Genomic DNA, 115,041 nt, shown 5'->3' with positions numbered 1-115,041 from the left:
CAACGTGTTCTCGGGCGTCAGTATCACCCCATAAGAAAATAACCGGATTGCGGAGAGTGGATAACACTCTTCGGCAAACGTGCAGCCTTTTATTGGGAAATTTCCTACAGCAAACGTTTGCAAATGCCTTACGCGTTACACACCAATAGTCGGTTCACCTAAAAGACCGGCATAAAAAAAGAGAACCAAAGGAGCTTCATCCATGAAACTGAGCAGCAAAGCGCTTCTGGCCCTGGCCATCAGCAGCATCACGGCGACCGCTTACGCGCAAACCCAGAGCCAGGACTTCGTTCCCACCACACTGGCCGGCACCAGCGCTCAAAGCGAAGCCAAGGGTTTTATCGAGGACTTCAGCCTGGGCGGTACCACGCGTAACTGGTACTCCCATGAAAGCAAATACCGTGGGGGCACCTTCGAATACCAGAAGCATGGCGAAACCCGCACCGACCGCAATCGCACCAACTGGGTCCAGGGCACCATCCTCAACGCCAGCTCAGGTTTCACCCAGGGCACAGTGGGCGTCAAGACCGAATTGGCGGTCTACAACGCGCTGGTCCTGGACCGCAGCAAACGTGACATCAAGGGCGGCTCCAACCGTACCCTGGCCGACTCCAACGGCGATGCAGTCGACCAGTGGAGCAAGCTGGGCCTGGCCAACGTGCAGTTCCGCGTCTCCAACACGACCCTGACCGCCGGTCGCCAGAACTTCAGCAGCGGCATCGTCGATACCATCGGCAACCGTGCGCTGCCTTCGAGCTTCGAAGGCGTGAGTTTCAACAGCGAAGAGTTCAGCAACCTGTCGTTCCAGGGCGGCGTGTTCGACCGCGTTTCGCCACGTACCGAGCAGAGCCTGTCGAAATTTCGCAGCGAATACGGCAACGGCGCTGAAACCGACAAAGTGTCGACCCTGGGCCTGAACTACCAGCCGCTGAAAAGCCTGAAAACCAGCATCTTCGCCGCCAACGTCAAAGACTTCTGGAACCAGTACTACTTCGGCGCGACCCATGAACTGGGCGACAGCTCGGTACTGGGCCTGACCACCGGCCTGAACTACTACAAGACCGTCGACGAAGGCAAAAAGTTGATGGGCGAAATCGACAACGATACCTACTCGCTGTCGCTCGGCCTGACCCACCAGGCGCACAGCCTGACCTTCGCGTATCAGCAAGTGAACGGTAACGAGTACTTCGACTACCTGCATGAAACCAACGGCATCTACCTGGCCAACTCCCTGACCTCGGACTTCAACGGCCCGAACGAGAAGTCCTTCCAGATCGCCTACGCCATCAACATGGCCGAATACGGCGTGCCAGGCCTGAAGTTCAACGCTTACTCGGCGCGCGGCTGGGACATCGACGGCACCCACTACACCGGCAACGGTGGTCGGGCCAAGTTCGCCTACGACGGCATCCAGAAGCAAGACGGCGAAAAACACCAGGAATACGGTGTAGGCGCCTCTTACGCGATCCAGAGCGGCCCACTCAAAGCCACCGCCATTCGTGCGACCTACGTTGAGCACCGCGGCAGCGAGTTCCAGTCCGACGGCAGCATCAAAGAGTTCCGTTTGGTCACCACCATCCCATTCAACATTCTTTAATCAGCGCCAGGTACTCGGCGGGCTCAGGACGAGCCCGCCGTCTACGCTTGTCTGGTCCCATCGATTGCAGAGGGCTCCGAATGAACATGCTCCCGTTACAAGCTGCCATTGCCGCTGCGCTGTTGAGCGTGGCGGTCGGCATTTCGGCCAAACCGCTGGTGGTCTGCACCGAAGCCAGTCCGGAAGGTTTCGATCCGGCCCTGTACACCACGGCCGTCACCGCCGACGCCGCCGCCGAAACCGTGTTCAACCGCCTGGTGGACTTCAAGCCCCGCACCACCGAAGTGGTCCCGGCGCTGGCCAAAGACCTCCCGGACATCAGCGCCGACGGCCTGACCTACACCTTCCACCTGCGTGACGACATCAAGTTCCACACCACCGACTACTTCAAACCCACGCGCAACCTGAACGCCGACGACGTGCTTTGGAGCTTCCAGCGCCAGTTGGACCCGAAACACCCGTGGCACACCAAGTCCAACGTGGGCTACCCGTACTTCGAAAGCATGGGCTTCAAGGAACTGCTCAAAAGCGTCGAGAAGACCGACGATCACACCGTGGTCTTTACCCTGACGCGCCGTGAAGCACCGTTCCTGGCCGACCTGGCCATGGCGTTTTCCTCGATTCACTCCGCCGAATACGCCGACCAGTTGCTCAAGTCCGGCAAGACCGATGACCTCAACGCCAAGCCGATCGGCACTGGCCCGTTCATCTTCACCCGCTACGCTAAGGACGCCCAGGTGCGCTTCAAGGCCAACCCGGACTACTTTCGCGGCAAGCCACCGGCCGACCCGCTGATCCTGGCGATCACCACCGACAACAACGTGCGCCTGCAGAAGCTCAAGGCCAATGAGTGTCAGATCGCGCTGTATCCAAAGCCGGATGACATCCCGAGCATCAAGAAAGACCCGAACCTGAAGATCGATGAACTGGCGGCGATGACCACCAGCTACACCGCCCTGAACACCACCCACAAGTACATGAGCGACCCGCGGGTACGTCACGCGATCAATATCGCATTCGACAAGGCCGGCTATACCAGAGCACTGTTTGGCGAAGGCAACGCCGTCGTCGGCACCGGCCCGTATCCGCCAACGCTGCTGGGCTTCAGCGACAAACTGAAAAACCCGCCACGTGACCTGGACGAGGCCCGCGCCCTGCTCAAGGAAGCCGGCGTACCGGAAGGCACCGAATTCACCCTGTTCACTCGCGCCAACGGCGGCCCGACCAACCCCAACCCAATGATGGGCGCCCAGCGTATGCAGGCGGATCTGGCCCAGGTTGGCCTGAAGGTCAACATCAAGGTCATGGAATGGGGCGAGATGCTCAAGCGCGCCAAAGCGGGTGAGCACGACATGGTTTCCGCAGGCTGGGTAGGTGATAACGGCGACCCGGATAATTTCCTCACGCCCAACCTGAGTTGCGATGCGGCCAAGAACGGCGAAAACTACGCCCGTTGGTGTAACGAGGAGTTTCAAGCCTTGATCGACAAGGCCCGCGCAATCGAGGAACCGGCAGCACGGGCTGCGCTCTATGAACAGGCACAGGACGTTTTCGACAAGGACCTACCATGGCTTCCCATGGCTTACCCGAAACTGTTCACCGCCATGCGCAAGAACGTAGAAGGCTTTACCCAAAGCCCTCTAGGGACCAATAACTTCGCCACCACCCAGGTGAAGTAAATAAGAAAAACGCTCGGCACCGTTGACGTTGACGGTGCCGAACCTGCCTAACCGGCTGATTGAGGTACACCACAAGATGTTTAGTTTTATTGCCCGCCGATTGGGGCTATTGATCCCCACATTCTTCGGCATCACGTTGCTGACTTTTGCGTTGATTCGCATGATTCCCGGCGACCCCGTCGAAGTCATGATGGGTGAGCGCCGCGTCGACCCCGAGATGCACGCACAGGCAATGGAACGCCTTGGCCTTAACAAGCCGCTGTATGCGCAATACCTGGACTATGTCGGCAAGCTCGCCCAGGGCGACCTTGGCGAATCCCTGCGCACGCGCACCAGCGTGTGGACCGAGTTCACCGCACTCTTCCCGGCGACCCTGGAACTGTCCATGGCCGCCCTGTTGTTCGCCGGTATCCTGGGCCTGTTGGCCGGGGTGATCGCGGCCTTGAAGCGAGGATCGCTGTTCGACCACGGGGTGATGGGCATCTCCCTCGCGGGCTATTCGATGCCGATCTTCTGGTGGGGCCTGATCCTGATCATGTTCTTCTCGGTGAGCCTGGGCTGGACCCCGGTTTCCGGGCGTATCGACCTGCTCTACGACATCGAGCCACGCACCGGTTTCATGCTGATCGACACCCTGCTGGCCAACGAGCCAGATGCGTTCTGGGACGCCCTGCACCACCTGATCCTGCCGGCTATCGTGCTCGGCACCATCCCGCTGGCGGTGATTGCGCGGATGACCCGCTCGTCGATGCTCGAAGTACTGCGCGAAGACTACATCCGCACCGCCAAGGCCAAAGGCCTGTCGCCGGCGCGCGTCGTCTTCGTCCACGGCCTGCGTAACGCGCTGATCCCGGTCCTCACCGTGGTCGGCCTGCAGGTCGGCACCTTGCTGGCCGGTGCGGTATTGACCGAAACCATCTTCTCGTGGCCCGGCATCGGCAAATGGCTGATCGAAGCCATTGGCGCGCGGGACTACCCGGTGGTGCAAAACGGCATTCTGCTGATCGCCTGCCTGGTGATCGTGGTGAACTTCGTGGTGGATATCCTCTACGGCTTCGCCAACCCACGCATCCGTCACCAGCGCTGAGATCATGACCATGACCACACCCACTCCAGTGTCAGCAGTCGATCAAAGCCTGCTGTACCCGTCCCCGTACAAAGAATTCTGGCAAGCCTTCTCCCAAAACAAAGGCGCAGTAGCCGGCCTGCTGTTTATGCTGCTGATCGTGTTCTGCGCGCTCTTCGCCCCCTGGGTCGCGCCGCACAACCCCAGCGAGCAATACCGTGACTTCCTGCTGACCCCGCCGTCGTGGCTGGAAGGCGGGCAGATCCAGTTCCTGCTCGGCACCGACGAACTCGGCCGTGACTTGCTCTCGCGCCTGATCCAGGGCTCGCGCCTGTCGCTGCTGATCGGCTTGTCGTCGGTGGTGATGTCGCTGATTCCGGGCATCCTGCTCGGGCTGTTCGCCGGGTTCTTCCCGCGCCTGCTCGGCCCGACCATCATGCGCCTGATGGACATCATGCTGGCCCTGCCGTCGCTGCTGCTGGCCGTTGCCATTGTCGCGATCCTCGGCCCTGGCCTGATCAACACCGTGATCGCCATCGCCATCGTGTCGCTGCCGTCCTACGTGCGTTTGACCCGCGCTGCGGTGATGGGCGAACTGAACCGCGACTACGTGACCGCCGCCCGCCTGGCCGGTGCCGGCCTGCCCCGCCTGATGTTCATCACCGTGCTGCCCAACTGCATGGCGCCGCTGATCGTGCAGGCGACCTTGAGTTTCTCTTCGGCGATCCTCGATGCCGCCGCCCTGGGCTTCCTTGGCTTGGGCGTGCAACCGCCAACGCCGGAGTGGGGCACCATGCTGGCGTCGGCCCGTGACTACATCGAACGCGCCTGGTGGGTCGTGAGCCTGCCGGGTCTGACCATTTTGCTCAGCGTGCTGGCAATCAACTTGATGGGCGACGGCCTGCGCGATGCGCTGGACCCGAAACTCAAGAACGCCGCCTGAGGAGATTCCCATGTCACTGTTAGAAATCAAGAATCTCAACGTGCGCTTCGGCGACAAGACCGCCGTACCGGTGGTCGACGGCCTCGACATTAGCGTCGACAAAGGCGAAGTCCTGGCGATCGTGGGCGAGTCGGGCTCGGGTAAATCCGTGACCATGATGGCGCTGATGGGCCTGATCGAGCACCCCGGCATCGTCACCGCCGACGCCCTGAACTTCGACGGCAAGGACATGCTCAAGCTGAGCAACCGCCAGCGTCGGCAAATCGTCGGCAAAGACCTGGCGATGGTCTTCCAGGACCCGATGACCGCGCTGAACCCCAGCTACACCGTGGGTTTCCAGATCGAAGAAGTGCTGCGCCTGCACCTGAAGATGTCCAGCAAGCAAGCGCGCAAGCGCGCCATCGAACTGCTGGAAAAAGTCGAGATCCCAGGCGCTGCCAGCCGGATGGACGCCTACCCGCACCAACTGTCCGGCGGTATGAGCCAGCGTGTGGCCATCGCCATGGCGATTGCTGGCGAGCCGAAGTTGCTGATCGCCGACGAACCGACCACCGCGCTCGACGTGACCATCCAGGCGCAGATCATGGACCTGCTGCTGGCCCTGCAAAAAGAGCAGAACATGGGCCTGGTGCTGATCACCCACGACCTCGCGGTCGTGGCGGAAACCGCCCAGCGCGTGTGCGTGATGTACGCCGGCCAAGCGGTGGAAGTCGGCCAGGTGCCGCAACTGTTCGATATTCCGGCGCATCCCTACAGCGAAGCGCTGCTCAAGGCGATTCCGGAGCACAGCCTCGGTGCCGCGCGCCTGGCTACGCTGCCCGGCATCGTGCCCGGTCGTTATGACCGCCCGCAAGGCTGCCTGTTGTCGCCGCGTTGCCCCTACGTGCAAGACAGCTGCCGCCAGACCCGCCCGGGCCTGGACCCTAAATCGAACAGCCTTGCACGCTGCCTCTACCCCTTGAACCAGGAGGTGGCGTAATGGCCGTCGTTCTTACCGCCCGCGACCTGACCCGTCACTACGAAGTGTCCCGTGGCCTGTTCAAGGGCCACGCCACCGTGCGCGCCCTCAACGGCGTGTCCTTTGAGCTGGAAGCCGGCAAGACCCTCGCGGTTGTAGGCGAGTCGGGTTGCGGCAAATCCACCCTGGCCCGTGCGCTGACGCTGATTGAAGAACCGTCTTCAGGCTCGTTGAAAATCGCCGGCCAGGAAGTCACCGGCGCCGACAAGGCGCAGCGCAAGCAACTGCGCAAAGACGTGCAGATGGTGTTCCAGAGCCCGTATGCCTCGCTGAACCCACGGCAGAAAGTCGGCGATCAACTCGGCGAACCGCTGCTGATCAACACCAACCTGTCCGCCGCCGAACGCCGCGAAAAGGTCCAGGCGATGATGAAGCAAGTGGGCCTGCGCCCTGAGCATTATCAGCGCTACCCGCACATGTTCTCCGGCGGCCAGCGCCAGCGCATCGCATTGGCCCGCGCCATGATGCTGCAACCCAAAGTGCTGGTGGCAGATGAACCGACCTCGGCGCTGGACGTGTCGATCCAGGCCCAGGTGCTCAACCTGTTCATGGACCTGCAGCAGGAATTCAACACCGCCTACGTGTTCATTTCCCACAACCTCGCGGTGGTGCAACACGTTGCCGACGACGTGATGGTGATGTACCTCGGCCGCCCGGTGGAAGTCGGCCCCAAGGACGACATCTACGCCCGCCCCTTGCACCCGTACACCCAGGCACTGCTGTCGGCGACCCCGACCATTCACCCGGACCCGAACAAGCCGAAGATCAAGATCGTCGGCGAGTTGCCCAACCCACTGAACCCACCATCCGGCTGCGCCTTCCACAAACGCTGCCCGTATGCGACCGAGCGTTGCAGCAGCGAGGAGCCGCAGTTGCGGCCGTTGGATAACCGCCAGGTGGCTTGCCACTATGCGGAGCAGTTCGTCGCCTGAAACGACCACCGCGCTCCCGTGTGGGGAGCGCGGTGACACAACGTTCTACAGCCCTTCCCGTCAGGTTGCGCATCAGCCTGGTGGGAGGGGCTTTTTTTCGCCGGATCTATGTCTGGCTATCGCCTTCATCATCCGGGTTGTCATCGCCCGGCTCGTCGGTGGTGGAGTCGTCATCGCCCTTGCTGCCGCCCTGGTCTTCATCGCCGGGCTCCGCTTCAGACTTGGCCAGTTGCAGGACCTTGCCCTGCCCACTCTGAACCGCAGACACCGCCGCCCCGCTCTGCACCGGGTTATGCGCCCAGGCCGTCGACATTCCCAACGACAACAGCACCAGCACCTTTAGCAACAGCACGACGCGTTGAACAATACTCATGGTCGATCCCCTCCAGTCAGTAGGTGAATCCCGCACGACGGCTGTTTAGTGCCGCCAGCGTTGACGCTAGTCCCGATGCCGGGTTCTCGCCAATCCCATACCGGGTGAATATCAACAAATGTGGGAGGGAGCTTGCTCCCGATAGCGGTGGATCAGCCAGCACAGAGAGTGGCTGATCCACCGCTATCAGGAGCAAGTCGAATCGTCGCACCGCCTCTCCCACATATTGTTTTGTCGCGCCCATGAAAAAGGGCGAAGCCATGACAGCTTCGCCCTTTTCTTTACCGCTCAGACCTTAATGGTGCTCGCGAGTAGCCCGGAATTTCACATCCGGCCAACGCTCTTCCATCAGTGCCAAATTGACCCGGGTCGGCGCCAGGTAGGTCAGGTGACCGCCGCCGTCCACCGCGAGGTTTTCCACGGCTTTGTTGGAGAACTCTTCCAACTTTTTCTTATCGCTGCACTCGATCCAACGCGCCGAATATACGGTGATTGGCTCGTAGGAGCATTCGACCTTGTATTCCTCTTTCAAGCGGCTGGCGACCACATCGAACTGCAGCACACCGACGGCGCCGAGGATGATGTCGTTGCTGCGCTCGGGGAAGAACACCTGGGTCGCGCCCTCTTCCGCCAGTTGCTGCAAGCCTTGGCGCAGTTGCTTGGATTTGAGCGGGTCGCGCAGGCGCACGCGGCGGAACAGTTCCGGGGCGAAGTGCGGGATGCCGGTGAAGCCCAGCGTTTCGCCTTCGGTGAAGGTGTCGCCGATCTGGATGGTGCCGTGGTTGTGCAGGCCGATGATGTCGCCGGCGTAGGCTTCTTCGAGCTGTTCACGCTCGGAGGAGAAGAACGTCAGGGCGTCGCCGATGCGCACGTCCTTGCCGGTACGCACGTGGCGCATCTTCATGCCTTTTTCGTATCTGCCGGAGCAGATGCGCATAAAGGCGATACGGTCGCGGTGTTTGGGGTCCATGTTCGCCTGGATCTTGAACACGAAGCCGGCGAATTTGTCTTCCACCGGCTCCACGGTACGCTCGTTGGCGACCCGGGCCAGCGGGCGCGGAGCCCAGTCCACCACAGCGTCGAGCACGTGGTCGACACCGAAGTTGCCCAACGCGGTGCCGAAGAACACCGGGGTCAGTTGGCCGTCGAGGAATTCCTGCTGGTTGAATTCGTGGCAGGCGCCCTGCACCAGTTCCAGTTGGTCGACAAAACGCTCGTACTCATCGCCCAGGTGGGCGCGGGCTTCGTCGGAGTCAAGCTTCTCGATGATTTTCACATCGGTGCGTTCGTGACCGTGGCCGGCGGTGTAGACAATGATGTAGTCGTCGGCCAGGTGGTACACACCCTTGAAGTCGCGGTAGCAACCGATCGGCCAGGTGATCGGCGCGGCCTTGATCTTCAGGACGGCTTCGATTTCATCCAACAACTCGATCGGGTCGCGGATGTCGCGGTCGAGTTTGTTGATAAAGCTGACGATCGGCGTGTCGCGCAGACGACAGACGTCCATCAACGCAATCGTGCGTGGCTCGACGCCCTTACCGCCGTCGAGGACCATCAAGGCCGAGTCCACCGCGGTCAGGGTGCGGTAGGTGTCTTCGGAGAAGTCTTCGTGGCCCGGGGTGTCGAGCAGGTTGATCATGTGATCGCGATACGGGAACTGCATGACCGACGTGGTAATGGAAATACCCCGTTGTTTTTCCATTTCCATCCAGTCGGAGGTGGCATGGCGGTCGGATTTGCGGGATTTCACCGTGCCGGCCACTGCGATTGCCTTGCCCATCAGCAAGAGCTTCTCGGTGATGGTGGTTTTACCGGCATCGGGGTGGGAAATAATGGCGAAAGTGCGGCGTTTCGCGACTTCGGCGGCCTGGTGGGTCATGGGAAATCGCCTGGCAGGTGAGTCAAAAAAGGGCGGCGAGTATAGCGCAAACCCAGGGTGCCGGACCACCGTTCACCCGGTTGGGGGTGGCTAAATACTGCCAAGTATGGAACCTTTTAAAAGGTAGAGACGTCCACTCCCCTGCTATCGCACTCGAAACAGGGGCTGAAAAATCAGCAAGTTAGCCTGACGAGGCTGCGCTCATGGCTTGACCTTATGCCGCTTTTGCCGGCATGGGCGAGCTGCTTTTCGCGACCACATTTGAAGGCAGCCAGGCATGGCATGCCACGAAGGAATGTGTTCGCCGACAGAAGAAAAAAGGAGTCCGCCTGTGGCTATTCGCTATGGCAAAGGGCTGATAGGAGGAGCGGTTGTCGTCGCTCTCCTGGCCCTGCTGGTCCACTGGATTGGCATCAACACGATCGAACTGTACCGCGACGATTTGTTGTTTTACCTGCAAGCTCACCTGATTCTCGTCCTAGTCTCCATGCTGGCGGCCCTGATTGTGGGCATCCCCGCCGGTATTCTGCTCAGCCGCCCGAACATGGTCGGGCGCGCCGAACGCTTCATGCAGATCTTCAACATCGGCAACACCGTCCCTCCCCTGGCCGTACTGGCCATCGCCCTCGGCGTCCTCGGCATCGGCAGCGGCCCGGCGATCTTCGCGCTGTTCCTCGCCTCCTTGCTGCCCATCGTGCGCAACACCTACGAAGGCCTGAAAAACGTCCAGGGTTCGCTGAAAGAAGCCGCCACCGGCATCGGCATGACCCCGCGCCAGGTGCTGTTTCGCGTCGAGTTGCCGAACGCCGTGCCGATCATCATCGGCGGCGTGCGCGTGGCCCTGGCGATCAACGTCGGCACCGCGCCGCTGGCCTTCCTGATCGGCGCCAACAGCCTGGGTAGCCTGATTTTCCCCGGCATCGCCCTGAACAATCAGCCGCAATTGCTGCTCGGCGCCGCGTGTACCGCGCTGTTGGCCTTGCTGCTCGACGGCCTGGTGACCATGGCCAGCCGCCTCTGGCTGGAACGCGGAGTGCGCGCGTCTTAAGGCTTGGCAAAGGAACCGATATGAAAAAACTGACATTGATATTGAGCTGCGTCCTGCTGTTTGCAGGGTTCGCGCAAGCCGCTGAAAAACCGGTGATCCGCATCGGCGCACGGGTGTTCACCGAACAGACCCTGCTCGCCGAAATCACTTCCCAGTACCTGCGCACCAAGGGTTACGACACCCGCGTGACCGGCGGCCTGGGCAGCAACCTGGCGCGCAGTGCCCAGGAAAGCGGGCAACTGGACCTGATCTGGGAATACACCGGCGTGTCGCTGGTGGCCTACAACCATGTGGACGAGAAGCTCGACAGCGCACAGTCCTACGCTCGGGTAAAAGAACTCGACGCGAAAAAAGGCCTGGTCTGGCTGTCTCCGTCGAAATTCAGCAACACCTACGCGCTGGCTTTGCCTGAGAACGTGGCCCAGGAATTCCCGCAGATCAACACGATCAGCGATCTGACCCAGGCCTTGGCGGAAAAAACCAAGGGCACACGCCTGGTGGCCCTGGACACCGAATTCGCCAACCGTTCCGACGGCATGGGCGGCATGGTCAAGCTGTACGACATGAACCTGACCCGCAAAAACACCCGGCAGATGGACGCCGGCCTGGTCTACACCGCGCTGCGTAACGGCCAGGTGTTTGCCGGCTTGGTGTACACCACCGACGGTCGCCTGAATGCCTTCAAATTGAAGCTGCTCGAAGACGACAAGCATTACTTCCCGGACTACACCGCCGCGCCGGTGGTGCGTCAGGTGTATCTGGACGCTCATCCGCAACTGGCCGCCGATCTGAAGCCACTGTCCGCATTGTTCGACGATACAACCATGCGCCAGTTGAACGCGCGGGTCGACGTCGACCATGAAAGCCCGTCCGCTGTTGCCGCCGACTTCCTGCGCCAACACCCCATCAACTAAAAGGAGAAGACATGGAATTTTTAAACGCCTTTTCCCATCTTGATTGGGCCCAAGTCCTGCACCTGACCTGGCAGCACATCACCCTGGTCGGTATCGCCGTGATCCTCGCGATTGTCGTCGGCGTGCCCCTCGGCGTGCTGATGACCCGTTTCCCGAGCCTGGCCGGCCCGCTGCAAGCCAGCGCCACCGTGCTGCTCACCGTGCCGTCCATCGCCCTGTTCGGCCTGCTGCTGCCGTTCTACTCCAAATTCGGCCAGGGCCTGGGGCCGATGCCGGCGATCACCGCCGTGTTCCTCTACTCCCTGCTGCCGATCATGCGTAACACCTACCTGGCCCTGACCGGCGTGGAACCGGGCATCCGCGAAGCCGCCAAAGGCATCGGCATGACCTTCGGCCAGCGCCTGCGCATGGTCGAACTGCCCATCGCCGTGCCGGTGATCCTCGCCGGGGTGCGCACCGCCGTGGTGATGAACATCGGCGTGATGACCATCGCCGCCACCATCGGCGCCGGCGGCCTGGGTGTACTTATTCTGGCTTCCATCAGCCGCAGCGACATGTCGATGCTGATCGTCGGCGCCGTACTGGTCAGTCTCCTGGCCATCTTCGCCGACCTGCTTCTGCAATGGCTGCAACGCTCGCTGACTCCAAAAGGACTGCTCAAATGATCGAACTTCAACACCTGACCAAGACTTTTCAAAGCAACGGCAAAACTGTCTCCGCCGTGAACGACGTAAGCCTGACCGTCAATGAAGGCGAGATTTGCGTATTCCTGGGGCCTTCGGGCTGCGGCAAGAGCACCACGCTGAAAATGATCAACCGCCTGATCAAGCCCACCTCGGGCAAGATCCTGATCAACGGCGAAGACACCACCGACCTGGACGAAGTGACCCTGCGGCGCAACATCGGCTACGTGATCCAGCAGATCGGCCTGTTCCCGAACATGACCATCGAGGAAAACATCGTGGTCGTGCCCAAGCTGCTGGGCTGGGACAAGCAGAAATGCCACGACCGCGCCCGCGAGTTGATGAGCATGATCAAGCTGGAACCCAAGCAGTACCTGCACCGCTATCCGCGCGAACTGTCCGGTGGCCAACAACAGCGCATCGGCGTGATCCGTGCGCTGGCGGCGGATGCGCCGTTGCTGCTGATGGATGAGCCGTTCGGCGCGGTCGACCCGATCAACCGCGAAATGATCCAGAACGAATTTTTCGAGATGCAGCGCGCGCTGAACAAGACCGTGATCATGGTCAGCCACGACATCGACGAAGCCATCAAGCTGGGTGACAAGATCGCCATTTTCCGCGCCGGCAAGCTGCTGCAGATCGACCACCCGGACACCCTGCTGGCGCACCCGGTGGACGAGTTCGTCAGCAACTTCGTCGGCCAGGACAGCACCCTCAAGCGTCTGCTGCTGGTAAAAGCCGAAGATGCAGCGGACAACGCCCCGTCGGTCAGCCCGGAAACCCCGGTGGCCGACGCCCTGGAGCTGATGGACGAACTCGACCGCCGCTATGTGGTGGTTACCTGCGCCGAGAACAAGGCGCTGGGTTATGTGCGACGTCGCGACCTGCACCGTCAGACCGGCACCTGCGGTCAATACCTGCTCGAGTTCAACGCCACGGCGGCGTATGACGAGCACTTGCGCATCCTGTTGTCGCGCATGTACGAGTTCAACCGCTCGTGGTTGCCGGTGATGGATGCCGAGCGAGTGTTTTTGGGCGAAGTGACCCAGGAATCGATTGCCGAGTACCTGAGCTCCGGCAAGTCGCGTGGCGGCAAGACCAGTATCGTTTCGCCTGCCGAGACCGCCCTGGCCTGACCTGACACAACACGCTTAAAACTGTGGGAGGGGGCTTGCCCCCGATCGCGGGGTATCAGTCACTATATTCATGACTGACACACTGCCATCGGGGGCAAGCCCCCTCCCACATTTGGCCTGTGGTGTGTCAGGGAAATCCCCCTAATTATCCGCCTGCGGGGAACATCAATCCGTCACACCTGTCGGTTACATAAGTAGCTGCACGCGGTCCCGCGACGAACGCGTGCAAAAACGCGACATTTTTAGTTGATCTCAAGCCCCTCACGTCCTAAAGTTCGCGCCGAACGTCCATGCTGGAAACGATCCATCCGGCTCAAGTACTGACGACGAGACAGCAAGGCCAAGGGAAGCGGTTGATCCCATGGCCTTTTTGCTTTCGGCGACATGCCTTGGGAAGTAGGCGAACCAAAGTGGGGATACGGAGGACGTTCATTTGCACCCATTGATTAATACAGTTTGCCCTTAGGAGTCCCCAAGCATGTCGATCAACGTCGAAGATTATTTCGCGCGCGCCACTTTTGACAAAATGAAGGCGTTCGCCGACAAGCAAGAAACCCCGTTCGTGGTGATCGACACCGCGATGATCAGCCAGGCCTACGATGACCTGCGCGCCGGTTTCGAATTCGCCAAAATCTATTACGCGGTCAAGGCCAACCCGGCCGTCGAGATCATCGACCTGTTGAAAGACAAGGGCTCGAGCTTCGACATCGCCTCGATCTACGAGCTCGACAAAGTGATGGACCGCGGCGTCAGCGCCGACCGTATCAGCTACGGCAACACCATCAAGAAGTCCAAGGACATCCGCTACTTCTATGATAAGGGCGTGCGTCTGTTCTCCACCGACTCCGAAGCCGACCTGCGCAACATTGCCAAGGCCGCACCGGGCTCGAAAATCTATGTGCGTATCCTCACCGAAGGCTCGACCACGGCTGACTGGCCTTTGTCGCGTAAATTCGGCTGCCAGACCGACATGGCCATGGACCTGCTGATCCTGGCGCGTGACCTGGGCCTGGTGCCGTATGGCCTCTCGTTCCACGTCGGCTCGCAACAGCGCGACATCAGCGTATGGGACGCGGCGATCGCCAAGGTCAAAGTGATCTTCGAGCGCCTGAAGGAAGAAGACGGCATCCACCTCAAGCTGATCAACATGGGCGGCGGCTTCCCAGCCAACTACATCACCCGCACCAACAGCCTGGAAACCTACGCTGAAGAAATCATCCGTTTCCTCAAGGAAGATTTCGGCGACGACCTGCCGGAAATCATCCTGGAGCCGGGCCGTTCGTTGATCGCCAACGCCGGCATCCTGGTCAGCGAAGTGGTACTGGTTGCACGTAAATCGCGTACCGCCGTCGAGCGTTGGGTGTACACAGACGTGGGCAAGTTCTCCGGCCTGATCGAAACCATGGACGAAGCGATCAAGTTCCCGATCTGGACCGAAAAGAAAGGCGAGATGGAAGAAGTGGTGATCGCCGGTCCTACCTGCGACAGCGCCGACATCATGTACGAAAACTACAAATACGGCCTGCCGTTGAACCTGGCAATCGGTGATCGGATGTACTGGTTGTCGACCGGTGCATACACCACCAGCTACAGCGCGGTTGAATTCAATGGCTTTCCGCCGTTGAAGTCGTACTACGTGTAAGACGGCCCTAAAACAAAAAACCCATGACCTGTCATGGGTTTTTTATAGCTCAGAAGCAGGTCAGAGCACGTTGCTCATAGGCATCGGCCATCGCCCGAATCCGCGGATCATTCGCTGCCGCCAGCGCCTTGTGCGCCACCCGCAAAAACTTCAAATTGCCGCCTGCCAGCGCCTTGCGCAGCCACGCCAGCGCCACCTCGATCTGGCCGCTGTCGGCCAGCACCGCCGCATAACTGAACTGCCCACGGAAATCCCCGGCTTCGGCCGAACGTCGATACCACGCCACGGCAGCGTCCAGATCCCTCGGGCAAAACCGGCCCTCTTCCAGATAGCGCCCCAACAGGTTCATCGACTTCGCGTGGCCCTGCTCCGCCGCCTGGCGATAACACCTCAGCGCGTGTGCTTGATCCTCTGCGACGCCGCGACCGGTGGCCAGCAGGTTGGCGTAGTTATATTGCCCCCAATCCAACCCGGCTTCGGCCGCAAGCTGATATTCCCGCGCCGCCGCTGCTTCGTCGGCGACGCAGCCCCAGCCATGCTCCCGGCAGCGCCCCAACATATTGCGCGCCATCAAGTGCCCGCCCTGCGCCGCGATCTGGAACCAGCGCAGTGCCAGCGCTTCATCGCGCTCGATGCCGCGCCCTTCCAAGAGGATCTGCCCGAGCAAGGCCTGGGCATCGACCACGCCCTCCTTGGCCGCGATCAGGATCGCCTGGGCGGCGCGCACCGGTGAGTCGTCGAGCATGCGCTGCAACTGTTCGACGTTGAGCACTTCTTCACGGCGCAATAAAAACCCCATGCTCAGACCTCGACCCAGCGACGCAACAGGTTGTGGTAAGTGCCGGTGAGCTGGATCAACGCCGGGTGGTCGGGGACATCCGCGCTCAGTTGCTGGATCGCGCCGTCCATCTCGAACAGCAAGGTGCGCTGGCTGTCTTCGCGCACCAGGCTTTGGGTCCAGAAAAACGAGGCGTAGCGCGCGCCACGGGTCACGGCGTTGACTTTGTGCAGGCTGGAACCGGGGTAGAGCACCATGTCGCCGGCGGGCAGTTTGACCCGTTGCAGGCCGAAGGTGTCCTGGATCTCCAGTTCGCCGCCGTCGTATTCCTCCGGGTCGCTGAAGAACAGCGTGGACGACAGGTCGGTGCGCACCCGCTCATGGCTGCCCTTGGGCTGGCGCACGGCATTGTCGATGTGGAAGTCGAAACTGCCCCCGGCGGTGTAGCAGTTAAGCAGCGGTGGGAAGACTTTGTGCGGTAACGCCGCCGACATGAACAGCGGGTTTTGCCACAACCGCTCAAGCATCGCCGCGCCGATTTCCTTGGCCAGCGGGTGGCCTTCGGGCAATTGCAGGTTGTGCTTGGCCTTGGCGGACTGGTACCCGGCGGTGATTTTACCGTCGGCCCAGTCGGCGGCTTCCAGCGCTTGGCGGATGCGCTGCACTTCCTCACGAGAGAACAGGCCGGGAATATGCAGCAACATGGTCAATACCTGAGAGAGGAAAGACGTTAATGGTATTGATTCTTATCCACTCTGTAAAACACATAGACGAGCGAGATCGTAAAAACCGTAAGGGGGAAGTGTAAAGAATGTAAATTCAGTACGAATAGCAATGAATCGCAATTGATACAAAGTCTTGTTCAATCTATATTCCGCGGCCTCACATCCTTGGGGAAAGGACACGTCATGTCGCGCACTTGCTTAAAAACACCTGCCAGTTCACCACGCTTGCTGGCTTCGGCCATCGGCGTTGCTCTCGGCGCCAGCTCCGTCGCCCATCTGGCGCAAGCGGCCGAAGACACCGAACAGAAAGGCCAGCGCAACAGCATCTCCCTGGGCGCCACCAGCATCACCGGGGAAGAACAGGACGCCACCTCCTATCAGGTCGAGAAAGCCTCTTCGCAAAAATACACCGCGCCGCTGGTGGACACGCCGCGCTCGGTCACCGTGGTGCCGCAGCAAGTGCTCAAGGACACCGCTGCCACCTCGCTGCAGGATGCCTTGCGCACCGTGCCCGGCATTACCTTTGGCGCCGGTGAAGGCGGCAACCCCCAGGGCGACCGCCCGTTCATCCGCGGTTTTGACGCCCAGGGCGACACCTACCTGGACGGCGTGCGCGATACCGGCGGCCAGAGCCGTGAAATCTTCGACATTGAATCGATCGAAGTCAGCAAAGGCCCGAACTCCTCGTTCGGCGGGCGTGGCTCGGCCGGCGGCAGCCTCAACCTGGTGAGCAAGACGCCCCAGGCGCGGGACTTCACCAACGGCGGCTTCACCTACGGTTCCGACCAGACCCGCCGCTACGTGCTCGACGTCAACCGCCAATTCCTCGACGACAGCGCCGCGTTCCGCCTGAACCTGATGAGCCACGAGCAGAACGTGGCCGGCCGCGACGCAGTGAACTACGACCGCTGGGGCGTGGCGCCGTCGCTGACCTTCGGCCTCGGCACGCCGACCCGCGTCAACGTCAGCTACTACCACATGGAAAGCGACGACCTGCCGGACTCGGGGATTCCCTACGGCTACGGCTCCGCGACCGCCACCGCCCACAGGCATGACAAACCCAACGACGGCGGCGACAGCAATAATTTCTACGGCCTCAAGAGCCGCGACTTCCGCAAGACCCGCGCCGATATCAGCACGGTGTCCGTCGAACATGACCTGAACGACAACATGACGCTGAAAAACACCCTGCGCCATGGCAACACCGGCCAGGACTATATCCTCACGCAGCCGGACGACAGCAAACTCAACGTCAACAAGTTCGGCACCGTCTGGCGCCGCGCCAACAGCCGCGTGTCGACCACCGAGACCACCACCAACCAGACCGACCTGTTCGGCAGCTTCCAGGCGCTGGGCTTCAAGAACACCTACTCCACCGGCCTCGAATTCACCGGCGAAGAAACCCGAGTCAGCAGCTACACCATCAGCCCCAACGCCAACCCGGTCTGCACCGTGGCCAAAGGCAGCCTGGGCGGCCAATGCACCTCGCTGAGCAACCCGAACCCGGACGACGCCTGGACCGGCAGCATCGCGCGCAACTACAACGGCACCAACACCAAAGCCACCAGCCGCGGCGCCTACGTGTTCGACACCATCGAACTGGACCCGAAATGGCTGCTGAACGTCGGCCTGCGCTACGACACCTTCGACACCGTGGCCAACACCAACGCCACCGCCGGGCGCACCAAGATCAAGGAAGACAGCCAATTCTTCAACTGGCAGGGCGGCCTGGTCTGGAAACCGGTGGAGAACGCCAGCATCTATGCGTCCTACGCCACCTCGGCGACCCCAGCCGGTGGCCTGGTGGGTGAAGGCTCCGACGGCAACCCCCTGTCCGCCGGCGCCGCCACCAGCGACCTGCAACCGGAAGAAACCGTCAACTACGAGCTGGGCACCAAGTGGGATCTGTTCCACAACCGCCTTTCGCTGACGGCTGCGGTATTCCGCACCGAGAAGAAGAACACGCGCATTCTGGTCGATGCCCTGACCTACCAGAACGCCGGCGAATCCCAAGTCGACGGCATCGAACTCTCGGCCAGCGGCAAACTCACGGATCAATGGCAAGTGTTCGCCGGCTACAGCTACCTCGACAGCGAGCTGGTCAAAGCCGGGCGCAACGGGCGCAACGGGGTGGTCAGCGCCGGTTCCAACGAGGGCAACCAAATGCCCAATACGCCGAAGAATTCCTTCAGCCTGTGGACCACCTACGACATCACTTCGAAACTGACCATCGGCGGCGGTGCGTTCTATGTCGACGAGGTCTACGGCGATGTTGGCAACACCGTGTATGTACCGTCCTACACCCGCTACGACGCCATGGCCAGCTACAAGCTGACCAAAAACGTCGACCTGCAACTGAACGTGCAGAACCTGACCGACAAGACCTACTACGACAAGGCCTTCTCGACCCACTTCGCCAACCAGGCGGCGGGGCGCACCGCACTGTTGACCACCAGCTTCCACTTCTAAGCGGTCAACCATAAGCCAAAGCCCCACGCATCGGATGCGTGGGGCTTTTGCGTGCTAAACAACAAAGTTTCTCGACAACCCACGGCATAATGCGCGCCGTGCTACAGATACCCAGATGAGCGAGGCGGTCCGACGTGTTGAAGAAAACCCTGTTCCAGTTGCACTGGTTCTTCGGCATCACTGCCGGGCTGGTGCTGGCCTTGATGGGGATCACCGGGGCGGCGGTGTCGTTCCAGGATGAACTATTGCGCGCGCTCAACCCCAGCGTACTGAGCGTGGAAAAACGCGAGGCCGGGGTACTGCCGCCCGCCGAGCTGGTGCGCAAGCTCGAAGCCAGCGAAGGCAAAACCGTGTCGATGCTCTGGGTGGAAACCGACAGCGGCAGCGCCGCGCGCGTGTTCTTCACCCCACCGCCGGGCGAACGGCGCGGCCAGATGCGTTACTTCGATCCCTACACCGGCAACTACATGGGCGACGCCGTCGGCCAGGACGTGTTCGGGTTTATCCTGCAACTGCACCGCTTCCTCGCGATGGGCGACACCGGTCGGCAAATCACCGGGGCCTGCACGCTGATCCTGCTGTTCTTCTGTCTCTCCGGCTTGTACCTGCGCTGGCCGCGCCAGGTGGCGAGCTGGCGCGCGTGGCTGACCCTGGACTGGCGCAAAAAGGGCCGCAGTTTCAATTGGGACCTGCACTCGGTGTTCGGCACCTGGTGCCTGTTGTTCTATCTGTTGGCGGCGCTGACCGGCTTGTCCTGGTCCTACGAATGGTACAACCAGGGTCTGAACAAGCTGCTGTCCGACGCCCCGCAGAATGAACGGATGCGCAAACGCGGCCCGCCGCCGCAAGGCCCGGCGCCGGAGGCCAACTACGAGGCGATCTGGAGCAGCATCTACAGCAGCGCCGGCCCAGGCTTGAGCGCCTACAACATCCGCATGCCGGCGGTCGCCGGGCAGCCGGCCACGGTGTTTTACCTGCTGAAAGATTCGCCCCACGACCGCGCGCTGAACCAGATCAACCTGGACCCTGCGACCGGCACGGTGAAATCCCACGACCGCTACGCCAGCAAAAGCCTCAAGGCTCAATTGCTGACCAGCATTTATGCACTGCACACCGGCAGTTACTTCGGCCTGGTGGGGCGGATCATCCTCACCGTCAGCTCGCTGTGCATGCCGCTGTTCTTCATCACCGGCTGGCTGCTGTACCTCGACCGTCGCCGTAAAAAGCGCCAGGTACGCGATGCCCGCAATAGCCTCGGTGCCAACCACAGCCATGCACCGGCCTGGCTGATCGGCTTTGCCAGCCAGAGCGGTTTTGCCGAACAACTGGCCTGGCAGACCGCCGGGCAATTGCAGGCTGCCGGCTTGCCGGTGAACGTGCAGCCGCTGGGCAGCGTCAGCCAGGACCAACTGCGCCAGTCAGAAAACGCGCTGTTCGTGGTCAGCACCTTCGGCGACGGTGAAGCCCCCGACAGCGCCCGGGGCTTCGAACGCAGCGTGCTCGGCCAGGACCTGTCCCTCAAGGGTTTGAACTACTCGGTACTGGCCCTCGGCGATCGCCAGTACACACACTTCTGCGGCTTTGCCCGGCGTCTGCATTTCTGGCTGACCAACCAGGGCGGCAACCCGTTGTTCGCCCCCGTGGAAGTCGACAGCGGCGACACCCGCGCCCTGCAGCACTGGCAACAACAACTGGGCCAACTCACCGGGCATGCGCCGACAGCGGCGTGGCCGAGTACACAGTATGAAAACTGCAGCTTGAACCAGCGCACCCTGCTCAATCCTGGCAGTGCCGGTTCGGCGGTCTACATGCTGGAACTGACCGTGCCATCGGCACAAAGCTGGGTCGCTGGCGACCTGGTGGAAATCCTGCCGCGCAACGGCACCGGGGCCATTACGCAGTTCCTCGATGGCCTGGGCCTGGCCAGCCGCGAGAGCGTGCTGATCGACGGCCTGGCCCACACCCTCGACCAGGCCCTGGCCACCCGCCAACTGCCGGACAACCGCGCCCATCTGGTGGGCCTGCATGCCCAGGCGCTGGTGAACGCGCTGGCGCCCCTGGGCATGCGCGAATACTCGATCGCCTCGATTCCCAGCGACGGCGTGCTGGAGTTGATCGTGCGCCAGGAACGTCATCCAGACGGCACACTCGGCCTGGGCTCGGGCTGGCTGACCGAACACGCGGTCCTCGGTTCGAGCATCACCCTGCGCTTGCGCCGCAACAGTGCTTTCCACCTGCCGGACGCACCTGCGCCGTTGATCCTGCTGGGCAACGGCACTGGCCTGGCCGGTTTGCGCAGCTTGCTCAAGGCGCGCATTGCCGATGGCCAGCAGCGCAATTGGCTGCTGTTCGGCGAACGCACAATCGCCCACGACTACCTGTGCCAGGACGAACTGCAAGGCTGGTTGGCCAGCGGTGACCTGGCGCTGCTGGACCTGGCGTTTTCCCGCGACCAGGAGGAAAAGATCTACGTACAGGATCGCCTGCGCGAATCGGCGGACGTGTTGCGGCGATGGCTGGCGGACGGCGCGGCGATCTATGTGTGTGGCAGTTTGCAGGGGATGGCTGCGGGGGTGGATCAGGCGTTGATTGATATCCTAGGCCGTGAAGCGGTGGAGCGCTTGATCGAACAGGGCCGCTATCGCCGGGATGTCTACTGAGATCCTGCAGACACTGAAGAACCCATGTGGGAGGGAGCAAGCCCCCTCCCACAGTTTTTGACTGTATTCCAAGTCAGTTTTTGGCTGCACTCCAATCAGTTTTTTACTGCACCCTCAATCAGACCGGTTGCAGCTTTTGCTCGAACACTGAAACCCCATCCAGATCACGCAGCATCACCGTCAACTCCGCCGTCTGCCCATCGATCTGCACTTCGCCAAAAAACTGGAACCCGGCAAACGGCGAGGTGTTCTGCGCCGGCGGTGCTTTCTCGAACACCACCTGCGGGCCAAAGGTTTTATCCAGCGGATTGGGCCCGAAGCTCCCCGCATTCAGCGGCCCTGCGACAAACTCCCAGAACGGCTCGAAGTCCTGGAACGCTGCACGATCCGGGTGGTAGTGATGCGCCGCGCAGTAATGCACATCCGCCGTCAACCACACATGGTTGCGCACCTGCTGCGCGCGCAGAAACCCGAGCAGCTCGGCGATTTCCAATTCGCGGCCCTGGGCCGGGCCGGGGTCGTTGTTGGCGATCGCTTCCCAGCGCGGCACGCCCGGGCTGACTTCGCCGTCAGGCACGCCGAGGCCGATGGGCATGTCGGCGGCGATCACCTTCCATTGGGCCTGGGAGGCCTTGAGTTCGCGCTTGAGCCAGTCCAGTTGCTCTCGGCCGAGGAACGGTTTTGCGCCGCCCAGGTTGTCATCGTTGGGCCCGCGATAGCTGCGCATGTCGAGCACGAACACATCCAGCAGCGGGCCGTAACTGAGCTTGCGATAGATCCGCCCGCCGCCGTCGGCGCTTTGCCGACGCATGGGCGAATATTCCAGCCAGGCCTGACGCGCATGGCCGACCAGGGTGATGATGTCCCGGGTCTGGTAACGCTCATCGAGCTGCTTGCTCGGCGACCAGTTGTTCACCACCTCGTGGTCGTCCCACTGCCAGATCTGCGGCACTTCGGCGTTGAAGCGCCGCACGTTTTCATCCAGCAGGTTGTAGCGGTAATTGCCGCGATACTCATCGAGGGTTTCAGCGACTTTGCTCTTGGCCTCGGTGGTGATGTTGCGCCAGATGCGCCCGCCTTCGGTGGTCAGTTGCGCCGGCACCGGGCCGTCAGCGTAGATGGTGTCGCCGCTGTGGATAAAAAAGTCCGGCAGGCGCAGGCGCATGGCTTCGTAGATGCGCATGCCGCCGATGTCCGGGTTGATGCCGAAACCTTGGCCGACGGTGTCGCCGCTCCACACAAAACGAATATCGCGACGCTGTTGCGGCACGCTGCGCAGGTGGCCGAACCAGGGCTCGCTGGCGACGCCGGTCTGGGCATCTTCGAACTGCACGCGGTAGAAAATCGCCTGGTCGGCGGGCAGCCCGGTGAGTTCGACGCGGGCGGTAAAGTCGCTGCGGTTGTCGGCCAGCGGCGAGACGAATCGACGGGGGTTGCTGAACACACTACGGGTGTCCCATTCCACCACCATCCGCGCCGGGCGGTCGCTGCGGCTCCAGATCATTGCGCGGTCGCCGAGCAGGTCGCCGGACTGCACGCCATCGGTGAGTTGCGGCCGGTCCTTGACCGACGCAATCACCGCCGGCGCCAGCCCCGGCAACAACAGACCGGCGCCGACGGCTTGCATCACGCGGCGACGGCTGAGATCGAAGTGGCTCATGCAGATGCCCTCTTGAGTATCAAAAGGGAAATTTGAACACGCGAGGATGAAGCCGATATGACACCGCCTTCAAGGCCTCGCAAATCTAAATGTGGGAGGGGGCTTGCCCCCGATGGCGGTGGATCAGTCAATTCATGGGTGACTGACACATCGCCATCGGGGGCAAGCCCCCTCCCACATTTTCAACAGTGTCAGGCCTTGACTGCGGTGACCGCCAGTTCCACCGCTTCCGGGCGCTTGATCAGCGCGTACACCAGCCCCGTCAACACACTACCGGCGACTATCGCCAGCAAGTACAGCAGCGCATGGTTCATCGCATTCGGAATGATCAGCACAAACAAGCCGCCATGGGGCGCCGCCAGTTTGCAGCCGAAGTACATCGACAGCGCACCGGTCAACGCGCCGCCGGCGATGCTGGCCGGGATCACCCGCAGCGGGTCCTTGGCGGCAAACGGAATCGCGCCTTCGGAGATAAAGCACAGACCCAGAATCATCGCGGCCTTGCCGGCCTCGCGTTCGGTCTGGGCAAACTTGCGCCGGGCCAGGAAGGTCGCGATGCCCATCCCAATCGGCGGCACCATACCGGCCGCCATGGTGGCGGCCATCGGCGCACCGCTGGACGCCGCCAGCAAGCCGACGGAGAACGCATACGCGGCCTTGTTGATCGGCCCGCCCAGGTCAACGCACATCATGCCGCCGAGCAGGATGCCAAGCAGCACGGCATTGGTGGTGCCCATCGTGCTGAGGAAGTCGGTCAGGCCGGTGAGCAGACGCGCCACCGGCGGGCCCACCAGATAGATCATCGCCAGGCCCGTGAACAGGCTCGCCAGCAACGGGATGATCAGGATCGGCTTGAGCGGCTCCAGGCTTTGCGGCAGGCGCACCGCGCGGGTGATCAGCTTGACGCAGTAACCGGCAAGGAAACCGGCAACAATCCCGCCGATAAAGCCCGCGCCCAACGTACCGGCCAACAACCCGCCGATCATGCCGGGCGCCAGGCCAGGGCGGTCGGCAATCGAGTAGGCGATATAGCCAGCGAGCAGCGGCACCATCAGCATGAAGGCCTGGTCACCGACGGTTTTCAGCGCCGCCGCCAGGGTGCCTTTTTCTTCAAAGGCATGGATGCCGAACACGAACGACAAGGCGATCAACAAACCGCCCGCCACCACCATCGGCAACATGAACGACACGCCGGTCAGCAGGTGTTTGTAGACCCCGGTTTTTTCCGACTTGGCCACCGCCCCGCTCGCCGAGCTTTCCACGACGCCTTCGGCCAGGGCCTTGTTGAGGGTTGCTTCGGCTTGCTTGAGGGCAATGCCGGTGCCGCAGCGGTAGATCTTCTTGCCGGCGAAGCGCTCGGTGGCGACTTCGATATCCGCCGCCAGCAACACCACGTCGGCCTCGGCAATCGCTTGCGGGCTCAACGGTGTGCGTGCGCCGACCGAACCCTGGGTTTCCACCTGCAAGTCATAGCCCAAGCGCTTGGCGGTCTGCTGCAACGCTTCGGCGGCCATGAAGGTGTGGGCTACGCCAGTCGGGCAGGCGGTAATCGCGACAATCCGCGGGGCCTGTTTCGTTGCCGCCGGGGCTTGGCTGGCGACATACACCTGGGCCTCTTCGGCGCCACGGCGCAACACGGCCTCGACGTCCTGCAAGGCCTGGGCCGGGGTGCTCTGGAACACGCGCTTGCCGACAAACCGCTGCATCTCCACCGGCGTGCTGCTGACCAGCAACACCCACTCGGCGGCATCGAGCGTGGCCTGGGACAGCTGGCGTTCCGGGTGCTGCACGTCCACCACTTCGACGCTGGTGCTCCAGCCCTGGCGCTGCGCGGCGGCGTCAAGCAAACGGGCGCAGAGCACACTGGTGACCATGCCGTTCGGGCAGGCGGTAACAATGGCTAAATTCATCACAAACCCTCTTATTGTTCTGTCAGCGGGCGCACATGGACGCCGCTTTCGAGACGCGCCAACTGCGCGTCATCGCTGATGCCAAACCCGATCTGCGTGACGGCCATCGCGGCAATTGCCGTGGCGCGGCGCAAGGTCGTTTCGGGCGCATCGAAACCGAGCAAACCGTGGAGCATCCCGGCCAGCAGCGAATCACCTGCGCCGACGGTGCTGGCGACGCTGACCTTCGGCGGCGTGGCGTGCAGCGCCGTGCCTGGGCTGAACCAGTTGACGCCGTCGGCACCGTGGGAAATCACCACATGCTCGATGCCCTCGGCATGCAAACGCTCGGCGGCCTGGGCCTGTTGGTCGACGGAGTCCGTCGGGCAATCCAGGGCCTCGGCGAGTTCTTCGGTATTGGGCTTGATCAACCACGGGCTAGCCTTCAACCCGGCGCGCAGGGCTGCGCCGCTGGTGTCCAGGGCGACCTTCAAGCCGAGGTTTTTCAGTTGTTCCAATAAGCCTTGGAACCACAGCGGGCTGACGCCGCGCGGCAAACTACCGGCGACCACCACCGCATCGTGCCCCGGGGCAATCAACGTGAGTTGATTGAGCAACGCTTGCTGTGCCTGCTCGCTGACCTGCGGCCCCGGCGCATTGATGTCGGTGACGCGGCCACCGTGTTCGGCAATCTTGATATTGCTACGGGTCTCGCCGGGCACGCGGATGAACGCATCGACAAACCCACGGCGAGCGATCAGCGCCTCAAAGGCCTGGGGGTTGTCCGCGCCGAGAAAACCGCCGACGGTGACGTGATGACCGAGGTCAGCCAGCACTTGGGCGACATTCACGCCCTTGCCGGCGGCGTGGGTCAGCATCGCCTCGCTACGATTGACTTCACCGGGTTCCAGGCGCGCCAGGCGTACCGTGAGGTCCAACGCCGGGTTCAGCGTCAGGGTCAAAATCCTTGCCATCTACACGGCCTCCACAAGGGCTCGCACTTCGGCGGGCGAACCCACCGCGAGTGCTTGTTGTGCCAGGCCCTGGGCCTCGCTCAGACTGAATTCACGCACCCGCGCCTTCACCTCGGGAATGCTGCGGGCCGACACGCTCAACTCATCCACGCCGAGGCCGATCAGCACCGGCACCGCCAGCGGGTCGGCGGCCAGCTCACCGCACACGCCGACCCATTTGCCATGGGCATGGGCGGCGCGCACGGTGATGTCGATCAGTTGCAACACCGCCGGGTGCAGGCCATCGGCCTGGGCCGACAGCGTCGGGTGGCCACGGTCGATGGCCAGGGTGTACTGGGTCAGGTCGTTGGTGCCGACGCTGAAGAAATCGACTTCCTTGGCCAGCACCGGCGCGAGCAATGCGGCGGACGGCACTTCGATCATGATCCCCAGTTGCAGGTCGGCCACCGGGATTTCCAGGCGCAGGCGCTCGGTCATGTCCCGTGCCGCGCGCCACTCATCGACGCTGCCGACCATGGGGAACATGATGCGCAGGGGCCGGTTATCCGCCGAGCGCAGCAGCGCGCGCAACTGCGCTTCCATGATCTGCGGGCGTTGCAGCGTGAGGCGAATGCCGCGCACGCCGAGGAAGGGGTTTTCTTCCTGTGCGATCGGCCAATACGGCAGCGGTTTGTCGCCGCCCACATCCAGGGTGCGGACCACCAACGGGCGACCGCCGAGGCCGTCGAGTACGCGGCGGTATTCGGCTTCCTGGGTCGCTTCGTCCGGCGCCTGGGGGTGGGCCATGAAAATCAGTTCGGTGCGCAGCAGGCCAATGCCTTCGGCGCCCTGCTCCACCGCGCTCGCCACGCCGGCGCTTTCGCCAATATTGGCGAACACTTCCACAGCGTGACCATCGCGGGTCAGGGCCGGTTGATGGCGCTGCGCCGAGGCGGCTTGCAGGCGTTGTTCACGGGTGTCGCGTTCGACGGTGGCGCGTTGCAGGGTCGCGGCGTCGGCGTCGACATGCAGGCGGCCGCGCTGGCCGTCGAGCAACAACGGCGTACCGGCGGCCAGCAGCAACACGGCCGGGCCGGCGCCCACCAACGCGGGAATGCCCAGGGCGCGGGCGACGATGGCGCTGTGGGCCGTGGCGCCGCCACGGGCGGTGAGAATGCCAGCGACGCGCGCCGGGTCGAGGCGTGCGACATCCGACGGGCCGACTTCGTCCATCACCAAAATGTAGGGTTCGCTCGGTTCCTGGGCGGTTTCGACACCGCACAACTGCGCCAGCACGCGGCGACCGATGTCGCGCAGGTCGGCGGCGCGCTCGGCGAGCAGGGCGTCCTGCAACGACTCCTGCTGTTTGGCGGCGGCTTCGATCACGCTCATCCAGGCGGCTTCGGCGCTTTCACCCTGTTTGAGGCGGGTGTCGACGTCGTCGGTCAGTTCCGGGTCGTCGAGCATCTCTTGGTGGGTGATGAAAATCTCGCGGATCGCCTTGGCCTGGCTGCGTTCGATCAGGCCCTGGATATCGCGGCGCACGTCCGCCAGTGAGGCGTGCAGGCGCTGGCGTTCGATGCTCGAGGACTCGCCCCGCAGCGGATAGTCAAACGGTTGCAGCACCTGGATATGCGCCGGGCCGATGGCGATGCCGGGGGCGGCGGCGATGGCCTGGATCTGGCTGCCGGCCAGCGGCGCGCTGAGCGCCGGTTCGAGGTCCACGACGACGGCTTGCGCACTCGCGGCAGGCAGCGGCTCGACCTCTTCGCCGAGCCCCTCTTGCACCGCCGCCAATAACGCGGGCAGCGCATCGCCGGCAATCGCCGGCTCCGCGACAAACTCCAACACCTGGCCACGCCGGGCGCCGAGGCTGAGCAGCTTGCTCAGGCTTTTCACCGACACGGCGCCCACTGCGCCATCGACGATGCGCACGCGAATATCGCCGTCAAAACTCTTCGCCAGTTGCGCGAGGATCTTCGCTGGCCGTGCGTGCAGGCCGTGGGCGTTGGCCAGGGCGATGCGTGCGCTGGGCCAGTCGGGCGGCAACTCGCCGCCCAACACTTCAAGCACCGCGCGGCTGCTGGTGGCGCGGCCGAGTTCCTGGCCACGCCCTTCAATCAACAACGCACACAGGCGTTCGAGCAAGGTCTGGTGCGCTTCGCCGAGGCTGGCCAGGCAGAACAGACCGTTGAGCGGCTGGCCGAGGTAACGCATGGGTTTGTCCGGGGTGACAAACGCCAGCCCCGGGCGCTTGACGGTCTGCTCGCTGTGCAACCACCACAGGCCATCGCCCAGGGGCAGCGCATCGACCTGCTGCAACACGGCGGCAAAACCATTGCTCACACAATCGGCCTGGCGCAGCAGGCGGGCGCCGCGCCACACCAGTTCTTCAAAGTCATCGGCGGACACACCGAGCCCAATCATTTGCGCGTCCAGCGCCAATTCCTGCGGCGCGCCCTGCAGCAGTTTCAGCAACGCTTCGGCGGAAGCGGCGCGGCGCAGCGCCTGGCCCAGGTCGGTTTCACCGAGGGCGCGGGTCAGCAGTTGCAGCAGGCGCAGGTGCTCATCGGATTTGGCGGCAATACCGATCGCCAGGTAGACGATCTGGCCATCGCCCCAGTCCACCCCTTCGGGGAACTGCAGCAGGCGCACGCCGGTGGAAAACACCTGGTCGCGGGTTTCGGGCGTGCCGTGGGGGATCGCAATACCTTGGCCGAGAAAGGTCGAGCCTTGGGCTTCACGGCCTTGCAAGCCGCTGAGATAACCCTCTGCGACCAGGCCGTCGGCCACCAGTTTGTCAGCGAGCAGGTGCAAGGCAGCAGATTTATCCACAGCCGTCTGGCCCATGGATATCTGCTCTATGGTGAGCTCAAGCATGCCGTTCTCCTAGTTAGTGCGGCGGGCGCACTAGGTATTGTTTTGAATAAATCAGTCTAAAGTCGTTCACGCATAAACTGACTGAGCAGTCGCTTGGCAGTAATCACTCAGTGGCGAACATCGCAAAAATACGCTTGCTGAAACGTTTAATCTAGAATGCATGGCAGATTACGCGTTAATTGCGCATCCTTGAAGACCCTCTCGGCACCTGAGCTGAGACATTGGTCGTCTGCAGTAATCGGTTACGATTGGACAAACTGTCGGGGCAAGCTCTAAAAAACAAGGAAATCCCGGTTTGAAACTCAGTGATATCGCCCGTCTCGCCGGTGTGTCCGTGACCACCGCCAGCTATGTCATCAATGGCAAAGCCGAACAGCAACGCATCAGCAGCGCAACCGTCGAGCGTGTGCGTGCGGTGGTCCAAGCCCATGGCTTCACCCCCAACCCTCAGGCTGCCGGGCTGCGCAGTCGGCATACGCGCACCTTGGGTTTCATCCTGCCGGACCTGGAAAACCCCAGTTACGCACGGATTGCCAAGTTGTTGGAACAGGGCGCGCGCGCGCGCGGCTATCAATTGCTGATCGCCAGCTCCGACGACGACGCCGATAGCGAGCGCCAGTTGCTGCAACTGTTCCGCGCCCGACGCTGCGACGCGCTGTTCGTTGCCAGTTGCCTGCCGGCCAGCGATGACAGTTATCGCGAGCTGCAAGCCAAGGGTTTGCCGGTCATCGCCATCGACCGCGAGATGGACCCCGCGCAATTCTGCTCGGTGGTCAGCGACGACCGCCAGGCCTGCCAGCAACTGACCAGCAGCCTGCTGCAACCGTTGCCCAAGCAGATCGCGCTGATCGGTGCGCGGCCCGAGCTGAGCATCAGCCAGGCGCGCGCCGCCGGTTTCCGTGAAGCGCTGCAAGGGTTTGGCGGTGAAGTGATCGTTGAACACGGCGAAGCGTTCAGCCGCGACTGCGGCCGGCAACTGATGGAGCAATTGCTGCAGCGCCTGGGGCATTTGCCTGACGCGCTGGTGACCACGTCCTACGTGCTGCTGCAAGGCGTGTTCGACGCACTGCATGACTTCCCGCTCAAGTCGCGACCGCTGCGCCTGGGCACGTTCGGCGATACCCAGTTGCTGGATTTCCTGCCGCTGCCGGTCAATGCCATGGCCCAGCAACATCAACTGATCGCCGACACCGCGCTGCGCCTGGCCCTCGCCGCGATTGAAGAACAGCAGTATCAACCCGGCGTGAACGCCATCGGCCGCACCTTCAAGCAGCGTATTCACGAGGTGTGAGCGTGGAGCTGATCGACACCCACACCCACCTGGACTTCCCGGACTTCGACAACGATCGCCGGCAAGTCCTCGCGCACAGCCGCCAACTCGGTGTGCAGCGCATGGTGGTGTTGGGGGTGTATCAGCAGAATTGGCAACGGCTGTGGGATCTGGTGCAAGACGATGAAGGCTTGTTCGCAGCTTTCGGCCTGCACCCGGTGTACCTCGACGAGCATCGCCCCGCCGACCTGACGGCCCTGGGCGACTGGCTGACCCGCCTGCGGGGCCACCGGCAATTGTGCGCGGTGGGCGAGATCGGCCTGGATTACTTCCTCGAACACCTCGACCGCGAACGCCAGCAGCAACTGTTCGAAGCCCAACTCAAGCTGGCCGTGGATTTCCAACTGCCGGCCCTGCTGCACGTGCGCCGCAGCCATGCCGCCGTGATCGCCACCCTCAAGCGCATCCGCCTGCCACGGGGCGGCATCATCCATGCCTTCGCCGGCAGCCGCGAAGAAGCGCGTGAGTACATCAAGCTGGGTTTCAAGTTGGGCCTGGGTGGCGCCGCTACCTGGCCGCAGGCGCTGCGCATGCACAAAGTACTCGCGCAATTGCCTCTGGAGGCCGTGGTGCTGGAAACCGATGCGCCGGACATGGCGCCCGTCATGCACCCCGGCCAGCGCAACAGCCCGGAACACCTGCCCGAGATCTGCGCCGCGCTGGCCGAGCACATGGGCCTGAGCCCGTTATCGCTGGCGCAGGCGAGTACACGCAACGCGTGCGAGCTGTTCAATTGGTAGCGGGCTGACGGCCTGCAGGTCCAGGGTCATACGTTGCCGATGGCGGGCATAGCGCAACACCAGGAAATGGATCAGCACCGCCACCAGCGAAAGGTTGAGCTGCTCGATCATACTGAGCAAACCCACCCACTCTGCCACCAGTGCCACCAGCAAGGTCGCGCAGGTCAGGATGATCATGCTCGGGCGCACCAGCGCCCACTGGTCCAGGGCGCGAAATTGACGCTGCTGTTTGCGACACCGCAACTGCAGGCCCGACTGGCAATACGCGCACTCGAACGGTTCGTCGATGGCAATCGCGTTCAACTGCCAAGGCTTGAGTTCAAACGTCATGTCGCATCGGGCGCAGTGCCCTCTTATACCGAATGCAGCGATCATCGCCGTGCCTCCTTGGGACTGTGACCAGATGAAACAAATTTTCACCCATTCACGCCGCGAGAAAAGATACGTCGCAAAATCAAGACAAACGCTACGACAATAGAGGAAAAATCCTACTAATCAGCCCTACACCCGAAACGCGCCGATCAGTTGCTTCAGCTCGATCACCTGCTGCGACAACTGCCGGCTGGCCGCTTCGGTCTGATGCGCGCCGTCGGCCGCATGTTCGCCGGCGCGGTTGATTTCGACGATGTTGCGGTCAATATCGTGGGCGACAGCGGTTTGCTGCTCCACGGCGGCGGCAATCTGCTGGTTCTGATCCACGATCATGCCAACGGCGCCAAGAATATTCTCCAGGGCCTGCTGGACCTTTTCCGACTGACCCACCGTGCCTTCAGCCATGGCATGGCTGGTGCCCATGGCCTTGACCGCCGCGCCCACACCGCTGTGCAGTCGACTGATCATCTGCTCGATCTCTTCGGTGGAGTGCTGGGTGCGCCGGGCCAACGTGCGCACTTCATCGGCCACCACCGCAAACCCCCGGCCCTGCTCCCCGGCGCGGGCTGCTTCGATCGCAGCGTTGAGCGCCAGCAGGTTGGTTTGCTCGGCGATGCTCTTGATCACTTCCAGCACACTGCTGATGGATTGGCTGTCGGTGGCCAGTTGATTGATCACGCGTACCGACTCGTCGATCTCCGACGCCAACCGCGCAATGCTGCCTTGCTGGGACTGTACCAGGCCACGGCCGCTGACGGTTTCATCGTTGACGCTATGGGCGCTGCTGACCGCCGCCGCCGCGCTGCGTGCGACTTCCTGGGCGGTGGAGGACATCTGGTTCATGGCCGTCGCCACCTGTTCGATCTGGCTGCGCTGCCCGGATACCGCCTGGTTGCTTCGGGCCGAGACTGCCTCGACCTGGCCGGCCTGCAATTCGACCTGGCTGACAGTGTGCCCGACGCGCTCGATCAGGTCGTGGATCTTGGCCACGGTGCCATTGAACACTTGGCCCAGGTCGCCCAACTCGTCGCGGCTTTGGGCGACAAACGTGACCGTCATATCGCCCGCCGCCACCTTGTCCATCATCGCCCCCAGGCGCCGCAACGTCGTGCGCGTCGAGGCATAGAAACCGGCGTACAGATAAAAAATCAGCAAAAACACCGCCGCCAGGGCCGACACCAGCATCAGCATGTGCGTGCGGTTTTGCGTCAGCCGTTGTTCCAACTGCTGTCCGAGAAAACCCAGGGTGGCCTCATTGAGCTGGTAGGTCTGGGCCATCAACTGACTCACGTCTTCGTAGAAGCGCTGCCACGGTGCGTCGAGGGTCTCGGCCATCACCACCTGCTCTTCAAACAGTTCACTGCCTTGTTTGAGGCTCGCGTTGCTGGCCTTGGCCAGGCTGTCGAGCGCCGCGTGGGCAGGTTTGCTGGAACCCAGGGCGTCCTGCAGCTTCAAGCCGTATTCGGCCTGGAGTTTTTCCAACTGCTGCAACAGCTCGTCGAAACGCGTGCTGGAGGACGAGTTGAGAAAACCCTGGCCGAGGGAGTACGCGCCCATTGCGCGCCCTTCGCCCAAGGTCTGAGTGACCTGCGGGGTGACGCTGGTGATCAGCTCGCTGAGCTGGCGTAGATCGCTCTGCGGGTCGCGGCTCAAGCCGGATTGGCTGGCGATGATCTGGCTGAGCATCTGCGCCTTGTTCAGCAACTTGCCGATCAGCGCACTTTTGCTCAGCAGCGACGACTCCTGTTGCTGGGCCTTGAAGGCGGCGACCAGCTCGTCGCGCTTGGCGTCGAACGCGGCGACTTGTTCGGGGTCGGTGGCCATCGCGCGCAGGTCTTGCAGGCGCGCCAGCACGCTGTGTTCCAGGGTATTGATGCTGCTTTCCAGATCGCCCGCCTTGCCGGCTTGGCCGAGGGTCGCGTTGATCTGCACCTGGTTGTTGAGGGTTTCCAGGTCACGGCGCAAGGCCAGGCTGCTGCCGAGCAAATCCAGGCTTTGCAGTTCGATGCGAGTGCCCTGGAACTCACGCCAGGAGTCGCGCACCAGGAAATAGTTGGTCGCCAGCATCGGCAGCAGGAACAACACGCTGATCAAACTGAACTTCATGCCGAAGCTCAGGCGGTTCATCAGCGCGACGGCGGGATAGAGCAAGCTCTTCACAGGTGAACTCCCTTCCTATTATTTTTATTTGAGGCGCAGGGCGGCGGCAGATAGCCACTATTTGGCGCTCTGCTTGTATAGCTCAAATCGAAAGGGAGTTTTGTAACGTAAAGTTAACGAGCTGTGGGAGCAGGCTTGCTCCCACAGGGATTGACCGTGAGCGCTAGGGCAACACGGTCCAGATGGCGAAACCGGCATACCACAGCACCGCCGCGCGCAGCAGCAGTTCCCACAGGCGATCCAGGCTGTTGATGCCGTCGGCACCCACCACCGGTGGCGGGATTTCAGCGGCCACCAAGCCGACTTTTTCCACCAGTTGCGCGGCACTGATGTCCCAGCTCAACAACTCGTGGAGCATCACACGGCTGACCGCGACAAAGTTGCCCACCAAGGCAAAACTGGCCGCCAGCAAGCGCACCGGCAACCAGTCAAAGGCATGCCGCAGTTGCCCGGCACGCTCGACCACCAGGGGGTTCTGGCTGTGTTCACTGGCCAACGCCAGCAGGCGATAGGCCAAGGCCGCGACCGGGCCCAACAGGAAATACCAGAAAATCACCGCAAAAAAGCTCTGGAAGGCTTGCCACAAGAGATGCCCCTGAACACGCTCCAGCAATTGCTCGCCACTGTCGGCACCGACCTTCAGGTCACGCTCGGCCACATGCTCGGCGGCTTGCAGGTCGCCGCGCCGCCAGGCATCGCGGAATGGGCCGAGCCCCGCCAGCAGATCACCGCGCCCCAGGCTGTAGATCAGCACCAGCAGGTGTACCGGCAGCGCCAACAGGCCGTATGCCACGGGTTCCAGCACCAGCAGCAACAAAGCCAGCACGGCCACCGGCAGCAACACCAGCAGCGCCAGAATCAACCAGGGCTGTTTGCCGAGGCGCGGGCTCGATTCCAATCTCGCCAGTTCGCGCAGCCATCCGCCGTCGCGCTGCAATTTTTGGCGCAAGGCCGAGAACTTCTCGATCCAGACCGCCAGCACCAATACCAGGAAACTCATTGTGCGTGTTCTCCATCCTGCAGGGCGCTACGAAAGCGCACCCAATCAAAAGCGGGCCCGGGATCGGTCTTGCGCCCCGGGGCGATATCGCTGTGACCACAAATGCGCTGACGGGTGATGCCCGGGTAAGTCGCCAGCAACTGACGTGTCAGGTCGATCAGTGACGCATATTGGGCATCGGTAAATGGCAGGTCATCCGTGCCTTCCAGTTCGATCCCCAGGGAAAAGTCATTGCACGTTTCGCGCCCCTCGAAGCTGGAAACCCCGGCGTGCCAGGCGCGGTCGAGGCAGGACACAAACTGCGTCACCACTCCGTCGCGCTCAATCAGAAAATGCGCTGACACGCGTAGGTCAACAATCCCTTCATAGTAAGGATGTTCCGTGACATCCAGGCGATTCTGGAAAAATTCCTGCACCTTGCCGGTGGCGAACTGCGCCGGCGGCAGGCTGATGTTATGCACCACCAACAGCGAAACTTCGCCTGCGGGTCGCTCGTTGAAGTTGGGCGAAGGGCAATGACGAACACCCTGGCACCAACCGCTGACGGGGTCCAACTGCATACAGGTTCCTTGAGTGTGACCAATTGTGGCCAGTATGCCGCGTTCAGCCCTGTGGTTGCGATCACTTGCCGCGATTGAATTGACTCAGGTTACCCGTCACCGTCGCCAGCGCACGCTCGAACAGCGGGGCATCGTCCAGGATACGCAGCGCGCCACGCTTGAACGCCTGGGCCAGTTGGCCGGCGCTGTGCTCAAGCACCTTGAGCCCGCTGCGGTTGACGAAAACATAGCGATCGGCCGGCGCCATGATCGTGTTCAGTTTGCAGCGCAGGATGGTTTCCGGGGATTCCTCTAACTCCAGCCAAACGCCGATGCGCAATTGGCGCGCTTTGAGCAAGTCCGGGTCATCCGCCGCCAGGTCTTGCGCAGCATCGGGCAAGCCTGGGTCAAATACGAAGGGCTCACGCACCTCGATCAACGTCTCGATACCTGCGAACGCCTGAACATGCAGGGCCTGCAACCGAACAAAGAACTCACGGGTGCTGAAGGGATCGAACGCCGCGCCGGTCAAACCGTTGCGCAACGCCTTGAGCAAACCCGGCAACTGCGCCAGCAAATGCCGCCCGGCCTCGGTGTCGTCCCGCAGACTCACGCTCCAGATCAACTCGTCGAGGGTGCGCAACTCCGTCTGCCACTGCACCGATTGCTCGCCGTGCTTGAGACTGGCCAGCAACAGCACCTGGCTCCAGGCCTGCTGCACAAACTGCACCACCGCCCGTGGCAGGACCTTGCCCAGCAAGCGCCGGTTCAGCACGTCGGCCACGCGCTGGCGGGCAGCGTCGGTACGCAGGCGTGCGGCCTCGGCGTCGCGGGTGTGCTGTTCGAGCAACGCACTGCGCCGGCGCTCGTCAGCGGTAAACGCGGAGAACTCCGACAGCAGTTCGGAAAAAATCGCCGGATCTTCGGCAAAGTCATTCAGCAGACGCTGCACCACCTGCTCGATGCGCAGGTACACGCCGTCACGCGAAGAATCCTCAGCCGGGCTCCAACCGATGGCGGCGCTGCCGATTTCGTTGAGCAGCCGCCGCGCCGGATGGCTGGCGCGGCTGAAAAGGCTCTTGTCCAGCACCGCCAGTTTCAGCATCGGGATCTGCAGGCGGGCGATCAAGGCCTTGAAGGCGTGCGGGACGGCGTGGTCATGGAGGATAAATTCGAACAACAGCGCGACCAGATTGATCACGTCTTCGTCGCACGCTTCCACGATTCTGGATTTACCGCTCTTGACGCTGACACGCGTCAGCAGTTGCTTCAGTTGGTTGCGCAGATCGAAGTCATCCTCGACGCCCGGCTCCGGCACGTATTGCTGCAAATGGGACAGCAGGCGCAGTAGGTCGCGGGTGGCGATGGGCTGGAGCTCGGCGCTGGCTTCCAGGGTGGGCGCTACGCTGCCCCGCACAGCCGCCAGCAGTTCCCGCAGTTCGGCAAAGGCGTGCTGGCCGTTTTCATCGACCGGTTGATCCGCCGCCGGCAAGCGCTCTGAACGCTGATGCTCGCGCACCACGCGCCCACCGGGGCGGCGGGCCGGCACCACCTTGAGTTCAGGCAGTACGCCCGTAGCGACCAGCAACTGATTGGCGTCTGCGTACAGGTGGTCGGCGTCGCTGAGCACGTATTTCTCAAAAAGTTTGAGCATGATCAGTTTGACGCGAATCTCCACGCCCAGGCTGCGTCCCGCGCGCAGAAAGAATTCGCACAACCGCGCCGGGCCCAGGGGGTTCTCACGGTCATCCATGTACCTGCCCAGCAAGGCACTCAGACGAGCAGTCAGTTGCTCCAGGGCCAGGCCGTCGCGTTGCCGTACCCGCCCGAGCATGGCGTCCAGCGCCAGTTTTTTTTCCAGATCATCACGTGAAGTGCCCGAGACCGCCTCGTAGGACACCACCGGCACCATCTGCAGCTCACTGCACCGCGCCACGCCCAGGTTAGCGAAGGCCTTGAAGAGCTGCTCCATGAACACGCGTTCGAAATTCTTGCGCTTGAGCCGCAGGTCGCGCATGGCTTCAAAGAAAATAGGATGGTCGACGTTGTTACGAGCCTTGTCGGCCATTTCGAACAGGCTGTCGTCAGCGTTATCGAACAGCTCCTGCAGACCTTGTTGCAGTTGCTGCGCAGCCTTGTCGCGAACCTGCAGCAACACCACCGGCAGCCGCGCGAGCGGCGATGGCGCGGTCTGTGCCTTATTGATCGGCACCACCTTTCCATCATTGTGCATCCTGGCCTCCTGAAACCGCGGTGTGGGTTGGGCAAAGATCGGCGACAGGCCCCTCTGGGCACTGCGTATACCCGGTGTTCACCAGGACGTCAAAGCTATGACGCCAATTGCAAGGCGCGAGATTATCTTGCAAATGAGGGGAGTTGCGCCAGTGAACTCTGTCATAACGATGTAAATGAGCAGGCCACTGGGTTCAAACGCACACTGCCCCTATAATCGCCGCACTTTGTTTGTGGAGCCTGTTATGCCGAATCTCCGTCTTGCCGACCTCACCGCCGAAATCGAAGCCAACGTGCGCCGCGCACTGCTGGAAGACATCGGCAGCGGCGACATCACCGCGCAATTGATCCCGGCCGAACGGCTGGCCAAGGCCACGATCATTACCCGCGATGCGGCTGTGATCGCCGGCACGGCCTGGGTGGACGCGGTGTTCCGCCAACTGGACCCACAAGTCGCAGTGCATTGGCAGGTGGCCGACGGTGAACGCGTCAGCCCCAACCAGGCACTGTTTCACCTCGAAGGCCCGGCACGTTCGCTGCTCAGCGGCGAACGCAGCGCACTGAACTTTCTGCAGATGCTCTCCGGCGTGGCCACGCGCGCCCAGTACCTGGCGGATTTCGTCGCGAGCACTCAGGTCAAGCTGCTGGACACACGCAAGACACTACCGGGCCTGCGCCTGGCGCAGAAATACGCCGTGACCTGCGGCGGTTGCCACAACCATCGCATCGGTTTGTATGACGCGTTCCTGATCAAGGAAAACCATATCGCCGCCTGTGGTGGCATTGCCCAGGCGATTTCGGCCGCGCACAAGATCGCCCCGGGCAAGCCGGTGGAAGTCGAAGTGGAAAGCCTGGACGAATTACGCGAAGCGTTGGCGGCGGGCGCCGATATCATCATGCTCGACGAACTGAGCCTGGACGACATGCATGAAGCCGTGCGCCTGAACGGCGGCAAGGCCAAGCTGGAAGCCAGCGGCGGGATCAACGAAAAAACCCTGCTGCCCATCGCTGAAACCGGGGTGGACTACATCTCCATCGGCGCGATGACCAAGGATGTGAAGGCGGTGGACTTGTCGATGCGCCTCAGCCTCTGAAGCTCGTTGCAGGAGCCGGGTTGCCGGCTCCCGCAACAGCCGTTCAGACCACCAGGTTATTCATCTCGCAATACTCTTCCCATTCGACGCCGAGCACTTCAGCCGCCTCTTTGTGCAAGACCAGCCGTGCGGCTTCGAACTCGTCCGCGGTCGAGGTGTACTTGAGGGTCAGCTCCCATGGCTGAAGGCCCTGACTCTCGGCCTCGTCCTCGAATGCCCACTGAATCTGGTCGCGCTGATCATCAGCGCTCAGGTCCTTGATCTCTTCTTTAAGTTGCGACGATTCCCCGAGGTATTTGTCGAGGGCTGCTTGGTGCCGAACTTCTTGGGTCATTTCAGTCGTGGTCATGTTGTTCTCTTAGATCTAGGAATGGGGATGCATCTGGGTCATCAAGGTTGCGCAGATACAAAAGAGCGGGCACGAATGCCGACTCGCCTGGCCTTCAGAACCATTCTGGGATCATCTGAAAACGGTGTTGCCTTGGTGCCCGAGACAGGAATCGAACCTGCGACCTTCGCGTTACGAGTGCGCTGCTCTACCGGCTGAGCTACACGGGCGGTTGGCTAAAGCTAGCACCGCATCGGGCGTCCGGCAACTCACTGACGTCGCAGGGCAATCACCCCTTGAGCCCAGAAGCGCGGCTGCAGGTGCTGGTTGCCGTCCTCAAGATAATCTTGCTGGGCTTGCTCGATGTGCGGCGCATCACGCATCACGACCCACACCAGCAACCCAACGGACAGCACACCCGCCACTCGCCACCCTCGCCAGGCCCATGGCAGCGACGCGCCAGGTGCGGCGCGCCACACGTGCAGTGCCATCAACCAGCCCACCACCAGCGCCAACCAGACCTGCGAGTTGGGCATCACGATGACGCCGTCGACCATCGCTTGCGTGAGCGCACCGAGCAACGCCGCGAACAGGCACCCACGCAGCACGTCCGCACGCGCTGTGGAACAGGCACGCGCCCGCAGTACGCCGAGGGTGGCCCAGCCGCCGCGCCACGCCAAAACAGCCACGCACAGGGCCGATGGGACACCCCACTCGCTGGCCCATTGCAGGATCGCCTGGTGCGGATGTGCGGCGATCGGGTTGGCGATATCCGCGAAGTGCATCGGCCCAAACCCCAGCCACGGACGCTCGACGATCATGTGCCAGGCCTGCAACCAGATCGGGCCACGCCCCGACAGCGAAGTGGTGAGGCGATCGCTGACGCCACTCCCGACCTCAACGCCCAGCACGCCCGCCAACAACGTGAAAAACGTCCCATACAGCAACAAGCCGCCGCACACCGCGGCCAATTGCCACGCCAACCAGCGTCGCCCCCAGGGCCCGAGCAGTGCCAACGCCACACCCGCCACCGCCATGCCGAGCCAGGTACCACGAGTACCGCCGCTGATCGCAATCAACCACCAGATACACAGCAACGCAAACACCGCGCCGCGCACCGAGCGGGAGACCTTGGGCATCAGCAAGGGCAGCGCCAGCAACGGCAGGGTGAAGGTCTGGAATTGACCGTAGAAACGCTTGTTGGAAAACCCGGACAGCAGCGCATCCGGATCAACAACCCGCGCGCCACTGGTGAAAGCGAGCGCGCCTGCGTACAGGTATTGGATCGACTTGATCAGGCACAGCAGCAGCACAATCAGGATCAGCACGCGGTCCAAAGGCTCACCCGCGTGCCGGCGCAGCAGGGCAACCGCGACGGCGATCGCCCCACAACTGATGAACAGCGCAACCTCAGTGAAGGCCCAGAGCGGCTGATGGGCCAGTGCCGATGACACCAGGCCCAGCACAACGATCAGCGCCAGGCCCAGCGCCGTCGGCCGGTCCACCAGACGCTCGACGGGAACGACCGTCAGCCCATACACCACCGCACACAGGCCCATGGCCACCTGCATCGCGCGCTGCCAATCATGCCCGCTGAACGGTGCGCAGATACCCAGCGTGAGCAAGCACGCCGCAATCACCAGGAAAGTAGTGTCGCGCTGCTGCGGGGATAACGACATCAGCCACCTTTACGTCCGTGTGGAGGGTTTGGCAGTCATGCCCCGTCGGCGCCACACCCTTTGGCGGCGTACTTGGCCTCTGCCGTCGTGGTGCATTTCCAGCCGGCGGTGGCGCTGCGCGTCAGGGTGATGGTCTTGCCCAGTACCGGTGCCGGGGCGTCGAGTATTTCGCAACCGATGGAACCGGCGCCGGTGGCGACATCCCCAGTCACATCGATTTTGCAGTTGGCCGTCGGGCTGGTGCCACCGATCAATGGCACGGTAGGCGGCGTGCCTTGGTTGAATACATCCTCATAGCCGGCTTTCAACGCCGTGATTTCAGCCAACCCCGCCGTGAACTTGGCCTTGGCCTGGTGCGTGGTGTACATGGGCAAGCCAATGGTGGCCAAAATGCCGATGATTGCCACGACGATCAACAACTCGATCAAAGTAAAACCTTTCTGACGCATCACATTGCTCTCCAGAATAAAACCCATGACAAGGCGCGTCCTGCGCCCCGTATTGTGCAGCCGCGCCAGTGTACTCACCCGCGAGCGGCCAATCGCGTACAAGACGCACAATCTGACATTTTATCGTTGAACGCCGAGCAGTCCGAATCCGTCACCTGACTACGCTATAAAGATTCGACAACCTGTGTGCGGAACAGAGACATGAACAACGCTTCCATGACATACGCCTGGGAAGGCATCAACCGCCAGGGACGCAGGGTGAGCGGGCAAGCCATCGGCCACGACCTCGCGCTGATCAAGGCACAACTGCGCCAGCAAGGGATTTGCCCAGGCCGCGTGCGCAAGCAATCTCGCGGCCTGCCGAGCCTCACTCCACCGATCAAACCGGCGGATATTGCCCTGTTCACCCGCCAGTTGGCGACGCTGCTGAAGGCCGGCATTCCGTTACTGCAAGCCTTCGACGTCATCAGCGAAGGCTTCGACAACCGCCACATGTGCAAGCTGGTAAATGGCTTGAAACAGGAGATCGGCGCCGGCAATAACCTGGCGTCGGCATTGCGCAAACAGCCGCGTTACTTCAATGACTTGTACTGCAACCTGGTGGCCGCGGGTGAGCAGGCCGGCGCCCTGGAAACCCTGTTGGAGCGAGTGGCGGTTCACCTGGAAAAGAGCGAACGGCTCAAGGCCAGGATCAAGAAAGCCATGACCTACCCCATCGCCGTCATCGCCGTCGCCAGCCTTGTCAGCAGTCTCTTGCTGATCCATGTGGTGCCGCAGTTCCAGAACCTGTTCGCCGGAGTCGACAGCAAGCTGCCCGGTTTTACCCTGCATGTGATTGCCTTGTCCGAGTTCCTGCAACAAGCCTGGTGGATGCTGGCGCTCAGCCTCGGCGCGGGAGGTTTCGGGGTGCGCCAGGCCTATCGCGCATCGCCCGGTTTTCGCCATTGGCTGGATGCCGGTTTGTTGAAAGCGCCCCTGGCAGGCACACTGCTGAAAAAGTCGGCAGTCGCCCGCTACGCCCGCACGCTTTCGACTACGTTCGCGGCCGGAGTGCCGTTGGTGCAGGCCCTGGACTCAGTGGCCGCCGCTGCCGGCAACCAGCTATTCAAACAGGCTATCGAGCATATGCGTCACGATGTATCCACAGGCATGCCGTTGAACCGATCCATGGCCTCCAGCGGCCTGTTTCCCGGCATGGCGATCCAGATGACGGCGATTGGTGAAGAATCCGGCACCCTGGAGCACATGCTGGAAAAGGTCGCGAGCCACTACGAGTCTGACGTCGACAATCTGGTCGACCACCTCACCAGCCTGATGGAACCGCTGATCATGGTGGTGCTCGGAGGGATTGTCGGCGCCTTGGTAATCGCCCTGTACCTGCCGGTCTTCCAACTCGGTACGGCATTTTGAACCTGCTGCTGAGCCAGCAGCCGTGGGCCTTTGTCGTCATGGCTCTGGTGCTGGGCCTGATCGTGGGCAGTTTCCTCAACGTGCTGGTGTGGCGCCTGCCGAAAATGCTCGAACGCGAATGGCGCGCGCAGGCCCATGAGGTGCTCGGTTTGCCCGGCGATCCCGTCGGGCCGAGATACAACCTGATGCAGCCCAATTCCTGCTGCCCGCATTGCAATCAGCCGATTCGGCCCTGGGAAAACATCCCGCTGCTCAGCTACCTGATGCTCCGGGGCCGTTGTACGCATTGCCGCGAAGCGATCAGCGCGCGTTATCCCTTTACCGAACTGGCGTGCGCAGTGATCTCGGCCGTGGTGGCCTGGCATTTCGGCTTTGGCTGGCAAGCCGGCGCGGTGATGCTGTTGAGCTGGGGCTTACTGGCAATGAGCTTGATCGACGTGGACCACCAACTGCTGCCCGACGTGCTGGTCCTGCCGCTGTTGTGGCTGGGGCTGATGCTTAACAGTATCGGGTTGCTGGTGCCCCTGCCCGACGCACTGTGGGGCGCGGTGATCGGGTACATGAGCCTGTGGACGGTGTTCTGGCTGTTCAAGCTGGCCACCGGCAAGGACGGCATGGGCTACGGCGACTTCAAGTTGTTGGCGCTGCTCGGCGCCTGGGGCGGCTGGCAAATCCTGCCGATGACGTTGCTGATCTCATCGCTGGTGGGCGTGTGCGGCGGGCTGATCCTGCTGCGCCGGAGCAAGACCCAGACCTCCGCGCCGATGCCGTTTGGTCCCTATCTGGCAATTGCCGGCTGGATTGCCGTGCTCTGGGGTGGTCAAATAACCGACTTCTATTTGCAGTCTGTCGGTTTCAGATGACCACTCCTGTTGCAACACCCTGGATTCTTGGCCTTACGGGCGGCATCGGCAGCGGAAAAAGCGCTGCGGCCCAGCACTTCAGCGACCTCGGCGTAGACCTGGTAGATGCCGATCACGCCGCCCGCTGGGTGGTCGAGCCTGGCCGGCCGGCACTCGCCAGTATTGTCGAACACTTCGGTGCCGGCGTGCTGCAGCCCGACGGCCAGTTGGACCGCGCCGCATTGCGCAAGCTGATCTTTGAAGTGCCGCAAGAGCGCCGCTGGCTGGAAGCCTTGCTGCACCCGTTGATTGGCGAGGAGATTCGCAACCACCTGGCGCGAGCGCGCTCGCCTTACGCGATCCTGGTGTCGCCGCTGCTGATCGAATCCGGCCAGTACCGCATGACCCAGCGCATCCTGGTGATCGACGTGCCGCAATCCGTGCAGATTCAGCGTACCCTGCAGCGCGACGGCATCAGCGAACAACAGGTGCAGGCGATACTCAAGGCCCAGTCCAGCCGCGAAGACCGCCTGAGCCATGCCGATGACGTGCTGGTCAATGACCGCGACCTCGCCTGGTTGCACAGCGAGGTCGAGCGACTGCACCACTTTTACCTTACTTTGCGTGGAGGCCGATCATGAGCCAACCCTTGACCGTCGAATGCCCAACCTGCGGCGCACCCGTGGAATGGAAAGCGACCAACCTCAACCGGCCGTTCTGCTCGGACCGTTGCAAACTCATCGACCTGGGGGCCTGGGCCGCGGAGGAACATAAGATCCCCGTGACTCAGGACGCCGAAGACGAGCTGTTTTCCGAAGAACTGCCACCGCGCCATTAAGGCCGCATAAAGGCATATTCCTGCTGGTCGTCGAGGTTCTCTGCAAGGTATTGCAGCTCGTCGGCCAAGTCTTCGAAACTACGTACACCCTTGCTCTGCTGCACCACCGCGCTGAGCATCGCGCGCAAGGTCAAGCCTGGGTCAAAACCGATTTCTTGTGCCGCGTCCTGGCTTCTGTGCAACTCCTGACGTGCCCATTCATACACACTCATGATCCGCGCTCCCGTCTTGCTCAGGAAAAGTTTCACAAAGCATGGGCCAGCCAAGCTGGGCGCGATTTGATCTGGGTCAAGTCTGCGAATCGTCATCTTTCCAGGGCGCCGAGAGGTAGCGAGTGCGGTTGAATGTCTCCAGCCATTCCGGGCAAAACACCACCAGGGCGCTGATCACCATGCCGTTGATGAAGGCCTCGGGAAAGATGATCAGCCACAGGTAGCCGACAAAATCCTCGAGCCATTCCGGCATCGCGAAACGCCCGTCGAACCACAGCAACCCCAGCCCAGCCAACAGGCAGAGCAACGCCGACAATGCGGCGGCGAAAAAACCGGAACAGAAGATGTAGACGAAAGGGTTGCGCGGTTGTGCCCGCTCGACAAACACCGCGCAGGTTTCAGTGACCAGCACCGGCAGCACGATCAACAGCAGACCGTTGATACCCATCGCAGCCAGGTCCTGGCGGCCCAGTAACAGCAAGCCCAGTTGCGCGGCAAAACCGCCGACGATTGCCAGCGGCCAGTCGAGCAGCAGGGTCACGGCCGTCATACCGATAAAGTGGTAGGAGACCCCCGTATCGAAGTCGCGCCTCACCAACCACAACATGAATAACGCAAACACCGTACCGAACAGCAAGTGCTGACGCCGCCGGTCAGCAAACAGCTCGACCCATGGCGAACGCAGGATCGCCCATAGCAGCACTGGCGCGTACAACAGCCAGCCGATGCTGAGGGTTTGCGGCGCCAGCACCGCCGCACTGATCACGGTTTCACCTGCTCCAGTGCCTCACGCAGCTCAGCAGCAGAGCCGTACTCGTGGCGTGCTGTCAGTTTGCCGTTATCCAATTGCAGCCACAGCACCTTATCCACCGGCGCGGGATATCGCGGAGCGATGCGTGCGTCCCGGTCCAGCATGACTCGGTAGTTGTAGGACTTCATGGCCGGCACCGCGAACAGCTTGGCGACCAGCCGAGGCATACGCTGGATATCCGCGACAAACACCCCATGCCGCGCTTCAAGATAGCCTTTGGGCTGGCCCTGCAGGGCCGCGTCCACCAGCTTGGCGGCATCCATGCCGCGGGCCACCAACAGGATCTGTGCCTGGTCATCCAGGGTGTAAGCCTGGTCGAACTGATCCAGCAGCGTCCAGGGTGCCACACGCTCACCCACTTCTACCGCCTGGGCCCACACGGGCAACAGGCTCAACAACAGCACTGCGAAAAACTTCACTGCACACCTCATGCTTGGGAGAAAGTCGAGTCGACAGTCTACACCGGGCTTTAGCGCAGGGACTTTCTACGGCCTGAATGGATGTGGGAAAACGGTAGCAGTCACTATATGTTCAATGATGACGGCCCGAACCTCTGCACTCCCAGTGATATCTGGCATGGAAAAGTCGATCAACGTATTCCGATACAACGACAACGCAGGCGGCAAGAGGACACACTCGCCGCCTTTAGTCGTGTCTTCTACGCGTCGCTAACTAAGCACTGAACCGCTTGATCCAATCCAGGCTTTCAACCGTGAGGCCGGTAGGCCGGTATTCACAGCCGATCCATCCCTGATAACCGCGTTGCTCTAGTGCAGTGAACAAGGCGCAGACGTCCATGCTCCCCGTCCCCGGCTGGTGACGACCCGGACAGTCGGCGATTTGCACATGAACGGTTCGCTCGTAAAAACGAGCCAGGACATCAGCCGCGTCTCCCGTCAGGAGCTGGGCGTGGTACAGATCAAGAATCAGCCCGACACTCGGGAAAGTCTCCAGGACTAGCTGCGCCTTGCTGAAGTCGGACATGTAATAGCCCGGCATTTCCTGCACGCAGATGACTTCGATCAGTGGACGCAAACCCTGGTCTTCAAGGTATTTCACCGCGTATTCCAGGTTTCCGCCGTACACGAGCGCGGCGTCATCCTGAGTGGTAACGCCCGACATGATGTGGACGTCCGAACATGCCAGTGCCTTTGCATAGCTGGCGGCCTGGAGCAAGCCGCTGCGAAAATCATCTTCCTTGCCATGCAACGCCGCGATGCCTTTGGTCACGCCGGTCGGCGCAGCAAATTGAATCAACGGCAGGTTGTGTTGCGCCAAATGATCTGCAAGCAGGCTCGCGTCGAACGCATAAGGCGACGGGAATTCAACCGCGCGAAAACCAGCAGCGGCGGCGGCTTCGATGCGTTGCAGGAATGGCAATTCATTGAATTGAAAGCCAAGGTGAGCGTTGAATTTAAGCATAGGGCAGGTATCCGTCCTGGAAAGGAGCTTCAAAAGGTTGTTCAACACGTGCCTGCGCCTATGGCGCAGACACTCGGCGCTGCTTGGTATGGTATTTTCCCACCCCAGTTCGATTGGGGGGCCGGCCCCGATAGGAACAGACTGACGCCGACCATTCGAGAGAGAGCCTGTGATCAAGAAAGACCTTGCCTTGCAGTTGGCACCGCAGGTCATCGACATGGTTCGCGCCCGGTCGATGCGGGCCGGTGAGCCCTTGCGCGAGCATACGTTCGCGCAAGCGCTGGGTGTTTCGCGCTCGCCTATCCGACGAGTGTTTGCCTTGCTTGCCGAGTGGAATCTTGCGACCCAAGAGCCCAATCGCGGCTACTTTCTGAAACAAGACGCCGGGGAGATCCAGGCATCCGCATTCCCTCTCGCCAGCGACCCTTTCGAAGACTTTTATCTTCGCGTAGTCGACGACATTTTGGCTGGCGAAATACCTAGCCACTTTTTCGAAGCGCAGCTGTTGCGGCGTTACGAAGTGCCCCGAGGGCAATTGCTCAAGGTGTTGAACAGACTGGCTGGCGAAGCCATGGTGGAGCGCAAACCGGGGCAAGGATGGGAGCTCAAAGACTTCGTGCATAACACGAAGGCTCACATCCAGAGCTACCGCTTTCGCATGGCTATCGAGCCGGCCGCCCTGCTCGAACCCGGCTATCAGGTAAACCAAGCCGCGTTTGCCAGCGCCAGGCAGCAGCAACAGGCCCTGATTGATGGGGGGATCAACACGCTGTCCCGTGCCCAACTGTTCCAGATCGGCGCCCAGTTTCACGAACTGATCGTGCAGTGCTCGGGGAATGTCTTTTTCATTGATGCCCTGCGCCAGCAGAACCAGCTCCGGCGCTTCATGGGCTACAAAGCGAATATCGATCGCAGTCGCCTTGTGACGCAATGTCAGGAACACATCCATCTGCTCGACCTCATCGAGTCCGGCCGCCGCGAAGAAGCCGCGCAATTTCTCTGGAGGCACCTGGACGAAGTGGGCCGACTCAAAACTCATCAGGGCATCCTGCCAAACAATGATGGGATCTAGAGAACACCGCTGACGTTGATAGGAGCGCGCGCTCTGAAATTCGTGCATCAGCTTAGCATGATTGTTTCCCATGACAACAGGATACAAAATGGCGACCAGTAGACTTTCTCCTTTCGCGATAGAGTTTGTTTTTAAGATCACATTTGGGCGCTAAGCTGCACGCATGGATGACTCAGATTATTTGCGCCTGCTCACCGTAGCAGCCGAACAAGCCAATGCGTTCCTGTCCAATGCCCGCAAATGGGAGCGTGAGCGCTGGGTCTGCCAGCGCCTGCTGCAAGGCCTGAACGTGCCGTACCGCGCCGAAGAGTTTCATGCCGCCGGGCAAGAACCGCCGGACGTGCTGTTTCGTGACGCCAGTTTCGAGGTGTTTTTCGTGCTGGACGAGGGACGCCGCCTGAACGATGAATGGCGCGACGAATTGCTGCGCCGACGCAGTGCGTTCTCCCTCAGCCAACTGGTCAGGCGCGAAGCCAAGCCACGGCGGATTCCGGCCCATGAATTCCTGCTGCGCCTGGCGCCGACCCTGCGCAAAAAAGCGCACAACTATAAGGAACGCGGGATGGACCTGGGCGAGCTGGATATCGTCGCCTTCGCCAGCCTCAAGCGCGAGGTGCTGGACCTCAACAGTCATTTCCCGCCGCCCACTGAATACCTGCGCCAGGGCTGGCGCTCGCTGTCGCTGGTGGGGCCGACGTTTGCCCGGGTGCTGTTCGCCCACCCGGACGCGCCGGATTTCTTGCGCAACAATCTGGGGCGCAGCATCGTGTTCGACGTAGGCATCAGCCTATGACTCGGGCACAGGCTACGCTTATGGCGATATCGCCAACCGCCTGACTGTAATGTGGCGCCCTTTTGCAACGTCTACCTGACGAGGCCTTATATGACCAGCCGCCTGAACCCCGACGACCAACAGCATGTCGAAGAGTACCTGCAACTCTCCCAGAACCGAGTCGAGCGCAAGCCTTTCCGGCCGTGGCTGCTCCTTGGTGTGGTGCTGGTGGTGGTGATCGGGCTCGGCCTGCTGAGCCGCCTTTTGAGTTACCTGACGCTATGAGCAGCCTGGCGCTCGCGGGGGTAACTGCTCCGATTTTTTTTAGCCTTGCGAGATATCCCCATGACCCATCGTATTATTGTCGTCGGCGGCGGTGCCGGCGGCCTGGAGTTGGCTACCCGCCTGGGTAACACTCTGGGCAAGCGCGGCAGCGCCAGCATCACGCTGGTGGACACCAACCTGACTCATATCTGGAAACCGCTGCTACACGAAGTGGCCGCCGGTTCGCTGAACTCTTCGGAAGACGAACTCAATTATGTCGCCCAGGCGAAATGGAACCACTTCGAGTTCCAACTGGGTCGCATGAGCGGGCTCGACCGTGAACAGAAGAAAATCCAACTGGCCGCGACCCTCGACGAAGAAGGCCGCGAACTGGTGCCTGCACGCGTGCTCGACTACGACAGCCTGGTGATCGCAGTCGGCAGTACCACCAACGATTTCGGCACCGAAGGCGCGGCACAACACTGCCTGTTCCTCGACACGCGCAAACAGGCGGAGCGCTTCCATCAGCAACTGCTCAATCACTATCTGCGCGCCCATGCCGGGCAAACCGACGCGGTGGAAAAAATCAGCGTCGCCATCGTCGGTGCCGGCGCCACCGGGGTTGAGCTGGCGGCCGAACTGCATAACGCCGCCCATGAACTGGCGGCCTATGGCCTGGACCGGATCAAACCGGAAAACATGCACATCACCCTGATCGAAGCCGGCCCACGGGTATTGCCTGCCCTGCCGGAGCGGATCGGCGGGCCTGTGCATAAAACCCTCGAGAAGCTCGGCGTGACGGTGCTGACCAACTCCGCGGTCAGCGAAGTGACGGCCGACGCATTGATCACCAGCAGCGGCCAAGTGATCCCGGCCAGCCTGAAAGTGTGGGCCGCCGGCATCCGCGCGCCGGGCTTCCTCAAGGACATCGACGGTCTGGAAACCAACCGCATCAATCAACTGCAGGTACTGCCGACGCTGCAAACCACCCGCGATGAAAACATCTTCGCCTTCGGTGACTGCGCCGCCTGCCCGCAACCCGGCACCGACCGCAACGTACCGCCACGGGCCCAGGCTGCGCACCAGCAGGCTTCATTGCTGGCCAAATCGTTGAAACTGCGGATCGACGGCAAGGACCTGCCGTCGTACAAGTACACCGACTATGGCTCGCTGATCTCGCTGTCGCGTTTCTCGGCGGTGGGTAACTTGATGGGCAACCTGACAGGCAGCGTGATGCTGGAGGGCTGGCTGGCGCGGATGTTCTATGTGTCGCTGTACCGCATGCACCAAATGGCGCTGTATGGCGTCTTCCGCACGGCGATGCTGATGCTGGGCAGCAGGATTGGGCGCGGAACTGAGCCGCGGCTCAAACTTCACTAAACACGCAGTCCATGTGGGAGGGGGCTTGCTCCCGAAAGCGGAGCAGTTGGAGCATCTTTGACTGACCCACCGCTATCGGGGGCAAGCCCCCTCCCACATTTGATTTTCAGTGCTCTCACGTTTTGGGCACAAAAAAAATCCCCGTATCTTTCGATACGAGGATTTTTAATATGGTCGGGGTAAGGGGATTCGAACTCCTGACATCCTGCTCCCAAAGCAGGCGCGCTACCGGACTGCGCTATACCCCGGTAAAAAAAAGGCGACCTCTCAGCCGCCTTCTTCGATCAGAGCTTTTGGCCGCTGATCTTAAGATCTGATTCCAGCGTTAACTGGTTTCAAAAATGGTGGGTCGTGTGGGATTCGAACCTACGACCAATTGGTTAAAAGCCAACTGCTCTACCAACTGAGCTAACGACCCAAAAATGGTCGGGGTAAGGGGATTCGAACTCCTGACATCCTGCTCCCAAAGCAGGCGCGCTACCGGACTGCGCTATACCCCGGTTTTGAAATTGGCTCCGTGACCAGGACTCGAACCTGGGACCCAATGATTAACAGTCATTTGCTCTACCGACTGAGCTATCACGGAACTACACATTTCAAATGTACAACTTTTACTGCGATGTAACCTTCTCTTCGACCCTTCCGTATCGCTACGTTAGCGTCTCTGAGGCGCGCTATTCTACAATCTTAAAAACCCCTGTCAACCCCTTAAATTGCTTTTAAGACAATGATTTGCGCTTCTTTCTGATTTCTTCTTGGGGAGAAGAAACCCGTGGGCTGACGATGCTGCGGGGCGCACTTTACAAGCCTTTGCCTTACAGTTCAACGCCCTATCGAAAAAAAAGGCCTCGCAATGCGAGGCCTTCACTTTATAGCCCTACTGACTGGACTCAGTGGAAGACGATTTCGTCGTTCTCCACCGTGGCCTTGACGCTGGTGCCTGGCATAAAGCTGCCCGACAGAATCAACTGGGCCAGCGGGTTTTCGATCCAGCGCTGAATCGCACGCTTCAATGGCCGTGCGCCATACACCGGGTCGTAACCGACTGCGATCAGCTTGTCCAACGCCTCGCGGCTCAGCTCCAGCGACAGCTCGCGCTCGGCCAGACGGCTGCGCAGGCGGCCCAACTGGATCTCGGTGATACCCGCAATCTGATCCCGTGCCAACGGCTCGAAGATCACCACTTCATCGACCCGGTTGATGAATTCCGGGCGGAAGTGCGTGGTCAGCGCATCCATCACCGCGGCGCGCTGCGCTTCACGATCGCCCACCAGTTCCTGGATCTGCACCGACCCCAGGTTGGAGGTCATCACGATCACCGTGTTGCGGAAATCCACAGTACGCCCGTGGCTGTCCGTCAACCGGCCGTCTTCCAGCACCTGCAGCAAGATGTTGAACACATCCGGGTGGGCCTTCTCGACCTCATCCAGCAGGATCACCGAGTAAGGCTTGCGCCGTACCGCTTCGGTCAGGTAACCGCCTTCCTCGTAGCCTACGTAGCCCGGTGGCGCCCCGATCAGGCGAGCCACGGAATGTTTCTCCATGAACTCGGACATATCGATCCGTACCATGGCCTCTTCGGTATCGAAGAGGAACTCGGCCAAGGCCTTGCACAGCTCGGTCTTACCCACACCGGTCGGGCCGAGGAACATGAACGAGCCACTCGGACGATTCGGATCGGACAACCCGGCACGGGAACGCCGCACCGCGTTGGACACTGCCACCACCGCCTCTTCCTGGCCGATCACGCGCTGGTGCAACAGGCTTTCCATCTTCATCAGCTTGTCGCGCTCACCTTCGAGCATTTTCGACACGGGGATACCGGTCCACTTCGAGACGACCTCGGCAATTTCTTCCTCGGTCACCTTGCTGCGCAGCAATTGGTTCTCGCTGTGACCATGCTGGTCGACCATCTGCAGGCTGCGCTCCAGGTCCGGGATCACCCCGTACTGCAACTCGGCCATGCGGTTCAGGTCGCCCTTACGGCGTGCGGCTTCCAGCTCCTGGCGCGACTGCTCGATCTTTTGCTGGATCTGCGCCGAACCCTGCACTTCGGCTTTTTCCGCGTTCCAGATTTCTTCGAGGTCCGAATACTCGCGTTCCAGACGAAGGATTTCCTCCTGGAGTTTTTCCAGGCGTTTTTTCGCCGCTTCGTCCTCTTCTTTTTTCAGCGCCTGGGATTCGACTTTCAGTTGAATCAGGCGCCGATCCAGACGGTCGAGCACTTCCGGCTTGGAGTCGATCTCCATACGGATACGGCTGGCCGCTTCGTCGATCAGGTCGATGGCTTTGTCGGGCAGTTGCCGGTCGGTGATATAGCGATGGCTCAATTTGGCCGCCGCAATGATCGCGCCGTCAGTGATCGCCACCTTATGGTGAACCTCATAGCGTTCTTTCAGGCCCCGCAGGATCGCGATGGTGTCTTCTTCGCTCGGCTCTTCCACCAACACTTTCTGGAAACGCCGCTCTAGGGCCGCATCCTTCTCGATGTACTGGCGGTATTCGTTGAGCGTAGTTGCACCCACACAGTGCAACTCGCCCCGCGCCAAGGCAGGCTTGAGCATGTTGCCAGCGTCCATCGAGCCTTCGCCTTTACCGGCGCCGACCATGGTGTGCAGCTCGTCGATAAACAGAATGATCTGCCCTTCCTGCTTCGACAGCTCGTTAAGCAGGGACTTGAGGCGCTCTTCGAACTCGCCACGGAATTTGGCGCCGGCGATCAGCGATCCCATGTCCAGCGACAGCAAGCGCTTGCCTTTCAGGCCGTCCGGTACTTCACCGTTGATGATGCGCTGGGCCAAGCCCTCTGCGATCGCGGTTTTACCCACGCCTGGCTCACCGATCAGCACGGGGTTGTTCTTGGTGCGACGCTGCAGAACCTGGATGGTGCGACGAATTTCGTCGTCACGGCCGATCACCGGGTCAAGCTTGCCTTCTTCGGCACGCTTGGTCAGGTCGACAGTGTATTTATCCAGGGCCTGGCGCGACTCCTCGTGGTTGGGGTCGTTCACCGCTTCGCCGCCACGCAGGTTGTTGATGGCGTTTTCCAGGGCTTTTTTGCTCACGCCCTGGCCCAGCAACAATTTGCCGAGCTTGCTGTTTTCGTCCATGGCGGCGAGCAGCACCAGCTCGCTGGAGATGAACTGGTCGCCCTTCTGCTGGGCCAGACGGTCCGCTTGATTGAGCAGGCGCGCCAAATCCTGGGACATATTCACGTCGCCGGTAGGATTCTGGATTTTCGGCAGTTGGTCGAGCTCTTTGCTCAACTCCTTGCGCAGGCTGTTGACGTCGAAGCCCACCTGCATCAGCAAGGGCTTGATAGAACCACCTTGCTGTTCCAAGAGCGCCTGCATCAAGTGTGCAGGCTCAATGGCCGGGTGGTCGAGGCCGACCGCCAGGGATTGGGAGTCAGATAAGGCCAATTGCAATTTACTGGTTAAACGATCAATACGCATTAGTCACCTTCCTTTTGAGCAGGCCGGAGCTACAAACACATCCTAAATGAAGAAACCTGCCAGATAGCCCTATAGATGTGGTCGATTCTGGGAGATTCAAGCGTCGGACAGTTGACGTAGATCAGAAGAGTCTAGCGCTCCAGCCAAATAAGGGAGGCGAACCGACCCGTGCGTGGACTGCGACGGTAAGAAAAAAAGCGCGGATCGCTCACGGTGCAGTACCCGCCGCCGTAAACGGCGGTGATACCGCGTGCGGCCAGGCGCAGACGAGCCAGTTGGTAGATGTCGGCCATGAACTTGCCGGGATTGCGGCTGGGCACAAAGGCTTGGGCGGTGCTCGGCAGTTGCTGCACGAATGCTTCCCGCACTTCCGGGCCGACTTCGAAGGCTTGCGGGCCAATGGCCGGGCCCAACCAGACCAATACGTCAGCAGGCTCGGTTTCCAGGCTTTCGACTGCGGCTTCGAGCACGCCTGCGGCCAAGCCACGCCAACCCGCATGAGCAGCGGCGACGCGCGTGCCGGCGCGGTTGCAGAACAGCGCAGGCAAGCAATCAGCAGTCATGGAGGTGCAGGCGATGCCCGGCGTACTGGTCCAACTGCCATCGGCTTCGGCAATACGCCCGGGGTCGGCTTCGACCACGCTTACTCCGTGGACTTGGCGCAGCCAGGCCGGCTGGATATGAAAGGCTTCGGTGAGGCGACGGCGATTCTCAAGCACAGCCTCAGGGCTGTCCTCGACGTGATCGCCCAGGTTGAGGCTGTCGAACGGCGCCAGGCTGACGCCGCCCGCACGGGTAGTGACGCAGGCCTTGACCTGAGCCGGCGCGGGCCAGTCAGGAATCAGCCAGTCACTCACCCGACAAATGCCTCGCGATCCTGCTTGAGCAGCGACAGCAACCAGACCAGATCGTCCGGCAGAGGCGATTCCCAGCTCATCCGCTTACCGCTCGTCGGATGATCCAGCTCCAGGAAACGCGCATGCAGCGCCTGGCGCGGGAAGGATTTCAGCGATTCAACCATGGTGGCACTGGCCGCTGGCGGAATACGGAAGCGACCACCGTAGGCAGGATCTCCGACCAACGGGAAGTTGATGTGCGCCATGTGTACGCGAATCTGGTGGGTACGGCCGGTTTCCAGCTTGACCCGCACATGGGTGTGGGAGCGGAAACGCTCCAGCACACGGTAGTGGCTAACGGCCTGTTTGCCGCCTTCCATCACCGCCATACGCTGGCGCTGCTGGCCGTGCCGGCCGATAGGCGCGTTGATTTTGCCACCCGCCACCACGACGCCGATCACGATGCACTCGTAGATCCGGCTGACGCTGCGGCTCTGCAACTGTGTAACCAGCTGCGTCTGGGCTTGAATGGTCTTGGCCACCACCATCAAGCCGGTCGTGTCCTTGTCCAGGCGGTGTACGATGCCGCAGCGCGGGACATTGATGATGTCCGGCACGTGGTGCAACAGGGCATTGAGCAAGGTGCCATCAGCGTGCCCGGCCGCCGGGTGTACCACCAGGCCTGCGGGTTTGTTGATGACCAGGATGTCGTCGTCTTCATAGACGATGTCCAGCTCGATGTCCTGGGCGACCCATTCTCCCTGGGCTTCCTGCTCGGCAGTCAGCTCAAGAATCGCACCGCCATGGACTATGTCTCGCGGGCGGATAACCGCTCCATCCACAGTCAGGCGGCCGTCTTTGATCCAGGCGGAAAGGCGCGAGCGCGAGTGCTCAGCGAATAATTGTGCGGCGACTTGATCGAGGCGTTGGCCGCCCAATTCGGACGGCACCTCTGCGCGAAGTTCAATTTTATCGGACATGCTCAGACTAGGCGTGGCACAGCCTTTGGTTTCGGCTGCGCGCTTGTGGTTAAATACGGCGTCTTTTGCCCCGATGCTTTCAACGGGGCGCTCATCATAACAGGACGGCCCCGCCCAAGACAGCGGCCGTCATAGGGACGCAAGCCGCCATGCAAGTGAAACACCTGCTGCTGATCGCCATCCTCGCCATGACTGCTGCTTGCTCGTCAACAAAGGAAGTCGTCGACGAAAACCTGAGCGAAGTCGAGCTGTATCAACAAGCTCAAAAAGACTTGGACAATAATAGCTACACCAGCGCCACAGCCAAGCTGAAGGCCCTGGAGTCGCGCTATCCGTTCGGGCGCTATGCCGACCAGGCCCAGCTCGAGCTGATCTACGCCAACTACAAGAACGCCGAGCCGGAAGCTGCCAAGTCCGCCGCCGAGCGTTTTATCCGCCTGCACCCGCAGCACCCGAACGTGGACTACGCCTACTACCTCAAGGGCCTGACCTCGTTCGACCAGGACGTGGGCCTGCTGGCGCGCTTCCTGCCGCTGGACATGACCAAGCGTGACCCGGGCGCTGCCCGCGACTCCTACAACGAGTTCGCCCAGCTGACCAGCCGCTACCCCAACAGCCGCTACGCGCCGGACGCCAAGCAGCGCATGATCTACCTGCGCAACCTGCTGGCCGCCTACGAAATCCACGTAGCCCATTACTACCTGACCCGTCAGGCCTACGTGGCCGCTGCCAACCGCGGCCGTTATGTCGTGGAAAACTTCCAGGAAACCCCTTCCGTGGGTGACGGCCTGGCGGTGATGACCGAGGCTTACCAGCGCCTGCACCTGGACGCCCTGGCGACCACCAGCCTGGAAACCCTGAAGCTCAACTACCCGGACCACCCTAGCCTGAAAGACGGCCAGTTCGTGCCTCAGGTTGCCGAAGCCGACAACCGTTCGTGGCTGAGCAAGTACACCCTGGGCCTGATCGAGTCCCGTCCACCGCTGCCGCCGGGAGAAACCCGCGCCAACCAGGACGTGGTCAAGCAGTTCCAGGACGCCAAGGAAGCCATCCCTGCGGACCTAAAGCCCCATGATGAAAATGGCGATGTGATCGAAGAGGAAGCGCCGCAAGCCCTGGGCAACAACCAGGACCGCTCGTGGTTCAGCTACATGACCTTCGGCGTGTTCGACTGATCATTCGACGCAACGTAAAAAGGGAGCCCTTCGGGGCTCCCTTTTTTATGCGCAAGCATTATTGCGCTGTGCGCCTGCCACGTCCTTGGCTAAACTGGCGCATTCCTTGTCGAGAAACTACCCATCATGGTTCGTCTACTGTTCTGGATTGCCGTCATTGCTGCCGCGGTATGGTTCTGGCGCAAATTCAAAAACCCGGCCATCAAACAGCAGCGCTCCGGCGAACCCGACGCCACGCCGATGGTGCGCTGCGCTCACTGCGGCGTGCATCTGCCGCAGGACCGAGCACTGAGCTCACGGCAAGAATGGTACTGCACCCAGGCGCATCTGGAGCAAGGGCCGAAAGCTATCCAGCGTTGATCCGACCTGCCGGCGCATAGGGTGCCGGGTCGATGATCGGCGTGCGCTCCAGCAGCAAATCGGCGAATAATTGGCAGGACGCCGGTGCCAGCACGAGGCCGTTGCGATAATGCCCGCAATTGAGCCACAGCCCGTTGAAACCAGGGACCGGGCCGATGTAGGGAATACCTTCCGGCGAGCCTGGCCGCAGGCCCGCCCAATGGCCCACCACCTCGGCATCCGCCAAGGCGGGAATCAACTCCACGGCCGAAGCCTTCAGGCTCTCCAGCGCCGACTCGGTCGGCGTCTTGTCGAACCCTTCATGTTCCAGGGTACTGCCAATCAGAATGTGCCCGTCACGCCGGGGGATCGCATAACGTCCCTTGGCCAGGACCATGCTCGACAGAAAATCCGAGGCGCATTTGTACAGAATCATCTGGCCTTTGACCGGCTCAACCGGCAGTGACAATCCCAGTTTGCCCAGCAATTCTCCACTCCAGGCACCCGCCGCAAGCACGACCTGATCACCAAGAACCGGCCCAGTGGGCGTATTCACCCCGACGACGTTGTCGCCGTCCAACACAAACCCGTCAACTTCGCACTGCTCGTGAACCGTCACGCCAGGGAGCGCCAACAGCGCCGCCTTGAGGGATTTGATCAGGCGCGGGTTGCGCACATTCGCCACATTTTCCATGTAGATCGCCTGGGAGTAGCCACCGCCGAGCACCGGAACCGCATCATGGACGGCCGACACAGCCACCTTGCTCAACGGTCGCCCTTCGCGCGCGGCCCAGGCCAGGGCGTCGGCTTCATCTTCCAGGTCCAGCCAGTAGAGGCCGGTGGTGTGAACCTGCGGGTCAACGCCGGTATCAGCAAACAAGCGCTCGGCCAGTTGTGGATAAAAGTCCTGGGACCAATGGGCCAAAGCCGTGACCGCCGGGCTGTAGCGCCACGGATACAGGGGCGAGACAATGCCGCCACCTGCCCACGAGGACTCCTGCCCGAGCCCCGAGCGCTCCAGCAATACAACCGCCTGCCCCTGGGTCGCCAGATTGAACGCCGTCAACAAGCCGATTACTCCGCCACCGACAACCACCACTCGCTGTTGCTTAGCCATCATTTGATCCAGCCGATAAAAAGGGAAAAGCGCACTCGGCGCCCACTCATTCAGCACACCCATCACTGCCCCCAGCACGCCTTGCGTGACATTCCCGGCGCCGCTCCCGGATTGGTTCGCACACCGGAACTGGTCAGGCTGAATGCCCCGCAAGCGTCGCCCGCCATGACAGAGTCGACGCCAGGTGTGGCCAGCAGGCTGAAATCCTGAGGGTTCAATACTGCAGTGATTCTATAGCGATCATTGCCAACGCTGACGCCGCTTGCATCAATATAACTGCCGTTCTTCGTGTAATACCGCTCCAGATGCTGAGCGTGCTCGGTCAACAGCACGACAATTTCCGCGCGGTAGGCCTTGTTTACATGGCCGACATACCCCGGATAAGCGATACCGGCCAGCACAGCGATGATCGCTACGGCGATCAGTAATTCAATCAACGTAAAACCCTGGCTATCCATGCCCATTGCACTGCTCCTTAATAAAGTTGTCGCCACATCACTCGCCGAAACCGCGAGCGCCCGCCTTCGTCCACCCGTGCATACATGGCCTCCAGCACCGTGCGCGACTGGCCACTGAACCCCACCGCCGTGACCCGATACACCATTGCCGGCATCTGCGGGGGCAAGTGAACCAGCCCCACCGCCGGCCCGAGCGCTTGAACAGCGTAGAGACCGCCGCTCATGGCAACCCAGTTCACCGTCGAAACGGGATGGGTTCCAGGACTTATCACCGAAGACGATTCGCGCGGCGGCGCACAGGTGATGATCGACGAGCACACAGGCCGCGCACCACCGGCCTGACGCACACTCGCCTCCCCCAGCCTCAGGCCACTTTCGGCACTTTGCAGCGACTGGTTACGGTGCCAGACACTGCTGGCGACCTTCTGCTGGGACACCGCACCTTGCATCGAAGACAATCCGATCATCGATAGCAACAACAGGAACACCAGACTGATCAGCAGCACCATGCCCGCCTGCCGTCGTTCAACAATGCGAAACAGCGTCATGGTCGCTCTACCCCAGCCGGTTACGCAGCGCCGCAACCACGCTCCAGGTTTGCGCCTTCACCAACCCTGCCGGGTCTTGCAGCGTCAACAGGATGCGCACACTGCGTATCAGCGATTCGTCGGCAGGGCCAGGGTCATAGCGCACCACATGTGTCGAATCAGGCTTGGCCGCCACGCCGAAACTGATCTCGAACGCCTGCACGTTGTCCACCAGTACTGTCTTGGCCGGGGCTGCCGGGGTGCTGACTTTCAACTGGCCGGCCTCGAAGGTGTAGGTAAGCTGACGTATCGCAAAGCGTATCTGCCCCGGCGCAGCAGGGGGTGGGATGCCAGCATAAGCGTGGGCAGAACCGGTGCAGTCGGACAACACAGTCCAATCCGGCTTGCCGCCGTCCGCGCCGACCTCTGCGCTAACCAGGGTCAGCGACCTTGAAGCGCCCGCGACACTCCAACTGATGGGCCGTTCGAAGGCCAACGGCGCACCTTCGATCAATGCCGTATCCAGGCAACCCAACATGCCCGCCAGGCGAATGTCCTGAATCAGTTTGCCGAGCGCAAACCGCGCATCATCCTGCAGCAGCATGGCGGCCTGCTGGCTGGCATGGGTCGTTCGAGCGCTGATGGCGACTTGGCTGACCCCGAGGCTCAGCACTAGCCCAAGCGTCAATGCCAGCAGCAACTCCAGCAAGCTGAAACCCTGCTCCCGTCGCTTCATTGCACCACCTGCGATTCGTCGGCGACGCGACTGGTGAGTGTGAATGTTTCCCTCGCCCCAGCGTTTTTTGCCCCCCTGGCGTCATCCCAACTGATGCTGACGATCACTTCATTGGCACGAACGACCACCGAGCCACTGCCGCTGTCGCCGGCGAAACCGAGGATGTTGGCCTCGAAATCGTGCAGGTCGAGGTCACGCACACTGGCCGTCGACGTGAATGGTGGTGCGCGCTCGCTTCGCGCCCACGAGTAGTCGGCGCCGGAGTTGGCGCGAATGCGGTCCAGCATGTCGTAGGCGATAAAGCTCGCCTGGCTGGTCATCCGCGAGCTGTCGGTGTACTTGAGCGCATTGAGCTGGACCACCGCGACCCCCAACAGGCCGATCACGAGAATCAGCACCGCCACCACCACCTCGATCAGGGTCATGCCGGTTTGGTGGCGGGAAGTTAAAGGTCGAAAAAAGGCAGTCGGGCAAGCAAGCATTACCGTCGTCATCCCTGTCGAAGGCCGGAAAAAAGCAGGAAAAACCTGCTGTGCGGCCCAAGACTAGCGCCGGTTTTTGGCCTGCGCTGCTCCCGGAACAAAGGGAAATACTTTGGACATAAAGGCCAGCATTCAACACCACGAGCCGGACGCTATACCTAGGCATGCCATCTGAGTATCCATCACGTCCACGGAGGGACGGCACATGACACAGCGAGGTTTCACCCTGATCGAACTACTGCTCGGGCTTATCCTGAGCGGCATCCTTGCGCAACTGGCGGTACCCAGTTTCAAGGGTTTGCTGGAATCCCAGCAGCGACAAAGCGCTGCCCAGTCGTTGGCTGGCGGCCTGCGCTATGCGCGCACCGAAGCCATCGCGCGCAACCGGGCGGTAGTCATGCATGCCGTGGACGATGATTGGAGCCGGGGCTGGCGGGTGATCGTGGATCTGAACGGGCGCGGCCATCTGGACGACGATAATCCCGTGCTGCTGGAGCACCAGGACAATGGGCGCGTGCAGATCGTGGGCAATGGACCGGTCAGGAGCCAGGTACGCTTCAGCGGGCTGGGCGAGCCGGTCTTTGCTGGCGGGGGCTTTCGTGCTGGCACCGTGCATGTATGCGCCACGGACCAGGCACAAAGCCTGTTTCAAGTGGTGCTGGCCCCCAGCGGGCGCATCAGCCTGCGCCGAGATAAAACCGAGCAGGCATTATGCCGAGGCTCGCTCAACACCCTGGGACTCAGAGCAGCGAACGAACCCGCAGCTCCTTGGGCATGGAGAAAGTGATGTTCTCCTCACGACCGGCCAACTCATCGGCACCTGTGGCACCCCAGGCCTGCAACTGTTGGATCACACCGCGCACCAGGACTTCCGGCGCCGAGGCGCCCGCCGTGATGCCGATACGCTCGACGCCATCGAACCAGCTGCGCTGCATGTCCTCGGCGCCGTCGATCAGGTACGCCGGCGTGGCCATGCGTTCAGCCAGTTCACGCAGGCGGTTGGAGTTGGAACTGTTAGGGCTGCCGACGACCAGCACCACATCACATTCATCGGCCAGTTGCTTGACCGCATCCTGGCGGTTTTGCGTGGCGTAGCAGATGTCGTCCTTGCGCGGGCCGCCAATCGCTGGGAAGCGTGTGCGCAGGGCATCGATCACCCGGCTGGTGTCATCCATGGACAAGGTGGTCTGGGTGACGAAGGCCAAACGCTCCGGGTTGTGTACCTGCAAGTTGGCGACGTCTTTCTCGTCTTCCACCAGGTAGATCGCGCCACCGTTGCCGCCGTCGTACTGGCCCATGGTGCCTTCGACTTCCGGGTGGCCGGCGTGGCCGATCAGGATGCATTCACGGCCATCGCGGCTGTAGCGCGCGACCTCGATATGCACCTTGGTGACCAACGGGCAGGTGGCATCGAACACTTTCAGGCCACGGCCTGCCGCTTCGGTACGTACAGCCTGGGATACACCATGGGCACTGAAGATTACGATGACGTCGTCCGGCACCTGGTCGAGTTCTTCGACAAAGATGGCGCCGCGAGCGCGCAAGTCTTCGACCACGAATTTGTTGTGGACGACTTCATGGCGCACGTAAATCGGCGGCCCGAAGACTTCCAGGGCGCGGTTGACGATTTCGATCGCCCGGTCCACGCCGGCGCAGAAGCCACGGGGGTTGGCGAGTTTGATTTGCATGCTGTGCCTCGTGTCTTTGTGGGAGCTGGCTTGCCTGCGATGCGGTCGACTCGGTGTATCAGGTACACCGAGGTGATGCCATCGCAGGCAAGCCAGCTCCCACACAAGCCAGCGCCCGCAGGAGCCGGTTCTGTCAGTTAGAGCGCTTTAACGTCGAAGATTTCTACGTCAAACGTCAAGGTTTTACCGGACAACGGGTGGTTGAAGTCGATGGTCACTTGCGCATCATCGAAGGCTTTGACCACACCCGGCAGCTCGGTATTCGCCGCATCGTTAAAAATCACCAGCAGGCCTTCCGACAGGTCCATGTCCTGGAACTGTGAACGCGGGATGATCTGTACGTTCTGCGGGTTGGGCTGGCCAAAGGCGTTTTCCGGCAGGATCTGCAGGGTGCGCTTGTCGCCCGCCTTGAAGCCGAACAGGGCCGCTTCAAAACCCGGCAGCAGGTTGCCGTCGCCCACCTTGAAGGTTGCCGGGGATTTGTCGAACGTGCTGTCGACCGTGTCGCCATTCTCCAGGCGCAATGCGAAATGCAAGGTGACTTCCGTGTTCTGGCCGATGCGTTGTTCAGCCAATACCTGATCAGTCATGAACGGTCTCTCCGGTTTTCTTACTTTTGAACATATCGAGTGCCAGCATGATTGCACCGACGGTGATGGCGCTGTCAGCAAAATTGAACGCCGGGAAGTAATGGCGATTCTGCCAATGCACCAGAATGAAATCGATCACATGGCCCAAGGCGATGCGGTCGTACAGGTTGCCCAGCGCGCCGCCCAGCACCAGTGCCAAGGCGATGGCCAGCCAGGTGTCATCGCGCCCCAGGCGCTTGAGCCAGACCACCAGCACCGCACTGACCACCACGGCGATCAGGGCGAACAACCAGCGCTGCCAGCCGCCGCCATCGGCAAGGAAGCTGAACGCCGCGCCGGTGTTATAGGCCAGGGTCCAACTGAAGTAATCCGGGATCACCACGATTTGCTGGAACATCTCCAGGGTGCCCTCGAAGTGAGCCTTGCTGACCTGGTCGATGACCAGGACCAGCACGCTCAATACGAGCCAGCCAAGACGTCCGAAACGACTGGCGTTAGGCATAGTGACGAACCTCACCGGCACCGCTGATGTTGTCGACGCAACGACCGCAGATTTCCGGATGCTCAGGGTTCACGCCGACATCTTCACGGCAGTGCCAGCAACGGGCGCACTTAGGGAAGGCCGACTTGACGACTTTGAGCTTGAGGCCAGGCACCTCGGTAGCCACGGCGTCCGCCGGGGCCTGGGCGAATGGCGCCAGGCTCGCGGTGGAGGTGATCAGCACGAAGCGCAGTTCGTTGCTCAGCTTGGCCAGGTCGGCGCTCAGGCCTTCCTCGGCAAACAGGGTGACTTCGGCTTGCAGGTTGCCACCGACGGCTTTGGCCGCACGCTGGACTTCCAGCTCCTTGTTCACGGCCACTTTCACCGCCATCACGCCTTCCCAGTATGCGCGGCCCAGTTCGAAGTCGGCCGGCAGTTCGGTCAGGCCTTCGTACCAGGTGTTGAGCATCACGGACTCGTTGCGCTCGCCCGGCAGGTATTCCCACAGTTCGTCGGCGGTGAAGGCCAGGATCGGCGCGATCCAGCGCACCAACGCTTCGGAGATGTGATACAGCGCGGTCTGCGCCGAGCGGCGCGCCTTGCTGTTGGCGCCGGTGGTGTACTGGCGGTCCTTGATGATGTCGAGGTAGAAACCGCCCAGCTCCTGCACGCAGAAGTTGTGAATCTTCGAATAGACGTTCCAGAAGCGGTATTCACCGTAGTGCTCCTGCAACTCGCGTTGCAGCAACAGGGTACGGTCCACGGCCCAACGGTCCAGGGCGAGCATGTCCTCGGCCGGCAGGATGTCGGTGGCCGGGTTGAAACCGGTCAGGTTCGACAGCATGAAGCGTGCGGTATTACGGATACGACGGTAGGCATCGGCGCTGCGCTGCAGGATCTGCTCCGACACGGCCATCTCGCCCGAATAATCGGTCGAGGCGACCCACAGGCGCATGATATCGGCGCCCAGGGTGTCGTTGACCTTTTGCGGCGCGATCACGTTGCCCAGGGACTTGGACATCTTGCGGCCGTTTTCGTCGACGGTGAAACCGTGGGTCAGCAGTTCGCGGTACGGTGCGTGGTCGTCGATGGCGCAACCGGTCAAAAGCGACGAGTGGAACCAGCCACGGTGCTGGTCCGAACCTTCCAGGTACAGGTCGGCGCGCGGGCCGGTTTCGTGACCCATCGGGTGCGAACCGCGCAGCACGTGCCAATGGGTGGTGCCGGAGTCGAACCACACATCAAGGGTGTCGCTGATCTTGTCGTACAGCGGCGCTTCGGCGCCCAACAGCTCGGCGGCGTCCAGCTTGAACCAGGCTTCGATGCCTTCCTGCTCAACGCGCTGGGCCACGACTTCCATCAGTTCGACGGTACGCGGGTGCAGCTCGCCGCTTTCCTTGTTAAGGAAGAACGGGATCGGCACGCCCCAGTTGCGCTGGCGGGAGATGCACCAGTCCGGACGGTTGGCGATCATCGAGTGCAGGCGCGCTTGGCCCCAGGCCGGGACGAACTTGGTGTCCTCGATGGCTTTGATCGCGCGGTTACGCAGGGTTTCGCCACTGGCCGGTTCTTTATCCATACCGATGAACCACTGCGCGGTGGCGCGGTAGATCAGCGGGGTCTTGTGGCGCCAGCAGTGCATGTAGCTGTGGCTGATGGTCTCGGTGTGCAACAGCGCGCCGACTTCCGACAGCTTGTCGATGATCGGCTGGTTGGCCTTGAAGATGAACTGGCCGCCGAAGAACTCCAGGGACGGCGCATAAACACCGTTGCTCTGCACCGGGTTCAAAATGTCGTCGTTGACCATGCCATAGGCTTTGCAGGTCACGAAGTCGTCTACGCCGTAAGCAGGAGCGGAGTGAACGATGCCGGTGCCGGCGCCCAGTTCAACGTAGTCAGCCAGGTACACCGGCGACAGGCGGTCGTAGAACGGGTGACGGAAGTTGATCAGTTCCAGCGCGGAACCGGTGGTGGTGGCGATCACCGAACCTTCCAGCGCGTAACGCGCCAGGCAGGCTTCAACCATCTCTTCGGCCAGCACCAGCAGGCGATCACCAACATCCACCAGGGCGTAGGTGAATTCCGGGTGGACGTTCAGCGCCTGGTTGGCGGGGATGGTCCACGGGGTGGTGGTCCAGATCACGATGGCGGCTGGCTTGGCCAGGCTTGCCAGGCCAAAGGCCGCGGCCAGCTTGGCGTCGTCGGCGATCGGGAAGGCCACGTCGATGGTCGAGGACTTCTTGTCTTCGTACTCGACTTCCGCTTCAGCCAGGGCCGAACCGCAGTCAAAGCACCAGTTCACGGGCTTGAGGCCCTTGAACACGAAACCGCCCTTGACGATTTCGGCCAAGGCGCGGATTTCACCGGCCTCGTTCTTGAAATCCATGGTCTTGTAGGGGTTGGCCCAGTCGCCCAGGACGCCCAGGCGGATGAACTCGGACTTCTGCCCTTCGATCTGCTCGGTGGCGTAGGCACGGCACAGTTCGCGGGTTTTATCGGCGCCCAGGTTCTTGCCGTGGGTCACTTCGACTTTGTGTTCGATCGGCAGGCCGTGGCAATCCCAACCCGGGACATACGGCGCGTCGAAACCCGACAGGGTCTTCGAGCGGACGATCATGTCCTTGAGAATCTTGTTCAGCGCATGACCGATGTGAATCGTGCCGTTGGCATAAGGAGGGCCGTCGTGCAGGACGAATTTCGGACGATCCTTGCCAATCTCGCGCAACTTTCCGTACAGGCCAATACTGTCCCAGCGCTGCAGGATCTGCGGTTCGCGCTGTGGCAGGCCGGCCTTCATTGGGAAGGCGGTGTCCGGAAGGTTTAGCGTGGCTTTATAGTCGGTCATTTAAGGCTCTTCGGTTAGCGATGGGCGCTAGGTGCGGCTAGGGCACGGGCGGCGGCGACATCCGCATTGATCGCCGTTTTCAACGCCTCAAGGGAGGCGAAACGCTGCTCTTCACGCAGCTTTTGGTGGAAAACCACCGTCAAACGCCGGTCATACAGATCACCGGCAAAATCCAAAAGGTGAACTTCCAGGTGGGCCTTGCCATCACCTGCAACCGTGGGCCTGACGCCTATATTGGCGACTCCCGGCCACGATTGGCCGTCGATGTCGACACTCACCAGGTAAACCCCGGTCAGCGGCACACGACGGCGCTTGAGCTGCACGTTAGCGGTTGGCGTGCCCAGTTGGCGCGCCAGCTTCTGGCCGTGCAATACCCGTCCGGCAATGCGGAACGGACGACCGAGCAAACGCTCGGCCAAGGCGAAGTCGGCGGCAGCCAGGGCATTACGCACCTGGGTACTGCTCACGCGCAGGCCGTCCAGTTCGACGGTTTGCGCGGCTTCGACGGTAAAACCCTGGGTCACGCCAGCGTGTTGCAGAAAATCGAAATCGCCGACCCGGTCACACCCAAAACGGAAGTCGTCGCCGACCTCCAGATGCTGCACGCCCAAGCCATCCACCAGGATACGGTCGACGAACTCGGCGGCGCTGAGGCTGCGCAAACGCTGGTTGAAGGCCAGGCACAGCACACGGTCCACGCCCTCCTCCGCCAACAGTTGCAGCTTGTCGCGCAAGCGGGCCAGGCGCGCCGGTGCCGTTTCCGGGGTAAAGAATTCCCGCGGCTGTGGCTCAAAAATCACCACGCAGCTGGGCACGCCCAACTCGACCGCACGCTCGCGCAGCCGGGCCAGGATAGCCTGGTGGCCACGGTGTACACCGTCAAAGTTGCCAATAGTGGCGACGCAGCCCCGATGCTGGGGGCGCAGGTTGTGGAGACCTCGAACCAGCTGCATAACGCGCTTCTTGCTCATAAAGTGGTCGATTATAACCACACCCGGCCCCGGATCACAGGCAACAGCGCAGGGCAAAACGGATGGAATCGATAAAACACCGGTTTTATCGCGGCAAACCCTCTAACCCAGCGTCTTGCGATTGAAATCCCGCAGGCGGAAACCTTGCAGCAGCAACATGCCGAAGTACACCACCACGCCCGCCACCACCAGCACGCCCAGGCGCAGGAAACGCTCGAGCATATGGCCTTGATCCCAGGCCGGCATGAAGTGCATCAAGCCCAGCAATACCGCCGACATCATCGCCACCGCCACCAGCAGCTTGAGGGCAAACATCCCCCAGCCCGGTTGCGGCTGGAACATCTGCTGTTTGCGCAGTTGGTAAAACAGCAGGCCGGCATTGATGCAGGCACCGGCGCTGATGGCCAAGGCCAGGCCGGCATGCGCCAGCGGACCGATAAACACCAAGTTGAGCAATTGCGTGACGATCAGCGTGAAGATCGCGATCTTCACCGGCGTGCGGATGTTTTGCTGAGCGTAGAAACCCGGCGCCAGCACTTTGATCACGATGATGCCAAGCAGACCGACGGAGTAGGCGATCAGCGCATGTTGGGTCATCAAGGCATCGTGCGCGCTGAATTGCCCGTACTGGAATAGCGACACCGTCAGTGGCTCAGCCAGGATTCCCAGCGCCAGGGAACACGGCAACACCAGCACGAAGCACAGGCGCAAACCCCAATCGAGAATGCGCGAGTATTCATGGCGGTCCTTGCTCGCGTAGGTACGCGCCAGCGTCGGCAGCAAAATCGTGCCCAGGGCCACGCCGAGGACGCCGGACGGCAGCTCCATCAAGCGATCGGCGTAGTACATCCACGACACCGAACCGGACACCAGCAGCGACGCAAACGCTGTGTTGATGATCAGGGAAATCTGGCTGACCGACACCCCGAGGATCGCCGGCAGCATATTGCGCATCACGCGCCAGACGCCGGTGTCCTTGAGGTTCAGGCGCGGCAACACGAGCATGCCGATCTTTTTCAGGTGCGGCAATTGGTAGAGCAATTGCGCCAGGCCACCGGCCAATACCGCCCAGCCCAGGGCCATGACCGGCGGATCGAAGTAGGGCGTGAGGAACAGCGCGAAAATAATCATGCTGACGTTAAGCAGGGTCGGCACGAATGCCGGCACCGAGAAACGGTTCCAGGTATTGAGGATGGCGCCAGCCAGGGATGACAGGGAAATCAGCAATATGTAGGGGAAAGTCACCCGCAGCAGATCAGTGGTCAGCGCGAATTTTTCCGGCGTATTGGCAAACCCGGGCGCCGTGGCCCAGATCACCCAGGGCGCGGCGAGCATGCCGACCAGGGTCACCAGCATCAGCACCAGGGTCAGCAGGCCCGAGACGTAGGCGATAAATGTGCGGGTCGCCTCCTCGCCCTGCTGCGTCTTGTATTCCGCCAGAATCGGCACGAACGCCTGGGAAAATGCGCCCTCGGCGAAGATCCGCCGCAACAGGTTGGGCAATTTAAAGGCAATAAAGAACGCGTCCGTGGCCATGCTGGCGCCAAAAATGCGCGCCAACAGGGTGTCACGTACAAACCCCAAAACCCGGGAGATCATCGTGATCGAGCTGACGGCAGCCAACGATTTGAGCAGATTCATTGAAAGAGTTTGCGCCTATAGATAAAGAGCAGGCGAACTACGCGCCTACTTATGCGATACTGCGCGCCTGCAACAGCACAGCGCCAAAGCTCGCGAGTTTACAGGTCAAGCGCCGGAAATAAATCACCCGCCTCTTCAGATCGACCACTCAGCAGTTCGCATCAACCGCCCTTGACAACCCATCAACTCATCGGCATGATTCGCGGCCTATTTTGTTTGCTATTTCCTAAAAAGTCTTTCGAGGAGCTCGACGGTGGCCAACACACCTTCCGCCAAAAAACGTGCAAAACAGGCTGAGAAGCGTCGCAGCCACAACGCCAGCCTGCGTTCCATGGTTCGTACCTACATCAAGAATGTAGTTAAGGCCATTGACGCAAAAGACGCTGAAAAAGCTCAAGCTGCTTACGTTCTGGCTGTGCCAGTTATCGACCGTATGGCCGATAAAGGCATCATCCACAAGAACAAAGCTGCTCGCCATAAAGGTCGTCTGAATGGCCACATCAAGGCTCTGAACCTTGCTGCTGCAGCCTAAGCGATAAACTGCCACGCAGGTTTACCTGCGTAACAGTTAAGAAATGCCCCATACCGAAAGGTCCGGGGCATTTTTGTTTGGGTGCCATACATCTTTATTGCACGCACAAAAAAACGCCCCGAACCAGTCGGGGCGTTTTGGCTACCACCTGATCAAAACATCGATCAATGGTGATGACCGCCTTCACCGTGCACGTGGCCGTGAGCGACTTCTTCCTGGGAAGCGTCGCGGATGGCCACGATCTTCACTTGGAAGTTCAGGCGCTGGCCTGCCAGAGGGTGGTTACCGTCGACGGTGACGTCGTCGCCGTCCAGATCACGGATGGTGACGATCTGCATTTGGCCGTCCGGCGCGGAAGCGTGGAACTGCATGCCCACTTCCAGTTCGTCGACACCTTCGAACATGCTGCGGCTCAGGGTGCTGACCAGTTCGGCGGAGTATTCGCCGTAAGCATTTTCAGGCTCTACGACAACGGTCAGTTCATCACCGACGCTCTTGCCGACCAGGGCGTTTTCCAGGCCCGGGATAATGTTGCCTGCGCCTTGCAGGTAGACCAGCGGCGCGCCGCCGGCTGAGCTGTCGATGACCTCACCAGCGTCGTTGGTCAGGGTATAGTCGATGGAGACAGCCTTGTTAGCGGCGATCGTCATGGGGCGAGACCTTTTGCATAAGAATGAAGAACGGACAAGTCTAAACAAGGATTTGCCCGAAAGCGAACAGAACCCGGACGGACGGGGTCGATCAACGGTCGCCGTCATCCTCGGATTCCACCAGGACGACGACCGGCACTGGGTTGCCGAGCTGTCCTGCGGCCACACCCAACACCTGCGCCACCAGCCGCCCTGGCAGTCGCGCGCCTGGGTACTCGACCCCGCACACCGCCTGGAAAAAATAGGCCAGCCCTTTGCCTGCGGCTGGTGTGCGCAGGAGCGCGAATAACGATAACCTTGGCGCCTGATTCCCGGTAGGCACTCAACCATAGAGCGCCACCGAAGCCATGCACCTCCAGAGAATTCGCATGCAGACTTTTTTTATCGCGCCCACCGATTTTGGTGTGGGTCTGACCTCCATCAGCCTTGGGCTGGTGCGCACCCTTGAACGTGCCGGGTTGAAAGTCGGCTTCTTCAAACCGATTGCCCAGCCGCACCCCGGCGACACCGGCCCCGAACGTTCCACCGAGCTGGTCGCTCGCACCCACGGCCTCAAACCGCCGCAGCCTCTGGGCCTGGCCCATGTCGAGCGGATGCTCGGCGACGGCCAGCTCGACGAGTTGCTCGAAGAAATCATCACCCTGTATCAACAGGCCGCCGTGGGCAAGGACGTGCTGATCGTCGAAGGCATGGTGCCGACCCGCAGCGCCAGCTATGCGGCGCGGGTCAACCTGCACCTGGCCAAGAGCCTGGACGCGGAAGTGATCCTGGTTTCGGCGCCGGAAAACGAAGTGCTCACCGAACTCTCCGGCCGCGTGGAATTGCAGGCCCAGTTGTTCGGCGGCCCGAAAGACCCGAAAGTGCTCGGTGTGATCCTCAACAAGGTGCGCACCGATGAAAGCATGGAAGCCTTCTCGGCGCGCCTCAAGGAGCATTCGCCGTTGCTGCGCAGCGGGGATTTCCGCCTGCTCGGCTGCATTCCTTTCCAGCCCGAACTCAACGCGCCGCGTACCCGCGACGTCGCCGACCTGATGGGCGCGCAGATCCTCAACGCCGGCGATTATGAAACCCGGCGCATGTCCAAAATCATCATCTGCGCCCGCACCATGCGCAACACCGTGGAACTGCTCAAGCCGGGCGTGCTGGTGGTGACGCCGGGGGACCGCGACGACATCATCCTCGCCGTCAGCCTGGCCGCGATCAACGGCGTGCCCCTAGCCGGCCTGCTGCTGACCAGCGACACCCTGCCCGACCCGCGCATCATGGACCTCTGCCGAGGCGCCTTTCAGGCCGGGCTGCCGGTGCTGTCGGTAAGTACCGGCTCCTACGAGACAGCGAACCTGCTCAACAGCCTGAACAAGGAAATCCCCATCGATGACCGCGAGCGCGCCGAGATCATCACCGATTTCGTCGCCAGCCACCTCGATGCGCGCTGGTTGCACCAACGCTGCGGCACGCCACGGGAGATGCGCCTGTCGCCGGCGGTGTTCCGCTACCAATTGATCCAGCGCGCCCAGGCCGCCAACAAGCGCATCGTCCTGCCCGAAGGCAGCGAGCCGTTGACCGTGCAAGCCGCCGCGATCTGCCAGGCCCGCGGCATTGCCCGCTGCGTGTTGCTGGCCAAGCCGGCGGACGTGGAAGCGGTCGCCCGCGCCCAGGGCATCGAATTGCCCGAAGGCCTGGAAATTCTCGACCCGGACCTGATTCGCGAGCGTTATGTCGAACCGATGGTCGCATTGCGCAAGAGCAAGAGCCTCAACGCGCCGATGGCCGAACAGCAACTCGAAGACACCGTGGTGATCGCCACCATGATGCTCGCGCTCGATGAAGTCGACGGCCTGGTCTCCGGGGTTATCCACTCCACCGCGAACACCATCCGCCCGGCCCTGCAACTGATCAAGACCGCGCCGGGCTGCACTTTGGTGTCGTCGGTGTTCTTCATGTTGTTCCCCGAACAGGTGCTGGTGTACGGCGACTGTGTGATGAACCCGCACCCGAGCGCCGCCGAGCTGGCGGAAATCGCCTTGCAAAGCGCCGACTCGGCGGCGGCGTTCGGCATCACGCCACGGGTGGCGATGATCAGCTATTCCAGCGGTGAATCGGCCAGCGGCGAAGAAGTGGAAAAAGTCCGCGAAGCCACCCTGCTCGCCCATGAACAACAAAGCTCGCTGCTGATCGACGGCCCGTTGCAGTACGATGCCGCCGCCAACGAAACCGTTGCCCGGCAACTGGCACCCAACAGCCTGGTAGCGGGCAAGGCCACGGTCTTCGTGTTCCCCGACCTGAACACCGGCAACACCACCCACAAGGCGGTGCAACGCAGCGCCGATTGCGTCAGCCTGGGGCCGATGCTCCAGGGCCTGCGCAAACCGGTGAACGACCTGCCGCGCGGCGCCCAGGTCGACGACATTGTGTACACCATCGCGCTGACCGCGATTCAAGCCGCCAACCGACCTATGGAGATCTAAATGCTGGATTTTCTACCTGCCGCCGTGCGCGGGGTGATCGCGTCGTTGCTGCTGGCGCTGAACACGATCCTGCTGTGTTCGTTCCTGTTCATCGTCGCGCTGTTCAAGGCACTGCCGTTCGCCAAGCGCTTCAGCGAATGGCTGATGAACCACACCCATGAAGCCTGGATCAGCAACAACAAGGCGTGGATGAACCTGGTGCGGCGCACCCGCTGGCACCTTAAAGGCCTGGAAGGGCTGGACTACCAGCACTCTTATCTGGTGACCAGCAACCACCAGAGCTGGGTCGACATCATGGTGCTGCAATACGTGCTCAATCGACGGATTCGCCCGCTGAAGTTCTTTCTCAAGCAGGAACTGATCTGGGTACCGGTGATTGGCCTGGCCTGGTGGGCATTGGGCTTTCCGTTCATGAAGCGCTACTCCAAGGCCTACCTGGAAAAACACCCGGAGAAGAAAGGCAAGGACCTGGAAACCACCCGCAAGACCTGCGCGAAGTTTCGCGCCAACCCTGTGGGCATTTTCAACTTTGCCGAAGGCACGCGGTTTACCGTCGGCAAGCATGCGCAGCAGAAGTCGCCGTTTCGCTACTTGCTCAAGCCCAAGGCCGGCGGTATTGCGTTTGTGTTGGATGCCATGGGTGAGCAGTTGAAGTCATTGGTCAATGTGACCATCCACTACCCCGCCGGACGCCCCGGCTACTGGGACTTGTTGTGCGGGAATGTGCAGGACGTGGTGGTGCGGTTCGAGGAAGTGCCGATCCCGCCTGAGTTCATTGGCAAGAATTATGAGCAGGATGGCGAGTATCGGCTGGCGTTCCAGGGCTGGATCAATCGGTTGTGGGAAGACAAGGATGCGCTGCTCAGCCAACTTCACACAGATTATCCAGACCGCCACTGATACAAAATGTGGGAGGGGGCTTGCCCCCGATAGCGGTGGTCCAGTCACCCGATGCTCTGACTGACACTCTGCAATCGGGGGCAAGCCCCCTCCCACATTTAACCGAGCCCGATCTTGAGAATGTAAAAAGCCCGCCACCGATCACTCGGTGGCGGGCTTTTTGTAGCGGCGAGGTTTAGATCGCGCCGCGCTGACGCAACAGCTCCAGCACTTGCTTGACGCTGTCTTCCAGCGACAGGGCCTGGGTGTCGATCACCAGATCGGCATTCAACGGCACGTCGTAGGGGAAGGACTCGCCAGGGATGTTATCCCCACCGGCCGCGTACAGGCCTTGCGGATCACGCTCGGCGCACACCAGCGGCGAAGCCTGCACGTAGACCGTCAGCAAGCGATCGGCACCGATCAGCGCCTTGGCCTGTTCACGCCCTTCGGCATCCGGCGCAACAAACGCGGCCAGGGTCAGCAGGCCGGCTTCGTTGAACTGGCGTGCGACGTGAGCCGCACGACGCCAGTTCTCGGTACGCCCGACACGGTCCTGCGGCAACCCTTTGTTCAGGTCGTGACGCAGGTTCTGGCCATCCAGCACAAACACCGCGCGGCCCATGTCGAACAACTTGCGCTCAACCGCGTAGGCCAAGGTGCTTTTACCGGCGCCCGACAGGCCGCTGAACAACACGGTTGCCGGCTGCTGGCCGAAACGCTGGGCACGCTCTTCGGTGGCCACATGGGCCAACTTGCCGTGCTGCGCGGCGCTGCCGTGGACAACCGGCGGCGCGATGATCATGCCCGCGGCCACGGTGCCATTGGTCAAGCGGTCGATGACGATGAACGCGCCGGTGGTGCGGTTGCTCGCGTAACCGTCCAGGGCGATGGCGGCGTCGAGGCTGACCTTGACCCGGCCGATCTCGTTCAACTGCAGCGAACTCGCCGGGCCTTCGGCCAGGGTGTTCACGTCCACGCGATGCACGATGCTGGTGATGGAACCCGGCACGTAGCTGGTGGCGCGTTTGATGTCGTATTTCTTGCCCGGCAGCATCGGTTCTTCGGCCATCCACACCAGCATGGCGTCGAAGGCGTCGGTCACTTGCGGCACGCTATCGGCATGCACCAGCAGGTCGCCACGGGAGATGTCGATCTCGTCTTCCATGGTCAGGGTCACGGCCTGGCCTGGGCCAGCGTGCTCCAGTTCACCGTCGAAGGTGACGATGGATTTGACGCGGCTGCTCTTGCCCGACGGCAACACCACGACTTCGTCGCCCTTGTGCACGATGCCGCTGGCCAGGGTGCCGGCAAAACCGCGGAAGTTCAGGTTCGGACGGTTGACGTACTGCACCGGGAAACGCAGGTCGGTGTAGTTGCGGTCGTTGGCGATCTCGACGGTTTCGAGGATCTCCATCAGCGACTGGCCGGTGTACCACGGCGAACGCTCGCTCTTGTTCACCACGTTGTCGCCCTTGAGCGCCGACATCGGCACGAACGCCATGGTGCTCGGCTTGAAGGCGATGCCGTCGGCGAACTTCAGGTAGTCGGCCTTGATCTGCTCGAACACACCTTCGTCGAAACCGTTGAGGTCCATCTTGTTGATGGCGACGACGATGTGCTTGATGCCCAGCAACGAGGCAATGAAGCTGTGGCGACGGGTCTGGGTCTGCACGCCGTAGCGTGCGTCGACCAGGATGATCGCCAGGTCACAGGTAGAGGCACCGGTGGCCATGTTGCGGGTGTACTGCTCATGGCCAGGGGTATCGGCGATGATGAATTTACGCTTGGCGGTGGAGAAGTAGCGGTAGGCGACATCGATGGTGATGCCCTGCTCACGCTCGGCCTGCAGGCCGTCGACCAGCAACGCCAGGTCGATGTCGTCACCGGTGGTGCCGACTTTCTTCGAATCGCGGGTAATGGCTTCCAGGTGATCTTCGTAGATCATCTTGGAGTCGTGCAGCAGGCGCCCGATCAGGGTGCTCTTGCCGTCGTCGACGTTGCCACAGGTCAGGAAGCGCAACATTTCCTTGCGCTCGTGCTGGCCCAGGTAGGCGAGGATGTCCTCGCTGATCAAATCAGATTGATGCGACATGACAGCCCCTTAGAAATAGCCTTGACGTTTTTTATCTTCCATCGAGCCGGCACCATCGTGGTCGATGACCCGGCCCTGGCGCTCGGAAGTTCGCGTCAGGAGCATTTCCTGAATGATGTCCGTCAGCGTCTCGGCTTCGGACTCCACCGCGCCCGTCAACGGGTAGCAGCCAAGGGTACGGAAACGTACTTTCTTTTTGACGATTCGGGCTTTGTCTTCGTCGGACAGGTGCTCGAGGATGCGGTCGTCGTCGATCATGATCAACGTGCCGTTCTTCTCGATCACATCGCGCTCGGCGGCGAAGTACAGCGGTACGATCGGGATGCCTTCCAGGTAGATGTACTGCCAGATGTCCAGCTCGGTCCAGTTGGACAGCGGGAACACACGGATCGACTCACCCTTGTTGACGTTGCCGTTGTAGACGTTCCACAGCTCCGGGCGCTGGTTTTTCGGGTCCCAGCGGTGCTTGCTGTCGCGGAACGAGTACACGCGCTCTTTGGCGCGGGACTTTTCTTCATCGCGACGGGCACCACCAAACGCGGCGTCGAAACCATACTTGTCCAAGGCCTGCTTGAGGCCTTCGGTCTTCATGATGTCGGTGTGCTTGGCGCTGCCGTGGGTGAACGGGTTGATGCCCTGCGCCACACCGTCCGGGTTGACGTGGGTGATCAGGTCCAGGCCCAGTTCTTCAACCATGCGGTCGCGGAACGTGTACATCTCCTGGAATTTCCACTGGGTGTCGACGTGCATCACCGGGAACGGCAGCTTGCCCGGGAAGAACGCCTTGCGTGCCAGGTGCAGCATCACGGCGGAGTCTTTACCGATCGAGTAGAGCATCACCGGGTTGTCGAACTCGGCGGCGACCTCGCGGATGATGTGGATGCTTTCCGCCTCCAGCTGTTTCAGATGCGTCAGTTTGTCGACCATGGCTACTCACGGAAAAACGATCTTATGGACGGCCAGCGGGCCGTGTTCGAGCGAGGCATGCTAGCACAGCACCTGCTTCTATTCAGGGCGCCAGCTAGATCGAAACGATATATGGATATGCCCCGAGGTTTGGCGGCGATGGCCGGCCGAACCCTCCCAAATGTGGGAGGGTGGTGTGCGTTAGATCGGGTTGGGACAATCGATGAACAAATGCTCCAGGGCGAAACGCCGCGCCAGGTAGTCCCCCAATGCCTGCACACCGTAACGCTCGGTGGCGTGATGGCCGGCGGCGATAAAGCTGATGTCGTTTTCGCGGGCGCTGTGGAAGGTCTGCTCGGAGGCTTCGCCGCTCAGGTAGAGGTCGACGCCGGCCGCAATCGCCTGGTCGATGTAGCCCTGGCCACCGCCGGTACACCAGCCGACGCGGCGGATCATCTCGCTGCCTTCGATCAACAGCGGCTCGCGCCCCAAGACGCTCTGCACGCGGTGGGCGAAGTCACGCGGCGACAGCGGCTCGGCGAGGGAGCCGACCAGGCCGACGATCTTGAGGTCGGCCGGGTCCAGCGGGCCTTCGACAGTGATATCCAACTGCCGCGCCAGCTGGACGTTGTTGCCGACCTCGGCGTGCAGGTCCAGCGGCAAGTGGTAGGCCAGCAGGCTGATGTCGTGCTTGAGCAGGGTCTTCAGGCGGCGCTGCTTCATGCCAGTGATGCACGGGTTTTCGCCCTTCCAGAAATAACCGTGGTGGACCAGCACCAGATCGGCCTGGGCTTCAACGGCGGCGTCGAGCAATGCCTGGCTGGCGGTGACGCCGCTGACGATGCGCATCACCTGCGGGCGCCCCTCGACCTGCAGGCCGTTGGGGCAGTAATCGGCAATTTTTGCGCTGCCAAGGTAGCGGTCCGCTTCCTCGACGAGAGTGCTCAAAGCAACGGCCATAAAAGACTCCTAAATATCCCGTTCCGAGGCGCTCACAGCCTCGTATAATGCGCGACATTATGGGCGCTCTCCCGCCCCCTGCAACCTGTCAGGACTTACTTGATGCTCAAGGCACTGCGTTTTTTTGGATGGCCATTGCTGGCTGGCGTGCTGATCGCGATGTTGATTATTCAGCGTTTCCCCCAGTGGGTGGGCTTACCGAGCCTTGATGTGAACCTGCAACAGGCCCCGCAAACCAACACGATGGTGCAAGGCCCGGTGACCTATGCCGACGCCGTGGTCATCGCCGCCCCTGCGGTGGTCAACCTGTACACCACCAAGGTCATCAACAAGCCGGCGCACCCGCTGTTCGAAGACCCGCAGTTCCGCCGCTATTTCGGCGACAACAGCCCCAAGCAGCGGCGCATGGAATCGAGCCTGGGGTCCGGGGTGATCATGAGCCCGGAAGGCTACATCCTCACCAACAACCACGTGACCACCGGTGCCGACCAGATTGTAGTGGCCCTGCGCGACGGCCGCGAAACCCTGGCCCGCGTGGTCGGCAGCGACCCGGAAACCGACCTCGCCGTGTTGAAGATCGACCTGAAAAGCCTGCCCGCCATCACCATCGGCCGCTCCGAAGGACTGCGGGTCGGCGATGTCGCGCTGGCCATCGGCAACCCGTTCGGCGTCGGCCAGACGGTCACCATGGGCATCATCAGCGCCACCGGGCGTAACCAGTTGGGCCTCAACAGCTACGAAGACTTCATCCAGACCGACGCCGCGATCAACCCCGGCAACTCCGGCGGTGCGCTGGTGGATGCCAACGGCAACCTGACCGGCATCAACACGGCGATTTTCTCCAAGTCCGGCGGCTCCCAAGGCATCGGTTTTGCGATCCCGGTCAAGCTGGCGATGGAAGTGATGAAGTCGATCGTCGAGCACGGCCAGGTGATCCGCGGCTGGCTGGGGATCGAAGTGCAGCCGCTGAGCAAGGAACTGGCCGAGTCGTTTGGCCTGACCGGGCGCCCGGGCATCGTGGTCGCCGGGATCTTCCGCGATGGCCCGGCACAGAAGGCCGGCCTGCAATTGGGGGATGTGATCCTCAACATCGACGGCGAACCGGCCGGTGATGGCCGCAAGTCGATGAACCAGGTGGCGCGGATCAAGCCGACCGACAAGGTCACGATCCAGGTGATGCGCAACGGTAAAGAGCTCAATCTGTCGGCGGAAATCGGCCTGCGCCCACCGCCTGCGCCGGTGAAGGAAGAGGAATGACTCGCGCCCCAGGTGCCCGTTCGCGGGCACCTGTAAGCATATATTTCAGAACCGAACCGCCCACATAATGACATGTTATATTGTTTCAATACCGCTATTGGAACGCTCTATCATGCCGCCTCGCACGTTTCCCCCCTTGGCCGGCCTGGCCCTGGGTTTGCTGCTGGACCCCGCCTACGCCGAAGACACTCGCATAGAACTGGACACCATCAGCGTCACCGCCGACGCCTATGAATCCGCCACTGGCCCGGTCAATGGCTATCGCGCCACCCGCTCTGCCAGCGCAACCAAGACCGACACCGCGCTGCGCGACATCCCCCAATCCATCAGCGTGATTCCCGCCAACGTGCTCAAGGACCTGGGCAGCACCAACGTGGAACGCGCCCTGGAATTTGCCGGCGGCGTCTCCAAGCAGAACAATTTTGGCGGCCTCACCCTCTACGAATACAGCGTGCGCGGCTTCACCACGTCGGAGTTCTACCAGGACGGCTTCAGCGCCAACCGCGGTTACCCGAGCACGCCGGACGCCGCCAATCTCGAACGCATTGAAGTGCTCAAAGGCCCCGCCGCCAGCCTGTACGGGCGCGGCGATCCAGGCGGCACGGTGAATATCGTCACCAAAAAACCCCAGCCCGACGCATTCACCACCCTGCAAACCAGCGCCGGCAGTTGGGACCGCTATCGCACCGCGCTGGACGTGAACACCCCGCTGGACAGCGAAGGGCAGGTGCTGACACGGGTCAATCTGGCGGTGGAAGACAACCATAGTTTCCGCGATCACGTAGACGCCAAGCGAGTGTTCGTCGCGCCATCCTTCAGTTGGCAACTGGCCCCCGACACGCACCTGCTGGTGGAAAGCGAATTCGTGCGTCACCGCTCCACCTTCGACCGTGGCATCGTCGCGCCTCGCGGCATGTCGCGCGCTACCTTCCTCGGCGAACCTAACGACGGCGACATCAACAACCACAACAACCGCCTCCAGGCCACCCTCGAGCATCACCTCAACGACACGTGGGCACTGCGCCTGGCCAGCCATTACAAACAAGGCAGCCTGTGGGGCGACGCGTCGGAAAACCGCGCGCTGAACAGCGACGGCCACACCGTCGACCGCCGCTACCGCGAACGCTCCATGGGTTGGCACGACAGCATCACCCAGCTGGAACTGCGCGGCCTGTTCGACATCGGCCGTTGGCAACACGAGTTGCTGATCGGCACCGAGTACGAGGACTACCGCAAGAAGGAGCGCGTGACCGCCATCGCCGGCAGCCCCTACGCGATCGACATCTACAACCCGGTCTACGGCCAGCCCAAACCCAATGGCGAGCGCTCCGGCACTGATTTCTCCGAACAGGTAAAAAGCCAGGCACTGAACCTGCAAGACCAGATCATCTTCACCGAGCGCCTGCGCGGCATGCTCGGCGCGCGCATCGAGCACTTCGAACAACGCACCGACGACTTCACCCGCCACCACGCCAAGCACCGCCAGACCCACGACGCCCTGACGCAACGCGCCGGCCTGCTCTACCAGCTCACACCTGAAGTCGGGGTGTTCGCCAACGCCTCGACCTCATTCAAGCCGAACAACGGCCTGGACGCTGGCGGCAAATCCTTCAAGCCTGAAGAGGGTGTGGGGTATGAAGTGGGGATCAAGAGCGAGCTGTTCGACGAGCGCCTCAGCGCCACGCTCGCCGCGTTCCACATCGAGAAGGAAAACGTGCTGGCCGTGGACCCGGCCACCGACACCCAACGCGCCATGGGCAAGGCACGCAGCCGAGGGGTTGACCTGCAACTGAGCGGGCAACTGAGCGAGGCGATGCGCATGATCGGCGCGTTCGCCTACATCGACGCCGAAGTGACCAAGGGCGATAAAGCCATCCCCACCGGCAGCCGCATTCTCGGCGTGGCCAAGCGCAGCGGCAGCCTGTTGGGGGTGTATGAATTCCAGGACGGCGCGTTGCGCGGTTCAGACGTGGGCGTTGCGTTCACCTATGTCGGTGATCGCTCCGGTGAAGCCGGCGGCAGCTTCGAACTGCCCGCCTATCACACCGTGGACCTGCTGACACATTACAAGGCCACGGACAACGTCACCGTGGGTTTGAACCTTAACAACCTGTTTGATGAAAAGTACTACGAACGCTCCTACAGCAATTACTGGGTCAGCCCCGGTGAACCGCGCAACCTCACGGTCAACTTGACCCTCAACCTGTAACACGGTCACACCTGTGGGAGGGGGCTTGCCCCCTCCCACATTACAGTGCCACGGGCGCCCGCTCGCACAGGGTGTTAAGCGCCGCCGCCCACTGCTCGCTGTCATTCAAGCACGGCACCAGCACCAACTCCTCGCCGCCCGCTGCGCGAAATTGCTCGCGGCCGCGATCGCCGATCTCTTCCAGCGTCTCGATGCAGTCGGCGACGAACGCCGGGCACATCACCAGCAGCTTTTTCACGCCTTGCTTGGCCAGCGCGTCCAGGCGCGCCTCGGTGTAGGGTTCGATCCACTTCGCCCGGCCCAGGCGCGACTGGAACGCCACCGACCATTTGCCCTCCGGCAGGCCCATGCGCTCGGCAAAGTTGCGCGCGACGCTGAAGCATTGCGCGCGATAGCAGGTGGCAAGCACCTCCGGCGAGGCCTTCTTGCAGCAATCGACATCCTTGAAGCAATGCGCGCCCGTAGGATCGAGCTTGGTCAGATGGCGCTCGGGCAGGCCGTGGAAACTCAGGAGCAGGTGATCGTAGTCCTGCGCCACATAGGGCCGCACGCTCGCCACCAGCGCATCGAGGTATTCCGGCTGATCGTAGAACGGTTGCAGGATCGAGAACTGCACCTTGAGCTTCTTGTCGCGCACCACCCGCTTGGCTTCTTCAATCACCGTGGTCACGGTGCTGTCGGCGAACTGCGGGTACAAGGGCGCCAGGGTGACCTTCTGAATGCCCTGGGCGGCCAGGCGCACCAGGGTCGTTTCAAGGGACGGCTCGCCGTAACGCATCGCCAGCTCCACCGGACCCTGGGTCCACTGCGCGGTCATTTGCTGCTGCAGGCGCTGGCTGAGCACCACCAGCGGCGAGCCCTCTTCCCACCAGATCGAGGCATAGGCATGGGCCGACTGCTCGGGGCGCTTGATCAGGATCAGCGACACCAACAAGCGCCGCACCGGCCACGGCAGGTCGATCACATAAGGGTCCATCAGGAACTGATTGAGGTAGCTGCGCACATCGGCCACCGAAGTAGACGCCGGTGACCCCAGGTTGACCAGTAACAACGCGTGATCCGTCATGCAACATCCTATCTCTAGAGGCGGCCGGACAAGTCGTCCAAGGCCGCCTTCAACTCAGTGAACTGGAAAGTGAAACCGGCCGCCAACAGGCGCTCGGGCAAAGCCTTCTGGCCGCCCAGCAACAAGCCGGACAACTCACCCAACCCAACCTTCAACACGAAGGCCGGCATGGGCATGAACGCCGGGCGGTGCAGCACCTCGCCCAACGTCTTGGCAAACTCGCGGTTACGCACCGGGTGCGGCGCGCAGGCATTATAGGGACCGCTGGCGTCGCGCTGGTGCAGAAGAAAATCTATCAGCGCGATTTGATCGTTGATATGCACCCACGGCATCCACTGCCGACCATTACCGATCGGCCCGCCCAGTGCCAGCTTGAACGGCAGCAACAGCCGCGACAAAAAGCCGCCCTCGGCCGCCAGCACCAGCCCGGTACGCACCAGCACCACGCGAATGCCCAGGGCTTCGGCGCGCTGGGCGGTTTCTTCCCAGGCGACGCACAACTGGCTGGGAAAATCGTCCTGCACCGGGCCGCTGGCTTCGGTCAGTTCGCGCTCGCCGCCGTCGCCGTACCAGCCCACGGCAGAACCGGAAATCAACACCGCCGGTTTCTCCGCCAGGCCTTCCAGCCACACCAGCAGGGTTTCGGTCAGGCTGATGCGGCTGCTCCACAGCAGCGCCTTGCGTTTATGCGTCCAGAGGCGATCGGCGATCGGCGCGCCGGCCAGATTAATGACCGCGTCCACCGGGCCGATAACCTCTTGCAGGCTGGCAACACCGTGCACCGCATCGCCACACAACCTGGCGACCTGTTCAGGGTGACGGCTCCACACCGTCAGGCGATGCCCTTGCGCCAGCCAATGTTGGCAAAGTTGACGACCGATCAGGCCGGTACCGCCGGTCAGCAAAATGTGCATGGGATCTTCCTCATGTAACGTTCGCCACCGATCACTGGTCTATTTTATATGCAGGGATCATTTGCAATCGGGCGTGATATTGATTTAAGCCTCAGCTTTAACCATAGGTCATGCCAAACGATCAGGTACGCCAAAACTTATACCAAAAAACAATATTGTACAGCTATTGGTGTCGGCGTAGTCTGTACCCAACGGTAAAACGAGGCCTCCCATGACTGTCCCCATCGCGATCATTGGCACCGGCATCGCCGGTCTCTCCGCCGCCCGAGCGTTACGAGACGCCGGGCACGTTGTACAACTCTTCGATAAAAGCCGCGGCAGTGGTGGCCGCATGTCCAGCCAGCGCAGCGACGCCGGCGCACTGGACATGGGCGCCCAGTACTTCACCGCCCGCGACCGGCGCTTCGTCAACGAAGTGCAACGCTGGCAAAGCAACGGCTGGGCCGAGCAATGGAAGCCGCAGCTGTATAACTTCAAGTCCGGCCAACTCACACCCTCCCCCGATGAACAGATTCGCTGGGTCGGCACGCCGCGCATGAGCGCCATCACCCGCGCCCTGCTCGACGACCTGCCGGTGCAGTTCGGCTGCCGTATCACCGAAGTGTTCCAAGGCAAACACCACTGGAACCTGCTGGACGCCGACGGCGGCAACCACGGCCCGTTCAGCCACGTCATCATCGCCACGCCCGCCCCGCAAGCAACCGCCCTGCTGGCCGCCGCACCGAAACTGGCAAGTGCCGCTGCCGGCGTGAAGATGGACCCGACCTGGGCCATCGCCCTGGCCTTTGACAAGCCGCTGGAAACCCCGATGGAAGGCTGCTTCGTGCAAGACAGCCCGCTCGATTGGCTGGCGCGCAACCGCAGCAAACCGGGGCGCGATGCCTCCCTCGACACCTGGGTGCTGCACGCGACCAGCGCCTGGAGCAAGGAGCACTTGGACCTGTCCAAGGAAGCGGTGATCGAGCACCTGCACGGCGCCTTCGCCGAACTGCTGCACAGCGCCATGCCCGCGCCTTCGTTCAGCCTGGCGCACCGCTGGCTTTACGCACGACCGTCCAGCGCGCATGAATTCGGCGTGCTGGCCGACGCCGACCTGGGCCTGTACGTCTGTGGCGACTGGTGCCTGTCGGGCCGGGTCGAAGGTGCCTGGCTCAGCGGCCAGGAAGCCGCGCGGCGCTTGATCGAGCACCTGCAATGAACCGCATCAACCCGACCAAATTGCTGCTGTCGAAGTGGACAGCAGCACACCCTCGCAACAAGGAAAAACACTTCCTGGTCACCGAACTGTTTTGTGATGAAGAAGGCACCGTGCTCGACATCGAGCTACAAGCTGTCATGACCCAGCGCGGTGAACGCCTGCCCTGGCAAACCCTGCAAAACGCCGAGGACTGGCGAATCGGCTGGAAATAGCCCTCACGCAAATACTTGTACAGAATATTTGACTTGTACAGCATCAGCTCTATGATGAGATTTAGCTGTACACGATTATTCATTTGTACAGGAATCTTGCAGAGGGTTGGCCATGTCCAGCACCACGTCCATCAAGCCGAAGATTGGTATCAGCGCCTGCCTGCTGGGCGAGAACGTCCGTTTTAACGGCGGCCATAAGCAATCGCAACTCTGCAGCGAAGTGCTCGCCGAGTACTTCGACTTTTTGCCGCTGTGTCCGGAAGTGGCGATCGGCCTGGGTATTCCTCGGGAAACCATTCGCCTGGTGGGCGATGCCGCAGCCCCTCAAGCCGTCGGCACCGTGCATCGCGAACTGAATGTCACCGCGCCGCTGGGCGAATACGGCGAAAAGATGGCCGCCGAGCACACCGACCTGAGCGGCTACATCTTTATGCAGAAATCGCCGTCCTGCGGCCTGGAACGGGTCAAGGTCTACCGTGAAAACGGCGCACCGGTGGACGGCGGCGGGCGCGGCATCTATGCCCAGGCCTTTTGCGCACGCCACCCCAACCTGCCCGTGGAAGAAGACGGTCGCCTGAATGACCCGGTGCTGCGGGAAAACTTCCTGACCCGCGTCTTCGTCTACGCCAGTTGGCAACAATTGCTCGGCGAAGGCCTGACCCGCCATCGCCTGCTGGCCTTTCACGCGCGCTACAAATACCTGCTGATGGCCCACAGCCCGGCGCATTACAAAAGCCTCGGCAACCTGCTCGGCAGCATGGCCAGGGGCGAAGACCTCGACGCGTTGGGCGCCGACTATTTCAGCGCGCTGATGAGCGGGCTGAAAAAGTGCGCCACCCGCGGCACGCACACCAATGTGCTGCAACACATCAGCGGTTACCTCAAGCAGGCCATCAGCGCCGACGACAAGCAGGAAATGCAAACCGTGATCGGCCAATACCGCCAAGGCATCGTGCCGCTGGTGGTGCCGCTGACCTTGCTCAAGCACCACTTTCGCCTCCACCCGGACCGCTACATCGCGCAGCAGGCCTACTTGCAGCCGCACCCGGAAAATCTCAGCCTGCGTAATGCGATCTGAACCATGAAAAGCCTCACGACAGCAGCCTTGCAAGACGACCCCGGCGAAGATCTCGTCCAAGCCCTCGAAGACGGCTGGCTGCCGATTCGTGAAGTGGCGCGCCAGACCGGCGTCAACGCCGTGACCCTGCGCGCCTGGGAACGCCGCTATGGCCTGATCGTGCCGCAGCGCACGCCCAAGGGCCACCGGCTGTTCAGCCACGACCATGTGCAACGCATCCACACCATCCTCACCTGGCTCAATCGCGGCGTGCCGGTCAGTCAGGTGAAAAACCTGATCGACTCCGCGCACGTCGCCCCCGACGCCATCGAAAACGAATGGCAGACCCTGCGCCAGACCCTGGTGCAGGCCATCAGCGAACTGGCCGAACGCCGGGTCGACGATGCCTTCAACCAGGCCATGGCGCTCTACCCGCCGCGCACCCTGTGCGAACAACTGCTGCTGCCGCTGCTCCGCGAACTGGAGCAACGCTGGCAGGGCCAATTCGGCGCGCAGATGGAACGGGTGTTCTTCCTGTCCTGGTTGCGCAGCAAGTTCGGCGCGCGGATCTATCACAACAATCGCCAGTTGCACGGCGCACCGCTGCTGCTGGTGAATCATTCCGACCTGCCGCTGGAGCCGCACCTGTGGCTCAGCGCGTGGCTGGCCAGCAGCGCCGATTGCCCGGTGGAAGTCTTCGACTGGCCGCTGCCAGCCGGCGAACTGGCGCTGGCGGTGGAACACCTGCAACCAAGGGCGGTGCTGCTGTATTCGAGCCAGGCACTCCATTTGTCGGCACTCGCCAAACTTCTGGGCGGCATCGCTTGCCCAAAGTTGATCGTCGGGCCAACGGTATGCATCCACCAGGCCGAGTTGACGGTATTGACCGGCGAAATCCCTGAATTGTTCGTCGCCGAAGACCCATTGTCGGCTCACCAGATACTGATCCAGCGTGGACTTCTTTAAATGCATTTGATCTGGCTGCGCACCGACCTGCGCCTGCATGACAACACCGCCCTGCTCGCTGCGAGCCAGCGCGGCCCGGTGGCGGCCGTATACCTGATTACCCCGCAGCAATGGCTGGCCCACGACGACGCACCGTGCAAGGTCGACTTCTGGCTGCGCAACCTGCAGCACTTGAGCCAGGCCCTCGGCGCACTGAATATTCCCTTGCTGATCCGCTCTGCCGCGACCTGGGACCAGGCGCCGGCCGTGCTCGGTCAGTTGTGTCGGGAGCTGTCGGTCGAGTCGGTACACGTCAACGAGGAATACGGCATCCACGAAAGCCGTCGCGATGCGGCGGTGGCCAAGGCCCTGGAAGCCGAAGGCGTGAGCTTGCACCGTTACCTGGACCAATTGCTTTTCCAGCCCGGCAGCGTGCTGACCAAGACCGGCACCTACTTCCAGGTATTCAGCCAGTTCCGCAAGGTCTGCTATGCCCGCCTGCACAGCGCCCTGCCGCGCCGGGTGGCCACGCCCAAGGCTCAAGCGGCCCTCGCGCTGAACAGCGACCCGGTGCCGCAACAGGTCGACGGTTTCGAAGCGCCGAGTGAGACGCTGCGCGCCCTCTGGCCCGCCGGTGAAGACGAAGCGCACCGCCGCCTCGACACGTTCGCCGAGCAGCAGATCAGCTATTACAAGGACGAGCGCGACTTCCCGGCCAAGCCCGGCACCAGCCAGCTTTCCGCGTACCTCGCGGCGGGCGTGGTTTCGCCGCGCCAGTGCCTGCATGCTGCGTTGCAGAGCAACCAGGGCGAGTTCGAAAGCGGCGACATCGGCACAATCACCTGGATCAACGAACTGCTCTGGCGTGAGTTCTACAAGCACATCCTGGTGGGCTACCCGCGCGTGTCCCGTCACCGCGCCTTCCGCCCCGAAACCGAGGCGGTGGCCTGGCGCAACGCGCCCGAGGACCTCGCCGCCTGGCAGCAGGCACGCACCGGTTTGCCGATCATCGACGCCGCCATGCGCCAACTGCTGGACACCGGCTGGATGCACAACCGCCTGCGCATGGTGGTGGCGATGTTCCTGACCAAGAACCTGTTGATCGACTGGCGCGAAGGCGAGCGCTTCTTCATGCGCCACCTGATCGACGGCGACCTGGCGGCCAACAACGGCGGCTGGCAGTGGAGTTCGTCCACCGGCACCGATTCGGCGCCGTATTTCCGGATTTTCAGCCCGCTGAGCCAGTCGCAAAAATTCGACGGCGACGGCGTGTTCATCAAGCACTGGCTGCCGCAACTGGCGGCGCTGAATAAAAAGGACGTACACGACCCGCAGGCTGCCGGCGGCTTGTTCGGCGTGGCCGATTACCCGCGTTCGATTGTCGACCTGAAACACTCCCGCGAACGGGCATTGGCGGCATTCCGCAGCCTGCCGTCGCGCCAGGCAGTGGGAGCCGAATATGAGTGACTTCCTGCGCCGCTTCGCCCAGGCCTTTGCCTCTCTGGACAAGCACAACCTGCACCTGCTCGACAGCCTGTACAGCAAGGACATCGCCTTCACCGACCCGCTGCACGAAGTGCATGGGCTCACGGCGCTGCACCACTATTTCGCGCAGCTATACGGTAATGTCAGCCAGTTGCGCTTCGACTTCCACGGCTTCGACCAGGTGGCCGAAGGCGAAGGTTACCTGCGCTGGAAAATGAGCTTTTGCCACCCGCGCCTGGCCAAGGGCAAGGTCATCCGGGTGGAAGGCTGCTCGCACCTGATGTGGCGCGACAAGGTGTACCGCCATCGGGATTATTTCGATGCCGGCGCGATGCTTTACGAACACTTGCCCGTCGTCGGCCGTGTGGTCAGTTGGCTGAAAAGGAGAATCGGATGAGCCTCACACCAGCCCGTCGTTATTGGCTGACCGGCGCCAGCAGTGGCATCGGTGCCTCCCTCGCCGTGGAACTGCTCAACAGCGGCGCCCACGTGGCCCTCAGCTCGCGCACCAAAGGCCCGCTGCAAGCGCTCGCCCAACGCTTTCCCGGCCAAGTACTGGTCGTGGCGGGCGACTTGACCAACAGCCAGACCGTGCGCGAAATCGGCGAACACATCGCCCAGGTCTGGGGGGCACTGGACACGGTGATCCTCAACGCTGGCACCTGTGAATATGTCGATGCCAAGCAATTCGACGCGTCGATCATCGAGCACGTGGTACGCACCAACCTGCTCGCCAGCAGTTATTGCATCGAAGCCGCGCTGCCGCTGTTGCGCGCCGGGCGCACGCCGCACCTGGTGGGCGTGGCCAGCGCCGTGACCTACCTGCCGATGCCGCGCGCCGAAGCCTATGGCGCGTCCAAGGCCGGCTTGCGCTACCTGTTCGACTCCCTGCGCATCAGCCTGTCGCCGGAAAACATCGACGTCACCGTGATCAGCCCGGGTTTTGTCGACACGCCGCTGACCGAGCGCAATGACTTCCCGATGCCCATGAGCTGGTCTGCCGACAAGGCGGCACGGTATATCTTCGCCAAGCTGAACAAGCGTCCGCTGGAGATCGCCTTCCCGGCGATGCTCATCGCCACCCTGTGGCCGCTGTCGAAGCTGCCGAATCGCGCGCAACTGATCATCGGCAAACGCATGCTGCGCAGCCCGCCGCCGAAAAAGGACGACCTGTGAAGATCGCCATTATCGGCAGCGGCATTGCCGGACTGACCAGCGCCTACCTGCTCAACCGTCGCCACGACATCACCCTGTTCGAAGCGGGTGACCGCATCGGCGGGCACACCCACACGGTCAACGTGACCGTCGAGGGTAAACGCTATGCGGTGGACACCGGCTTTATCGTGTTCAACGACTGGACCTACCCCAACTTCATCCGCCTGCTGGGGCAGATCGGCGTGACGTTCAAACCCACCGAGATGAGTTTTTCGGTGTGCGACCGCAGCAGCGGGTTCGAGTACAACGGCAACACCCTCAACAGCCTGTTTGCCCAGCGGCGCAATCTGCTGTCGCCAGGGTTCTGGGGCATGTTGCGCGATATTCTGCGCTTCAACCGCGAGGCGCCGGCGGACCTGCAAGCGCAACGCATCAGCGCCGACATGACCCTGGGCGACTACCTCGACGCCGGCGGCTACGGCCCGCGATTCATCCGGCATTACATCGTGCCGATGGGCGCGGCGATCTGGTCGATGTCCCTGGCGGACATGCTCGGTTTCCCCTTGCAGTTCTTTGTGCGCTTCTTCAAGAACCACGGTTTGCTGTCGGTGAGCAACCGCCCGCAATGGTGCGTGATCGAGGGCGGCTCAAGCAGCTATATCGAACCGTTGACCCGCGGCTTTCGTGAACAGATTCGCCTCGACTGCCCCGTGCATCGGGTCGAGCGCGCCGCAGACGGCGTGATTATCCACAGCGCCGCCGGCACCGAAGCCTTCGACAAAGTCGTGTTCGCCTGCCACAGCGACCAGGCGCTGGCCCTGCTGGGCGACCCGAGCAGTGCCGAGCAGCAGATCCTCGGCGCCCTGCCCTACGCCGACAACGACGTGGTGCTGCACACCGACACGCGCCTGCTGCCCGACCGCCAACGGGCCTGGGCCAGCTGGAACTACCGGCTCAGCGGCAACCCGCAGACCCAGGCGGCGGTGACCTATGACATGAACATCCTGCAAGGCATCGACAGCGCCACGACCTTTTGCGTCAGCCTCAACCAGACGTCAATGATCAACCCGCTGAAGATCCTCGCCCGCTACACCTACGCCCATCCGCAATACAGCCTGGCGGCCGTGGCCGCGCAAGCGCGCTGGGAAGAGTTGTGCGGTGCGCAGCACACCTACTATTGCGGCGCCTATTGGGCCAACGGTTTCCATGAAGACGGCGTGGTCAGCGCCTTGCGCGTGGCCCAGGCGTTTGGAGAAGCCCTGTGAACAGCGCGCTGTACAGCGGCTGGATCGCCCATCGACGGTTTGCGCCCAAGGCCCATGCCTTTCGCTACCGCATCGGCTTGCTGTACCTGGACTTAAGCGAACAGGACGAAGTGCTCGGGCTCTCGCCCCTGGCCGGCGCCGGTCGCCTGGCCGCCTTCGGCTTTCGCCAGCAGGATTACCTGCGTGAATTCACGCGCCACGGTATGAGCTTGACCGATGCCGTGCGCCAGGAAGTCGGCAAGGCGCTGGGGCGCACACCCCAGGGCGTTATCTGCCTACTGACCCAGGCCCGCAGTTGGGGCCTGGCTTTTAACCCGGTGAGTTTCTTCTACTGCTTCGAGGCCGACGGACAATTGGCCGCGATCCTGTGTGAAGTGACCAACACCCCATGGCGCGAACGCTATCACTATGTGCTGCCGGCCCTGACGCAAGGCGCCGACGAGCATCAGCATTTCGCCGTGGCCAAGGCGTTTCATGTGTCGCCGTTTCTGCCGCGCGACTTGGAATACCGCATGAGCTTCAGCCCGCCCACAGCCAGGCTTGGCGTACACATGGCCGATTGGCAGGGCGATCAAAAAGTCTTCGACGCCACCTTGAGCCTGCACAAGGAAACGCTCAACCGCGCCGCCCTGCACCGTTACCTGTGGCGCTTCCCCTGGATGACCGCCAAGACCTGCCTGGCGATTTATTGGCAGGCCCTGTGCCTGTTGCTCAAACGCACACCGATTTTTCCCCATCAGGCCGCCGATGGCGCCTCTCGCACTGCAGTCGGGTACACCAAGGATCGCCGTCATGAAATCCCCTAACTTATCGGTCAAGGCCAACCGCCTGAACGTCAACGGCGTGACCACCGCACTGCTGCGCAAGGCCGTGTTGCGTCAACTCAGCCAATTGCGCCACGGTCAGTTGGTGCTGATCGAGGACGGCGAACGCCAAGTGTTCGGCGCCCGCGAAGCGCACCTGCTGGGGGAAATCCAGATCCTCGATTCGGCGGTGTGGGGGCTGGTGGCGGCCAACGGTTCAATCGGTGCGGGCGAAGCGTTTATCCACGGGTATTGGAGCAGCCCGGACCTGACTGCGGTGGTGCGTGTAATGGTCAGCAACCTGGAGGTGCTCGACGCACTGGAGGGTGGCCTGGCCAAACTGGCGCGGCCGTTCACCCAAGGCTTGCATTGGCTCAACCGCAATACACGCAAGGGCTCGCAGAAAAACATCGCCGCTCACTATGACCTGGGCAACGATCTGTTCGAAGAATTCCTCGACCCGACCATGATGTATTCGGCGGCGCAGTTCCTGAGCGCCGAAGACACCCTGGAACAGGCGCAACTGAACAAACTGGAGCGCATCTGCCAGAAACTCGCGCTTAAACCCACCGACCATCTGCTGGAGATCGGCACCGGCTGGGGCAGCATGGCGTTGTACGCGGCGCGGCACTATGGCTGCAAAGTCACCACGACGACCTTGTCCAGGGAACAGTTTGCCTACACCCAGCAACGCATCGCCGCCATGGGGCTGGAAGACCAGGTGACGCTGCTGTTGCAGGACTACCGCGACCTGAGCGGCCAATACGACAAGCTGGTGTCCATCGAAATGATCGAAGCGGTGGGCCATCGCTTCCTGCCGACCTACTTCAAACAGTGCGCCCACCTGCTCAAGAGCGATGGCCTGATGCTGCTGCAAGCCATCACCATCCGCGAGCAACGCTTTGAACAGGCCAAGAACAGCGTCGACTTCATCCAGCGCTATATCTTCCCCGGCGGCGCCCTGCCCTGTGTGCAGAACATGCTGCAGATCATCAGCCGCGACACCGATATGAACCTGCTGCACATGGAAGATTTCGGCCTGCATTACGCGCGAACCCTGCGCTTGTGGCATGAGAACTTTCGCCGTGCCCACGGCCGCCTCATGGAATTGGGCTACGACGAATACTTCCTGCGGTTGTGGGAGTTTTACCTGTGCTACTGCGAAGGTGGCTTTATGGAGCGCACCATCGGCACCGCGCAGTTGCTGCTGGCCAAGCCGGCAGCCATCAACCCGCCGTTGCTCGGGCGTTTCAGTGCTTAACCAATGCGGCTGGTACGCTAACGTCTGTCAGCCCTTTCACACCTGTATCACCCGCTTGCCTTACACTGCGCGCCTATGACCAACATCCCCCACACCCAAATCACCACCCCCGCCGTCACCTGCTCGACGTGCGCGGCCTGCTGCTGCCAGCTGGAAGTCATGCTGATCACCGACACGGGCGTGCCCGAGCGCTATATCGACACCGACGATTGGGGCGGTGAAGTCATGCTGCGCCTGGACGACGGCTGGTGCGCGGCGCTGGACCGGGACACGATGATGTGTACGATTTATACGCGTCGGCCGCTGATCTGCCGGGAATTCGAGATGGGCGCGCCGGAATGCCTGACCGAACGCGAAGGGATTGCGACCGCTTACCGCTGATCTCAATGTGGGAGGGAGCTTGCCCCCGATAGCAGTGGGTCAGTTGGCAAATTCTGCGACTGACACTGCGCTATCGGGAGCAAGCCCCCTCCCACAGGGTTTTGCAGGGCAACGAGTAGTTTTCGATGCCACCGAACGCGAAGGGATTCGCGACCGCTTACCGCTGATCTCAGGCCGACGAATATCTCAATGTGGGAGGGGGCTTGCCCCCGATAGCAGTGGGTCAGTTGGCAAATTCTGCGACTGACACTGCGCTATCGGGGGCAAGCCCCCTCCCACAGGGTTTTGCAGGGCAACGAGTAGTTTTCGATGCCACCGAACGCGAGCGGATTACGACCGCTTACCGCTGATCTCAGGCCGACGAATATCTCAATGTGGGAGGGGGCTTGCCCCCGATAGCAGTGGGTCAGTTGGCAAATTCTGCGACTGACACTGCGCTATCGGGGGCAAGCCCCCTCCCACAGGGTTTTACAGGGCAACGAGTAGTTTTCGATGCCACCGAACGCGAGCGGATTACGACCGCTTACCGCTGATCTCAGGCCGACGAATATCTCAATGTGGGAGGGGGCTTGCCCCCGATAGCAGTGGGTCAGTTGGCAAATTCTGCGACTGACACTGCGCTATCGGGGGCAAGCCCCCTCCCACAGGGTTTTGCAGGGCAACGAGTAGTTTTCGATGCCACCGAACGCGAACGGATTACGATCGCTTACCGCTGATCTCAGGCCGACGAATATCTCAATGTGGGAGGGGGCTTGCCCCCTCCCACAGGGTTTTGCAGGGTTCTGAAGTTACAGCGGCATCGTGTAGTGCAACGAGTAGCTTTCTACGCCGTCGTTATGGTCGCTGAGCCCGGCGTTGGAATAATGCAACGCCCGAATGCCCACTTCATGCCCGCCGTTAAAGCGCAAACCGAAGCCCAGGCGGTCTTCGAACTGGAAGGCCTGGCCGAGGTTGTTGTCTTCCAGGCGCGTGCGGGAAAACGCCGCCACCCCGATCCCGGCCTCGATGTAAGGTTTTACCGATTCCCCAGCGAACTCGTACACAAACACCGGCGAGAACGACAGGCTGCTCGCGCCTGCACGGTGATCACCTTCCCAATAGGTGTAAGCGCCACTCCAATAGCCGGTCAGGCGACCGACGTCGCTCTGCATCCAGCTCTTGTCCCAATCCGACGTCAGTCCCAATCGATAGGTGAGCGTCGAATCACTGGTGGCCCCCAGGCCAAACTCAAGGCCGGCGGCCTGCGCCGAAAAAGAGTGTCCCACCACAACGGCCGCAATCGCGGTCAAACAGAACAAGCGCTTCATAAGAAACATCCCTTCCGAACGAAGTTATCGGGTTTTACACAAACAATCTCGCCTATAGAAGCCAACGCAGTGTCAGACGTTCAGCGTCTAACGGCGAAAATTCACGAAATTTTCACGAGCCGAAGCTTCTCACAACTCCAGGATGTTTCCATAGTGTCGGTAAGATATTTCTTAGGTGATACACGTCGCCGCTGGTCCAGAACTGGGCAGGATCCGGATTGCCGGTGGCCAGCAGATCGCGTTCGCCCAGCAGGCGCTTGAGTTGGCGGGCCACGGCGGCGCCGGTGTCGATCAGGCTGATGCTGGGGGGCAGCATCTGCGCCAGGAGCGGCTTGAGGAAGGGGTAGTGGGTGCAGCCGAGGATAATAGTGTCGCAGCCGGCGCTGAGCAGCGGGTCGATATAGCCTTGCAATAGCTGGCGCAGGGTCGGGCTGCCCAGGTCGCCGGTTTCAATCAGTTCTACCAGGCCCGGGCACGGCTGGGTAATCACCCGCACATCGGTGGCAAAACGGTCGAGTAACGCGGCGAACTTGGCGCTTTGCAGGGTGCCGGTGGTGGCGAGCACACCGACCACGCCACTGCGGGTCGCGGCGGCGGCGGGTTTGACGGCGGGCTCCATGCCCACCAGCGGCCAGTCGGGGTAGTCCTGGCGCAAATCAGCCACGGCGGCGACGGTCGCCGTGTTGCAGGCAATCACAAAGGCCTTGGCGCCCTGCTCGCGGAAAAACTCGGCGACCCGGTGCGAACGCTCGTAAATAAAGGCAGGGGTTTTCTCGCCGTAGGGGATATGCCCGCAATCGGCGACGTACAGCAGCGACTCATGGGGCAACAGTTGCTGGATTTCCTCCAGCACCGTCAACCCGCCGATGCCGGAGTCGAACACACCGATCGGTGCATCCTTAACCATGGTGTGTCCCACACACGCTGCAACCGGGGTCGCGTTTGACGCGCAACTCACGGAAACGTGTGGTCAAGCCATCGATCAGCAACAAGCGTCCGACCAAGGGCTCGCCGAAACCGGCGAGCAATTTCAACGCTTCAAGCGCCTGTAAGCTGCCCACCAGACCGACCAGCGGGCCGACCACGCCGGCTTCGCTGCAGGTCAGTTCGGTGTCGCTGCCGTGCCCGTATAAACAGTGGTAACACGGGCTGTCGGCGCGGCGCGGGTCGAACACCGACAGTTGCCCGTCCAGGCGGATCGCCGCGCCGCTGACCAACGGTTTGTCGGCGGCCACGCAGGCGGCGTTGACCGCTTCGCGGGTGGAAAAATTGTCGCTGCAATCGAGCACTACATCCACCGCCGCCACTGCCGCCGCCAGGGAATCGGCATCCAGCGCAGTCCGGTGAGTGAGCAGTTTGACCTCAGGGTTGATCGCGCTCAGACGGCGGATGGCCGAATCGACCTTGCTCAGGCCGACGCTGTCGGTGTCATGGATGATCTGGCGTTGCAGGTTGGTCAGGTCGACGGTGTCGAAATCCGCCAGGTGCAACTCGCCGACACCGGCCGCCGCCAGGTACAGCGCCACAGGCGCGCCCAGGCCGCCGAGGCCGACGATCAAGGCGCGGGCGTTTTTCAGGCGCAATTGGCCGTCGATGTCGACCTGCTGCAACAGAATCTGTCGGCTATAGCGCAACAGCTCCTGATCGGTCAGCACGGCCGGTGTCCCAGGCTGATGCGTTCGTGGCCGCCGAGGTCGATGCGGCTGTGTACGCCTTCAAAGCCTTGGCTCAGCAACAGGTCACGCACCGCCGCGGCCTGATCGTAACCGTGTTCCAGCAACAACCAACCGCCAGCAACGAGGTGCGCTGGCGCTTCGGCGATGATCAGGCGCAGGTCGTCCAACCCATCATGACCGGCGACCAGCGCGCTGGCCGGTTCAAAGCGCACATCGCCAGCCACCAGATGCGGGTCGTTGGCGGCGATGTAGGGCGGGTTGCTGATGATCAGATCGTAGGTGTGCCCCTGCAACGCGCTGAACCAATGGCTGTTGAGCACGCTGGCGTTGTGCAGGTTCAGGCGTTGGCGATTGCGTTCGGCCAGGGCCACGGCTTCGAGTACGCGGTCGACGGCGGTGACGTGCCAGGCCGGGCGTTCACTGGCCAGGGCCAGGGCGATGGCACCGCTGCCAGTGCCGAGGTCGAGCACCTTGGCCGGGGTTGCGGGTAACAATTCCAGGGCCGCCTCGACCAGCAGTTCGGTGTCCGGGCGCGGGATCAGCGTGTGGGGCGCGACCTCCAGGTCCAGCTTCCAGAAGCCTTGCTGGCCGAGGATATAGGCCACCGGCTCACCGGCGCGGCGGCGTTGCAGGTAATCGGCGAAGGTCAGCGCAGCTTCGCTGCTGACGATTTTTTCCGGCCAGGTGTGCAGGTAACTGCGGGACTTGCCCAGGGCAGCCGCGAGCAACAGCTCCACGTCCAGGCGTGCGGTGGGCGAGTCGGGCAGCTCGGCGGCGCGGAGCAGGCTGGCGATGATGGTCATTTATTCACCTATCGCCGCCAATTGGTCGGCCTGGTATTCGACGAGCAATGGCTCGATCACCGCGTCGATGCCACCGGCGAGAATCTCGTCCAGGGAGTAGAGCGTGAGGTTGACCCGGTGGTCGGTGACCCGGCCCTGGGCAAAGTTGTAGGTGCGAATGCGCTCGGAACGGTCGCCCGAACCCACCAGCAGTTTGCGCTCACTGGCAATCGCGTTGGCGGCGGCGCTGGTCTGCTGGTCATTCAATTTGGCCGACAGCCAGGACATGGCCCGCGCCCGGTTCTTGTGCTGGGAACGCTCTTCCTGGCACTCCACCACGATGCCCGACGGCAAGTGCGTGATGCGGATCGCCGAGTCGGTCTTGTTGATGTGCTGACCGCCGGCACCGGATGAACGGTAGGTGTCGACGCGCAGGTCCGCCGGGTTGATCTCGATGGCTTCCTGCTCGTCCGGCTCGGGCAACACCGCCACGGTACATGCCGAGGTGTGGATACGGCCTTGGGATTCGGTGGCCGGCACCCGCTGTACGCGGTGCGCGCCGGATTCGAATTTCAGCTTGCCGTACACGTTGTCGCCTTCGACGCGGGCGATGACTTCTTTATAGCCACCGTGTTCGCCCTCGTTCTCGGACAGGATCTCGACGCGCCAGCCGCGCCGTTCGGCATAGCGCGAATACATGCGGAACAGGTCGCCGGAGAAAATCGCCGCCTCGTCGCCGCCAGTGCCGGCGCGGATTTCGAGGAAGACGTTGCGCCCGTCGTTGGGGTCCTTGGGCAGCAGCATGCGTTGCAGGTCGCCTTCGAGTTCGGCCAATTTGTCTTTGGCCTCACGGACTTCTTCCACGGCCATTTCACGCATGTCCGGGTCGCTGTCCTTGAGCAGGGCCTGGGCGCCTTCCAGGTCGGCCTGTACTTTCAACAGGTTCTGGTAGGTGACCACAATGGGCTCAACTTCGGCGTATTCCTTGGAATAAGCACGGAACTTGGCCTGATCGGAGATGACCTCGCCGTCGCCGAGCAAGGCGGTCAGTTCTTCGAAACGGTCCTGGAGCACGTCCAGTTTGTTGAGCAGTGACGCTTTCATTGCGGTTTTTTATCCGAAGAGCTATCTGACGCGCCCTCACCGAGGGCAAAGAGTTCCTGCGCCATGGCCAGCGCATCGAGGCGGCCTTCGGCAGTGAGTTTTTTCAGTTGTACGCTGGGGGCGTGCAGCAATTTGTTGGTCAAGCCACGGGCCAGTTGCATCAGCACGTCTTCGGCGTTGCCACCATTGGCCAACAAACGCTGGGCCTTGCTCAACTCCTCGTCGCGCAGGCGTTCGCCTTGTTGACGATACGCCTTGAGCACGTCCACCGCTGCCAGTTCGCGCAGGCGCACCATGAAATCTTCGGCGCCGACGCTGACCATTTCCTCGGCGGCCTGGGCCGCGCCCTGGCGACTCTTGAGGTTTTCGGCGACCACTTCGTGCAGATCGTCGACGCTATACAGGTAAACGTCGTCCAACTCGCCGACTTCCGGCTCGATATCGCGCGGAACGGCAATATCGACCATGAAGATCGGCTTGTGCTTGCGCAGCTTCAGCGCGCTTTCCACCGCGCCCTTACCCAGGATCGGCAACTGGCTGGCGGTAGAACTGATGACGATGTCGCTGCGCACCAGTTCGGCCGGGATATCCGCCAACAGCACAGCGTGGGCGCCGAACTGTTCGGCCAGGATGCTGGCACGCTCCAGGGTACGGTTGGCGACGACAATACGCTTCACGCCGAGGTCGTGCAGGTGACGGGCGACCAGGGTGATGGTCTCACCGGCACCGATCAGCAAGGCCTGGCTGCGCTGCAAGTCGCTGAAAATCTGCTTGGCCAGGCTGACGGCGGCAAATGCCACGGACACCGGGTTTTCCCCGATGGCAGTGTCGGTACGCACCTGCTTGGCGGAATTGAACGTGGCCTGGAACAGGCGCCCCAGCAGCGGCCCCACAGTGCCCGCCTCACGCGCCACGGCGTAGGCGGACTTCATCTGGCCGAGGATCTGCGGCTCGCCCAATACCAGCGAATCGAGACCGGACGCCACACGCATCATGTGACGAACTGCCGCATCGTCCTCATGCACATAAGCGCTCGCGCGCAGGTCGTTGACGTCCAAATGGTGGTAATCGGCCAGCCAGCGCAGTACGGCATCCGCTGAAAGATGCTCCTGCTCTATATAAAGCTCGCTGCGATTACAGGTCGAAAGGATCGCAGCTTCGCGGCTGTCGGTGAGTCGGCAGAGCTGCTGCAAGGCCTCAACCAACTGCTCAGGCGTAAACGCCACGCGCTCGCGCACGTCTACGGAGGCAGTTTTGTGGTTAATACCGAGTGCAAGGAAGGCCATTCAATATCGCTGATGATGTCGGAAAGCCGACAATTGTCCTACTTCGATAGATTCAGAACAACCACCGTCGTCTATTGTCCCTATGCGTTGTGCCTATAAAGGCATCCATTGAGACTCGGTTATGTTTGGCCGAAGGCTTGTGTCATGATGATCCGACCGCAGGTTAGTCGTCCTCTTCCTATATGAATAGATCCTCCGCGTTGCTCCTTGCTTTTGTCTTCCTCAACGGCTGCCAGGCCATGGCCCCCGTGTCGCCGGACGGTACACCGCCGGTGGAAGAGAGCACCCCAGCCCCTGAAAAGCCCAAGGTTTACTCCTCGTTCAGCGAAGAAACGGTGTACAGCCTGCTGACCGCAGAACTGGCCGGCCAGCGCAATCGTTTCGATATTGCGCTGGATAATTACGTGACCCAGGCCATCAATACGCAAGATCCGGGCATCTCGGAGCGGGCGTTTCGCATCGCCGAGTACCTGGGGGCTGATCAGGCCGCACTGGACACTTCGCTGATCTGGGCGAAAAACGCGCCGGACGATCTGGAAGCCCAACGGGCGGCGGCCATTCAATTGGCGCGCTCCGGGCGCTACGACGACTCCATGGCCTATATGGAGAAAGTCCTGCAGGGCAAGGGCGACACTCATTTCGACTTTCTTGCGCTGTCGGCGGCCGACACCGACCCGGACACGCGCAACGGGCTGATGAAGAGTTTCGACCGCCTGCTGCAAAAACACCCGAAGAACAGCCAGCTCGTGTTCGGCAAGGCCTTGCTGCTGCAACAGGACGACGAAGCCGAAGCCGCGCTGAAGCTGCTCGAACAGAACCCGCCGGAAGAAGGCGAGATTGCGCCGATCCTGCTGCGCGCCCGCCTGTTGCAGAACCTCAATCGCGGCAAGGAAGCGATTCCGCTGCTGGAAAAAAGCATCAAGAAATACCCGGACGACAAGCGTCTGCGCCTGACTTACGCGCGTATGTTGGTGGAGCAGGACCGCATGGAGGACGCCAAAGTGCAGTTCGCCAACCTGGTCCAGCAATACCCGGACGATGACGAATTGCGCTACTCCCTGGCGCTGGTGTGCCTGGAAGCCAAGGCCTGGGACGAGGCCAAGGGCTACCTGGAAGAGCTGATCGAGCGCGAAAGCCACGTGGACTCGGCGCACCTGAACCTCGGCCGCATCGCCGAAGAAAACAACGACCCCCAGGCCGCCCTGCTCGAATACGCCCAGGTCGGTCCCGGCAACGATTACCTACCCGCCCAGTTGCGCCAGGCCGACATCCTGATGAGCAACGGGCGCACCGACGAGGCGGAAAAACGCCTGGCCGCGGCCCGCGAGGCTGAGCCTGACTACGCGATCCAGCTGTACCTGATCCAGGCCGAGACCTTGTCGGCCAACAATCAGGGCGAGCGCGCCTGGAAAGTCTTGCAACAAGCCTTGCTGCAATACCCCGACGATCTGAACCTGCTCTACACCCGCGCGATGCAGGCGGAAAAACGCAATGACCTGGCACAGATGGAAAAAGACCTGCGCCTGATCATCAAGCGCGACCCGGAAAACGCCATGGCGCTCAATGCCCTGGGTTACACCTTGTCCGACCGCACCACGCGTTACGCCGAAGCCAAGGTGCTGATCGAACAGGCCCACACGCTCAACCCGGAAGACCCGGCCGTACTCGACAGCCTGGGCTGGGTGAATTACCGCCTGGGCAACCTGGACGAGGCTGAGCGCCTGCTGCGCATGGCGTTGGAGCGCTTCCCCGACCAGGAAGTCGCTGCACACCTGGGCGAAGTGCTCTGGGCCAACGGCAAACAGCGCGAAGCCCGACAAATCTGGGAAAAGTTCCTCAAGGAACAACCCGAAAGCCCCATCCTGCGCAGCACCATCAAGCGCCTGACCGGTTCCGAGACCCTTTAAGTTTATGTTCTTGCGCCACTTTATTGTTTTCAGCTTCATCGCCTTGCTCGCCGGTTGTGCGGGCTTTGGCGCCCGCGAATCCGTTGAAGGCCAGGGCAGCCCGGCGCAATGGAAACAGCACAAGGCACAGCTCAGCAGCATTGATGGCTGGCAGATCGAAGGCAAAGTCGGGGTACGCGCGCCGAAAGATTCCGGCAGCGGCACCTTGTTCTGGCTGCAACGCCAGGATTACTACGATATCCGCCTGTCCGGCCCGCTGGGTCGAGGCGCCGCCCGCCTGACCGGCCGACCGGGGCAAGTCAGCCTCGAAGTAGCCAACCAGGGTCGCTACGAAGCCGCCTCCCCGGAGGCGCTGCTGGAAGAACAGATCGGCTGGAAGTTGCCGGTGTCGCACCTGGTCTGGTGGGTACGCGGTTTGCCCGCACCTGACAGCAAAAGCCGCCTGAGCCTCAATGGCGATAGCCGCCTGGCCTCCCTGGAACAGGACGGCTGGAAGGTCGAATACCTGAGCTACGTGCAACAGAGCGGTTATTGGCTGCCTGAGCGGATCAAACTGCACGGCACCGACCTTGACGTCACGCTGGTGATCAAGGACTGGCAACCGCGCAAGCTGGGGCAATAACGTGAGCGTAGAGAAACTGACCCTGCCCTCCCCGGCCAAACTCAATCTGATGCTGCACATTCTGGGTCGCCGTGAAGACGGCTACCACGAGTTGCAGACGCTGTTTCAATTTCTCGACTACGGCGATGAACTGACGTTCGCCATACGCGACGATGGCGTGATCCGTCTGCACACCGAACTCGAAGGCGTGCCCCACGACAGCAACCTGATCGTGAAGGCCGCGAAAAAACTTCAGGCACAATCCGGCTGCACGCTCGGCATCGACATCTGGATCGATAAAGTCCTGCCCATGGGCGGCGGCATCGGTGGCGGCAGCTCGAATGCCGCGACCACACTGCTGGGTCTGAACCACTTGTGGAAGCTCGGCTGGGACCTCGATCGCCTGGCCACGCTGGGCCTGACCCTGGGTGCCGACGTCCCGGTTTTCGTGCGCGGACACGCTGCTTTTGCCGAGGGTGTGGGGGAAAAACTCACCCCTGAATACCCGGAAGAGCCGTGGTATGTCGTGCTTGTCCCGCAAGTATCTGTAAGTACAGCAGAAATTTTTTCAGATCCACTGTTGACACGTAACTCTCCTCCCATTAAAGTGCGCCCCGTTCCCAAGGGAAACAGTCGAAATGACTGCTTACCGGTTGTAGCAAGGCGTTACCCAGAAGTACGTAACGCTTTGAATTTGTTAGGTAAATTTACCGAAGCAAAATTAACCGGCACTGGAAGTTGTGTGTTTGGGGGCTTCCCAAACAAAGCTGAAGCTGATAAAGTCTCGGCCGTTCTTACAGAGACCCTTACAGGGTTTGTAGCAAAGGGAAGCAACGTTTCGATGTTGCATCGCAAGCTGCAAAGTCTGCTCTAAAAGGAACCGAGTACTGGGTACTCGTTGCAACAGATACAGGGGCGTCGCCAAGCGGTAAGGCAGCAGGTTTTGATCCTGCCATGCGTTGGTTCGAATCCAGCCGCCCCTGCCATTTTCCTTTACTCATCCAGGTTACCCTCAGCCTCTAGGTACTGCGCGTGTCCAAGATGATGGTCTTTACGGGGAACGCCAACCCCGATCTGGCTCGACGTGTCGTTCGTCAGCTGCATATCCCTCTCGGTGACATCTCTGTCGGGAAATTTTCCGACGGCGAAATTACCGCCGAGATCAATGAAAACGTTCGCGGTAAAGACGTCTTCATTATTCAGCCGACCTGCGCTCCGACCAACGATAACCTGATGGAACTCGTCGTGATGGCTGATGCCTTCCGCCGCTCCTCAGCGACTCGAATCACAGCTGTAATCCCTTACTTTGGTTATGCCCGTCAGGATCGCCGTCCGCGTTCCGCACGTGTGGCTATCAGCGCGAAAGTCGTGGCTGACATGCTCACCGTGGTAGGCATCGACCGTGTTCTCACGGTTGACCTGCACGCTGACCAAATCCAGGGGTTCTTCGATATTCCGGTAGATAACATCTACGGCTCCCCCGTATTGGTGGATGACATCGAAGACCAGCGCTTTGAAAACCTGATGATCGTGTCCCCGGACATTGGTGGCGTCGTGCGTGCACGGGCTGTTGCCAAATCCCTGGGCGTTGATCTCGGGATCATCGACAAACGCCGCGAGAAAGCCAATCACTCTGAAGTGATGCATATCATCGGTGATGTCGAAGGGCGTACCTGTATTCTGGTTGATGACATGGTCGACACCGCCGGCACCCTGTGCCACGCGGCTAAAGCCTTGAAAGAGCACGGTGCGGCAAAAGTCTTCGCCTACTGCACACACCCTGTGCTGTCGGGCCGAGCGATCGAGAACATCGAGAACTCAATGCTGGACGAACTGGTGGTGACCAACACCATCCCGTTGTCCGCTGCAGCTCAAGCCTGTTCGCGTATCCGTCAACTGGATATCGCACCGGTAGTTGCCGAAGCGGTTCGCCGCATCAGTAACGAAGAATCGATCAGCGCGATGTTCCGTTAAGGGTCAAACCAACGGATCACCTCACTGACGAAAAGCGCCCCGCCCCAGCATATTGTTGGGGCGGGGCTTTTTTGCCCATATCGCCTTTAGCGCTGGTCGCAAACGCTGGGGCGAATGTGGTTATTTTGGAGATACAACATGAACGAATTTATTCTGAATGCTGAAGTGCGTTCCGACCTGGGGAAAGGTGCGAGCCGCCGCCTGCGTCGTCTCGCAAGCCTGGTTCCAGCTGTAGTTTACGGTGGCGAAAAAGCCCCTGAATCCATCAGCATGCTGGCTAAAGAAGTTGCCAAACTGCTGGAAAACGATGCGGCCTACAGCCACATCATCTCGCTGAACATCGGCGGCACCAAGCAGAACGTCATCATCAAGGCGCTGCAACGTCACCCAGCTAAAGGCCACGTGCTGCACGCTGACTTCGTTCGCGTCGTTGCCGGCCAGAAACTGACCGCCATCGTGCCTGTGCACTTTGTTGGTGAAGAAGCTCCGATCAAGAAAGGCGGCGAAGTTTCGCACGTTGTTGCCGAGATCGAAGTGACCTGCCTGCCGAAAGACCTGCCTGAGTTCATCGAAGTCGACCTGTCGGCCATGGAAATCGGCGAAATCATCCACCTGTCCGACCTCAAAGCCCCTAAAGGCGTTGAGTTTGTCGCACTGGTTCACGGTGATGACAAAGCGGTTGCCAACGTTCACGCTCCACGCGTTGCTCCAGAAGCTGAAGAAGGCGCTGCAGAGTAATTCACTCTGTATTGCCGGAGCTTGAGGAAACATCGCGGACCGAAACGTAGCGAGAAAGCGGGCGATAACGCGGCGTTTACTCTTGGGTAAATGATCTCTTGTCGTCCACTTTCGCCGCACTCAGGTCGGCAATGTTATCCACAACTCCAAAGGAAGGGCCCCTGTCGTGACTGCCATTAAACTGATCGTTGGCCTGGGAAATCCAGGCGCCGAATACGAACAGACCCGGCATAACGCGGGGGCCCTTTTTGTTGAGCGCATCGCCCACGCCCAAGGTGTAAACCTGGTGGCCGATCGCAAGTATTTTGGCCTGACCGGACGCTTTTCGCATCAGGGTCAGGATGTTCGTCTGTTGATTCCCACCACCTACATGAACCGCAGCGGCCAAGCTGTCGCGGCGCTTGCGGGGTTCTTCCGGATCAAACCCGAAGAAATCCTGGTGGCCCATGACGAACTGGACCTGCCACCCGGCGTTGCCAAGCTCAAGCAAGGCGGCGGGCATGGCGGGCACAATGGCCTGCGCGACATCATCGCGCAGTTGGGCAATCAGAATACCTTTTACCGTCTGCGGCTCGGCATTGGCCACCCAGGCGTTGCCAGTATGGTTTCAAATTTCGTCCTGGGTCGTGCGCCACGCGCCGAACAGGAAAAACTCGATGCCTGCATCGACTTTGCCCTCGGCGTGCTGCCGGATATCCTCGCCGGGGAATGGAACCGCGCGATGAAAAACCTGCACAGCCAGAAGGCCTGACTCTTTTCCGAGGGGAAACACCATGGGATTCAATTGCGGCATCGTCGGCCTGCCCAACGTCGGCAAATCCACCCTGTTCAACGCGCTGACCAAGTCCGGTATTGCGGCGGAGAACTTCCCCTTCTGCACCATCGAACCCAACACGGGTATCGTGCCGATGCCGGACACGCGCCTGGATGCACTGGCGCTGATCGTCAACCCCAAGCGCATCCTGCCGACCACCATGGAGTTCGTCGACATCGCCGGCCTGGTGGCCGGTGCGTCGAAAGGTGAAGGCCTGGGTAACAAGTTCCTGGCCAACATCCGCGAAACCGATGCCATCGCCCACGTGGTCCGCTGCTTTGAAGACGAGAACGTGATTCACGTCTCCAACAGCGTCGACCCGAAACGCGACATCGAGATCATCGACCTGGAACTGATCTTCGCCGACCTCGACAGCTGCGAGAAGCAACTGCAGAAAGTTGCGCGTAACGCCAAGGGTGGCGACAAGGACGCCGTGGTCCAGAAAGGCCTGCTGGAGCAACTGATCGCTCACTTCACCGTGGGCAAGCCGGCACGCAGCCTGATGAAGACCATGAGCGCTGACGAGAAGGCCGCGGTCAAGGGCTTCCACCTGCTGACCACCAAGCCGGTGATGTACATCGCCAACGTCGCCGAAGACGGCTTCGAGAACAACCCGCTGCTCGACGTGGTCAAGGCCATCGCCGACGAAGAAGGCGCGATCGTGGTTCCGGTGTGCAACAAGATCGAAGCGGAAATCGCCGAGCTCGATGACGGCGAAGAAAAGGACATGTTCCTCGAGGCCCTGGGCCTGGAAGAGCCTGGCCTGAATCGCGTGATCCGCGCCGGTTACGAAATGCTCAGCCTGCAGACCTACTTCACCGCCGGTGTCGAAGAAGTCCGCGCCTGGACCGTCAAGGTCGGCGCCACCGCGCCACAGGCTGCCGGCGTGATCCACACCGACTTCGAAAAAGGCTTTATTCGCGCCGAAGTGATCGCCTACAACGACTTCATCCAGTACAAGGGTGAAGCCGGTGCGAAAGAGGCCGGTAAATGGCGCCTGGAAGGTAAGGAATATATCGTCAAAGATGGCGATGTGATGCACTTCCGCTTCAACGTGTAAGCGTTGTCGGAATCAAAGAAGCCGCGTTTATTCGCGGCTTTTTTGTGGGCGCTATATCGACCCGCTCTGCGCGACTAGAACAGATAGCCCATGCTGATCACGGCGCCACCACCGGCCTGCACGCCAGCGTTCATGCCGGCCATGACCACCGCGCCCTTGGCCGACTGCAGCAACTGCCGGTTGACCGTGGCGGAGGCAATGAGCGAGGTCGCCGGGTTGGCGCTTAGAACCGCCGCCAACGCCAGCAGCTTGGGATCAAGCCCGAACAAAAGCGCCATGGCCGAACCGCCGACCACCAGCCCCGCCCCCACTTCGGTATACAGGCAAGGCCCGGTGATGTCGTCACTGGTCAGGTCACGGCCGACCAGGGCGTCGCTGACAAACACCATGCCAGTGCTGGGAAAAGCCTCCGCCGCACCGGCTGCCCCTACGCTCTTACCCTTGACTTGGATATTGATCTTGCCGAAACGCGGCAGGCGCGCGCCAAATCCGACCCCCACTCCGACGCCGCCGTAGCGGTAGCTGACGTTCTCGCCCTGGGGCGAACGCAGGATGATCGAGCCGCCACTGCCCGCCACCAGGGCGATGGTCAGACCGCCACCGCTGGCGGTCTGATACTGCCAGCGACTGGCATTGAGCGGGATCGGGATGTTGTAGCTCATCGTTCAAAGTCCTTTATGTGAATGAACTGCGCCGCGACCGCGCTGACCGATGCCCCTTAACAGGCCGGCAAGGGTGAACAACAGCCCCATACAACCGAGTAACCCGGGAGTGGCCCACAGTGCGGCAGGGGTATCGACCACGGCGCTACTGGCCGGCTGCTCGGGCAGGTAATACACCCGCACCGGCTGACCCTGCTGATAGCCAAAAATAAAGCCGCCCTGGGGGTAGGAAATCTTTTCACCACTGCGGGTGGTGAAGGCGATCTCGGGATGCGAACCACCGGCATTCAAGCGGCTGACGATGCCATCGGCGGTCTGTGCGTGGGCGAGGAATTCGCGTCGTTCAAGCGTGAGATTGACGGCAATGCCCAACAAGACGATACCAATCAGGGCAAAGAGCAGCCCCTGAAGCATCGTCCCGAGGCGTGACGGGGTGAGGTTAGCCATGGCTTGTCTCGGTATTCGTCCATGAAAGAGGCCGGTCAGGATAACAAGAACCACCGGGAGGTGCCTGTGCGACGCGGCAGATAATGCACGGCTGATGCTAGAAAAGAGCATTGGGCGGGTGACCAGACCTTCCCAATGCCAAACGACCTGGTTTTATTTGCCTTGAATCGCTTAACCCAGGGTGTTCAGACACACCACTTTGGGCTGGGTCATTTCCTCATAGGCAAAGCGCACCCCTTCCCGGCCGAGGCTGCCGTACTTGGAGCCGCCAAACGGCATCGCATCGAAACGATAGTCGGACGAGTCGTTGATCATCACGCCACCCGCCTCGATCCGCCGCGCCGCACTCATCGCCGTCGCCAGATCATTGGTGAAGATCCCCGCGTGCAGGCTGTATTCGGGTTCATTGGCCAACGAGATGGCCTCGTCGAAGGTTTCGAAAGGCTGCAACACCACCACTGGAGCAAACACTTCGTTGCGCCACAGGCGACTGCCATGCTCGACGTTTTCCAGCACGGTGGCGGCGTAGCACGAGCCCTGGCGCCGGTGGCCGCAAAGTAACCGGGCACCTTCCTTCAACGCTTCGTTTACCACCTGCTCGGCGTTCTGCGCCGCTTGGGGGGTAATCATCGGGCCGATGTCGGTGCTGGCAAGCCATGGGTCGCCGGTCACCAGTTTCTGCGCCAGGCTGACGAAGTGCTCGCGGAACAGCTCGTAGATCGAGGCCTGGATCAGCAGGCGCTGAGTGCCGATGCAGTTCTGTCCCGCCGCCCAGAAGGCGCCGGACAGGCAGCTGTCGACGGCGGCCGCAAGGTTGCAGTCCGCCATGACGATCACCGGCGCATTGCCGCCCAAGTCCATGGCGAGCTTCTTCAGGCCGGCCGTGCGGGCAATTTGCTCGCCGGTGACGAAGCCGCCAGTAAAGGAAATCATCCGCACCTCACGGCAGGCGACCAAGGCCTTGCCCAGTTCCGCGCTGCCGGTGGCGACGGTGACCACCGACTCGGGCAACCCAGCCTCAACCAGATACGAGACCAATTTGATCGCCGACAACGGCGCCAGCTCAGACGGTTTGAGAATCACCGCGTTGCCGCCGGCAATGGCCGGACCGAGCTTGTGCGCCACCAGATTCAATGGATCGTTGTACGGGGTGATCGCCACGATCAGGCCCAGCGGCTCGCGGGAGAACCAGCCCTGGCGCGACTCGGAGCCCTCATAAGCATCGAACGGCACCACTTCCCCGGCATTGCGCCTGGCCTCTTCGGCAGAAAGCTTGAGGGTGTTGACGCAGCGCTTGACCTCTTTTTCCGCCTGTTTAAGGGGCTTGCCGGCTTCGTCGACAATCAGCCGGGCAAATGCCGGGGCATCGCGTTCGATGTGCAAGGCGGCCTGTTCGAGAATGCGTGCCCGACGATGACGCGGCAGTTCGGCGCAGGCTTGCGCACCGCTGCGACCCTGCACCAGCAACTGCGGCACCTGCGATGCACAGACATCCGCTACGGTCCCGATAACAGTCCCGTCAAAGGGGTTGAAGACTTCGATGTGCGGCGCCACGGCAGCCAGCGCAAGACTCGATCGTTTCACAGGCGTTCTCCTAGTTGTGCGCAACAGACTGATGGATGCTGATGATGTCCGACAGCAACGCAAACGCTGTTTCCGTGCGCCCAGCTCCCGGCCCCGAAACCGTCACCGCGCCGAGCAGATCAGTGGCGAACGACACGGCATTGGTGGCGCCGCAAATAGCGGCCAGCGGATGATCATGGTTCAACAGGCGCGGCTCGACACTGGCACTGACCGAACCATCGGCATGCCGCGTGGCCGCGCCGATCAGCTTCCAGCGTGCCCCGTCCTGCCGGGCTTTTTCGATGTCGCCAAGGCCGAGTGAGGCAATACCGCGGCAACTGACATCGTTGATGTTCAGCTTGGCGTCCAGCAGTTCGTTGGCCAGAATTACCACCTTCAGACGTACATCATGCCCCTCGACATCCGCCGTTGGGTCGGCTTCGGCATACCCCAATGCCTGTGCCTCACTGACCGCCTCGGCGAAACCCAGGCCGCCTTCCATGCGGGCCAGGACGAAGTTGGACGTGCCGTTGAGAATCCCCTCGAAACCGACAACCGAACTGCCCGCCAGCAACTGCCTGGCGAGGCGGATCACTGGTGTGCCGCTCATCACCGAACCTTCGTATTCAAAGGCGACGTTATTGCGCTGGGCCAGGTCTTTCAGCTCGCCACCGTGCAGGGCAATCGGCCCCTTGTTGGTGGTGACCACATGTTTGCCGTTCTCCAGCGCCCAGCGGCAGAACGAAGTCGCCGGCTCGCCATCCACCGGGTTGGTAAACGTCGCTTCGGCAATGATGTCCGCACCGGACGCTTTGATCACCGCTTCGTTGAGGGCTACGGCTTCGCCACCCGGCAGTTGCGCAAAGGCACCCTTGACCGCCGGAAGATGGGCCAGCAACGCCGCATCCAAGCCGTCGCGACCGATCACCGAACCGAGGAACAGATCAGTGACGCCGACGATTTTCAGGGTAAAACCCAGTTCGTTTTTCCAGCTTTCGTTACGCTCGGCAATCAGCTGAGCCAACGCCCGGTTGACACCACCGAAGCCGACCAGCGCCAGTTTGTATTCAGTCATATTTTTATTGCCCTTGATCTGAGTGATGGGTTGTTGGGCACTAGATTAGGCACGCGTCCTGGGCAGTGAAATATGCCAATTTGCTCTATTTCATGGGCGTTTTGACCAGTGCCTGGGCAAAGCGTCCGGGCATAAAAAAAGCCAACCGAGGTTGACTTTTTCACAGCAAAAAACCGGCTAGACGACAGACGATAAAACGAATGAAGTCACCGTGTTTTCCACTCCCGGCAGCGCGGAGATTTCATTCCAGACCTTATGCACCCGCTCCGGGCTCGCAGCGCCGACGCGCAGCATCAGGTCGAACTCGCCGCTCATGACATCGCACGCGATGACTTCCGGTATTGCCCGCAAAGCCTGCAGCACATCCGCGCCGCGCATGCGGTCGTAGCGATAGACAAAAATCACCGCATTGATGCTCGAAGAGGCTTGTCGCCCCTCCCCCGTGCGCACCGTATAACCCTGTATCGCACCGTCGCGCTCGAGCCGTTCGATCCGTTGGCGCACGGCATTGCGCGACAGATTGACCTTGGTCGCCAGCTCGGCGTGGGCCGCCCGGGCATTGAGCCGCAGCTCGGCGATGATACGTTCATCGAGCGGGTCCAGAATGCGCTTCACGTGACCTCCTATTGCAACGCCGTCACAGCGCGCCGAGCAACTGATGGAGGGTGTCGAGGTCGTCCGGTTGAATCCGGTAATGCTGTGCCGGTCCCGGCCCTGCGAGCGGGCTGTGTGGCGCCGGCGCACCGATCCCCAGTTCGCCGAGCAGCACGGCTGATTTGGCCGGTGAGATTTCCCCCAGGGTGACCATCGGCGCGACCAGGCTGCGCCGGTACAGTCGAGCTGCCAGGACGCCGGTGGCGGTGTGAGGATCAATGACGTAACCGGTGTCACGGTACAGTGAGGTCATTTCCTGCAGGGTTTCGTCATCGCTGACCGCGTAGGAGTCGATGATCATCCGCGCCTGCAACCAGCACTCGTTGGCGATGGTCATCTCGCCGCTGGATTCGAACGCGGCCATCAGCGCGCTCACCGCCTGATCGTCATGCCCGTAGAGCTCCCAGAGGAAACGTTCAAGGTTGGAAAAAATCGACAGGTCCATGGCCGGCGACAGCGTCTTGTTGGTTCGCAACCTGGAGTAGTGGTTCTTCAGAAACAACTGATGCAATGCGTCGTTCTGATTGGTCGCAACGATCATCTGGGTGATCGGCAGGCCCATTTTCTGCGCAATGTAACCGGCATAGACCTCGGCAAAACTCGCGGCGGGCACGCTGAAACCAATCAGACGCTGAGCGCCTCCCAGTTGCAGCACGGCGTGGAAATAAAACACCAGTTGCGCCAACACACTGACCCAGTTGCTGGAGTTGAAACTGACTGCCTCGTGCTGCGTGCATGGCCACTGCCGGAACAGCCGGTTCACGATGGTCTGGCACTCATCGAAGCTACCGTTGACCGCGAACGTGTGGACATTCGGGTGAGCCACCGCCTGCAGATGCTGCAACTGATGCTGTGGTACGCCGGACGCCGGATAGAACACCACCACGACGGCGTCGTCACAGTGCTTGAACGCCTCGATGGCCGCCAGCCCGGTATCACCGTTGGTAGCGCCGAGCAGCACCGCGCGTCGCTGGCGTTTGTGCAGAAAATACTGCACCAACTGCGCCTGCAACTGGGCGGCAAAATCCTTCGAGGAACGGGTAGGTCCGTGGAACAGCTCCAGCACCCACTCGTTGCGGTCGACCTGATGCAAGGGCGCCACGGAGCGATGACTGAAGCGGCCGCTCGCCTCTTTGAGCATGCGCTTGAGATCCACCTCAGGGATGGCCCCACCCACAAACGGACTCATGACCCGATAGGCCAGTTCGTCATACGGCAAGATCGACCAATTGGCCATGTCCTGGGGTTCGAACAGCGGTAACTCGAAGGGCACGAACAGTCCGCCGTCCTCGGCAATGCCGGATAACACGACTTTTTCGAAATCGACCTGGATGGCCGAACTTCGTGTACTCACATAGTGCATGGTTGACCCCGGCCATTCATTTGTAACGATGTGCCTGCTCGACCAGCCAGGTAGAAAACATGACCGCGTCGGGATGCTGGTCGGCCCCCGAACCGCGGACCAGATAAAACGATTCGCTGGCTTCGATGCGCTGGGCGAAGGGTTCAACCAGACGCCCGTCCTGGAGCATTTCGTCGACCATCGAGGAGCGGGCCAGGGCAATCCCCTGCCCCAACTCGGCCATGCGCAAGGTGCAGATCAGCGTGTCGAACTGCATGCCGGTCGACGAATCGACAGTGTCCGCTCCGACCATGTTCAACCAGTAACCCCAGCCCTCTTCGTAACCCAGAACATGCAGCAACGGATGGTGGGCCACATCGGCTGCGACCTTCAGCGGCGAGCGCGCCATCAGGGCGGGCGAGCAGACCGGAAACAAGGTGTCCCAGGTCAGCCGTTGCGAGACCAGGCCGGGCCATTGACCATGCCCCCAACGAATTTCCATATCGTCTTCGCCATCCAGCTCCTTGACCCAAATGTTGCTGATATAGCGGATGTAGACATGGGGATGGGCCTGACGAAAGTCGACCAGTTTGGGCGCCAGCCAATGGACGAAAAACGCCAGGCTGCCACGCACCTTGATCGGCCGGCGTTTGTGCTGGCCAAAAATCTCGTTGGTCCCCACCGCCAGCCGAGTGATCGCATCCTGCACCACCGGCAGATAGGCTTGGCCTTCCTCGGTCAGCCCCAAGCCACGGGGCAAGCGCTTGAACAGCGCCACCCCCAGATGGCTTTCCAATTGGCGGATCTGCTGGCTGACCGCGCCCTGGGTCAAAAACAGTTCCTCGGCGGCGTGGGTAAAGTTCAGACAGCGGGCAGACACCTCGAATGCCCGCAGCCAGTTCAATGGGGGTAACGGCTTTTGCTTCATGGTCTGGACCTCATTGACGCCCCCCGCACCGAGCACGCTTGCCCACCCTGTCTAGAATGCATCGGACGGTTGTGCCAAGGGGGCAAGCGACAAGCGTCGCTCGCGGCTCTTGCGGGTAATGTAATACACGAAGTAGCACCAGGCGATGAATGGCAAACCGAAGTACAGCGCCACCCGCTGCTCGGGGTCGAAAGCGATCCCGACGCAGGCCAGGCTGCAGCAGGCCAGCGCTCCCAGAGGCACCCACGGATAACCCCGGACGCGGAACTTGAGGTCGCGGACATCACCGCCATTGGCCACATAGTGACGGCGGAATGCGATCTGGCTCGCAGCGATGCTCATCCACACCACCACGACCGCCAGCCCGGAAATCGACACCAGCGCCAGGTAGACGGTGTCAGCGGCAAACACACTACTGAGCAACGAGGCGCCGCCGCCGAACATGCTCAATACGATGGCATTCAACGGCGTCCCCGTGCGGGTCAGGTTAGAGAACTGCTTAGGCAGGTGTCCCTGGTCGCTTAAGGTCCAGAGCATCCGCGAGGCCGCGTACAACCCGGAGTTGGCCGCAGACAACAGCGCCGTGATGATCACGAAGTTCATGATGTCGGCGGAGTAAGGAATGCCGATGTAGCTGAACACAGTGACAAACGGACTCTCCACCAACCCGGCCTGCTCGCGGGGCAACAGCGTCGCCAGGACAAAAATGGTGCCGACGAAAAAGATCGCCAGACGCAACACGGTCGTGCGAATGGCCCGTGGCACATTGCGCTGAGGGTCCTTGGTTTCACCGGCAGCGATACCGATCAACTCCGTACCGGAGAAGGCGAAGGACACCGCCAACAGGGTCATGGCAATCGACATGAAACCGGTGGGGAACAAGCCCTCACGGGTGAAGTTACCCAGGCCGGCACTGTGCGCCTGATCGATATGCAACAGGCCAAGAATCGCCGCGCCGCCGATTATCAGGAACACCACCACCGTCACTACTTTGATCAAGGACAACCAGAACTCGGTCTCGGCAAACAAACGCACCGAGATCACGTTGGTCAGGAACACCACGCCAGCGAACAGCGCACTCCAGATCCACACCGGCGTGTCCGGGAACCAGCGCACCATGAGGATACCGGCGGCGGTGAATTCCGAGCCGATGGCCACGGTCCACGTCAGCCAATACAGCCAGGCCACGGTGTAGCCGGTACCCGGGCCGAGAAAGCGCGTGGCGTAGGTGCTGAAGGAGCCGGTTTCCGGCATCTGCACCGCCAACTCGCCCAGGCACATCATGACCATGTAGACCATGAGCGCGCCGATGATGTAAGCAATGACCGCACCTAACGGACCGGCCTGGTTAACGGTGTATCCGGACGTGAGAAACAGCCCGGTACCAATCACGCCGCCCAATGCCAACATGACAATATGGCGCGTCTGCATTTCCTGTTTGAAACCGGCACGCGGGTTGAGTTGCTGTTCTTGTATGGACATGGTTGTTCTCATGAAAGTTGGCGGGGCACGCATTAACGTCTGCGCTGAGAGATTGGGCAGAGTCAAAAAATGTCGCCACTGGGTTTTATTATTATTCCGCTTCATGAACGCCTCACTAACGGCCCTGTCGTGAGGGAGTAACGTTAAAACTTCAACTGGCTACCTCAGTGCACGTTTGATTGATTGAGGGCTGTTTGCTTGCGGGTAGCTGTTCACCCCGTGAATGCCTGACAAAGGCAAACGCCTGCTGCAGATCGTCGAGCAAATCATCGGTGTCTTCGATGCCGACAGAGACGCGTACCAGCCCTTCGGAGATACCCAGGGCCAGACGCTCCTCCAGCGTGTTTTCCACATGGCTGGTGGTCCGAGCCGGCCCGTAAATGGTTTCCACCGCGCCAAGATTGCCCGCGCAGTGAGCAAAGCGCAGGCGCGGCAACAGCACCTTGACCGTGTCCATGCCACCGACCAGGACAAAACTGACGATGGCGCCGAAACCGGACATTTGCGCACACGCCACCGCGTGGTTCGGGTGGCTGGTCAAGCCGGGATAATTCACCGACGCCACCAACGGTTCGGTGCAGAGAAACTCTGCCAGGGCGCGGGCACTGTGTTGCTGCTGACGCAGACGCAGCACCAGCGTTTTCATGCCACGGATGATCATGTAGGCCGAGAAGGGATCGAGCGTCGCACCGTTGATTTCGCGGTAATGCCGCACCTTTTCCATCAACGATTCGCTGCCGCATACTAGGCCGCCGAGCACATCGCCATGACCACTGAGGAACTTGGTCGCGCTGTGGATGACCACGTCCACGCCCAGCGCCAGTGGGTTTTGATTCAGCGGCGTGGCGAAGGTGTTGTCCGCCACCACCACGGCACCGACGCGCTTGGCCGCAGCCACCAGACGCTGGATATCGAGGATTTTCAGGGTCGGGTTGGTCGGTGTTTCCAGGTACACCAACTGGCAGCCTTTGGCGATTTCACGCTCGATCTCCTCGTGATCGAACGTCTCGCACAAGCTCACCTCCACACCCATGCGCGGCAGGAATTCTTCGAAAATCTTGTTGGTGCCGCCATAGCTGTCCTTAGTGGACACCACACGATTACCGTGGGCCAGGAAGGTGTAAAGCACACTGCTGATCGCCGCCATGCCACTGCTGAAGGCCACGGCGGACTCGGCATTTTCCAACTCGCGGATTTTGGCTTCGAGGGTCTCGACCGTCGGGTTGCTCATGCGGCTGTAGATAAAGCCCGGAGCATTGCCCAGAGCAACGTCGTACCAGACGTCGATGTCGTCGTAACCGTAAGCGGCACTGACCACGATAGGTGTTTGAGTGGCATTGTAGGGGTGCCTGACTTGCTCCCCACCCCAGACCGCTCGGGTCCCCGCTCCGGCGTTATCAAGCCTTGTGCTGTCAGGTTTATTATTCATTAAGACTACTCGCACTGAGTGTGGTGAATGTTGAGTCATTAATCGGATCTGGCGGCCAATATATTGAAAACCCGTGCGCCCGAGAAACGATGTTATCGGTGCCAAAGGGCTGTTTTTTTTAATGGCTATCAATGTGCGGAGTGAGGGGGGGGGGGCAACCCTGGCGGCTTTTTGTGCGGGTAGTGGGCTGTCTAGCCGGCTCATTTAACGTGCAAACGTAGATTGCGGTAGAAGCCGCACGATAAAAGGGCGATGCATCAAGAGAGTGAAACATCGCCACACATTATAAAATAACAGGCATTCTAGAACACACACCGCAAC

General features: G+C 61.4%; 107 protein-coding genes, 6 tRNA genes and 1 pseudogene (1 of these 114 only partly in view). 53 read left to right on the top strand and 61 right to left on the bottom strand.

Annotation, left to right across the window (positions count from 1 at the left end; all coding sequences use genetic code 11):
• From U5A08_RS04315 to U5A08_RS04285, 7 genes are all read left to right on the top strand, one after another.
• A protein-coding gene (locus U5A08_RS04315; RefSeq protein WP_321850485.1) for an ABC transporter substrate-binding protein crosses the window boundary here: on the top strand, positions 1-34 show its 3' portion. The gene continues 1,571 nt to the left of window position 1, outside the view; the window shows 34 of its 1,605 coding nt (coding positions 1,572-1,605); its start codon lies off the left edge, out of view; it ends in the stop codon at positions 32-34.
• Positions 35-202: 168 nt separating this feature from the next.
• Positions 203-1,597, top strand: coding sequence for an OprD family outer membrane porin (locus U5A08_RS04310; RefSeq protein ID WP_253393383.1), 1,395 nt, complete (start codon positions 203-205; stop codon positions 1,595-1,597).
• A gap of 80 nt (positions 1,598-1,677) precedes the next feature.
• Positions 1,678-3,276 carry an ABC transporter substrate-binding protein gene (locus U5A08_RS04305; RefSeq protein WP_321850482.1) on the top strand — a complete coding sequence of 533 codons (1,599 nt, stop codon included), beginning with the start codon at positions 1,678-1,680 and terminating at the stop codon, positions 3,274-3,276.
• 76 nt (positions 3,277-3,352) lie between these two features.
• On the top strand, positions 3,353-4,363 hold the full coding sequence (locus tag U5A08_RS04300) for an ABC transporter permease subunit (RefSeq protein ID WP_247395514.1): 1,011 nt from the start codon (positions 3,353-3,355) through the stop codon (positions 4,361-4,363).
• Positions 4,364-4,373: 10 nt separating this feature from the next.
• Complete coding sequence (locus tag U5A08_RS04295; RefSeq protein WP_247395517.1) at positions 4,374-5,285, top strand: ABC transporter permease subunit; 912 nt, start codon at positions 4,374-4,376, stop codon at positions 5,283-5,285.
• 10 nt (positions 5,286-5,295) lie between these two features.
• Positions 5,296-6,264: an ABC transporter ATP-binding protein gene (locus tag U5A08_RS04290; protein ID WP_321850479.1), complete on the top strand. Its 969-nt coding sequence runs from the start codon at positions 5,296-5,298 to the stop codon at positions 6,262-6,264.
• Positions 6,264-7,235: a peptide ABC transporter ATP-binding protein gene (locus U5A08_RS04285; RefSeq protein WP_253393381.1), complete on the top strand. Its 972-nt coding sequence runs from the start codon at positions 6,264-6,266 to the stop codon at positions 7,233-7,235. The genes U5A08_RS04290 and U5A08_RS04285 overlap by 1 nt, the downstream gene beginning before the upstream one ends.
• A gap of 106 nt (positions 7,236-7,341) precedes the next feature.
• Here U5A08_RS04285 and U5A08_RS04280 read toward each other — a convergent pair whose 3' ends face one another.
• Both U5A08_RS04280 and U5A08_RS04275 read right to left on the bottom strand, forming a co-directional pair.
• Positions 7,342-7,608 (bottom strand): hypothetical protein, encoded by a 267-nt coding sequence (locus tag U5A08_RS04280; RefSeq protein ID WP_321850478.1) that lies wholly within the window; start codon positions 7,606-7,608, stop codon positions 7,342-7,344.
• 295 nt (positions 7,609-7,903) lie between these two features.
• Positions 7,904-9,487 (bottom strand): peptide chain release factor 3, encoded by a 1,584-nt coding sequence (locus U5A08_RS04275; RefSeq protein WP_253393379.1) that lies wholly within the window; start codon positions 9,485-9,487, stop codon positions 7,904-7,906.
• Positions 9,488-9,818: 331 nt separating this feature from the next.
• Between U5A08_RS04275 and U5A08_RS04270 the strand changes: the two genes are divergently transcribed.
• The 5 genes from U5A08_RS04270 to U5A08_RS04250 all read left to right on the top strand — a co-directional run bounded on the left by U5A08_RS04270 (position 9,819) and on the right by U5A08_RS04250 (position 14,910).
• A complete protein-coding gene (locus U5A08_RS04270) occupies positions 9,819-10,535 on the top strand; it encodes an ABC transporter permease (RefSeq protein ID WP_253393378.1) in 717 nt (238 codons plus the stop codon).
• Between the two features lie 20 nt (positions 10,536-10,555).
• Positions 10,556-11,449 (top strand): glycine betaine ABC transporter substrate-binding protein, encoded by an 894-nt coding sequence (locus U5A08_RS04265; protein ID WP_253393377.1) that lies wholly within the window; start codon positions 10,556-10,558, stop codon positions 11,447-11,449.
• 11 nt (positions 11,450-11,460) lie between these two features.
• The gene (locus tag U5A08_RS04260; RefSeq protein ID WP_017845447.1) at positions 11,461-12,114 is read left to right on the top strand and encodes an ABC transporter permease; all 654 of its coding nucleotides are present in this window, start codon (positions 11,461-11,463) and stop codon (positions 12,112-12,114) included.
• The gene (locus U5A08_RS04255; RefSeq protein ID WP_247395525.1) at positions 12,111-13,268 is read left to right on the top strand and encodes an osmoprotectant ABC transporter ATP-binding protein OsmV; all 1,158 of its coding nucleotides are present in this window, start codon (positions 12,111-12,113) and stop codon (positions 13,266-13,268) included. Before U5A08_RS04260 ends, U5A08_RS04255 begins: the two co-directional genes overlap by 4 nt.
• Positions 13,269-13,746: 478 nt before the next feature.
• Positions 13,747-14,910 carry a type III PLP-dependent enzyme gene (locus U5A08_RS04250; RefSeq protein WP_253393376.1) on the top strand — a complete coding sequence of 388 codons (1,164 nt, stop codon included), beginning with the start codon at positions 13,747-13,749 and terminating at the stop codon, positions 14,908-14,910.
• A 49-nt stretch (positions 14,911-14,959) separates the two neighbouring features.
• Here the strand turns inward: U5A08_RS04250 and U5A08_RS04245 are convergent, their stop codons facing one another.
• Positions 14,960-15,709 carry a tetratricopeptide repeat protein gene (locus U5A08_RS04245; protein WP_321850471.1) on the bottom strand — a complete coding sequence of 250 codons (750 nt, stop codon included), beginning with the start codon at positions 15,707-15,709 and terminating at the stop codon, positions 14,960-14,962.
• A 2-nt stretch (positions 15,710-15,711) separates the two neighbouring features.
• Positions 15,712-16,392 carry a Fe2+-dependent dioxygenase gene (locus U5A08_RS04240; RefSeq protein ID WP_247395531.1) on the bottom strand — a complete coding sequence of 227 codons (681 nt, stop codon included), beginning with the start codon at positions 16,390-16,392 and terminating at the stop codon, positions 15,712-15,714.
• 204 nt (positions 16,393-16,596) lie between these two features.
• Here U5A08_RS04240 and U5A08_RS04235 point away from each other — a divergent pair, with 204 nt between their 5' ends.
• Positions 16,597-18,882: a TonB-dependent receptor gene (locus U5A08_RS04235; protein ID WP_321850469.1), complete on the top strand. Its 2,286-nt coding sequence runs from the start codon at positions 16,597-16,599 to the stop codon at positions 18,880-18,882.
• 134 nt (positions 18,883-19,016) lie between these two features.
• Positions 19,017-21,542, top strand: coding sequence for a PepSY domain-containing protein (locus U5A08_RS04230; RefSeq protein ID WP_321850468.1), 2,526 nt, complete (start codon positions 19,017-19,019; stop codon positions 21,540-21,542).
• 118 nt (positions 21,543-21,660) lie between these two features.
• Here the strand turns inward: U5A08_RS04230 and U5A08_RS04225 are convergent, their stop codons facing one another.
• From U5A08_RS04225 to ptsP, 4 genes are all read right to left on the bottom strand, one after another.
• The gene (locus tag U5A08_RS04225) at positions 21,661-23,202 is read right to left on the bottom strand and encodes an alkaline phosphatase D family protein (RefSeq protein ID WP_321850467.1); all 1,542 of its coding nucleotides are present in this window, start codon (positions 23,200-23,202) and stop codon (positions 21,661-21,663) included.
• A 191-nt stretch (positions 23,203-23,393) separates the two neighbouring features.
• Positions 23,394-25,112, bottom strand: coding sequence for a PTS fructose-like transporter subunit IIB (locus U5A08_RS04220; RefSeq protein WP_321850466.1), 1,719 nt, complete (start codon positions 25,110-25,112; stop codon positions 23,394-23,396).
• Between the two features lie 11 nt (positions 25,113-25,123).
• Positions 25,124-26,065, bottom strand: a complete 942-nt coding sequence (gene pfkB / locus U5A08_RS04215; RefSeq protein ID WP_321850465.1) for a 1-phosphofructokinase — start codon at positions 26,063-26,065, stop codon at positions 25,124-25,126.
• Entirely contained in the window at positions 26,066-28,924 is a 2,859-nt protein-coding gene (gene ptsP, locus U5A08_RS04210; RefSeq protein WP_321850463.1) for a phosphoenolpyruvate--protein phosphotransferase, read from the bottom strand.
• A gap of 295 nt (positions 28,925-29,219) precedes the next feature.
• Between ptsP and cra the strand changes: the two genes are divergently transcribed.
• Entirely contained in the window at positions 29,220-30,215 is a 996-nt protein-coding gene (cra, locus tag U5A08_RS04205) for a catabolite repressor/activator (protein WP_321850462.1), read from the top strand.
• Between the two features lie 2 nt (positions 30,216-30,217).
• The gene (locus U5A08_RS04200; protein WP_253393367.1) at positions 30,218-30,994 is read left to right on the top strand and encodes a TatD family hydrolase; all 777 of its coding nucleotides are present in this window, start codon (positions 30,218-30,220) and stop codon (positions 30,992-30,994) included.
• Here U5A08_RS04200 and U5A08_RS04195 read toward each other — a convergent pair.
• The 6 genes and pseudogenes from U5A08_RS04195 to U5A08_RS04175 form a co-directional block, all read right to left on the bottom strand.
• Entirely contained in the window at positions 30,941-31,369 is a 429-nt protein-coding gene (locus U5A08_RS04195; protein ID WP_253393366.1) for a hypothetical protein, read from the bottom strand. The genes U5A08_RS04200 and U5A08_RS04195 overlap by 54 nt on opposite strands.
• 126 nt (positions 31,370-31,495) lie before the next feature.
• Positions 31,496-32,200, bottom strand: coding sequence for a methyl-accepting chemotaxis protein (locus U5A08_RS29805; protein WP_425262669.1), 705 nt, complete (start codon positions 32,198-32,200; stop codon positions 31,496-31,498).
• Between the two features lie 153 nt (positions 32,201-32,353).
• Positions 32,354-32,551 (bottom strand): annotated as a pseudogene (locus U5A08_RS29800) (HAMP domain-containing protein); the annotation flags it as partial.
• 1,138 nt (positions 32,552-33,689) lie between these two features.
• A complete protein-coding gene (gene ampE / locus U5A08_RS04185) occupies positions 33,690-34,526 on the bottom strand; it encodes a regulatory signaling modulator protein AmpE (RefSeq protein WP_321850458.1) in 837 nt (278 codons plus the stop codon).
• Entirely contained in the window at positions 34,523-35,086 is a 564-nt protein-coding gene (ampD, locus tag U5A08_RS04180; RefSeq protein ID WP_321850457.1) for a 1,6-anhydro-N-acetylmuramyl-L-alanine amidase AmpD, read from the bottom strand. The genes ampE and ampD overlap by 4 nt, the downstream gene beginning before the upstream one ends.
• 61 nt (positions 35,087-35,147) lie before the next feature.
• Positions 35,148-37,298: a DUF1631 domain-containing protein gene (locus tag U5A08_RS04175; protein WP_321850455.1), complete on the bottom strand. Its 2,151-nt coding sequence runs from the start codon at positions 37,296-37,298 to the stop codon at positions 35,148-35,150.
• A gap of 244 nt (positions 37,299-37,542) precedes the next feature.
• On the opposite strand from U5A08_RS04175, the gene nadC reads away from it, so the two are divergent.
• Positions 37,543-38,391, top strand: a complete 849-nt coding sequence (nadC, locus tag U5A08_RS04170; protein WP_321850453.1) for a carboxylating nicotinate-nucleotide diphosphorylase — start codon at positions 37,543-37,545, stop codon at positions 38,389-38,391.
• 43 nt (positions 38,392-38,434) lie between these two features.
• On the opposite strand, the gene U5A08_RS04165 is transcribed toward nadC, so the two are convergent.
• From U5A08_RS04165 to U5A08_RS04150, 4 genes are all read right to left on the bottom strand, one after another.
• Positions 38,435-38,740, bottom strand: coding sequence for a DUF6388 family protein (locus tag U5A08_RS04165; protein WP_253393360.1), 306 nt, complete (start codon positions 38,738-38,740; stop codon positions 38,435-38,437).
• Between the two features lie 133 nt (positions 38,741-38,873).
• A tRNA-Thr gene (locus U5A08_RS04160) sits at positions 38,874-38,949 on the bottom strand.
• 39 nt (positions 38,950-38,988) lie between these two features.
• Complete coding sequence (locus U5A08_RS04155) at positions 38,989-40,398, bottom strand: O-antigen ligase family protein (protein WP_321850451.1); 1,410 nt, start codon at positions 40,396-40,398, stop codon at positions 38,989-38,991.
• Between the two features lie 35 nt (positions 40,399-40,433).
• Positions 40,434-40,847, bottom strand: a complete 414-nt coding sequence (locus U5A08_RS04150; protein WP_321852171.1) for a pilin — start codon at positions 40,845-40,847, stop codon at positions 40,434-40,436.
• 201 nt (positions 40,848-41,048) lie between these two features.
• On the opposite strand from U5A08_RS04150, the gene U5A08_RS04145 reads away from it, so the two are divergent.
• From U5A08_RS04145 to yacG, 4 genes are read left to right on the top strand one after another with little or no spacing between them, the layout of a single operon-like run.
• Complete coding sequence (locus tag U5A08_RS04145; RefSeq protein ID WP_321850450.1) at positions 41,049-42,257, top strand: type II secretion system F family protein; 1,209 nt, start codon at positions 41,049-41,051, stop codon at positions 42,255-42,257.
• The gene (locus tag U5A08_RS04140) at positions 42,254-43,120 is read left to right on the top strand and encodes a prepilin peptidase (RefSeq protein WP_321850449.1); all 867 of its coding nucleotides are present in this window, start codon (positions 42,254-42,256) and stop codon (positions 43,118-43,120) included. Before U5A08_RS04145 ends, U5A08_RS04140 begins: the two co-directional genes overlap by 4 nt.
• Positions 43,117-43,740, top strand: coding sequence for a dephospho-CoA kinase (coaE, locus tag U5A08_RS04135; RefSeq protein WP_253393356.1), 624 nt, complete (start codon positions 43,117-43,119; stop codon positions 43,738-43,740). The genes U5A08_RS04140 and coaE overlap by 4 nt, the downstream gene beginning before the upstream one ends.
• On the top strand, positions 43,737-43,937 hold the full coding sequence (gene yacG / locus U5A08_RS04130) for a DNA gyrase inhibitor YacG (RefSeq protein ID WP_253393355.1): 201 nt from the start codon (positions 43,737-43,739) through the stop codon (positions 43,935-43,937). The genes coaE and yacG overlap by 4 nt, the downstream gene beginning before the upstream one ends.
• Here the strand turns inward: yacG and U5A08_RS04125 are convergent.
• The 4 genes from U5A08_RS04125 to U5A08_RS04110 all read right to left on the bottom strand — a co-directional run bounded on the left by U5A08_RS04125 (position 43,934) and on the right by U5A08_RS04110 (position 46,382).
• Positions 43,934-44,149, bottom strand: coding sequence for a hypothetical protein (locus U5A08_RS04125; RefSeq protein ID WP_247396658.1), 216 nt, complete (start codon positions 44,147-44,149; stop codon positions 43,934-43,936). The genes yacG and U5A08_RS04125 overlap by 4 nt on opposite strands.
• A 76-nt stretch (positions 44,150-44,225) precedes the next feature.
• The gene (locus tag U5A08_RS04120; RefSeq protein WP_253393354.1) at positions 44,226-44,915 is read right to left on the bottom strand and encodes an energy-coupling factor ABC transporter permease; all 690 of its coding nucleotides are present in this window, start codon (positions 44,913-44,915) and stop codon (positions 44,226-44,228) included.
• On the bottom strand, positions 44,912-45,379 hold the full coding sequence (locus tag U5A08_RS04115) for an FAD/FMN-containing dehydrogenase (protein ID WP_321850447.1): 468 nt from the start codon (positions 45,377-45,379) through the stop codon (positions 44,912-44,914). The genes U5A08_RS04120 and U5A08_RS04115 overlap by 4 nt, the downstream gene beginning before the upstream one ends.
• A gap of 253 nt (positions 45,380-45,632) precedes the next feature.
• Positions 45,633-46,382 carry a hydroxypyruvate isomerase family protein gene (locus U5A08_RS04110; protein ID WP_253393352.1) on the bottom strand — a complete coding sequence of 250 codons (750 nt, stop codon included), beginning with the start codon at positions 46,380-46,382 and terminating at the stop codon, positions 45,633-45,635.
• Positions 46,383-46,551: 169 nt separating this feature from the next.
• Between U5A08_RS04110 and U5A08_RS04105 the strand changes: the two genes are divergently transcribed.
• The 4 genes from U5A08_RS04105 to U5A08_RS04090 all read left to right on the top strand — a co-directional run bounded on the left by U5A08_RS04105 (position 46,552) and on the right by U5A08_RS04090 (position 49,870).
• Positions 46,552-47,454, top strand: a complete 903-nt coding sequence (locus U5A08_RS04105; RefSeq protein ID WP_321850445.1) for a GntR family transcriptional regulator — start codon at positions 46,552-46,554, stop codon at positions 47,452-47,454.
• Positions 47,455-47,617: 163 nt separating this feature from the next.
• Entirely contained in the window at positions 47,618-48,247 is a 630-nt protein-coding gene (locus U5A08_RS04100; protein ID WP_017845475.1) for a DUF1780 domain-containing protein, read from the top strand.
• A 90-nt stretch (positions 48,248-48,337) separates the two neighbouring features.
• Positions 48,338-48,511: a DUF3094 family protein gene (locus U5A08_RS04095; RefSeq protein ID WP_016976295.1), complete on the top strand. Its 174-nt coding sequence runs from the start codon at positions 48,338-48,340 to the stop codon at positions 48,509-48,511.
• 60 nt (positions 48,512-48,571) lie between these two features.
• Positions 48,572-49,870: an NAD(P)/FAD-dependent oxidoreductase gene (locus U5A08_RS04090; RefSeq protein ID WP_253393350.1), complete on the top strand. Its 1,299-nt coding sequence runs from the start codon at positions 48,572-48,574 to the stop codon at positions 49,868-49,870.
• A 171-nt stretch (positions 49,871-50,041) separates the two neighbouring features.
• On the opposite strand, the gene U5A08_RS04085 is transcribed toward U5A08_RS04090, so the two are convergent.
• From U5A08_RS04085 to rluD, 7 genes are all read right to left on the bottom strand, one after another.
• Positions 50,042-50,118: transfer RNA gene (locus U5A08_RS04085), tRNA-Pro, on the bottom strand.
• Between the two features lie 94 nt (positions 50,119-50,212).
• Positions 50,213-50,288, bottom strand: a tRNA-Lys gene (locus U5A08_RS04080).
• 5 nt (positions 50,289-50,293) lie between these two features.
• A tRNA-Pro gene (locus tag U5A08_RS04075) sits at positions 50,294-50,370 on the bottom strand.
• A 10-nt stretch (positions 50,371-50,380) separates the two neighbouring features.
• A tRNA-Asn gene (locus U5A08_RS04070) sits at positions 50,381-50,456 on the bottom strand.
• A gap of 304 nt (positions 50,457-50,760) precedes the next feature.
• A complete protein-coding gene (clpB, locus tag U5A08_RS04065; RefSeq protein WP_253393349.1) occupies positions 50,761-53,325 on the bottom strand; it encodes an ATP-dependent chaperone ClpB in 2,565 nt (854 codons plus the stop codon).
• A gap of 131 nt (positions 53,326-53,456) precedes the next feature.
• The gene (gene pgeF / locus U5A08_RS04060; protein ID WP_253393348.1) at positions 53,457-54,182 is read right to left on the bottom strand and encodes a peptidoglycan editing factor PgeF; all 726 of its coding nucleotides are present in this window, start codon (positions 54,180-54,182) and stop codon (positions 53,457-53,459) included.
• Positions 54,179-55,141, bottom strand: coding sequence for a 23S rRNA pseudouridine(1911/1915/1917) synthase RluD (rluD, locus tag U5A08_RS04055; protein ID WP_253393347.1), 963 nt, complete (start codon positions 55,139-55,141; stop codon positions 54,179-54,181). The genes pgeF and rluD overlap by 4 nt, the downstream gene beginning before the upstream one ends.
• Positions 55,142-55,290: 149 nt before the next feature.
• Between rluD and U5A08_RS04050 the strand changes: the two genes are divergently transcribed.
• Both U5A08_RS04050 and U5A08_RS04045 read left to right on the top strand, forming a co-directional pair.
• A complete protein-coding gene (locus tag U5A08_RS04050; RefSeq protein ID WP_247396683.1) occupies positions 55,291-56,316 on the top strand; it encodes an outer membrane protein assembly factor BamD in 1,026 nt (341 codons plus the stop codon).
• A gap of 126 nt (positions 56,317-56,442) precedes the next feature.
• Positions 56,443-56,676 carry a PP0621 family protein gene (locus U5A08_RS04045; RefSeq protein WP_253393346.1) on the top strand — a complete coding sequence of 78 codons (234 nt, stop codon included), beginning with the start codon at positions 56,443-56,445 and terminating at the stop codon, positions 56,674-56,676.
• Here the strand turns inward: U5A08_RS04045 and thiO are convergent.
• The 5 genes from thiO to pilV all read right to left on the bottom strand — a co-directional run bounded on the left by thiO (position 56,663) and on the right by pilV (position 59,975).
• Positions 56,663-57,772, bottom strand: coding sequence for a glycine oxidase ThiO (thiO, locus tag U5A08_RS04040; protein ID WP_321850439.1), 1,110 nt, complete (start codon positions 57,770-57,772; stop codon positions 56,663-56,665). The genes U5A08_RS04045 and thiO overlap by 14 nt on opposite strands.
• 62 nt (positions 57,773-57,834) lie before the next feature.
• Positions 57,835-58,236: a type IV pilin protein gene (locus tag U5A08_RS04035; protein ID WP_282598504.1), complete on the bottom strand. Its 402-nt coding sequence runs from the start codon at positions 58,234-58,236 to the stop codon at positions 57,835-57,837.
• Positions 58,237-58,247: 11 nt separating this feature from the next.
• A complete protein-coding gene (locus U5A08_RS04030) occupies positions 58,248-58,778 on the bottom strand; it encodes a pilus assembly PilX family protein (RefSeq protein ID WP_253393344.1) in 531 nt (176 codons plus the stop codon).
• A 7-nt stretch (positions 58,779-58,785) separates the two neighbouring features.
• Positions 58,786-59,493 (bottom strand): PilW family protein, encoded by a 708-nt coding sequence (locus tag U5A08_RS04025; RefSeq protein WP_321850436.1) that lies wholly within the window; start codon positions 59,491-59,493, stop codon positions 58,786-58,788.
• Positions 59,490-59,975 (bottom strand): type IV pilus modification protein PilV, encoded by a 486-nt coding sequence (pilV, locus tag U5A08_RS04020; RefSeq protein WP_321850434.1) that lies wholly within the window; start codon positions 59,973-59,975, stop codon positions 59,490-59,492. The genes U5A08_RS04025 and pilV overlap by 4 nt, the downstream gene beginning before the upstream one ends.
• 205 nt (positions 59,976-60,180) lie before the next feature.
• Between pilV and U5A08_RS04015 the strand changes: the two genes are divergently transcribed.
• Positions 60,181-60,762, top strand: a complete 582-nt coding sequence (locus U5A08_RS04015; protein WP_321850433.1) for a GspH/FimT family pseudopilin — start codon at positions 60,181-60,183, stop codon at positions 60,760-60,762.
• On the opposite strand, the gene ispH is transcribed toward U5A08_RS04015, so the two are convergent.
• From ispH to murJ, 6 genes are all read right to left on the bottom strand, one after another.
• Positions 60,716-61,663 (bottom strand): 4-hydroxy-3-methylbut-2-enyl diphosphate reductase, encoded by a 948-nt coding sequence (gene ispH / locus U5A08_RS04010; protein WP_247396697.1) that lies wholly within the window; start codon positions 61,661-61,663, stop codon positions 60,716-60,718. The two genes, U5A08_RS04015 and ispH, sit on opposite strands and share 47 nt — an antisense overlap.
• A 137-nt stretch (positions 61,664-61,800) precedes the next feature.
• Positions 61,801-62,238 (bottom strand): FKBP-type peptidyl-prolyl cis-trans isomerase, encoded by a 438-nt coding sequence (locus tag U5A08_RS04005; protein ID WP_247396717.1) that lies wholly within the window; start codon positions 62,236-62,238, stop codon positions 61,801-61,803.
• Between the two features lie 7 nt (positions 62,239-62,245).
• Positions 62,246-62,755 carry a signal peptidase II gene (gene lspA, locus U5A08_RS04000; protein ID WP_247396698.1) on the bottom strand — a complete coding sequence of 170 codons (510 nt, stop codon included), beginning with the start codon at positions 62,753-62,755 and terminating at the stop codon, positions 62,246-62,248.
• Positions 62,748-65,579 (bottom strand): isoleucine--tRNA ligase, encoded by a 2,832-nt coding sequence (gene ileS, locus U5A08_RS03995; protein ID WP_321850430.1) that lies wholly within the window; start codon positions 65,577-65,579, stop codon positions 62,748-62,750. The genes lspA and ileS overlap by 8 nt, the downstream gene beginning before the upstream one ends.
• Positions 65,580-65,593: 14 nt before the next feature.
• Positions 65,594-66,532, bottom strand: coding sequence for a bifunctional riboflavin kinase/FAD synthetase (gene ribF / locus U5A08_RS03990; protein WP_017845491.1), 939 nt, complete (start codon positions 66,530-66,532; stop codon positions 65,594-65,596).
• Positions 66,533-66,652: 120 nt separating this feature from the next.
• Positions 66,653-68,191, bottom strand: coding sequence for a murein biosynthesis integral membrane protein MurJ (gene murJ / locus U5A08_RS03985; protein ID WP_321850427.1), 1,539 nt, complete (start codon positions 68,189-68,191; stop codon positions 66,653-66,655).
• 253 nt (positions 68,192-68,444) lie between these two features.
• On the opposite strand from murJ, the gene rpsT reads away from it, so the two are divergent.
• Complete coding sequence (gene rpsT / locus U5A08_RS03980; RefSeq protein WP_003215870.1) at positions 68,445-68,723, top strand: 30S ribosomal protein S20; 279 nt, start codon at positions 68,445-68,447, stop codon at positions 68,721-68,723.
• 164 nt (positions 68,724-68,887) lie between these two features.
• Here the strand turns inward: rpsT and U5A08_RS03975 are convergent, their stop codons facing one another.
• A complete protein-coding gene (locus tag U5A08_RS03975; RefSeq protein ID WP_017845493.1) occupies positions 68,888-69,373 on the bottom strand; it encodes an FKBP-type peptidyl-prolyl cis-trans isomerase in 486 nt (161 codons plus the stop codon).
• Here U5A08_RS03975 and U5A08_RS03970 point away from each other — a divergent pair.
• The 3 genes from U5A08_RS03970 to U5A08_RS03960 all read left to right on the top strand — a co-directional run bounded on the left by U5A08_RS03970 (position 69,372) and on the right by U5A08_RS03960 (position 72,741).
• Complete coding sequence (locus U5A08_RS03970) at positions 69,372-69,662, top strand: DUF3565 domain-containing protein (protein WP_321850424.1); 291 nt, start codon at positions 69,372-69,374, stop codon at positions 69,660-69,662. The two genes, U5A08_RS03975 and U5A08_RS03970, sit on opposite strands and share 2 nt — an antisense overlap.
• Before the next feature lie 79 nt (positions 69,663-69,741).
• Positions 69,742-71,841, top strand: coding sequence for a phosphate acetyltransferase (gene pta / locus U5A08_RS03965; protein WP_321850422.1), 2,100 nt, complete (start codon positions 69,742-69,744; stop codon positions 71,839-71,841).
• Positions 71,842-72,741, top strand: a complete 900-nt coding sequence (locus U5A08_RS03960) for a 1-acylglycerol-3-phosphate O-acyltransferase, YihG family (protein ID WP_321850421.1) — start codon at positions 71,842-71,844, stop codon at positions 72,739-72,741.
• Positions 72,742-72,916: 175 nt separating this feature from the next.
• Here the strand turns inward: U5A08_RS03960 and cysN are convergent, their stop codons facing one another.
• From cysN to U5A08_RS03945, 3 genes are all read right to left on the bottom strand, one after another.
• Complete coding sequence (gene cysN, locus U5A08_RS03955) at positions 72,917-74,815, bottom strand: sulfate adenylyltransferase subunit CysN (RefSeq protein ID WP_253393335.1); 1,899 nt, start codon at positions 74,813-74,815, stop codon at positions 72,917-72,919.
• A gap of 9 nt (positions 74,816-74,824) precedes the next feature.
• A complete protein-coding gene (gene cysD / locus U5A08_RS03950; protein WP_010565604.1) occupies positions 74,825-75,742 on the bottom strand; it encodes a sulfate adenylyltransferase subunit CysD in 918 nt (305 codons plus the stop codon).
• Positions 75,743-75,922: 180 nt separating this feature from the next.
• Positions 75,923-76,681, bottom strand: coding sequence for a Nif3-like dinuclear metal center hexameric protein (locus tag U5A08_RS03945; RefSeq protein WP_017845498.1), 759 nt, complete (start codon positions 76,679-76,681; stop codon positions 75,923-75,925).
• 102 nt (positions 76,682-76,783) lie between these two features.
• On the opposite strand from U5A08_RS03945, the gene algW reads away from it, so the two are divergent.
• Together algW and U5A08_RS03935 are read left to right on the top strand one after the other, a co-directional pair.
• Positions 76,784-77,938 (top strand): Do family serine endopeptidase AlgW, encoded by a 1,155-nt coding sequence (gene algW, locus U5A08_RS03940; RefSeq protein WP_253393334.1) that lies wholly within the window; start codon positions 76,784-76,786, stop codon positions 77,936-77,938.
• A gap of 112 nt (positions 77,939-78,050) precedes the next feature.
• Positions 78,051-80,147 carry a TonB-dependent siderophore receptor gene (locus tag U5A08_RS03935; protein ID WP_321850418.1) on the top strand — a complete coding sequence of 699 codons (2,097 nt, stop codon included), beginning with the start codon at positions 78,051-78,053 and terminating at the stop codon, positions 80,145-80,147.
• A gap of 40 nt (positions 80,148-80,187) precedes the next feature.
• Here U5A08_RS03935 and hemH read toward each other — a convergent pair whose 3' ends face one another.
• Entirely contained in the window at positions 80,188-81,213 is a 1,026-nt protein-coding gene (gene hemH, locus U5A08_RS03930) for a ferrochelatase (protein WP_321850417.1), read from the bottom strand.
• 14 nt (positions 81,214-81,227) lie between these two features.
• Positions 81,228-82,127, bottom strand: a complete 900-nt coding sequence (locus tag U5A08_RS03925) for a TIGR01777 family oxidoreductase (RefSeq protein WP_321850415.1) — start codon at positions 82,125-82,127, stop codon at positions 81,228-81,230.
• A gap of 211 nt (positions 82,128-82,338) precedes the next feature.
• Here U5A08_RS03925 and U5A08_RS03920 point away from each other — a divergent pair, with 211 nt between their 5' ends.
• From U5A08_RS03920 to U5A08_RS03870, 11 genes are all read left to right on the top strand, one after another.
• The gene (locus U5A08_RS03920; RefSeq protein WP_253393330.1) at positions 82,339-83,325 is read left to right on the top strand and encodes an NAD(P)/FAD-dependent oxidoreductase; all 987 of its coding nucleotides are present in this window, start codon (positions 82,339-82,341) and stop codon (positions 83,323-83,325) included.
• A complete protein-coding gene (locus U5A08_RS03915; protein ID WP_253393329.1) occupies positions 83,322-83,537 on the top strand; it encodes a TIGR02450 family Trp-rich protein in 216 nt (71 codons plus the stop codon). Before U5A08_RS03920 ends, U5A08_RS03915 begins: the two co-directional genes overlap by 4 nt.
• 112 nt (positions 83,538-83,649) lie before the next feature.
• On the top strand, positions 83,650-84,615 hold the full coding sequence (locus tag U5A08_RS03910) for a YbgA family protein (protein ID WP_276196453.1): 966 nt from the start codon (positions 83,650-83,652) through the stop codon (positions 84,613-84,615).
• 3 nt (positions 84,616-84,618) lie between these two features.
• Entirely contained in the window at positions 84,619-85,560 is a 942-nt protein-coding gene (locus U5A08_RS03905) for a MerR family transcriptional regulator (RefSeq protein WP_253393327.1), read from the top strand.
• On the top strand, positions 85,561-87,006 hold the full coding sequence (gene phrB / locus U5A08_RS03900) for a deoxyribodipyrimidine photo-lyase (RefSeq protein ID WP_321850408.1): 1,446 nt from the start codon (positions 85,561-85,563) through the stop codon (positions 87,004-87,006). It begins immediately after the preceding gene.
• A complete protein-coding gene (locus U5A08_RS03895) occupies positions 86,999-87,421 on the top strand; it encodes a nuclear transport factor 2 family protein (RefSeq protein WP_253393325.1) in 423 nt (140 codons plus the stop codon). Before phrB ends, U5A08_RS03895 begins: the two co-directional genes overlap by 8 nt.
• Positions 87,418-88,200, top strand: a complete 783-nt coding sequence (locus tag U5A08_RS03890) for an SDR family NAD(P)-dependent oxidoreductase (protein WP_253393324.1) — start codon at positions 87,418-87,420, stop codon at positions 88,198-88,200. The genes U5A08_RS03895 and U5A08_RS03890 overlap by 4 nt, the downstream gene beginning before the upstream one ends.
• A complete protein-coding gene (locus U5A08_RS03885) occupies positions 88,197-89,444 on the top strand; it encodes an NAD(P)/FAD-dependent oxidoreductase (protein ID WP_321850403.1) in 1,248 nt (415 codons plus the stop codon). Before U5A08_RS03890 ends, U5A08_RS03885 begins: the two co-directional genes overlap by 4 nt.
• On the top strand, positions 89,441-90,250 hold the full coding sequence (locus U5A08_RS03880) for a DUF1365 domain-containing protein (RefSeq protein WP_321850402.1): 810 nt from the start codon (positions 89,441-89,443) through the stop codon (positions 90,248-90,250). Before U5A08_RS03885 ends, U5A08_RS03880 begins: the two co-directional genes overlap by 4 nt.
• The gene (locus U5A08_RS03875; RefSeq protein WP_321850401.1) at positions 90,237-91,508 is read left to right on the top strand and encodes a class I SAM-dependent methyltransferase; all 1,272 of its coding nucleotides are present in this window, start codon (positions 90,237-90,239) and stop codon (positions 91,506-91,508) included. The genes U5A08_RS03880 and U5A08_RS03875 overlap by 14 nt, the downstream gene beginning before the upstream one ends.
• A 75-nt stretch (positions 91,509-91,583) precedes the next feature.
• Positions 91,584-91,889, top strand: a complete 306-nt coding sequence (locus tag U5A08_RS03870) for a YkgJ family cysteine cluster protein (protein ID WP_026139835.1) — start codon at positions 91,584-91,586, stop codon at positions 91,887-91,889.
• 788 nt (positions 91,890-92,677) lie between these two features.
• Here U5A08_RS03870 and U5A08_RS03865 read toward each other — a convergent pair.
• The 6 genes from U5A08_RS03865 to hemA all read right to left on the bottom strand — a co-directional run bounded on the left by U5A08_RS03865 (position 92,678) and on the right by hemA (position 98,044).
• Positions 92,678-93,196 carry an acyloxyacyl hydrolase gene (locus U5A08_RS03865; RefSeq protein ID WP_253393320.1) on the bottom strand — a complete coding sequence of 173 codons (519 nt, stop codon included), beginning with the start codon at positions 93,194-93,196 and terminating at the stop codon, positions 92,678-92,680.
• Between the two features lie 112 nt (positions 93,197-93,308).
• On the bottom strand, positions 93,309-94,103 hold the full coding sequence (murI, locus tag U5A08_RS03860; RefSeq protein ID WP_253393319.1) for a glutamate racemase: 795 nt from the start codon (positions 94,101-94,103) through the stop codon (positions 93,309-93,311).
• Positions 94,096-94,851 (bottom strand): molybdopterin-synthase adenylyltransferase MoeB, encoded by a 756-nt coding sequence (locus U5A08_RS03855; protein ID WP_253393318.1) that lies wholly within the window; start codon positions 94,849-94,851, stop codon positions 94,096-94,098. The genes murI and U5A08_RS03855 overlap by 8 nt, the downstream gene beginning before the upstream one ends.
• On the bottom strand, positions 94,845-95,675 hold the full coding sequence (gene prmC / locus U5A08_RS03850; RefSeq protein ID WP_321850397.1) for a peptide chain release factor N(5)-glutamine methyltransferase: 831 nt from the start codon (positions 95,673-95,675) through the stop codon (positions 94,845-94,847). Before prmC ends, U5A08_RS03855 begins: the two co-directional genes overlap by 7 nt.
• Complete coding sequence (gene prfA / locus U5A08_RS03845) at positions 95,676-96,758, bottom strand: peptide chain release factor 1 (RefSeq protein ID WP_253393316.1); 1,083 nt, start codon at positions 96,756-96,758, stop codon at positions 95,676-95,678.
• A complete protein-coding gene (gene hemA, locus U5A08_RS03840) occupies positions 96,755-98,044 on the bottom strand; it encodes a glutamyl-tRNA reductase (RefSeq protein WP_253393315.1) in 1,290 nt (429 codons plus the stop codon). The genes prfA and hemA overlap by 4 nt, the downstream gene beginning before the upstream one ends.
• Positions 98,045-98,226: 182 nt before the next feature.
• Here hemA and U5A08_RS03835 point away from each other — a divergent pair, with 182 nt between their 5' ends.
• From U5A08_RS03835 to ychF, 8 genes are all read left to right on the top strand, one after another.
• Positions 98,227-99,951, top strand: coding sequence for a tetratricopeptide repeat protein (locus tag U5A08_RS03835; RefSeq protein ID WP_253393314.1), 1,725 nt, complete (start codon positions 98,227-98,229; stop codon positions 99,949-99,951).
• Between the two features lie 4 nt (positions 99,952-99,955).
• Positions 99,956-100,573 carry a lipoprotein insertase outer membrane protein LolB gene (gene lolB, locus U5A08_RS03830; protein WP_247397500.1) on the top strand — a complete coding sequence of 206 codons (618 nt, stop codon included), beginning with the start codon at positions 99,956-99,958 and terminating at the stop codon, positions 100,571-100,573.
• Between the two features lies 1 nt (position 100,574).
• Complete coding sequence (gene ispE / locus U5A08_RS03825) at positions 100,575-101,426, top strand: 4-(cytidine 5'-diphospho)-2-C-methyl-D-erythritol kinase (protein WP_321850390.1); 852 nt, start codon at positions 100,575-100,577, stop codon at positions 101,424-101,426.
• Between the two features lie 37 nt (positions 101,427-101,463).
• A tRNA-Gln gene (locus tag U5A08_RS03820) sits at positions 101,464-101,538 on the top strand.
• A 46-nt stretch (positions 101,539-101,584) separates the two neighbouring features.
• On the top strand, positions 101,585-102,526 hold the full coding sequence (locus U5A08_RS03815; RefSeq protein WP_003208392.1) for a ribose-phosphate pyrophosphokinase: 942 nt from the start codon (positions 101,585-101,587) through the stop codon (positions 102,524-102,526).
• Positions 102,527-102,664: 138 nt separating this feature from the next.
• Positions 102,665-103,264, top strand: a complete 600-nt coding sequence (locus tag U5A08_RS03810) for a 50S ribosomal protein L25/general stress protein Ctc (protein ID WP_247397494.1) — start codon at positions 102,665-102,667, stop codon at positions 103,262-103,264.
• 166 nt (positions 103,265-103,430) lie between these two features.
• Positions 103,431-104,015 (top strand): aminoacyl-tRNA hydrolase, encoded by a 585-nt coding sequence (gene pth / locus U5A08_RS03805; RefSeq protein WP_017844407.1) that lies wholly within the window; start codon positions 103,431-103,433, stop codon positions 104,013-104,015.
• Positions 104,016-104,037: 22 nt separating this feature from the next.
• Complete coding sequence (gene ychF, locus U5A08_RS03800; protein WP_253393312.1) at positions 104,038-105,138, top strand: redox-regulated ATPase YchF; 1,101 nt, start codon at positions 104,038-104,040, stop codon at positions 105,136-105,138.
• A 74-nt stretch (positions 105,139-105,212) separates the two neighbouring features.
• Here the strand turns inward: ychF and U5A08_RS03795 are convergent, their stop codons facing one another.
• The 9 genes from U5A08_RS03795 to U5A08_RS03755 all read right to left on the bottom strand — a co-directional run bounded on the left by U5A08_RS03795 (position 105,213) and on the right by U5A08_RS03755 (position 114,720).
• Positions 105,213-105,800, bottom strand: coding sequence for a hypothetical protein (locus U5A08_RS03795; protein WP_321850387.1), 588 nt, complete (start codon positions 105,798-105,800; stop codon positions 105,213-105,215).
• 3 nt (positions 105,801-105,803) lie between these two features.
• Positions 105,804-106,247, bottom strand: a complete 444-nt coding sequence (locus tag U5A08_RS03790; protein ID WP_253393310.1) for a DUF3592 domain-containing protein — start codon at positions 106,245-106,247, stop codon at positions 105,804-105,806.
• Between the two features lie 171 nt (positions 106,248-106,418).
• Positions 106,419-107,831 carry an aldehyde dehydrogenase family protein gene (locus tag U5A08_RS03785; RefSeq protein WP_321850384.1) on the bottom strand — a complete coding sequence of 471 codons (1,413 nt, stop codon included), beginning with the start codon at positions 107,829-107,831 and terminating at the stop codon, positions 106,419-106,421.
• 10 nt (positions 107,832-107,841) lie between these two features.
• A complete protein-coding gene (locus U5A08_RS03780; protein WP_321850382.1) occupies positions 107,842-108,885 on the bottom strand; it encodes a homoserine dehydrogenase in 1,044 nt (347 codons plus the stop codon).
• A 177-nt stretch (positions 108,886-109,062) separates the two neighbouring features.
• Entirely contained in the window at positions 109,063-109,500 is a 438-nt protein-coding gene (locus U5A08_RS03775; RefSeq protein ID WP_247397475.1) for an Lrp/AsnC family transcriptional regulator, read from the bottom strand.
• Between the two features lie 22 nt (positions 109,501-109,522).
• On the bottom strand, positions 109,523-110,902 hold the full coding sequence (gene thrC / locus U5A08_RS03770; RefSeq protein ID WP_321850379.1) for a threonine synthase: 1,380 nt from the start codon (positions 110,900-110,902) through the stop codon (positions 109,523-109,525).
• 16 nt (positions 110,903-110,918) lie between these two features.
• Positions 110,919-111,809, bottom strand: a complete 891-nt coding sequence (locus U5A08_RS03765) for a LysR substrate-binding domain-containing protein (protein WP_046384765.1) — start codon at positions 111,807-111,809, stop codon at positions 110,919-110,921.
• Positions 111,810-111,860: 51 nt separating this feature from the next.
• A complete protein-coding gene (locus U5A08_RS03760) occupies positions 111,861-113,291 on the bottom strand; it encodes an amino acid permease (protein ID WP_253393306.1) in 1,431 nt (476 codons plus the stop codon).
• A 151-nt stretch (positions 113,292-113,442) separates the two neighbouring features.
• On the bottom strand, positions 113,443-114,720 hold the full coding sequence (locus tag U5A08_RS03755; protein WP_253393305.1) for a cystathionine gamma-synthase family protein: 1,278 nt from the start codon (positions 114,718-114,720) through the stop codon (positions 113,443-113,445).
• Between the last annotated feature and the right edge of the window lie 321 nt (positions 114,721-115,041).

The sequence above is a fragment of the Pseudomonas paraveronii genome (assembly GCF_963681955.1).
Classification (GTDB): domain Bacteria; phylum Pseudomonadota; class Gammaproteobacteria; order Pseudomonadales; family Pseudomonadaceae; genus Aquipseudomonas; species Aquipseudomonas paraveronii.
Note: the sequence above shows the minus strand (reverse complement) of the source record. Positions and strands in the feature narration are given on the sequence as shown.

Coding starts and splice junctions, on each gene's coding strand:
- U5A08_RS04155 (WP_321850451.1), bottom strand. CDS start 40,398: ATGTCGTTATCCCCGCAGCAGCGCGACACTACTTTCCTGGTGATTGCG.
- ychF (WP_253393312.1), top strand. CDS start 104,038: ATGGGATTCAATTGCGGCATCGTCGGCCTGCCCAACGTCGGCAAATCC.
- pta (WP_321850422.1), top strand. CDS start 69,742: ATGCAGACTTTTTTTATCGCGCCCACCGATTTTGGTGTGGGTCTGACC.
- U5A08_RS29805 (WP_425262669.1), bottom strand. CDS start 32,200: ATGTCCTCCACCGCCCAGGAAGTCGCACGCAGCGCGGCGGCGGCGGTC.
- U5A08_RS04225 (WP_321850467.1), bottom strand. CDS start 23,202: ATGAGCCACTTCGATCTCAGCCGTCGCCGCGTGATGCAAGCCGTCGGC.
- U5A08_RS04280 (WP_321850478.1), bottom strand. CDS start 7,608: ATGAGTATTGTTCAACGCGTCGTGCTGTTGCTAAAGGTGCTGGTGCTG.
- ampE (WP_321850458.1), bottom strand. CDS start 34,526: ATGAGTTTCCTGGTATTGGTGCTGGCGGTCTGGATCGAGAAGTTCTCG.
- U5A08_RS04025 (WP_321850436.1), bottom strand. CDS start 59,493: ATGAAGCGACGGGAGCAGGGTTTCAGCTTGCTGGAGTTGCTGCTGGCA.
- U5A08_RS03920 (WP_253393330.1), top strand. CDS start 82,339: ATGACTGTCCCCATCGCGATCATTGGCACCGGCATCGCCGGTCTCTCC.
- yacG (WP_253393355.1), top strand. CDS start 43,737: ATGAGCCAACCCTTGACCGTCGAATGCCCAACCTGCGGCGCACCCGTG.
- U5A08_RS03925 (WP_321850415.1), bottom strand. CDS start 82,127: ATGCACATTTTGCTGACCGGCGGTACCGGCCTGATCGGTCGTCAACTT.
- thiO (WP_321850439.1), bottom strand. CDS start 57,772: ATGGCTAAGCAACAGCGAGTGGTGGTTGTCGGTGGCGGAGTAATCGGC.
- U5A08_RS04050 (WP_247396683.1), top strand. CDS start 55,291: ATGCAAGTGAAACACCTGCTGCTGATCGCCATCCTCGCCATGACTGCT.
- lspA (WP_247396698.1), bottom strand. CDS start 62,755: ATGCCTAACGCCAGTCGTTTCGGACGTCTTGGCTGGCTCGTATTGAGC.
- U5A08_RS04255 (WP_247395525.1), top strand. CDS start 12,111: ATGATCGAACTTCAACACCTGACCAAGACTTTTCAAAGCAACGGCAAA.
- U5A08_RS04235 (WP_321850469.1), top strand. CDS start 16,597: ATGTCGCGCACTTGCTTAAAAACACCTGCCAGTTCACCACGCTTGCTG.
- U5A08_RS03755 (WP_253393305.1), bottom strand. CDS start 114,720: ATGAATAATAAACCTGACAGCACAAGGCTTGATAACGCCGGAGCGGGG.
- U5A08_RS04035 (WP_282598504.1), bottom strand. CDS start 58,236: ATGGGCATGGATAGCCAGGGTTTTACGTTGATTGAATTACTGATCGCC.
- U5A08_RS03835 (WP_253393314.1), top strand. CDS start 98,227: ATGAATAGATCCTCCGCGTTGCTCCTTGCTTTTGTCTTCCTCAACGGC.
- U5A08_RS04300 (WP_247395514.1), top strand. CDS start 3,353: ATGTTTAGTTTTATTGCCCGCCGATTGGGGCTATTGATCCCCACATTC.
- cysD (WP_010565604.1), bottom strand. CDS start 75,742: ATGGTCGACAAACTGACGCATCTGAAACAGCTGGAGGCGGAAAGCATC.
- U5A08_RS04015 (WP_321850433.1), top strand. CDS start 60,181: ATGACACAGCGAGGTTTCACCCTGATCGAACTACTGCTCGGGCTTATC.
- coaE (WP_253393356.1), top strand. CDS start 43,117: ATGACCACTCCTGTTGCAACACCCTGGATTCTTGGCCTTACGGGCGGC.
- U5A08_RS03905 (WP_253393327.1), top strand. CDS start 84,619: ATGAAAAGCCTCACGACAGCAGCCTTGCAAGACGACCCCGGCGAAGAT.
- lolB (WP_247397500.1), top strand. CDS start 99,956: ATGTTCTTGCGCCACTTTATTGTTTTCAGCTTCATCGCCTTGCTCGCC.
- U5A08_RS03895 (WP_253393325.1), top strand. CDS start 86,999: ATGAGTGACTTCCTGCGCCGCTTCGCCCAGGCCTTTGCCTCTCTGGAC.
- U5A08_RS04150 (WP_321852171.1), bottom strand. CDS start 40,847: ATGCGTCAGAAAGGTTTTACTTTGATCGAGTTGTTGATCGTCGTGGCA.
- U5A08_RS03875 (WP_321850401.1), top strand. CDS start 90,237: ATGAAATCCCCTAACTTATCGGTCAAGGCCAACCGCCTGAACGTCAAC.
- U5A08_RS04095 (WP_016976295.1), top strand. CDS start 48,338: ATGACCAGCCGCCTGAACCCCGACGACCAACAGCATGTCGAAGAGTAC.
- U5A08_RS04110 (WP_253393352.1), bottom strand. CDS start 46,382: ATGCTTAAATTCAACGCTCACCTTGGCTTTCAATTCAATGAATTGCCA.
- U5A08_RS03760 (WP_253393306.1), bottom strand. CDS start 113,291: ATGTCCATACAAGAACAGCAACTCAACCCGCGTGCCGGTTTCAAACAG.
- U5A08_RS03910 (WP_276196453.1), top strand. CDS start 83,650: ATGTCCAGCACCACGTCCATCAAGCCGAAGATTGGTATCAGCGCCTGC.
- pilV (WP_321850434.1), bottom strand. CDS start 59,975: ATGCTTGCTTGCCCGACTGCCTTTTTTCGACCTTTAACTTCCCGCCAC.
- U5A08_RS03935 (WP_321850418.1), top strand. CDS start 78,051: ATGCCGCCTCGCACGTTTCCCCCCTTGGCCGGCCTGGCCCTGGGTTTG.
- pfkB (WP_321850465.1), bottom strand. CDS start 26,065: ATGGCAAGGATTTTGACCCTGACGCTGAACCCGGCGTTGGACCTCACG.
- ptsP (WP_321850463.1), bottom strand. CDS start 28,924: ATGCTTGAGCTCACCATAGAGCAGATATCCATGGGCCAGACGGCTGTG.
- rluD (WP_253393347.1), bottom strand. CDS start 55,141: ATGTCCGATAAAATTGAACTTCGCGCAGAGGTGCCGTCCGAATTGGGC.
- ispH (WP_247396697.1), bottom strand. CDS start 61,663: ATGCAAATCAAACTCGCCAACCCCCGTGGCTTCTGCGCCGGCGTGGAC.
- U5A08_RS03870 (WP_026139835.1), top strand. CDS start 91,584: ATGACCAACATCCCCCACACCCAAATCACCACCCCCGCCGTCACCTGC.
- U5A08_RS03975 (WP_017845493.1), bottom strand. CDS start 69,373: ATGACGATCGCCGCTAACAAGGCTGTCTCCATCGACTATACCCTGACC.
- U5A08_RS03810 (WP_247397494.1), top strand. CDS start 102,665: ATGAACGAATTTATTCTGAATGCTGAAGTGCGTTCCGACCTGGGGAAA.
- U5A08_RS03790 (WP_253393310.1), bottom strand. CDS start 106,247: ATGGCTAACCTCACCCCGTCACGCCTCGGGACGATGCTTCAGGGGCTG.
- murJ (WP_321850427.1), bottom strand. CDS start 68,191: ATGAATCTGCTCAAATCGTTGGCTGCCGTCAGCTCGATCACGATGATC.
- U5A08_RS04275 (WP_253393379.1), bottom strand. CDS start 9,487: ATGACCCACCAGGCCGCCGAAGTCGCGAAACGCCGCACTTTCGCCATT.
- U5A08_RS04165 (WP_253393360.1), bottom strand. CDS start 38,740: ATGACCACGACTGAAATGACCCAAGAAGTTCGGCACCAAGCAGCCCTC.
- ileS (WP_321850430.1), bottom strand. CDS start 65,579: ATGACCGACTATAAAGCCACGCTAAACCTTCCGGACACCGCCTTCCCA.
- U5A08_RS03765 (WP_046384765.1), bottom strand. CDS start 111,809: ATGAAGCAAAAGCCGTTACCCCCATTGAACTGGCTGCGGGCATTCGAG.
- U5A08_RS04220 (WP_321850466.1), bottom strand. CDS start 25,112: ATGAATTTAGCCATTGTTACCGCCTGCCCGAACGGCATGGTCACCAGT.
- U5A08_RS04245 (WP_321850471.1), bottom strand. CDS start 15,709: ATGGGGTTTTTATTGCGCCGTGAAGAAGTGCTCAACGTCGAACAGTTG.
- U5A08_RS04045 (WP_253393346.1), top strand. CDS start 56,443: ATGGTTCGTCTACTGTTCTGGATTGCCGTCATTGCTGCCGCGGTATGG.
- U5A08_RS03795 (WP_321850387.1), bottom strand. CDS start 105,800: ATGAGCTACAACATCCCGATCCCGCTCAATGCCAGTCGCTGGCAGTAT.
- thrC (WP_321850379.1), bottom strand. CDS start 110,902: ATGCACTATGTGAGTACACGAAGTTCGGCCATCCAGGTCGATTTCGAA.
- U5A08_RS04175 (WP_321850455.1), bottom strand. CDS start 37,298: ATGCACAATGATGGAAAGGTGGTGCCGATCAATAAGGCACAGACCGCG.
- nadC (WP_321850453.1), top strand. CDS start 37,543: ATGCCGAATCTCCGTCTTGCCGACCTCACCGCCGAAATCGAAGCCAAC.
- U5A08_RS04310 (WP_253393383.1), top strand. CDS start 203: ATGAAACTGAGCAGCAAAGCGCTTCTGGCCCTGGCCATCAGCAGCATC.
- hemH (WP_321850417.1), bottom strand. CDS start 81,213: ATGACGGATCACGCGTTGTTACTGGTCAACCTGGGGTCACCGGCGTCT.
- ampD (WP_321850457.1), bottom strand. CDS start 35,086: ATGCAGTTGGACCCCGTCAGCGGTTGGTGCCAGGGTGTTCGTCATTGC.
- U5A08_RS03970 (WP_321850424.1), top strand. CDS start 69,372: ATGGGGCGAGACCTTTTGCATAAGAATGAAGAACGGACAAGTCTAAAC.
- U5A08_RS03945 (WP_017845498.1), bottom strand. CDS start 76,681: ATGGCCGTTGCTTTGAGCACTCTCGTCGAGGAAGCGGACCGCTACCTT.
- U5A08_RS04285 (WP_253393381.1), top strand. CDS start 6,264: ATGGCCGTCGTTCTTACCGCCCGCGACCTGACCCGTCACTACGAAGTG.
- hemA (WP_253393315.1), bottom strand. CDS start 98,044: ATGGCCTTCCTTGCACTCGGTATTAACCACAAAACTGCCTCCGTAGAC.
- U5A08_RS04090 (WP_253393350.1), top strand. CDS start 48,572: ATGACCCATCGTATTATTGTCGTCGGCGGCGGTGCCGGCGGCCTGGAG.
- U5A08_RS04125 (WP_247396658.1), bottom strand. CDS start 44,149: ATGAGTGTGTATGAATGGGCACGTCAGGAGTTGCACAGAAGCCAGGAC.
- U5A08_RS03780 (WP_321850382.1), bottom strand. CDS start 108,885: ATGACTGAATACAAACTGGCGCTGGTCGGCTTCGGTGGTGTCAACCGG.
- ribF (WP_017845491.1), bottom strand. CDS start 66,532: ATGCAGCTGGTTCGAGGTCTCCACAACCTGCGCCCCCAGCATCGGGGC.
- U5A08_RS04290 (WP_321850479.1), top strand. CDS start 5,296: ATGTCACTGTTAGAAATCAAGAATCTCAACGTGCGCTTCGGCGACAAG.
- clpB (WP_253393349.1), bottom strand. CDS start 53,325: ATGCGTATTGATCGTTTAACCAGTAAATTGCAATTGGCCTTATCTGAC.
- prmC (WP_321850397.1), bottom strand. CDS start 95,675: ATGACCATCATCGCCAGCCTGCTCCGCGCCGCCGAGCTGCCCGACTCG.
- U5A08_RS03960 (WP_321850421.1), top strand. CDS start 71,842: ATGCTGGATTTTCTACCTGCCGCCGTGCGCGGGGTGATCGCGTCGTTG.
- phrB (WP_321850408.1), top strand. CDS start 85,561: ATGCATTTGATCTGGCTGCGCACCGACCTGCGCCTGCATGACAACACC.
- U5A08_RS04100 (WP_017845475.1), top strand. CDS start 47,618: ATGGATGACTCAGATTATTTGCGCCTGCTCACCGTAGCAGCCGAACAA.
- U5A08_RS04145 (WP_321850450.1), top strand. CDS start 41,049: ATGAACAACGCTTCCATGACATACGCCTGGGAAGGCATCAACCGCCAG.
- murI (WP_253393319.1), bottom strand. CDS start 94,103: ATGGTTAAGGATGCACCGATCGGTGTGTTCGACTCCGGCATCGGCGGG.
- U5A08_RS04265 (WP_253393377.1), top strand. CDS start 10,556: ATGAAAAAACTGACATTGATATTGAGCTGCGTCCTGCTGTTTGCAGGG.
- U5A08_RS04295 (WP_247395517.1), top strand. CDS start 4,374: ATGACCACACCCACTCCAGTGTCAGCAGTCGATCAAAGCCTGCTGTAC.
- U5A08_RS04195 (WP_253393366.1), bottom strand. CDS start 31,369: ATGATCGCTGCATTCGGTATAAGAGGGCACTGCGCCCGATGCGACATG.
- algW (WP_253393334.1), top strand. CDS start 76,784: ATGCTCAAGGCACTGCGTTTTTTTGGATGGCCATTGCTGGCTGGCGTG.
- U5A08_RS04250 (WP_253393376.1), top strand. CDS start 13,747: ATGTCGATCAACGTCGAAGATTATTTCGCGCGCGCCACTTTTGACAAA.
- U5A08_RS03865 (WP_253393320.1), bottom strand. CDS start 93,196: ATGAAGCGCTTGTTCTGTTTGACCGCGATTGCGGCCGTTGTGGTGGGA.
- U5A08_RS04305 (WP_321850482.1), top strand. CDS start 1,678: ATGAACATGCTCCCGTTACAAGCTGCCATTGCCGCTGCGCTGTTGAGC.
- U5A08_RS03890 (WP_253393324.1), top strand. CDS start 87,418: ATGAGCCTCACACCAGCCCGTCGTTATTGGCTGACCGGCGCCAGCAGT.
- cysN (WP_253393335.1), bottom strand. CDS start 74,815: ATGTCGCATCAATCTGATTTGATCAGCGAGGACATCCTCGCCTACCTG.
- U5A08_RS04260 (WP_017845447.1), top strand. CDS start 11,461: ATGGAATTTTTAAACGCCTTTTCCCATCTTGATTGGGCCCAAGTCCTG.
- U5A08_RS04030 (WP_253393344.1), bottom strand. CDS start 58,778: ATGACGCTGTTTCGCATTGTTGAACGACGGCAGGCGGGCATGGTGCTG.
- U5A08_RS04240 (WP_247395531.1), bottom strand. CDS start 16,392: ATGTTGCTGCATATTCCCGGCCTGTTCTCTCGTGAGGAAGTGCAGCGC.
- U5A08_RS03915 (WP_253393329.1), top strand. CDS start 83,322: ATGAACCGCATCAACCCGACCAAATTGCTGCTGTCGAAGTGGACAGCA.
- prfA (WP_253393316.1), bottom strand. CDS start 96,758: ATGAAAGCGTCACTGCTCAACAAACTGGACGTGCTCCAGGACCGTTTC.